This is a genomic window from Phytohabitans houttuyneae (assembly GCF_011764425.1).
In the GTDB taxonomy this organism is placed as follows: domain Bacteria; phylum Actinomycetota; class Actinomycetes; order Mycobacteriales; family Micromonosporaceae; genus Phytohabitans; species Phytohabitans houttuyneae.
The window spans coordinates 1,189,871-1,305,213 of sequence record NZ_BLPF01000001.1; the positions used below are offsets into that span (position 1 = coordinate 1,189,871).

At 72.7% G+C, this 115,343-nt stretch carries 92 protein-coding genes, 15 pseudogenes and 1 riboswitch (2 of these 108 running past the window's edge); of the genes and pseudogenes, 41 read left to right on the top strand and 66 right to left on the bottom strand.

Annotated elements, in window-relative coordinates:
• Both Phou_RS05540 and Phou_RS05545 read left to right on the top strand, forming a co-directional pair.
• Positions 1–559, top strand: the 3' portion of a protein-coding gene (locus tag Phou_RS05540) for a hypothetical protein (protein WP_173054131.1). It extends 509 nt beyond the left edge of the window; 559 of the gene's 1,068 nt are visible here — the last part of the coding sequence; its start codon lies beyond the left edge, outside the window; the stop codon is at positions 557–559.
• A gap of 7 nt (positions 560–566) precedes the next feature.
• Positions 567–1,637 (top strand): hypothetical protein, encoded by a 1,071-nt coding sequence (locus Phou_RS05545; protein ID WP_173054133.1) that lies wholly within the window; start codon positions 567–569, stop codon positions 1,635–1,637.
• Positions 1,638–1,847: 210 nt separating this feature from the next.
• Here Phou_RS05545 and Phou_RS05550 read toward each other — a convergent pair whose 3' ends face one another.
• A complete protein-coding gene (locus tag Phou_RS05550; protein WP_173054135.1) occupies positions 1,848–3,326 on the bottom strand; it encodes a glutamate synthase subunit beta in 1,479 nt (492 codons plus the stop codon).
• Positions 3,319–7,887, bottom strand: a complete 4,569-nt coding sequence (gene gltB / locus Phou_RS05555) for a glutamate synthase large subunit (protein ID WP_246273279.1) — start codon at positions 7,885–7,887, stop codon at positions 3,319–3,321. The genes Phou_RS05550 and gltB overlap by 8 nt, the downstream gene beginning before the upstream one ends.
• Positions 7,888–8,004: 117 nt before the next feature.
• On the opposite strand from gltB, the gene Phou_RS05560 reads away from it, so the two are divergent.
• On the top strand, positions 8,005–8,868 hold the full coding sequence (locus tag Phou_RS05560; protein ID WP_173054139.1) for a GNAT family N-acetyltransferase: 864 nt from the start codon (positions 8,005–8,007) through the stop codon (positions 8,866–8,868).
• 174 nt (positions 8,869–9,042) lie between these two features.
• Here Phou_RS05560 and Phou_RS05565 read toward each other — a convergent pair whose 3' ends face one another.
• The 3 genes and pseudogenes from Phou_RS05565 to lgt all read right to left on the bottom strand — a co-directional run bounded on the left by Phou_RS05565 (position 9,043) and on the right by lgt (position 14,634).
• Positions 9,043–12,012: an AfsR/SARP family transcriptional regulator gene (locus tag Phou_RS05565; protein WP_173054141.1), complete on the bottom strand. Its 2,970-nt coding sequence runs from the start codon at positions 12,010–12,012 to the stop codon at positions 9,043–9,045.
• Between the two features lie 134 nt (positions 12,013–12,146).
• The gene (locus Phou_RS05570; protein WP_173054143.1) at positions 12,147–13,343 is read right to left on the bottom strand and encodes an FAD-dependent oxidoreductase; all 1,197 of its coding nucleotides are present in this window, start codon (positions 13,341–13,343) and stop codon (positions 12,147–12,149) included.
• Between the two features lie 26 nt (positions 13,344–13,369).
• Positions 13,370–14,634 (bottom strand): annotated as a pseudogene (gene lgt, locus Phou_RS05575) (prolipoprotein diacylglyceryl transferase).
• A gap of 119 nt (positions 14,635–14,753) precedes the next feature.
• Between lgt and Phou_RS05580 the strand changes: the two are divergent.
• From Phou_RS05580 to Phou_RS05590, 3 genes are read left to right on the top strand one after another with little or no spacing between them, the layout of a single operon-like run.
• Positions 14,754–15,254 carry an NUDIX hydrolase gene (locus tag Phou_RS05580; protein ID WP_173054145.1) on the top strand — a complete coding sequence of 167 codons (501 nt, stop codon included), beginning with the start codon at positions 14,754–14,756 and terminating at the stop codon, positions 15,252–15,254.
• A gap of 40 nt (positions 15,255–15,294) precedes the next feature.
• Positions 15,295–15,552 (top strand): type II toxin-antitoxin system Phd/YefM family antitoxin, encoded by a 258-nt coding sequence (locus tag Phou_RS05585; RefSeq protein ID WP_173054146.1) that lies wholly within the window; start codon positions 15,295–15,297, stop codon positions 15,550–15,552.
• Positions 15,549–15,920 carry a type II toxin-antitoxin system VapC family toxin gene (locus Phou_RS05590; protein ID WP_173054148.1) on the top strand — a complete coding sequence of 124 codons (372 nt, stop codon included), beginning with the start codon at positions 15,549–15,551 and terminating at the stop codon, positions 15,918–15,920. The genes Phou_RS05585 and Phou_RS05590 overlap by 4 nt, the downstream gene beginning before the upstream one ends.
• A 60-nt stretch (positions 15,921–15,980) precedes the next feature.
• On the opposite strand, the gene trpA is transcribed toward Phou_RS05590, so the two are convergent.
• From trpA to trpC, 3 genes are read right to left on the bottom strand one after another with little or no spacing between them, the layout of a single operon-like run.
• Positions 15,981–16,781, bottom strand: coding sequence for a tryptophan synthase subunit alpha (gene trpA, locus Phou_RS05595; protein ID WP_173054150.1), 801 nt, complete (start codon positions 16,779–16,781; stop codon positions 15,981–15,983).
• Positions 16,778–17,998: a tryptophan synthase subunit beta gene (gene trpB / locus Phou_RS05600; RefSeq protein ID WP_246273281.1), complete on the bottom strand. Its 1,221-nt coding sequence runs from the start codon at positions 17,996–17,998 to the stop codon at positions 16,778–16,780. The genes trpA and trpB overlap by 4 nt, the downstream gene beginning before the upstream one ends.
• The gene (gene trpC / locus Phou_RS05605; protein ID WP_173058139.1) at positions 17,995–18,798 is read right to left on the bottom strand and encodes an indole-3-glycerol phosphate synthase TrpC; all 804 of its coding nucleotides are present in this window, start codon (positions 18,796–18,798) and stop codon (positions 17,995–17,997) included. Before trpC ends, trpB begins: the two co-directional genes overlap by 4 nt.
• Positions 18,799–19,847: 1,049 nt before the next feature.
• Between trpC and Phou_RS05610 the strand changes: the two genes are divergently transcribed.
• The gene (locus Phou_RS05610) at positions 19,848–20,132 is read left to right on the top strand and encodes a hypothetical protein (protein WP_173054152.1); all 285 of its coding nucleotides are present in this window, start codon (positions 19,848–19,850) and stop codon (positions 20,130–20,132) included.
• Here the strand turns inward: Phou_RS05610 and Phou_RS05615 are convergent.
• From Phou_RS05615 to hisI, 3 genes and pseudogenes are all read right to left on the bottom strand, one after another.
• On the bottom strand, positions 20,045–20,542 hold the full coding sequence (locus Phou_RS05615) for a Trp biosynthesis-associated membrane protein (protein WP_173054154.1): 498 nt from the start codon (positions 20,540–20,542) through the stop codon (positions 20,045–20,047). The genes Phou_RS05610 and Phou_RS05615 overlap by 88 nt on opposite strands.
• Positions 20,539–22,049 (bottom strand): annotated as a pseudogene (locus Phou_RS05620) (anthranilate synthase component I). The gene Phou_RS05615 and the pseudogene Phou_RS05620 overlap by 4 nt, the downstream one beginning before the upstream one ends.
• Positions 22,046–22,465: a phosphoribosyl-AMP cyclohydrolase gene (hisI, locus tag Phou_RS05625; RefSeq protein ID WP_371872081.1), complete on the bottom strand. Its 420-nt coding sequence runs from the start codon at positions 22,463–22,465 to the stop codon at positions 22,046–22,048. Before hisI ends, Phou_RS05620 begins: the two are co-directional and overlap by 4 nt.
• 271 nt (positions 22,466–22,736) lie before the next feature.
• Here hisI and Phou_RS05630 point away from each other — a divergent pair, with 271 nt between their 5' ends.
• Positions 22,737–22,916, top strand: a complete 180-nt coding sequence (locus Phou_RS05630) for a hypothetical protein (RefSeq protein ID WP_173054158.1) — start codon at positions 22,737–22,739, stop codon at positions 22,914–22,916.
• Between the two features lie 173 nt (positions 22,917–23,089).
• The gene (locus Phou_RS05635; protein WP_173054160.1) at positions 23,090–26,464 is read left to right on the top strand and encodes a ribonuclease E domain-containing protein; all 3,375 of its coding nucleotides are present in this window, start codon (positions 23,090–23,092) and stop codon (positions 26,462–26,464) included.
• Between the two features lie 87 nt (positions 26,465–26,551).
• Here Phou_RS05635 and Phou_RS05640 read toward each other — a convergent pair whose 3' ends face one another.
• Both Phou_RS05640 and Phou_RS05645 read right to left on the bottom strand, forming a co-directional pair.
• A complete protein-coding gene (locus Phou_RS05640) occupies positions 26,552–27,553 on the bottom strand; it encodes an aldo/keto reductase (RefSeq protein ID WP_246273283.1) in 1,002 nt (333 codons plus the stop codon).
• On the bottom strand, positions 27,547–27,915 hold the full coding sequence (locus tag Phou_RS05645) for a MerR family transcriptional regulator (protein WP_173054162.1): 369 nt from the start codon (positions 27,913–27,915) through the stop codon (positions 27,547–27,549). The genes Phou_RS05640 and Phou_RS05645 overlap by 7 nt, the downstream gene beginning before the upstream one ends.
• 107 nt (positions 27,916–28,022) lie before the next feature.
• Here Phou_RS05645 and Phou_RS05650 point away from each other — a divergent pair, with 107 nt between their 5' ends.
• The 3 genes from Phou_RS05650 to Phou_RS05660 are packed head-to-tail and all read left to right on the top strand — an operon-like array spanning position 28,023 to position 30,147.
• Entirely contained in the window at positions 28,023–28,766 is a 744-nt protein-coding gene (locus Phou_RS05650; RefSeq protein WP_173054164.1) for an ABC transporter ATP-binding protein, read from the top strand.
• Positions 28,763–29,500, top strand: coding sequence for an ABC transporter permease (locus Phou_RS05655; RefSeq protein ID WP_173054166.1), 738 nt, complete (start codon positions 28,763–28,765; stop codon positions 29,498–29,500). Before Phou_RS05650 ends, Phou_RS05655 begins: the two co-directional genes overlap by 4 nt.
• Positions 29,501–29,523: 23 nt before the next feature.
• A complete protein-coding gene (locus Phou_RS05660) occupies positions 29,524–30,147 on the top strand; it encodes a TetR/AcrR family transcriptional regulator (protein ID WP_173054168.1) in 624 nt (207 codons plus the stop codon).
• Here Phou_RS05660 and rpsD read toward each other — a convergent pair.
• Positions 30,135–30,743 (bottom strand): 30S ribosomal protein S4, encoded by a 609-nt coding sequence (rpsD, locus tag Phou_RS05665; RefSeq protein ID WP_173054177.1) that lies wholly within the window; start codon positions 30,741–30,743, stop codon positions 30,135–30,137. The two genes, Phou_RS05660 and rpsD, sit on opposite strands and share 13 nt — an antisense overlap.
• 70 nt (positions 30,744–30,813) lie before the next feature.
• Between rpsD and Phou_RS05670 the strand changes: the two are divergent.
• Positions 30,814–31,574 (top strand): annotated as a pseudogene (locus Phou_RS05670) (DUF2470 domain-containing protein).
• Between the two features lie 374 nt (positions 31,575–31,948).
• Positions 31,949–32,093 (top strand): annotated as a pseudogene (locus Phou_RS56015) (IS982 family transposase); the annotation flags it as partial.
• A 503-nt stretch (positions 32,094–32,596) separates the two neighbouring features.
• Here Phou_RS56015 and Phou_RS05675 read toward each other — a convergent pair.
• A complete protein-coding gene (locus tag Phou_RS05675) occupies positions 32,597–34,330 on the bottom strand; it encodes an ABC transporter ATP-binding protein (protein WP_173058142.1) in 1,734 nt (577 codons plus the stop codon).
• A 151-nt stretch (positions 34,331–34,481) separates the two neighbouring features.
• Entirely contained in the window at positions 34,482–36,290 is a 1,809-nt protein-coding gene (locus tag Phou_RS05680; RefSeq protein ID WP_173054179.1) for an ABC transporter ATP-binding protein, read from the bottom strand.
• A gap of 145 nt (positions 36,291–36,435) precedes the next feature.
• Here Phou_RS05680 and Phou_RS05685 point away from each other — a divergent pair.
• Positions 36,436–37,064: pseudogene (locus tag Phou_RS05685) on the top strand (TIGR03085 family metal-binding protein).
• A gap of 3 nt (positions 37,065–37,067) precedes the next feature.
• Here the strand turns inward: Phou_RS05685 and Phou_RS05690 are convergent.
• On the bottom strand, positions 37,068–37,532 hold the full coding sequence (locus Phou_RS05690) for a hypothetical protein (protein ID WP_173054181.1): 465 nt from the start codon (positions 37,530–37,532) through the stop codon (positions 37,068–37,070).
• 104 nt (positions 37,533–37,636) lie between these two features.
• On the opposite strand from Phou_RS05690, the gene Phou_RS05695 reads away from it, so the two are divergent.
• The 4 genes from Phou_RS05695 to Phou_RS05710 all read left to right on the top strand — a co-directional run bounded on the left by Phou_RS05695 (position 37,637) and on the right by Phou_RS05710 (position 42,217).
• Positions 37,637–38,323, top strand: coding sequence for a response regulator transcription factor (locus tag Phou_RS05695; protein WP_173054183.1), 687 nt, complete (start codon positions 37,637–37,639; stop codon positions 38,321–38,323).
• On the top strand, positions 38,320–39,558 hold the full coding sequence (locus Phou_RS05700) for a HAMP domain-containing sensor histidine kinase (protein ID WP_173054185.1): 1,239 nt from the start codon (positions 38,320–38,322) through the stop codon (positions 39,556–39,558). Before Phou_RS05695 ends, Phou_RS05700 begins: the two co-directional genes overlap by 4 nt.
• Before the next feature lie 60 nt (positions 39,559–39,618).
• Positions 39,619–40,209, top strand: coding sequence for a PepSY domain-containing protein (locus tag Phou_RS05705; RefSeq protein WP_173054187.1), 591 nt, complete (start codon positions 39,619–39,621; stop codon positions 40,207–40,209).
• Positions 40,210–40,390: 181 nt separating this feature from the next.
• Positions 40,391–42,217, top strand: coding sequence for an AMP-dependent synthetase/ligase (locus Phou_RS05710; RefSeq protein WP_173054189.1), 1,827 nt, complete (start codon positions 40,391–40,393; stop codon positions 42,215–42,217).
• Positions 42,218–42,370: 153 nt separating this feature from the next.
• On the opposite strand, the gene yczR is transcribed toward Phou_RS05710, so the two are convergent.
• Positions 42,371–43,825, bottom strand: a complete 1,455-nt coding sequence (gene yczR, locus Phou_RS05715; protein ID WP_173054191.1) for a MocR-like transcription factor YczR — start codon at positions 43,823–43,825, stop codon at positions 42,371–42,373.
• Positions 43,826–43,884: 59 nt separating this feature from the next.
• On the opposite strand from yczR, the pseudogene Phou_RS05720 reads away from it, so the two are divergent.
• Positions 43,885–44,538, top strand: a pseudogene (locus Phou_RS05720) (YczE/YyaS/YitT family protein); the annotation flags it as partial.
• 859 nt (positions 44,539–45,397) lie between these two features.
• Here the strand turns inward: Phou_RS05720 and Phou_RS05725 are convergent.
• Entirely contained in the window at positions 45,398–46,831 is a 1,434-nt protein-coding gene (locus tag Phou_RS05725; RefSeq protein ID WP_173054193.1) for a beta-N-acetylhexosaminidase, read from the bottom strand.
• Between the two features lie 59 nt (positions 46,832–46,890).
• Between Phou_RS05725 and Phou_RS05730 the strand changes: the two genes are divergently transcribed.
• Entirely contained in the window at positions 46,891–47,307 is a 417-nt protein-coding gene (locus Phou_RS05730; RefSeq protein ID WP_173054195.1) for a hypothetical protein, read from the top strand.
• A 42-nt stretch (positions 47,308–47,349) separates the two neighbouring features.
• On the opposite strand, the gene hisF is transcribed toward Phou_RS05730, so the two are convergent.
• The 8 genes from hisF to hisD form a co-directional block, all read right to left on the bottom strand.
• Positions 47,350–48,111 (bottom strand): imidazole glycerol phosphate synthase subunit HisF, encoded by a 762-nt coding sequence (gene hisF / locus Phou_RS05735; protein ID WP_173054197.1) that lies wholly within the window; start codon positions 48,109–48,111, stop codon positions 47,350–47,352.
• A gap of 67 nt (positions 48,112–48,178) precedes the next feature.
• On the bottom strand, positions 48,179–48,898 hold the full coding sequence (gene priA, locus Phou_RS05740; protein ID WP_173054199.1) for a bifunctional 1-(5-phosphoribosyl)-5-((5-phosphoribosylamino)methylideneamino)imidazole-4-carboxamide isomerase/phosphoribosylanthranilate isomerase PriA: 720 nt from the start codon (positions 48,896–48,898) through the stop codon (positions 48,179–48,181).
• Positions 48,899–48,908: 10 nt separating this feature from the next.
• On the bottom strand, positions 48,909–49,226 hold the full coding sequence (locus Phou_RS05745) for a hypothetical protein (RefSeq protein WP_173054201.1): 318 nt from the start codon (positions 49,224–49,226) through the stop codon (positions 48,909–48,911).
• Positions 49,219–49,959 (bottom strand): imidazole glycerol phosphate synthase subunit HisH, encoded by a 741-nt coding sequence (gene hisH / locus Phou_RS52215; RefSeq protein WP_173054203.1) that lies wholly within the window; start codon positions 49,957–49,959, stop codon positions 49,219–49,221. Before hisH ends, Phou_RS05745 begins: the two co-directional genes overlap by 8 nt.
• A 1-nt stretch (position 49,960) precedes the next feature.
• Entirely contained in the window at positions 49,961–50,131 is a 171-nt protein-coding gene (locus tag Phou_RS05755) for a CG2302 family histidine operon protein (protein WP_173054205.1), read from the bottom strand.
• Positions 50,128–50,739, bottom strand: coding sequence for an imidazoleglycerol-phosphate dehydratase HisB (hisB, locus tag Phou_RS05760; RefSeq protein ID WP_173054207.1), 612 nt, complete (start codon positions 50,737–50,739; stop codon positions 50,128–50,130). Before hisB ends, Phou_RS05755 begins: the two co-directional genes overlap by 4 nt.
• Positions 50,736–51,788 (bottom strand): histidinol-phosphate transaminase, encoded by a 1,053-nt coding sequence (locus Phou_RS05765; protein ID WP_173054209.1) that lies wholly within the window; start codon positions 51,786–51,788, stop codon positions 50,736–50,738. The genes hisB and Phou_RS05765 overlap by 4 nt, the downstream gene beginning before the upstream one ends.
• The gene (gene hisD, locus Phou_RS05770) at positions 51,785–53,080 is read right to left on the bottom strand and encodes a histidinol dehydrogenase (RefSeq protein ID WP_173054211.1); all 1,296 of its coding nucleotides are present in this window, start codon (positions 53,078–53,080) and stop codon (positions 51,785–51,787) included. The genes Phou_RS05765 and hisD overlap by 4 nt, the downstream gene beginning before the upstream one ends.
• A gap of 87 nt (positions 53,081–53,167) precedes the next feature.
• Here hisD and Phou_RS05775 point away from each other — a divergent pair, with 87 nt between their 5' ends.
• On the top strand, positions 53,168–53,893 hold the full coding sequence (locus Phou_RS05775; protein ID WP_173054213.1) for an LON peptidase substrate-binding domain-containing protein: 726 nt from the start codon (positions 53,168–53,170) through the stop codon (positions 53,891–53,893).
• Positions 53,894–54,253: 360 nt separating this feature from the next.
• Here Phou_RS05775 and Phou_RS52220 read toward each other — a convergent pair.
• Positions 54,254–54,895, bottom strand: a pseudogene (locus Phou_RS52220) (DUF2567 domain-containing protein); the annotation flags it as partial.
• A gap of 56 nt (positions 54,896–54,951) precedes the next feature.
• Between Phou_RS52220 and Phou_RS05785 the strand changes: the two are divergent.
• Positions 54,952–56,343: an MFS transporter gene (locus Phou_RS05785; RefSeq protein WP_173054215.1), complete on the top strand. Its 1,392-nt coding sequence runs from the start codon at positions 54,952–54,954 to the stop codon at positions 56,341–56,343.
• A 46-nt stretch (positions 56,344–56,389) separates the two neighbouring features.
• Here the strand turns inward: Phou_RS05785 and dnaE are convergent.
• The 6 genes and pseudogenes from dnaE to Phou_RS05815 all read right to left on the bottom strand — a co-directional run bounded on the left by dnaE (position 56,390) and on the right by Phou_RS05815 (position 64,914).
• Positions 56,390–59,880 (bottom strand): annotated as a pseudogene (gene dnaE / locus Phou_RS05790) (DNA polymerase III subunit alpha).
• A 174-nt stretch (positions 59,881–60,054) separates the two neighbouring features.
• A complete protein-coding gene (locus Phou_RS05795) occupies positions 60,055–61,458 on the bottom strand; it encodes a MinD/ParA family ATP-binding protein (protein WP_173054217.1) in 1,404 nt (467 codons plus the stop codon).
• Between the two features lie 462 nt (positions 61,459–61,920).
• Positions 61,921–62,937 carry a hypothetical protein gene (locus Phou_RS05800; protein ID WP_173054219.1) on the bottom strand — a complete coding sequence of 339 codons (1,017 nt, stop codon included), beginning with the start codon at positions 62,935–62,937 and terminating at the stop codon, positions 61,921–61,923.
• Between the two features lie 51 nt (positions 62,938–62,988).
• Positions 62,989–63,914 (bottom strand): annotated as a pseudogene (locus Phou_RS05805) (RluA family pseudouridine synthase).
• Positions 63,911–64,498, bottom strand: coding sequence for a signal peptidase II (gene lspA / locus Phou_RS05810; RefSeq protein ID WP_371872168.1), 588 nt, complete (start codon positions 64,496–64,498; stop codon positions 63,911–63,913). Before lspA ends, Phou_RS05805 begins: the two are co-directional and overlap by 4 nt.
• Positions 64,495–64,914, bottom strand: coding sequence for a TraR/DksA family transcriptional regulator (locus tag Phou_RS05815; protein ID WP_173054221.1), 420 nt, complete (start codon positions 64,912–64,914; stop codon positions 64,495–64,497). The genes lspA and Phou_RS05815 overlap by 4 nt, the downstream gene beginning before the upstream one ends.
• A 10-nt stretch (positions 64,915–64,924) precedes the next feature.
• On the opposite strand from Phou_RS05815, the gene Phou_RS05820 reads away from it, so the two are divergent.
• Positions 64,925–66,226, top strand: coding sequence for a hypothetical protein (locus tag Phou_RS05820; RefSeq protein ID WP_173054223.1), 1,302 nt, complete (start codon positions 64,925–64,927; stop codon positions 66,224–66,226).
• Between the two features lie 84 nt (positions 66,227–66,310).
• Here Phou_RS05820 and Phou_RS05825 read toward each other — a convergent pair whose 3' ends face one another.
• The 20 genes and pseudogenes from Phou_RS05825 to Phou_RS05920 all read right to left on the bottom strand — a co-directional run bounded on the left by Phou_RS05825 (position 66,311) and on the right by Phou_RS05920 (position 87,775).
• Positions 66,311–67,804, bottom strand: coding sequence for a potassium/proton antiporter (locus tag Phou_RS05825; RefSeq protein ID WP_371872169.1), 1,494 nt, complete (start codon positions 67,802–67,804; stop codon positions 66,311–66,313).
• 8 nt (positions 67,805–67,812) lie between these two features.
• A complete protein-coding gene (locus tag Phou_RS05830) occupies positions 67,813–68,124 on the bottom strand; it encodes a DUF167 domain-containing protein (RefSeq protein ID WP_173054227.1) in 312 nt (103 codons plus the stop codon).
• Positions 68,125–68,178: 54 nt separating this feature from the next.
• On the bottom strand, positions 68,179–68,868 hold the full coding sequence (locus tag Phou_RS05835) for a hypothetical protein (RefSeq protein ID WP_173054229.1): 690 nt from the start codon (positions 68,866–68,868) through the stop codon (positions 68,179–68,181).
• A 48-nt stretch (positions 68,869–68,916) separates the two neighbouring features.
• On the bottom strand, positions 68,917–69,726 hold the full coding sequence (locus Phou_RS05840; protein WP_173054231.1) for a DivIVA domain-containing protein: 810 nt from the start codon (positions 69,724–69,726) through the stop codon (positions 68,917–68,919).
• Between the two features lie 50 nt (positions 69,727–69,776).
• Positions 69,777–70,072 (bottom strand): annotated as a pseudogene (locus Phou_RS05845) (YggT family protein).
• Positions 70,073–70,099: 27 nt separating this feature from the next.
• A pseudogene (locus Phou_RS05850) lies at positions 70,100–70,830 on the bottom strand (cell division protein SepF).
• A gap of 209 nt (positions 70,831–71,039) precedes the next feature.
• Complete coding sequence (locus Phou_RS05855; RefSeq protein ID WP_173054233.1) at positions 71,040–71,759, bottom strand: YggS family pyridoxal phosphate-dependent enzyme; 720 nt, start codon at positions 71,757–71,759, stop codon at positions 71,040–71,042.
• A gap of 12 nt (positions 71,760–71,771) precedes the next feature.
• Complete coding sequence (ftsZ, locus tag Phou_RS05860; RefSeq protein ID WP_173054235.1) at positions 71,772–72,881, bottom strand: cell division protein FtsZ; 1,110 nt, start codon at positions 72,879–72,881, stop codon at positions 71,772–71,774.
• Positions 72,882–73,037: 156 nt separating this feature from the next.
• Positions 73,038–73,820 (bottom strand): cell division protein FtsQ/DivIB, encoded by a 783-nt coding sequence (locus Phou_RS05865; RefSeq protein WP_246273292.1) that lies wholly within the window; start codon positions 73,818–73,820, stop codon positions 73,038–73,040.
• 85 nt (positions 73,821–73,905) lie between these two features.
• Positions 73,906–75,306, bottom strand: coding sequence for a UDP-N-acetylmuramate--L-alanine ligase (gene murC / locus Phou_RS05870; protein ID WP_173054237.1), 1,401 nt, complete (start codon positions 75,304–75,306; stop codon positions 73,906–73,908).
• A complete protein-coding gene (gene murG, locus Phou_RS05875) occupies positions 75,303–76,412 on the bottom strand; it encodes an undecaprenyldiphospho-muramoylpentapeptide beta-N-acetylglucosaminyltransferase (protein ID WP_173054239.1) in 1,110 nt (369 codons plus the stop codon). The genes murC and murG overlap by 4 nt, the downstream gene beginning before the upstream one ends.
• Positions 76,412–77,800 carry an FtsW/RodA/SpoVE family cell cycle protein gene (locus Phou_RS05880; protein WP_173054241.1) on the bottom strand — a complete coding sequence of 463 codons (1,389 nt, stop codon included), beginning with the start codon at positions 77,798–77,800 and terminating at the stop codon, positions 76,412–76,414. The genes murG and Phou_RS05880 overlap by 1 nt, the downstream gene beginning before the upstream one ends.
• A 71-nt stretch (positions 77,801–77,871) precedes the next feature.
• A complete protein-coding gene (gene mraY, locus Phou_RS05885; RefSeq protein WP_173054243.1) occupies positions 77,872–78,969 on the bottom strand; it encodes a phospho-N-acetylmuramoyl-pentapeptide-transferase in 1,098 nt (365 codons plus the stop codon).
• Positions 78,966–80,347, bottom strand: a pseudogene (locus tag Phou_RS05890) (UDP-N-acetylmuramoyl-tripeptide--D-alanyl-D-alanine ligase). Before Phou_RS05890 ends, mraY begins: the two are co-directional and overlap by 4 nt.
• A 52-nt stretch (positions 80,348–80,399) precedes the next feature.
• The gene (locus Phou_RS05895) at positions 80,400–81,905 is read right to left on the bottom strand and encodes a UDP-N-acetylmuramoyl-L-alanyl-D-glutamate--2,6-diaminopimelate ligase (protein WP_173054245.1); all 1,506 of its coding nucleotides are present in this window, start codon (positions 81,903–81,905) and stop codon (positions 80,400–80,402) included.
• 54 nt (positions 81,906–81,959) lie between these two features.
• A complete protein-coding gene (locus tag Phou_RS05900; protein WP_173054247.1) occupies positions 81,960–84,227 on the bottom strand; it encodes a peptidoglycan D,D-transpeptidase FtsI family protein in 2,268 nt (755 codons plus the stop codon).
• Between the two features lie 87 nt (positions 84,228–84,314).
• Entirely contained in the window at positions 84,315–84,869 is a 555-nt protein-coding gene (gene ftsL / locus Phou_RS05905; protein ID WP_173054249.1) for a cell division protein FtsL, read from the bottom strand.
• Positions 84,870–85,058: 189 nt separating this feature from the next.
• Positions 85,059–86,012, bottom strand: a pseudogene (rsmH, locus tag Phou_RS05910) (16S rRNA (cytosine(1402)-N(4))-methyltransferase RsmH); the annotation flags it as partial.
• Between the two features lie 189 nt (positions 86,013–86,201).
• Positions 86,202–86,633, bottom strand: a complete 432-nt coding sequence (mraZ, locus tag Phou_RS05915; RefSeq protein WP_173033118.1) for a division/cell wall cluster transcriptional repressor MraZ — start codon at positions 86,631–86,633, stop codon at positions 86,202–86,204.
• Positions 86,634–86,953: 320 nt separating this feature from the next.
• Positions 86,954–87,775 carry a C40 family peptidase gene (locus Phou_RS05920; RefSeq protein ID WP_246273294.1) on the bottom strand — a complete coding sequence of 274 codons (822 nt, stop codon included), beginning with the start codon at positions 87,773–87,775 and terminating at the stop codon, positions 86,954–86,956.
• 2 nt (positions 87,776–87,777) lie between these two features.
• A riboswitch (cyclic di-AMP (ydaO/yuaA leader) is annotated at positions 87,778–87,918 on the bottom strand.
• A gap of 371 nt (positions 87,919–88,289) precedes the next feature.
• Between Phou_RS05920 and Phou_RS05925 the strand changes: the two genes are divergently transcribed.
• The 5 genes from Phou_RS05925 to Phou_RS05945 all read left to right on the top strand — a co-directional run bounded on the left by Phou_RS05925 (position 88,290) and on the right by Phou_RS05945 (position 95,049).
• On the top strand, positions 88,290–89,510 hold the full coding sequence (locus Phou_RS05925; RefSeq protein WP_173058147.1) for a MurT ligase domain-containing protein: 1,221 nt from the start codon (positions 88,290–88,292) through the stop codon (positions 89,508–89,510).
• On the top strand, positions 89,500–90,216 hold the full coding sequence (locus tag Phou_RS05930; RefSeq protein ID WP_173054251.1) for a type 1 glutamine amidotransferase: 717 nt from the start codon (positions 89,500–89,502) through the stop codon (positions 90,214–90,216). The genes Phou_RS05925 and Phou_RS05930 overlap by 11 nt, the downstream gene beginning before the upstream one ends.
• Positions 90,123–90,908, top strand: coding sequence for a TVP38/TMEM64 family protein (locus Phou_RS05935; RefSeq protein ID WP_371872170.1), 786 nt, complete (start codon positions 90,123–90,125; stop codon positions 90,906–90,908). The genes Phou_RS05930 and Phou_RS05935 overlap by 94 nt, the downstream gene beginning before the upstream one ends.
• A 2,116-nt stretch (positions 90,909–93,024) precedes the next feature.
• Complete coding sequence (locus Phou_RS05940) at positions 93,025–93,828, top strand: C39 family peptidase (protein ID WP_173054253.1); 804 nt, start codon at positions 93,025–93,027, stop codon at positions 93,826–93,828.
• 72 nt (positions 93,829–93,900) lie between these two features.
• Complete coding sequence (locus Phou_RS05945; RefSeq protein ID WP_173054255.1) at positions 93,901–95,049, top strand: serpin family protein; 1,149 nt, start codon at positions 93,901–93,903, stop codon at positions 95,047–95,049.
• Positions 95,050–95,051: 2 nt separating this feature from the next.
• Here the strand turns inward: Phou_RS05945 and Phou_RS05950 are convergent.
• Positions 95,052–95,413 (bottom strand): annotated as a pseudogene (locus Phou_RS05950) (type II toxin-antitoxin system PemK/MazF family toxin); the annotation flags it as partial.
• Positions 95,414–95,543: 130 nt separating this feature from the next.
• On the opposite strand from Phou_RS05950, the gene Phou_RS05955 reads away from it, so the two are divergent.
• On the top strand, positions 95,544–96,299 hold the full coding sequence (locus Phou_RS05955) for a DUF427 domain-containing protein (RefSeq protein ID WP_173054257.1): 756 nt from the start codon (positions 95,544–95,546) through the stop codon (positions 96,297–96,299).
• Here the strand turns inward: Phou_RS05955 and Phou_RS05960 are convergent.
• A complete protein-coding gene (locus Phou_RS05960; RefSeq protein ID WP_173054259.1) occupies positions 96,292–96,879 on the bottom strand; it encodes a dioxygenase family protein in 588 nt (195 codons plus the stop codon). The genes Phou_RS05955 and Phou_RS05960 overlap by 8 nt on opposite strands.
• An 82-nt stretch (positions 96,880–96,961) precedes the next feature.
• On the opposite strand from Phou_RS05960, the gene Phou_RS05965 reads away from it, so the two are divergent.
• Entirely contained in the window at positions 96,962–97,963 is a 1,002-nt protein-coding gene (locus Phou_RS05965) for an NAD(P)H-dependent flavin oxidoreductase (protein ID WP_173054261.1), read from the top strand.
• Positions 97,964–98,030: 67 nt separating this feature from the next.
• Here Phou_RS05965 and Phou_RS05970 read toward each other — a convergent pair whose 3' ends face one another.
• Both Phou_RS05970 and Phou_RS05975 read right to left on the bottom strand, forming a co-directional pair.
• On the bottom strand, positions 98,031–98,633 hold the full coding sequence (locus Phou_RS05970) for an FMN reductase (RefSeq protein ID WP_173054263.1): 603 nt from the start codon (positions 98,631–98,633) through the stop codon (positions 98,031–98,033).
• The gene (locus Phou_RS05975; protein WP_173054265.1) at positions 98,630–99,709 is read right to left on the bottom strand and encodes an LLM class flavin-dependent oxidoreductase; all 1,080 of its coding nucleotides are present in this window, start codon (positions 99,707–99,709) and stop codon (positions 98,630–98,632) included. The genes Phou_RS05970 and Phou_RS05975 overlap by 4 nt, the downstream gene beginning before the upstream one ends.
• A gap of 225 nt (positions 99,710–99,934) precedes the next feature.
• Between Phou_RS05975 and Phou_RS05980 the strand changes: the two genes are divergently transcribed.
• Positions 99,935–100,387 (top strand): Lrp/AsnC family transcriptional regulator, encoded by a 453-nt coding sequence (locus Phou_RS05980; protein WP_173054267.1) that lies wholly within the window; start codon positions 99,935–99,937, stop codon positions 100,385–100,387.
• Between the two features lies 1 nt (position 100,388).
• On the opposite strand, the gene Phou_RS05985 is transcribed toward Phou_RS05980, so the two are convergent.
• Positions 100,389–101,021: a hypothetical protein gene (locus tag Phou_RS05985; protein WP_173054269.1), complete on the bottom strand. Its 633-nt coding sequence runs from the start codon at positions 101,019–101,021 to the stop codon at positions 100,389–100,391.
• A 417-nt stretch (positions 101,022–101,438) separates the two neighbouring features.
• Complete coding sequence (locus Phou_RS05990; protein WP_173054271.1) at positions 101,439–102,023, bottom strand: RNA polymerase sigma factor; 585 nt, start codon at positions 102,021–102,023, stop codon at positions 101,439–101,441.
• 260 nt (positions 102,024–102,283) lie between these two features.
• Between Phou_RS05990 and Phou_RS05995 the strand changes: the two genes are divergently transcribed.
• The gene (locus Phou_RS05995; RefSeq protein WP_218578780.1) at positions 102,284–102,736 is read left to right on the top strand and encodes a peptidase inhibitor family I36 protein; all 453 of its coding nucleotides are present in this window, start codon (positions 102,284–102,286) and stop codon (positions 102,734–102,736) included.
• A 227-nt stretch (positions 102,737–102,963) separates the two neighbouring features.
• Positions 102,964–103,512, top strand: coding sequence for a DUF3455 domain-containing protein (locus Phou_RS06000; RefSeq protein WP_218578783.1), 549 nt, complete (start codon positions 102,964–102,966; stop codon positions 103,510–103,512).
• On the opposite strand, the gene Phou_RS06005 is transcribed toward Phou_RS06000, so the two are convergent.
• Positions 103,485–104,318, bottom strand: coding sequence for a methyltransferase domain-containing protein (locus Phou_RS06005; RefSeq protein ID WP_173054275.1), 834 nt, complete (start codon positions 104,316–104,318; stop codon positions 103,485–103,487). The two genes, Phou_RS06000 and Phou_RS06005, sit on opposite strands and share 28 nt — an antisense overlap.
• Positions 104,227–105,570 carry a multidrug effflux MFS transporter gene (locus Phou_RS06010; protein WP_173054277.1) on the bottom strand — a complete coding sequence of 448 codons (1,344 nt, stop codon included), beginning with the start codon at positions 105,568–105,570 and terminating at the stop codon, positions 104,227–104,229. Before Phou_RS06010 ends, Phou_RS06005 begins: the two co-directional genes overlap by 92 nt.
• 109 nt (positions 105,571–105,679) lie before the next feature.
• On the opposite strand from Phou_RS06010, the gene Phou_RS06015 reads away from it, so the two are divergent.
• Together Phou_RS06015 and nhaA are read left to right on the top strand one after the other, a co-directional pair.
• On the top strand, positions 105,680–106,144 hold the full coding sequence (locus tag Phou_RS06015) for a DUF5709 domain-containing protein (RefSeq protein WP_173054279.1): 465 nt from the start codon (positions 105,680–105,682) through the stop codon (positions 106,142–106,144).
• Positions 106,045–107,529: a Na+/H+ antiporter NhaA gene (gene nhaA, locus Phou_RS06020; protein ID WP_281365002.1), complete on the top strand. Its 1,485-nt coding sequence runs from the start codon at positions 106,045–106,047 to the stop codon at positions 107,527–107,529. The genes Phou_RS06015 and nhaA overlap by 100 nt, the downstream gene beginning before the upstream one ends.
• A gap of 1,460 nt (positions 107,530–108,989) precedes the next feature.
• On the opposite strand, the gene Phou_RS06025 is transcribed toward nhaA, so the two are convergent.
• Positions 108,990–109,484 (bottom strand): DsbA family protein, encoded by a 495-nt coding sequence (locus tag Phou_RS06025; protein ID WP_218578787.1) that lies wholly within the window; start codon positions 109,482–109,484, stop codon positions 108,990–108,992.
• A gap of 69 nt (positions 109,485–109,553) precedes the next feature.
• Here Phou_RS06025 and Phou_RS06030 point away from each other — a divergent pair, with 69 nt between their 5' ends.
• From Phou_RS06030 to Phou_RS06040, 3 genes and pseudogenes are all read left to right on the top strand, one after another.
• Positions 109,554–109,967: a VOC family protein gene (locus Phou_RS06030; RefSeq protein ID WP_173054283.1), complete on the top strand. Its 414-nt coding sequence runs from the start codon at positions 109,554–109,556 to the stop codon at positions 109,965–109,967.
• On the top strand, positions 109,967–110,512 hold the full coding sequence (locus Phou_RS06035; protein ID WP_173054285.1) for a YdeI/OmpD-associated family protein: 546 nt from the start codon (positions 109,967–109,969) through the stop codon (positions 110,510–110,512). The genes Phou_RS06030 and Phou_RS06035 overlap by 1 nt, the downstream gene beginning before the upstream one ends.
• Before the next feature lies 1 nt (position 110,513).
• A pseudogene (locus tag Phou_RS06040) lies at positions 110,514–111,505 on the top strand (helix-turn-helix transcriptional regulator).
• Here Phou_RS06040 and Phou_RS06045 read toward each other — a convergent pair.
• Complete coding sequence (locus tag Phou_RS06045) at positions 111,426–111,797, bottom strand: winged helix-turn-helix transcriptional regulator (protein WP_246273297.1); 372 nt, start codon at positions 111,795–111,797, stop codon at positions 111,426–111,428. The pseudogene Phou_RS06040 and the gene Phou_RS06045 overlap by 80 nt on opposite strands.
• An 88-nt stretch (positions 111,798–111,885) precedes the next feature.
• On the opposite strand from Phou_RS06045, the gene Phou_RS06050 reads away from it, so the two are divergent.
• Positions 111,886–112,962, top strand: coding sequence for an NAD(P)/FAD-dependent oxidoreductase (locus Phou_RS06050; protein ID WP_173054287.1), 1,077 nt, complete (start codon positions 111,886–111,888; stop codon positions 112,960–112,962).
• A gap of 5 nt (positions 112,963–112,967) precedes the next feature.
• On the opposite strand, the gene Phou_RS06055 is transcribed toward Phou_RS06050, so the two are convergent.
• Positions 112,968–113,405 (bottom strand): nuclear transport factor 2 family protein, encoded by a 438-nt coding sequence (locus Phou_RS06055; RefSeq protein ID WP_173054289.1) that lies wholly within the window; start codon positions 113,403–113,405, stop codon positions 112,968–112,970.
• 90 nt (positions 113,406–113,495) lie between these two features.
• Between Phou_RS06055 and Phou_RS06060 the strand changes: the two genes are divergently transcribed.
• Positions 113,496–114,068: a TetR/AcrR family transcriptional regulator gene (locus Phou_RS06060; RefSeq protein ID WP_173054291.1), complete on the top strand. Its 573-nt coding sequence runs from the start codon at positions 113,496–113,498 to the stop codon at positions 114,066–114,068.
• A gap of 614 nt (positions 114,069–114,682) precedes the next feature.
• On the opposite strand, the gene Phou_RS06065 is transcribed toward Phou_RS06060, so the two are convergent.
• On the bottom strand, positions 114,683–115,343 hold the 3' portion of the coding sequence (locus Phou_RS06065) for a nucleoside/nucleotide kinase family protein (RefSeq protein ID WP_173054293.1). It continues 2 nt past the right edge of the window; only the last 661 of its 663 coding nucleotides appear in the window; only part of the start codon is in view: it crosses the right edge, with 1 base visible at position 115,343; it ends in the stop codon at positions 114,683–114,685.

A 115,343-nucleotide genomic window follows, 5' to 3' on the forward strand; every position in this document is an offset into this window, starting at 1 on the left:
CGTGCGCCTGCCCGGCCTCGCCACGCCCGGCCCGGTCGACGGCAGCGTCCAGGTGACCGCCGCACACCCGAACGTCGGCGCGCACTGCGAGGTGGCCCGGCTGGCCTCGAGCCCGGCCGGCCAGGACGTGATCGTGCTCTGCTTCGACGGGACGGGCACGCCGCTCAACACCTGGTTCACGCTCAGCTACCAGTACGAGAGGTCGCTCTTCGGCTCGGCCGTCCCGCCGAAGTACTTCGGCTACCTCTGGAACATGCCGCCGCCCCCGGCGCCCAACGTCGGACCGCCGCCGACGAACTTCAACTCGCAGCTCGGCCCGGGCGCCAACGCCGCCGCCCCCGCCGGCCTGGGGCTGACGCTCGTCGGCTTCCGCGCGCTCGCGCAGCGGCCGGACAACGTGCAGGCGACACCGTTCGGGCGCGCGGGTGAGTTCTGCAACCTGCAGGCGGCCTGGGGATACAGCGGCACGACCGTGCTGGTCCGCAACGTGGCCTGCTACACCCCGGCCGGCGCCCGCGCCGACTCGGGCTCGTTCACCAGCTACAACTCCGAGTTCTAGGAGCGTCATGGGAACTCTTCGAAGGCTGGCCGCCGTCTGCCTCGCGGCGGCCCTGGCCACCGCCGGATTCGCCGCGCCGGCGCAGGCGGCCGTACCCGACGGGCACGGCTTCGTGCAGTGGGACGGCGCCGCGACGGTGCCCTCCGGCACCTGGCCCCCGACCACGGCGGTCACCGCGTTCGGCGGTGGCTTCTACGAGATCGTCTTCCCCGGCCAGGCGGCCAAGGGCGGCGTCGTGCACGTCACCGCGATCAACGGGCGCCCGGTGTGGTGCCAGGCGCTGAAGTGGGGCTTCTCCGGCTCCGACCAGATCGTCTACATCGGCTGCTTCCGGCCGGGCGGCTTCGGGATCGACACGCCGTTCACCGCGGTCTTCACCAGCAGCTCGCCGCCGGACAGCGTGCGCGGCCTCTACGGGTACGTGCACGCGGACGACACCGCGACGATCGTGAGCGAGTACAACTCGGTGCTCGGCGGCGGAAACGTGGTGGCGCCGGCGGGTGCAACGGGCGCGTACATCGTGCGCTTCCCCGCGCTGGGCACGGCCGGTCCCAACGACGGCAGCCTCCAGGTCACCGCGGTCAACAGCAGCACCGGCGCGCACTGCCAGATCGCGAAGTGGGACTCCAACCCGGCCTCGCAGGACGTGCTCGTGCTCTGTGTCGACGGGACGGGCACACCGCTCAAGACCGGCTTCACGCTGAGCTACCAGCGGGACCGGTCGCTGCTCGGTTCGGCGTACCCGCCGAAGTTCTTCGGCTACGTGTGGAACATGCAGCCGCCCCCGGCGCCGAACCTCGGCCCGCCGTCGACGAACTTCAACTCGCAGGTCGGCAGCGGCGCCAACCTGCTCAACTTCGCCGGTACGGGCCTCACGCTGGCCCGCTTCCCCGCGCTGGCCCAGCCGCCGGACACGGTACAGGTGTCGGCGAACGGGCAGCGTGGCGAGTTCTGCAACCTGCAGGCCCCGTGGGGGTACAACGGCACGACGGTGATGGTGCGCAACGTCGCGTGCTACACGCCGCTCGGGTCACGCCTCGACACCGGCTCGTTCACCAGCTACAACTCCGAGTTCTGACCGCACGCACGTCGGGGGCCGCTTGCCGGCGGCCCCCGACCCCGCCTAGGCCCTGTTTGAAAAGGATTGTCGAGGCGAGCCGGAGGCCAGGCGGCGGTCCGGCAAGTCGGGCGCAAGGTCGCATACCGGTGTTGTATGCGGCCTTACGCCCGGCGCCGCCGGGCGTCGTCTGGGCCCGGCGCAGCCCGGCAAGGATTTTCCAAACAGGGCCTAGACCGCCAGCGGCTGGGCCGCGGGTGTGACCGGCGCCGGGAGCGAGCCCTGCCCGCCGAGGTACGAGTGGATGGCGGCCGCCGCGGCGCGCCCCTCGGCGATCGCCCACACGATGAGCGAGGCGCCGCGGTGCATGTCGCCGGCCACGAAGACGCCGTCGCTGCCGGTGGCCTGCCAGTCGGGGCTGGTTTCGACCGCGCCGCGCCTGTTGCGGGCGACGCCGAGCTGGTCGAGCAGCGGCTGCTCCTCGGTGCCGTCGAAGCCGATCGCCAGCAGCACCAGGTCGGCCGGGAGCTCGCGCTCCGAGCCGGGCACGAAGGTCAGGATCCGCCGGCCGTCGACCTTTTCCACGGCGACCTCGGCGACCCGGACCGCGCGCACGTTGCCCGCGCCGTCGTCGACGAACTCCTGGACCGCGACCGCGAACACGCGCTCGCCGCCCTCCTCGTGCGCCGGGTAGTCACGCAGGATCCACGGCCACGTGGGCCACGGGTCGCGCTCCTCGTCGCGGGCGCCCGGCGGCTGCGGGTACAGGTCGAGCTGGATGATCCCGGCCGCGCCTTGGCGGTGGGCGACGCCCAGGCAGTCGGCCGCGGTGTCGCCGCCGCCGATGATGACGACGTGCTTGCCCGCCGCGTCGATCGGCGTCGAGTCGGCCAGGCCCGCCACCACACGGTTGGCCGGCACGAGGTGCTCCATCGCCAGGTGTACGCCGCGCAGCTCCCGCCCCGGCGTCTCCGGCGTGTCCCGCCCGGCCAGCGCACCGCAGGCGAGCAGCACCGCGTCGTGGGACTCGCGCAGCGAGGAAGCCGTCACATCGACGCCCACGTTGACCCCGGTGCGGAAGGCGACGCCCTCGGCCTCCATCTGCGCGAGGCGGCGGTCGATGTGCTGCTTTTCCAGCTTGAAGTCCGGGATGCCGTACCGCATCAGGCCGCCGATCGCGTCGTCCCGCTCGTACACCGTCACCTGGTGTCCGGCGCGGGCCAGCTGCTGCGCGGCGGCGAGCCCGGCGGGGCCGGAGCCCACGACCGCGACCCGCTTGCCCGACGGCGGCGGCACGGCCTGCGGTGTCACGTAACCCAGCTCGAAGGCCCGGTTGATGATCTCGACCTCGACCTGCTTGATCGTGACCGGCTCGCCGCCCGCGATGCCGAGCACGCACGCCGCCTCGCACGGCGCCGGGCACAGCCGCCCGGTGAACTCCGGGAAGTTGTTTGTGGCGTGCAGCGACTCGATCGCCGAGGCCCAGCCGCCGGTGCGGACCAGGTCGTTCCAGTCGGGGATGCGGTTGCCCAGCGGGCAGCCGTCGTGGCAGAACGGGATGCCGCAGTCCATGCACCGCGTCGCCTGCTCGCGGATCAGCCCGTCTTCGGCGACCGGGTAGACCTCGCGCCAGTCCTGGATGCGGACCGGGACCGGGCGCCGGCTCGGCAGCCGGCGCCCGTACCGCAGAAAGCCCTGAGGGTCAGGCACGTGCGACCTCCATCACCGCTTCGTCGATGTCGCGACCGGCGGCTTCGGCGGTGCGGATGGCTTCCATGACGCGCTTGTAGTCGCGCGGCACCACGGCGGTGAACTCCTCGACCGCCTCGGACCAGCGCTTGAGCAGGTACTCGGCGACGGCCGAGTCGGTCTCCGCGAAGTGCCGCTCGACGAGCGTGCGGAGCGTGGTCTGCTCCTCGTCGCTGAGCGGCTCCAGCTCGACCAGCTCGGGGTTGACCCGGCTCTTGTCGAGCCGCCACACGAACGCGGTGCCGCCCGACATGCCGGCCGCGAAGTTGCGCCCCGTGTCGCCGAGGACGACGACGGTGCCGCCGGTCATGTACTCGCAGCCGTGGTCGCCGACACCCTCCACAATGGCCACCGCGCCGGAGTTGCGGACGGCGAACCGCTCGCCGACCCGCCCGCGGAGGAAGACCTCGCCGTCCGTCGCTCCATAGAGGATGGTGTTGCCGGCGATGATCTGCTCCTCGGCCACGAACGGCGCGGTGCTGAACGGCCGCACCACGATCCGGCCGCCGGACAGGCCCTTGCCCACGTAGTCGTTGGCGTCGCCGAACAGGCGCAGCGTCACGCCGCGCGGCAGGAACGCGCCGAACGACTGGCCGGCCGTGCCGTGCAGCGTCACGTCGATGGTGTCGTCGGGCAGGCCTGCACCGCCGTACCTGCGGGCGACCTCGCCGCCCAGCATGGCGCCGACGCTGCGGTGCTCGTTGCGCACCGACACCACGGCCCGCACCTGCTCGCGCCGCTCCAGCGCGGGCGCGGCGAGCGTGATCAGCTCGTTGTCGAGCGCGCGGTCGAGGCCGTGGTCCTGGCCGCGGATGCGGCGCCGTGCCGCGCCCTCGGGCAGCTGGGGCACGTGCAGCACCGGGCCGAGGTCGAGGCCGCGCGCCTTCCAGTGGTCGACGGCGGGCGCGATGTCGAGCATCTCGGCGTGGCCGATCGCCTCGTCGAGCGAGCGGAAGCCCAGCTCGGCCAGGTAGCCGCGGACCTCTTCGGCGAGGTAGAGGAAGAAGGTCTCCACGAACTCGGGCTTGCCCGTGTACCGCTCGCGCAGCACCGGGTTTTGCGTGGCGATGCCGACCGGGCAGGTGTCCAGGTGGCAGACCCGCATCATGATGCAGCCGGAGACGATAAGCGGCGCGGTGGCGAACCCGTACTCCTCGGCGCCGAGCAGCGCGGCAACGATCACGTCACGGCCGGTCTTGAGCTGGCCGTCGACCTGCACGGTGACGCGGTCGCGCAGGCGGTTGAGCAGCAGCGTCTGCTGCGCCTCGGCCAGCCCCAGCTCCCACGGCGTGCCGGCGTGCTTGAGCGAGTTGAGCGGGGACGCGCCGGTGCCGCCGTCGTGGCCGGAGATCAGGATCACGTCCGCCTTGAGCTTGGCGACGCCCGCGGCGACGGTGCCGACACCGACCTCCGAGACGAGCTTCACGTGTACCCGCGCCGCGGGGTTGACGCACTTGAGGTCGTGCACCAGCTGCGCGAGGTCTTCGATGGAGTAGATGTCGTGGTGCGGCGGCGGCGAGATGAGGCCGACGCCCGGCGTGGCGTACCGCGTCTTGGCGATCCACGGCCACACCTTGTTGCCCGGCAGCTGGCCGCCCTCACCCGGCTTGGCGCCCTGCGCCATCTTGATCTGCAGGTCGTCGGCGTTTACCAGGTATTCGCTGGTGACGCCGAACCGTCCACTCGCGACCTGCTTGACGGACGAGCGCCGGGCCGGGTCGTAGAGGCGCTCGACGTCCTCGCCGCCCTCGCCGGTGTTGGACTTGCCACCCAGGCTGTTCATCGCGATGGCGAGCGTCTCGTGCGCCTCGGCGGAGATCGACCCGTACGACATCGCGCCGGTGGCGAAGCGCTTGACGATCTCGCTCGCCGGCTCGACCTCGTCCAGCGGCACCGCCGGGCGGACACCGGTGCGCAGCGTGAAGAGCCCGCGCAGCGAGCCCGCCTCGGCCGCCAGCTTGTCTACTGTGGACGTGTACTTCTGGAAGACGCTGTACTGCCGGCTCCGGGTCGAATGCTGCAGCAGGAACACCGTCTCTGGGTTGAAAAGGTGCAGCTCGCCCTCGCGGCGCCACTGGTACTCCCCGCCGACCTCCAGCCGGCGGTGGGTGCGCTCGGCCTGGTTGGCCGGGTACGCCCGGGCGTGGCGGGCCTTGACCTCGTCGTGGATCCCGGCGAGCGTGACACCGCCGATCTTGCCGGGCGTGCCGGCGAAGTACCGCTCGACGAGCCGCGAGTCGAGGCCGACCGCCTCGAAGACCTGCGCGCCGCAGTACGACGAGACCGTCGAGATGCCCATCTTCGACATGATCTTCAGGACGCCCTTGCCGAGCGCCTTGACGTAGTTGCGCACCGCCGTGGCCGGCTCCAGGCCGGGCAGTGCGCCGGTCGCGATGAGGTCCTCGACCGACTCGAAGGCCAGGTACGGGTTGACGGCCGCCGCACCGTATCCGATGAGGACGGCCGCGTGGTGCACCTCGCGGCAGTCTCCACTCTCGACGATCAGCGCCACCTGGGTGCGGGTCTGCTCCCGCACCAGGTGCTGGTGCACGGCGGCGGTCAGCAGCAGCGACGGGATCGGCGCGAGCGTGGCGTTGGAGTCGCGGTCGGAGAGGACCAGGATGCGCACGCCGTCTTCGATCGCCTCGGAGACGTGGCGGCAGATCTGGGTGAGCCGCGCCTTGATGCCGGCGGCGCCGTCGCGCAGCGGGTACAGCCCGGAGACCCGCACCGCCTTGAAGCCGGGCAGGTCGCCGTCTTCGTCGACGGAGAGGATCTTCGCGAGCTCGTCGTTGTCGATGACGGGGTACGGCAGGACGATCTGCCGGCAGCTGGCCGGGCCCGGGTCGAGCAGGTTGCCCTCCGGGCCGATCGTGGACTGCAGGCTGGTGACCAGCTCTTCCCGGATCGCGTCCAGCGGCGGGTTGGTGACCTGGGCGAAGAGCTGGTGGAAGTAGTCGTACAGCAGGCGCGGCCGGGTCGACAGCGGCGAGATCGGCGTGTCGGTGCCCATCGAGCCCAGCGGCTCGGCGCCGGTGCGGGCCATCGGCGCGAGCAGGATCTTCAGCTCTTCCTCGGTGTACCCGAAGGTCTGCTGCCGCCGCTGCACCGAGTCGTGGGTGTAGACGATGTGCTCGCGCTCGGGCAGGTCGGCGAGGTCGATGAGGCCGGCGTGCAGCCAGTCGTCGTAGGGCTGCGCCGCGGCCAGCTCGGCCTTGATCTCGTCGTCCTGCACGATACGGCCGGCGGCGGTGTCGACGAGGAACATCCGGCCGGGCTGCAGGCGGCCCTTGGCCACCACGGTCGACGGGTCGAGGTCGAGCACGCCCGCCTCGCTGCCCAGCACCACCAGGCCGTCACTGGTCTGCCACCAGCGGCCCGGGCGCAGACCGTTGCGGTCCAGGACCGCGCCGACCACCGTGCCGTCGGTGAACGCCACCGCGGCCGGGCCGTCCCACGGCTCCATCAGGCTGGCGTGGAAGCGGTAGAACGCCCGCCGCGCCGGCTCCATGTCCTGGTCGTTTTCCCACGCCTCCGGAACCATCATCAGCATCGCGTGCGGCAAGCTGCGCCCGGCCAGGTGCAACAGCTCCAGCACCTCGTCGACGTTTGCCGCGTCGGACGCGTCCGGCGTGCAGATCGGGAAGAGCCGCTTGAGGTTGCCCGGGATCACGGCGGAAGCCAGCAGCGCCTCGCGCGCGTTCATCCAGTTTTTGTTGCCACGGATGGTGTTGATCTCGCCGTTGTGCGCGATGAACCGGTACGGATGCGCCAGCGGCCACGACGGAAACGTGTTCGTCGAGAAACGCGAGTGCACCAGCGCGATCGCACTGGCGACCCGCTCGTCGGTCAGGTCGGGGAAGAACGACGGCACCTGCGCGGGCGTGAGCATGCCCTTGTACGTGATCGTGCGCGACGACAGCGACGGGAAGTAGGCCCCCACGCCGCGCTCGGCGCTCTCCCGCTCGGTCTGCTTGCGCACGCAGAACGCGACCCGGTCCAGGTCGAGCCCGCCCAGTGGGCTCCCCGCCGGGCCGCCCGGCGTGTCGGTGAGGCGGTGCGCGGCAAGGAACACCTGCCGGATCCGCGGCCGCGCCGCCTCGGCCGTCTCGCCCAGGTCGTCCGGGTCGACCGGCACGTCGCGCCAGCCCAGCAGGTCGGCGCCTTCCACCAGCGCGTACTTTTCCAGCACCCGCACCGCGCGGGCCGCCGCCTCCTCGTCGTGCGGGAGGAAGACCAGGCCGGTCGCGTACTGCCCGGGGGGCGGGAGGGGGAAGTCGACGACGGCCCGGAAGAACTCGTCCGGCACCTGCAGCATGATGCCGGCGCCGTCACCCGTGTTGGGCTCCGCGCCGCGGGCGCCCCGGTGGTCGAGCCGGCAGAGCGCCGACAGGCCCTTGGCGACGACGTCGTGGGATCGATGGCCCGACAGATCCGCCACGAAGGCCACGCCACAGGCGTCGTGCTCGTACGCCGGGTCGTAGAGCCCTTCGGAGGTGCGATGAGGGTGCGGATGAACCACCGGGCCTCCTGTCGTCGCTCGCGCTACGTGGAATAGGTCGGGACGACGTCGGCCCTGCTGAGTCATTCGAGTCTACGTTAGGGGTTCCTGAACTCCACCAGCGGAGATTGATCACACGTGGCTGAACTGTTCGAGCGGTTGGAACGCTTCTACGACGCTGTCCCCCGCGACGGCGCCCACACCGAAAACTTCGGTGGACTCGTGCTCTTCGTCCGTGACGGACCGGGCTGGCCGTTCTACGCGCGCCCCCGCCTGGACGCGGGAGAACCGCCCTCCGCCGCTGACATTACATCGGTTCGGGCCAGACAGCGGGCGATCGGTGCGCCGGAGGCCCTCGAGTGGGTACACGAAGTGACGCCGGACCTACTGGCTGTGGCCCGTTCCGCGGGCTTGGCGGTGCTGGAGGCGCCGCTGCTGGTGCTGGAGCCGTCGGCGCTGGTCACACCCCCGGGCGTGGATGTCCGGTTTCTCGACCCGGCGGCGCCGTCGTTCGCCGTCGACGTGGCGGTGCGGCGGGCTGTCGGCGCCGTCGGGTTCGGTACGCCCGGCACCTCGACGGGCACCGCCGGTCCCACGGAACGGGACGCCGCGGTGCTCCCGGTCTCGGCCGAGGAGCTGGCGGACGAGCGCCGAATGATGGAAAGCGGCCGTCGCGCTTCGGTTCTGGGATATTTGTCACCGTCCGCGGACGGGTCGTCGGCCGAGGACCCGGACCTCGAAGGCGTCCTGGCCAGTGGGATCCTCCAGCGCGTCGACGACGTCGCCGAGATCGCCGGCGTGGCGACCCTGCCGACGGCACGGCGCCGGGGGCTGGGCGCCGCGGTGACGGCCGCCCTCGCGAAACACGCGCTGGACACCGGTGTGGACCTCGTCTTCCTCTCGGCGGGCAGCGACGACATCGCCCGGGTCTACGCGCGGGTCGGCTTCCAGCGCGTCGGGACGGCCTGCATAGCCACCCCCTCCCTCTTCCCGACGGCCTGACCGGTGTGCCCGCCGCCATCCGGTGGCGGCGGGCACGCCCCGCGTCTCTTGCCGGTCTGAGCTCCCGCACCGCGGGGGTGAGGCCGCGGGAGCAACGGTCCGGACCACCGCGGACATCGCGGTAGCTCAATGTCTGGCTTTGTCGTTCTTTGGGATTTCGATCGGCGAGCGCGCTCAGACCGGGGGGATCAAGGCCCGGACGGGCAGTGGGCTGCGGTCGGCCAGCGCCGCGCGGAGGGCGGCGGCGGTCGCCTCGGTGTCGGGGCGTTCGCAGGCCGGGACGGGTGCGCCGATCTCCTCGCGGATGCGGCCGGCGTCGGCCAGGAGCTCCGCGGCGCGCGTGGGGTCGTCGCGGCGATGGACCTCGGCGAGGGCCTCCAGCACGCTCGCGGTGCGCCAGCGGTCGCCGACCTTGCGGTGGGTGGCGAGGCTCAGCGCGAGGTGCTCCTCGGCGCGGTCGGCCCGGCCGGTGCGCAGCTCGACAAGGCCGCGCAGGTTGTGCGCCCACCCGACGCCCTCGGGGAAGCCGAGCGCCGCGTACCGCTCCAGGGCCGCGTCGAGCAGGCTCGTGGCGCGGTCGGTGTCGCCGCGGTAGAGGGCGACGGCGCCGAGGTTCATGAGGGCGGAGGCGGCGGCCTCGGCGTCGCCCAGGCGCTCGAACCAGCGGCGGCAGGCGCGCAGGCGCAGCTCGGCGCGATCGAAGTCGCCGGCAAGCCAGGCGGTGAAGCCGCGCAGCTGCACGGCGCGCGCCTCGCCCAGCTCGTCGCCGCACTCGACGTAGATGGCGGCGGCCTTGTCGAGGTGGGCGGCGGATGCTTCGTACTGCGCGCGCTCGCGGGCCACCGAGCCCAGGATCATCTCGACGCGCGCCTCCGCCCGGCGGTCGCCGAGGGCGCGGTAGGCGGCGCGGGCGGTGCCGGCGTACTCAGCGGCGGCGGGGTAGTCGCACAGCAGCATCGCGAGCATGGCGGCGTCGGCCGCCGCGGCGCCGCGCAGCAGGGCGGGGGCGCGGGGGTGGCGGGCGAGCGCGGCGGCGAGCCAGCCGCGGGCCTCGCGGTAGTGGCCCTCGACCCGGCAGAACATCGCGAGGGCGGTGGCCAGGCGCAGGTCGCCGTAGGGCACGGCGGTCGGGCGGGCCTCGGCCAGCCACGCCATCGCCGCCCGCAGGTTGGCCGCGTCGGCGCGGAGGCGGGACAGCCCGGCCTCCTGGGCGTGGCCGCGCAGGTCGGCGTCGGCCGACTCGGCCACGCGCAGGTAGTGGGCGGCGTGCGCGGTGCGCGCGGCGGGAACCTCGGCGTGCAGCCGGGCGAGGGCGTGGCGGCGGATGGGCATCAGCAGCCGGTACCGCCCCGCGTTGGCCTCCACGAGCGACGCGTTGACGACCTGGTCGAGCGCTGTGGGATCGGCCCCGGTGCCGGCGCGCACGGCGTCGGCCGCCGCGGCGTCGAAGCTGCCCGCGAAGACCGCCAGCCGGTCGAAGAACCGCTGCACGTCGGGCGTGAGCTGCTCCAGGCTGGACTCGACGGCGGCGGCCACGGTGCGGTGGCGGGGCGGTGTCGTGGGGTCCGGGCTGTGCAGCAGCCGCTGGTCGGTGCGGATGCGGGCGACGATCTCGGACACGCTCAGCAACGGTGTGCGCGCGGCGGCCAGCTCGATCGCGAGCGGCAGCCCGTCGAGCTCGGCGCAGAGCTGCGCCACCGCGTCGGCACTGCCCTCCGGCACCGGACGCCCGGACCGCGCCTGCGCCCGCTCCAGGAACAGGCGGGTCGCGGCGTGGGTGGCCAGATCGGCGAGCGTGAGACCGGCGGCGGTCGCGGGCAGCGGCAGCGGCGGCACGGGCACGACCGACTCGTCCTCGGCCCGCAGCGGCGCCCGGCTCGTGGCGAGGATCCGCAGCCCCGGGCAGCGGGCCAGCAGCTCGCGGGCCATCTCGCCGCACCCGGTGACGAGGTGCTCGCAGTTGTCCAGCACGAGCAGGACATCGTGCGTGCCGATCTCCTCGGCGATGGCGTCGAGCGGGTCGAGGCCCGGGTCCTCGCGCAGGCCGAGGGTCTCCGCGACGGTGCTCGGCACCAGCCCCGGCCGCTCGACGACGCTGAGGTCGACGAACCACGCCACCGGCCCGTCTTCCGCCCGCGCCGCGGCGATGGCCAGCCGGGTCTTGCCCGCGCCGCCGGGGCCGACGAGCGTGACGAGCCGGTGCGCGGCCAGCCGCGCGCCGATGTCGTCCAGCAGCGCCTCGCGGCCGAGCAGGCTGGTCAGTGGCACCGGTAGTGCCACCCGCCGCGGTGCGCGGGGCTCGGGGCGGGGCGCCTCGGGCAGCTCGGCGATGTCGCCCCGCTCGGCCGCCGCGGCGAGGGCGCGCAGCCGCTCGCCGGGCTCGACGCCGAGCTGGTCGGCGAAGGTGCGCACGGCGCGCTGGAACACCGACCGGGCGGCGGCCCGCCCGTGGCTCAGCAGCGTCGCGGTCAGCAGCAGCTCCCACCGGCGCTCGCGCAGCGGGTGCCGAGCCACGCCGGCCTCGAGCTCGGCGGCCGCCACCTCGGCAGCCGCCGTGGCCTGGATGCCGGCCAGCACCGCGGCACGGTCGGCAACCGGCGCGCCGCTGGCCCGGATCGCGTCGGCGGCCCGCCTCAGCAGGCAGTCCCACCGCTCCTCGCGGGCCCGGGTGCGGCTGTCGCGCAGACGCTTGGCCTCCGTGGCGGCCCAGCCGGCGAGCGTGACGCCGTCGAGCGGCACCTCGGAACGCCACCGGGCCAGCGCGCGGTCGTAGTGGGCGACGGCGGCGGACAGGTCGCCGGCTGCGCGGCGGGAGCGGGCGCGGCGCAGCTCGTCCTGGTAGCGCAGAGCGTCCACGTACCGCCCGGCGACGCGCATGCCGGAGGCACGGGTCTGCAGCGCGCCGCGGAGGCCGGCCCGGGCCAGCCCACCGGCGAGCGCGGCCGCGTCGCGGTCGAGGGTCACCGGGTCGATGCCGGCCTCGCTCAGCTGGGCCCAGCCGACGATCTCGCCGCCGCGCAGGCCGAGGACGGCGAGCAGCCGGCGCGCGCCGGTGGCAAGCGGCACCGGCCCGCCCTGACCGGCGAGCTCAACCGGCCCCAGCAGGCGCACCTGCCCTTGGCGTACGCGAAGGCCATCCGTCATTGCGCGTAGTGTGCTCCTCGCGCGCAGCGACGGTCAGCATCCGTTCGGTCCGACTTCAGCCCCCGGCGCGTGCGGCCCTGGTTGTCCGCCCGGCCACGTGACTGCCCCCTTCGGGCAGATTCGGCGTGGCCGCGTCAGGACGGTGGTTTCCACGCCGCCGCGGCGGTGGCGGCGCTGCCCATCAATCGAGGGCTGATGGTACCCAGAGCGGCGTCGCGGGCACGCAGCGCGAGCCGGCCGCGGGCCTGCAGCACCGCGGACATCCGCCGGGTCTGCCGCACGACGGTGGCGGCACGGGGGCGGCGCAGCCGGGAGTACGCGGCGATCGCCTCCCGCGCCTGCCGGCCGGGCGTCGCGTCGCGCAGCACCGAGCGGAGCGTCGCCGCGTCCTCCAGCGCGAGGCAGGCGCCCTGCCCGAGGTGGTGCGGCATGGCGTGCGCGGCGTCGCCGAGCAGCGCGAAGCCGCCCGGTCCGGAGGCGAACCCGTACTCGCGGGGCAGCGGCCGCAGCTCCCGCACCTCCTGCTGCACGAGGTCGTCGGGCTCGGTGGCGGCGAGCAGGTCGCCGATCGGCGCGTGCCACGCCGAGAGCCACCGCCGCAGCAACGCGAGCTGCGTGGCGGGCGGCTCCGGCCGCGGTGCGCCGGCGGCGGTGGCGACCCAGTAGATCCCGCCGCGCGTGGAGCCGCCGGACGAGCCGCGCTGGCCGAGCTGCGCGGCGATGAATCGGTAGCCCGCGCCGAGCGTCTCCCCCACCACCGGGCGGCCCTCGTTGAGCAGGGGCACGCGGTACCAGGGGATGACCGCGCGCCAGGCCGCGCACCCCGAACTGACCACAGTGGACTCAGGCGCCAGCTGCCGCCGCACCGCGCTGTCGACGCCGTCGGCCGCGACGACGACGTCGCCCTCCCACACGGTGCGGCCGTCACCCACGGCGGGCCGCTCCCGCTCGCCGGCGCGGGCGGTGCGGACGGCCACGCCGGTGCGCAGGTCGACCTGGTCGCCGAGCCCGGCAACGAGCGCGTCGTGCAGGTCTTCGCGGTGCACGATCACCGGGCCGCGCCCGCTCGCCCCGCGCGGCTGCACGAGCCACTGCCCGTCCGGCCGCCGGATGCCGCTGTCCGGCAGCGGGGTGGCGATCGCGTCGAGACCGTCGGCGAGGCCGAGGGCGCCGAGGGCGCGCACCGCGTTCGGCCAGAGGATCAGGGCGGTGCGCTCGGCCCGGACCCGGTCGTCGCGCTCCAGGACCGTCACCTGCCAGCCGGACCTGGCAAGCGCGCCCGCCACGGCCAGGCCGCCGATGCCCGCTCCGACGACCACAGCCGTACGCATGGGTGACGCCCCTTAGCTCTCGTGCCTCAGCGGTCGTCGGTGGATCGGACCGCGCGGTCCGGCGGGTCGGAGTCGCCGTCGCCGGCCGCGCCATTGTCACCGCCGGTCGAGGCGCCGGAGTCGGACGTGCCGTCCGCCTTCGCGCCGTCCGCGTCGTCGTCCGCGCCGTCCAGGTCGTCGTCCGCGCCGCTGTCCTCGCTGACCGCCACGTCGCCGGTCTGCTCGGCCGGCTCGTCGTCCGCGAAGTCGTCGAGCAGGTCGCCCGAGTCTCCCGGCACCTCGTCGTCGGGCGGCAACTCGCCGGTCTCCTGGTATCTCAGGTACTGCTCCTCGGTGACCATGCGGTAGCCGCTCGGCTTGGCCGCCGCCCGCTCGGCCGCGCTGTCCGACACGTCGCGCTGGGAGACGTCGCCGCCGCCCGCGCCCACCGGCGCCAGCGCGGGCGCGTCCTTCGGCACGAGGAACTCCTGCGGCCCGCGGGTGCGCACGAAGTACAGCAGGGCGCCGAGGAAGACCAGCACCGAGACCCACACGTTGACCCGCGCCCCGGCGATCACGTTGGCCTCGTCGGTGCGCATGAGCTCGATCCAGAACCGCCCGGCCGTGTAGCCCATCACGTAGAGCGCGAACGCGCGGCCCTTGCCGAGCTTGAACCGGCGGTCGACGAGCAGCACCATCGCCGCGACCCCGACGTTCCACAGCGCCTCGTAGAGGAACGTGGGGTGGTACAGGTCGGGCTCGAGGATGGGGTCGCCGTTTTGGTCCTTGAGGGCGTGGCCCGGGTTTTCCGGGTCCATCTGGTGGATCTTGAGGCCCCAGGGCAGGGTGGTGACACCGCCGTACAGCTCGTTGTTGAACCAGTTGCCGACCCGTCCCACGGCCTGCGCGAGCGGCAGGCCCGGCGCGACCGCGTCGGCGACGACCGTCAGCGGGATGCCCAGCTGGCGGCAGGCGATCCAGCCGCCCAGCACGCCACCGGCGACCGCGCCCCAGACGCCGAGGCCGCCCTCCCAGATCTTGAACGCGTCGGCCGGGCTGCCACCCTCGCCGAAGTAGTCCCCGGCGAGGTGATCACGTGGTAGAGCCGCGCGCCGACGATGCCGAACGGCACCGCCCACACCGCGATGTCGAGGACCGCCCAGGGCGGCCCGCCGCGGCGGCGCAGCCGGAACTCGGTCACCACGCAGGCGACGGCGATGCCGAGGACGATGCAGAGCGCGTATGCCCGGATCGGGACCGGACCGAGCTCCCAGACCGCTGAGCTGGGGCTCGGGATGGCGGCGATTGTCACGGGTGCACACGCTACCGCCGTGGGCCGCGCTCGCGTTAGCCCGGTCACGCCCAAATCGGGCACAGTACGACGTGAACGACGGCTGACTTCTCCGTTATGCAGTCGTACGCTCTTTTGACATGAGCTCTTTGACCTCCGCGGTGGCCGCCGTCATCACCGACGCCGCCGGCCGCGTGCTGCTCTGCCAGCAAAGTCAGGGGCACCGGTTGTGGTGCCTGCCCGGCGGTCGCATCCGCCAGGCCGAGAGCCCGGTCCACGCGGCGATCCGCGACATCCGCGAAGAGACCGGACTGGAAACCCACATGGTCGACCTTGTCGGCGTCTACGAGCTGACCGGCAACACGTGTGGGGAAGACCTGCCCGACGTGCTCAAGTACGTCTTCCGCGGCCAGATCGACGGCGGCGAGGCGAGCGTCAACTCGCCCGGCCGGATCTGCTGGCTGTCGTGGCACGACCCCGCGGCCCTGCCCGCTCCGATGACGCCCGTCGCCCGTGCGGCGATCGCGGACGCCGTGGCCGGCATGTCCGGGGTGCTCCGCCAGGTCCAGCGCGACAGCGAGCCGGACATCCCCGACGCGGCCGAGCCTGAGCCCGCTTCGCTCGCCGCGGCGGCCATCTGAGAGATTTGGTAGACTAAGCCTCCTAGCTAAGGAGGTTTGGATGTCACGTGAGCCCGCGGCGCAGTTCAATATCCACGATGCCAAGACGAACCTCTCCCGCATCATCGAGCGGGTCGAGCGCGGCGAAGAAGTGATCATCAGCCGCGCCGGCACGCCTGTGGCGAAGCTGGTCCCGCTGACCCGCGGAGTTCACCGCATCGGCCGTGGCTCGCTGCGCGACCGGCTGGTCCTGGCCGAGGACTGGGACTCCGACTCCGTCAACAGGGCGGTCGCCGACGAGTTCGAGACATCTCGATGAGAGTGCTGCTCGACACGCACGTCGTTCTCTGGTGGCTGGCCGACGACCCGACCCTCTCCGACGAGATCAAGCACCTCCTCGACACCGAGCCGGATGCCTACGTGAGCACGGCGACGCTGTGGGAGGTCTCCATCAAGCAGACGCTCGGCAAGCTGGCCCCCGCCGACCTGCCCGAGCGCGTGCGCGACGCCGGCTTCCGGCCGCTCCCGATCACCGTCGACCACGCCATCGCCGCCGGCCGGCTGCCGGAGATCCACCGGGATCCCTTCGACCGGATGCTGGTGGCGCAGGCCCGTTGCGAAGACCTGACGCTGGTGACCCGCGACCCCTACATCCACAAGTACGACGTGGCGCTGCTCAGCGCCTGACCGCCCGCACACCGCGGGCCAGGTCCGTGCCGAGCGCACGCAGCTACGACGGGGCGCCGCTCAGCGCTTGACCGCCCGCACGCCGCGGGCCAGGTCGGCGCTGAGCGCGCGCAGCGACGCCAGGCCAGCGGCCTCGTCGGGCGCGTCCAGCACGCACCGGACCAGCGCGCTGCCCACGATGACCCCGTCGGCGAAGGAGCCGACCTCGGCGGCCTGCGCCCCGTCTCGTACCCCCAGGCCCACGCCGACAGGGATGTCGGAGACCGCCCGGACGCGGGCGACCAGCGCGGGCGCCGCGGTCGACGTCGTCTCACGCGCGCCGGTCACGCCCATGACCGCGGTCGCGTAGACGAAGCCGCGGCAGTGGGCGACCGTCATCGCCAGCCGCTCGTCGGTCGACGAGGGCGAGACAAGAAACGTGCGGTCGAGCTGGTGCGCGTCCGAGGCCGCCAGCCACTCCTGCGCCTCGTCCGGGATGAGGTCGGGCGTGACAAGCCCGGCGCCGCCCGCGGCGGCGAAGTCGCGGGCGAAGGCGTCGACGCCGTACCGCTCGATCGGGTTCCAGTACGTCATCAGCACGACCGGCACGCCGGTGCGCGCGACCGCCTCGATCGCGCGGAGCGTGTCCTTCGTGCGGACACCACCGGCTAGCGCGATCTCGCTCGCCCGCTGGATCACCGGGCCGTCCATGACCGGGTCCGAGTACGGCAGCTCGACCTCGATCACGTCGATGCCCGCCTCGGCCATCGCGATCATGGCGGCGATGCTGCCCTCGACCGTCGGGAAGCCCGCCGGCATGCAGCCCACCGAGACGGCCCGGCCCTCGGCGCGGGCCTTCTCGAAGACCTCGCTGATGCTCATTTGCCGAGGATCCCGAAGTAGGAACCGGCGGTCTCCACGTCCTTGTCCCCCCGACCAGACAGGTTGACGATGATGGTCGGCTCGCGGCCGAGCTCCTCGGCGAGCGCGGGCGCGATGGCCAGCGCACCGCCCAGGCCGTGCGCGCTCTCGATCGCCGGGATGATGCCCTCGGTGCGGCAGAGCAGCTGGAACGCGTCCATCGCCTCGGCGTCGGTGACCGGCAGGTAGCGCGCCCGCCCGGTCTCGTGCAGCCAGGCGTGCTCAGGCCCCACGCTGGGGTAGTCGAGGCCGGCGGAGATCGAGTACGACTCGACCGTCTGCCCGTCCTCGTCCTGCAGCACGTACGTCCGGGCGCCGTGCAGCACGCCCGGCGAGCCGCCGCTGAACCGGGCCGAGTGCCGGTCGGTGGTGACGCCCTCGCCGCCGCCCTCGAACCCGTACAGCCGGACGCTCTCGTCACCCACGAACGCGTGGAAGATGCCGATCGCGTTGGACCCGCCGCCCACGCACGCGGCGACCGCGTCGGGCAGCGCGCCGGTCTGGTCGAGGCACTGCTGGCGGGCCTCCACGCCGATGCCGCGCACGAAGTCGCGCACCATCCCCGGGAACGGGTGCGGGCCGGCCGCCGTGCCCAGCAGGTAGTGCGTGCTGTCCACACTGGACACCCAGTCGCGGAGCGCCTCGTTGATCGCGTCCTTGAGCGTGCGCGAGCCGGTCTTCACCGGGATGACGGTGGCGCCGAGCATCTGCATGCGGGCGACGTTGAGCGCCTGGCGCTCGGTGTCGACCTCGCCCATGTAGACGACGCACTCCAGGTCGAAGAGCGCCGCCGCGGTGGCGGTGGCGACCCCGTGCTGCCCGGCCCCGGTCTCGGCGATCACGCGCGTCTTGCCCATCCGCTTGGTGAGCAGCGCCTGGCCGAGCACGTTGCGCACCTTGTGCGCGCCGGTGTGGTTGAGGTCTTCGCGCTTGAGGAAGATCCGCGCGCCGGCCGCGGCCGAGAAGCGGTCGGCGCGGTAGAGCATCGACGGCACGCCCGCGTAGTCGCGCAGCAGCCGCCCGAACTCCGCCTGGAACGCCTCGTCCGCCATCGCGTGCCGGTACGCCGCGTCGAGCTGGTCCAGTGCCGCGATCAGCGCCTCGGGCACGAAACGCCCGCCGTACCGCCCGAAGTGGCCGCTGACGTCGGGCAGCAGGCCGGCCGCCGACGCGTTCACCGGACCGGCCTTGGGGTGGCGGGGTGGTTGCCCGCGTTGACCAGAGCGGCCACCGCGTCGCGGGGGCTCTTCTGGGTGACCAGGCCCTCACCGACGAGGACCGCGTCGGCGCCGGCCGACGCGTACCGGATCAGGTCGTGCGGCCCGCGCACACCCGACTCGGCGATCTTGACGATGCTGCTGGGCAGGCCGGGCGCGATCCGCTCGAAGACGGAGCGGTCGACCTCGAGCGTGCGCAGGTTGCGCGCGTTGACACCGATCACCTGGGCGCCGGCCTCGAGCGCGCGGTCGGCCTCCTCTTCGGTGTGCACCTCGACCAGCGCGGTCATGCCGAGCGACTCGATCCGCTCCAGCAGGCCGGTCAGCACCTTCTGCTCCAGCGCCGCCACGATGAGCAGCACGAGGTCGGCGCCGTGCGCGCGGGCCTCGTGGACCTGGTAGCTGGAGACGACGAAGTCCTTGCGCAGCACCGGCACACCGACCGCGGCTCGCACCGAGACGAGGTCGTCCAGCGAGCCGCCGAACCAGCGCCCCTCGGTGAGCACGCTGATGCAACGGGCGCCGCCCGCCGCGTACTCCGTGGCCAGGTCGGCCGGGTCCGGGATCTCGGCCAGCTGCCCCTTGGACGGGGACGAGCGCTTGACCTCGGCGATCACGCCGACGCCGGGGCGGCGCAGGGCCGCGTAGGCGTCGAGCGGTGGCGGCGCGGCGGCCGCGAGCTCCTTGATCCGCTCCAGCGACACCCGCTGTTGTCGCAGCTCGACGTCCTCCCGCACACCGGCGAGGATTTCGTCGAGCACACTCGCGGGTCCCCCGACGGCCGGCTTGCCGCCCTCGTCTTCCGCGTTCGCATGCTCAGCAGTCACCAACGGACTCCCCTTTCCGGGTGTCATTCGCCCGATGCTAGGGGGCGCCACGGACGTGGCGGAGTCCGGGGTATGGCACGCCTCACGGGTTGGACTGGGGCATAATGCCCGAGCCGGTCGGCAAGATCCGCCCCGAGGAGCGCAGCGACGAGGGCGGATCGCGCTGAGCGCGGGGCATCAGCGAGCGAAGCGAGCGCGGCCAACACAGCCCGAGCCGGTCGGCAAGATCCGCCCCGAGGAGCGCAGCGACGAGGGCGGATCGCGCTGAGCGCGGGGCATCAGCGAGCGAAGCGAGCGCGGCCAACACAGCCCGAGCCGGTCGGCAAGATCCGCCCCGAGGAGCGCAGCGACGAGGGCGGATCGCGCTGAGCGCGGGGCATCAGCGAGCGAAGCGAGCGCAGCCAACACAGCCCGAGCCGGTCGGCAAGATCCGCCCCGAGGAGCGCAGCGACGAGGGCGGATCGCGCTGAGCGCGGGGCATCAGCGAGCGAAGCGAGCGCAGCCAACACAGCCCGAGCCGGTCGGCAAGATCCGCCCCGAGGAGCGCAGCGACGAGGGCGGATCGCGCTGAGCGCGGGGCATCAGCGAGCGAAGCGAGCGCAGCCAACACAGCCCGAGCCGGTCGGCAAGATCCGCCCCGAGGAGCGCAGCGACGAGGGCGGATCGCGCTGAGCGCGGGGCATCAGCGAGCGAAGCGAGCGCGGCCAACACAGCCCGAGCCGGTCCGCCCTCCCGTGCGGATGATCAGGGAGTTGGTGGGCGTGGCGGGCGGCGTGGCGGCCCACGGGGTCCCTGATCAACCGCCGGCGGGCGTGGTGGTGTCGCATGTTCGCCGCGTCACGTTCCGGCCATGCGATGACCATCTGCCGGGATGGTTCGTGGACACTTGATCGGCGGGTCACAGACCCGAAACAGACCTCCCGCACGATCATCTTCAGGCAGACTGTTCGACGGTGCCCGTCACCTGAACCCGGAGCGCGACCATGAGCACACAGTCCACAAACGGCCTCGTCGAGATTCCTCGTTCGGTCCTTTCAATGGCTGTCGGCATGATCGACACGGTGGAGCGGGTGGTGATCGGCGACGCCAAGGTGCGCACCGCCCGCCGCAACGCGTGGGAGGCCATCTGCGCCGACCGCGCCCGCGCCCTCCACCACGACGAGGTGCGCCGCCTGGTGAGTCAGCTCAGCGTCGGGTCCTCGCCGCGGTCCAAGGCGTCCCAGGCCGCCGTCGGCCCGTCCGCCGGCCGCCGCGCCGCGCGCTCGTAACGCGTCCCCAGCCCGGGCCACGACGGCCCGCGCGCCGCGGTCAGCGCGCCGCCCGCGGCCAGCGCCAGCCCACCCGCCACGCACGCAAGGGCCCACGTCGTGGTCCGGCTGAGACCGTAAGCGCCACCCACCGCAACACCAAGACCGACAAACAGCAGCAGTACGCCGATCCACCGTCGCGCCCACCGACGAGTGGCCACGACCGCGCCCGACCCGGCAAGACCAACCACTGCCAGCGGCGGCAGCCACGGCAGCAGGTCGCCCCCGGTGCGCGGGGTGCGCAGCGGCGGCAGCGGCTCCGGCCGGGTCACCACGTCGACCACCCAGGTGCGGGTCGCCGCGAAGAGCGCCAGGCCCGCGCCGGCGAGGCACAGGATGACGGTGTACGCCAGCTGGCGTCGCTCGTTCATCGTGCGGCTTTCAACGTCTCCGCGGCGGCGATGGCCGCGAGGACGGCGGCTGCCTTGCTCTGGGTCTCCCGCTCCTCCGCCGCGGGGTCGGAGTCGGCGACGATGCCGGCACCGGCCTGCACGTAGGCCCGCCCGCGCCGGATCAGCGCGGTGCGGATGGCGATCGCCATGTCCATGTCGCCGCCGAAGCCGAAGTAGCCGACCGTCCCCCGTACAGGCCGCGGCGGGTCGGCTCCAGCTCCTCGATGATCTCCATCGCCCGCACCTTGGGCGCGCCGGAGAGGGTGCCGGCCGGGAAGGTGGCGGCCAGCGCGTCGAACGCGGTCTGGTCCTCGCGCAGCTCGCCGACCACGGTGGAGACGATGTGCATCACGTGGCTGTACCGCTCGATGGTCGCGAACTCCGGCACCTCCACCGTGCCCGGGCGGCACACGCGGCCCAGGTCGTTGCGGCCGAGGTCGACGAGCATCACGTGCTCGGCCCGCTCCTTGGGGTCGCCGATCAGCTCGGCGGCGAGGCCACCGTCCTCCTCGGGGGTGGTGCCGCGCGGCCGCGTGCCGGCGATCGGATGGAGCAGTGCCCGCCGCCCCTTGACTTTGAGGTGCGCCTCCGGCGAGGAGCCGACGATGTCGAAGTCGTCGAAGCGCAGCAGGTACATGTAAGGGCTGGGGTTTGTCGTGCGCAGCACGCGGTAGACGTCGAGCGGGTCGGCGGTGGTCTCGCGCTCGAAGCGCTGCGCCACCACGATCTGGAAGCACTCGCCCGCGCGGATCGCCTCCTTGGCCACCTCGACCGCCTTGGGGTACGCGCCCGCCTCCGTGCGGCTGCGCACCTCCCCGATCGGCGGACTGTCCACTGTGGAGATCATCGGCGGGATGGGGCGGGACAGCGCCGTGGTCATCGCGTCGAGGCGGCCGACCGCGTGGTGGTACGCGGCGTCGTGCTCGCCCTCCTCGATGATCGCGTTGGCGACGAGGATCGCCGCGCCCTCGTAGTGGTCGAGCACCACCAGGTCGGTGGCGAGCATCATGCCGAGCTCGGGCAGCTCCAGGTCGTCCTCGGTGAGGGTGGGGAGGCGCTCGAAGCGGCGCACCAGGTCGTACCCCAGATAGCCCACCATGCCCCCGGTGAGCGGTGGGAGGCCGGCGGGCATCTCGTTGTTGGTGAGCGCGGCCACGGTCCGCTGGAGGACGTCGACCACCCCGCCCTCGGTGGGCACGCCGGCGGGCGGTGTGCCCAGCCACGCGGCGCGCCCGTCCCGCTCGACGAGGGTGGCCGCGCTCCGCACACCGATGAACGAGTACCGCGACCACGCCGTCCCCGCCGAGCCGGCACCCTGCTCCGCCGACTCCAGCAGGAAGGTGCCGGGTCCGCCGGCAAGCTTGCGGTACACCCCGATGGGCGTCTCCCCGTCGGCCAGCAGCCGCCGCGTGACCGGGACGACGCGGCGCGTAGCGGCGAGGGTGCGAAAGGTGGCAAGGTCCGGACTGACCGCTCCGGTCGTCATGTGGTCTCCCCCGTCTCGGTCTGTGGCTCTGCCGGCGGCTGCCTTACCGGAAGCTCGTCGAAGAAGCAGGTGTGGTTGCCGGTGTGGCAGGCGGCGCCCACCTGCTCGACGGTGACCAGCACGGTGTCGCCGTCACAGTCCAGCGAAACACCTTTCACGTACTGGTGGTGGCCCGACGTCTCCCCCTTCACCCAGTACTCCTGGCGGCTGCGGGACCAGTAGGTGGCCCGGCCGGTGGTGAGGGTGCGGTGCAGCGCCTCGTCGTCCATCCACGCCATCATCAGCACGTCGCCGGTGCCGTGCTCGCGCACGACGGCGGCGACGAGACCCGCCTCGTTTCGGCGCAGGCGCGCGGCAATCACCGGGTCGAGGGAGGACGGTCGGGCGGGCCGGGTAGGCGGTTCAGGTACGGGCACGGTGTCCAATTGTTCCGCAAGGGATTTGGTGCTCTTCGAGGGGCTGTGCGAAGGACCTCTGGACGGTAGGTTGTCGGTGCGCCGCCAGGGTCTACGGCGGGGTGCCCGGTTGTCAGGCCGGGCCAGAATCGCAACGATTCGGCGCGACGTTCGCCTTGCCGTGGACTGCGCACGCCGAAGATCACGTACGGGCGCACCGGGCACCCCGGCATCCGCTCGCCGGGGCGCAGCCGAGCGGACGGAGGACACCACAGTCATGCAGCCCACCCCGATGCCAGGTTCCGAGCACTCCGACACCGAGACGACAGCCGCGATCCCCGTAGTTCCGTCCGGGCTCCTGCCCGGGCAGCGGCAGCCCTCCGAGCAGACCTCCGCCATCAACGAAGCCACGACCGAGATCCCCATCATCGTCCCGCGCGACCGGGCCGAGGACGCGCCCCTCCCCCGCTAGCCAGCCAGCTGATCGACGCCTCCGCACCCGCTCCGGCCACGCCCGGCCCGTACGACGCCCCTACGGCCCCTGACGCCGTCGCCACCCAGACCCCGTACGCCACCACCCCGTCGGACGCCTCACCCTCCGAGGCCCTCGCCGACGCGGACGCCTCCGCTGACGCCTCCATTGACGTGGACGCCTCCGTTGACGCGGACGCCTCCGTTGACGCGGACGCCTCGGTCGATGCGGAGGCCCCGGTGGAGACTGACGCCTCTGCCGACGCGGACGCCGCCGTTGACACCGACGCCACGACGGACGCCGAGGCCGCGGAGCTTGATGCCGTAGGTGACACGGTCGCCGCGGACGAAGCCGAGGCGACGGATGCCGCCGGTGACGCGGTCGATGCGGAGGCCGAAGCTTCTCCGGAGGCGGAGGCTCCCGTGGAGGCGGCGCCGGACCTGGAGGCCGACTCCGACGCGGACCCCGAGCTCGACGCGGTGACCCAGGACGATGCCGAGGCGGACGCTGACGCGGAGCCCGAGGCGGCGGTAGCGCCCGCCGTCGAGCCCGACGCGGTGACCGAAGACGATGCCGAGGCGGACGCTGAGCCCGAGACGGTGGTAGAGCCCGACGCCGCGGCCGAAGGCGACCTGGAAGCCGATAGTGAAGCCACGCCCGACGCAGCGGCCGAGACCGAGCCCGACGCTACGACGGACGCCGAAGCTGCTTTCGACCCGGAGGCGGACGTCGCTACCGAGCCGGACGCCGCCATTGAGCCGGACGCCGGCGCCGAGCCAGACGCCGAGGCCGAGGCCGATAGCGACGCCGTGCTCGACGCGGGTGCGGACGCGACGGACATCGACACCCCCGAAGCCGACGCGGAAGACACGGGCAGTCCGGCAGCCACGACGGAAGTCGAGGCGGACGCGGCGCCCGACGCCTCGGATGACGCGCTCACCGCGCCGCCGGTCGACTTCGAGCCCGACGCCGAGTCAGGCGAGACAGGCGAGACCCCCGACGCCGAGGCAGCCGCGGTCGAGGCCGACGAGGTCGACGCCGCCGGCGACGAGGCCGGGACCGCCGCGGAGCCGGACGCCGACGTGTCGTCAGACACCGAGCCCGGCACCGACGCGGAGGCCGACACCGACTCCCTCGCGGAGGCCGGTGCGGCCCCAGACGCCGACGTGGATTCGGCGGACGAGCCGACCGCGGTCCTCACGACCGACGCTGAGTCCACAGAGGACGCCGCTCCCGACGCAGAAGGTGCGGTCGAAGCCGACGGCGACGCCGTGCTCGACACGGACGCAGAAGCCGCCGGCGACGCCGACGGTGCGCCCGACGAGGATGCCGAAGCCGCGCTCGACGCGGACGCCGAGGCTCCAGGCGAGACGGACGCCGAGGCTGCAAGCGACACGGACGCCGAGGCTGCAGGCGACGCGGACGCCGAGGCTGCAGGCGACGCGGACGCCGAGGCTGCAGGCGACGCGGACGCCGAGGCTGTAGGTGACGCGGACGTGGACGGCGCTGGCGACGCGGACGCTGAGGGTGTCGGCGACGCCGACGCGACGGTCGAGCCGGCCGAGTCGGAGGCCGCCTCGTCCGATGACGAGGTGACCGCGGACGAGGAGCAAGCGGAGCCGGAGGCCGTGGCCGCCGCTGCGCCTGAGGCTGAGATCAGCGCCGAGCCGGAGTTGGAAGTCGCCACCGTGGGCGAGGCCGCCGAGGCGCAGGAGGCCGGCGAGGCGGAGCCGTCGGGTGATGTGGCCCCAGAGGCCGCCGACGCGACCGAGCCGGACGCCGAGGCTCTGGTCGACGACGAGCCCGATGCTGCCGCTGAGCCCGAGGCCGAGACCGTGCCAGAGGCCGAGACAGCGGTCGAGCTTGAGGACGCCGGAGCGACCACCGACGCTGCCCCCGAGGCTGAGGCCGAAACGGACGCCAGCGTGGAGGAGCCGGACGCCGCAGCGGAGGAGGAGCCGGAAGCCGCTGTGGAGCCGGAGCCCGAAGCCGTGACGGAGGCCGCCGCTGAGGACGAGACGGAGGCCGACGCTGAGGGAGAGTCCGCAACGGACGCTGCCGCCGGCGAGGAGGCCGAGGTCGAAGCCGCCGCTGACGATGAGCCTGCGGCCGAGGTGGGTGACGGGGACACCGTCGCCGAGGACGAGACCGACGCGGCCTCTGATGACGAGGCCGACGCGGTCGCGGGCGACGACGCCATTGAGGCCGCCGACGCGGACGCCCTGGTCGCAGCCGAGGCCGGCCCGACGGACGACACGGTCGCAGCCGAGACGGCAGGCACCGAGACGGCACTGGACGCGGACGCCGACCAAGTCGACGACGACCCAGCAGCAGACAGCCTGGAGGCCGAAGCCGGCTTCGAGCCAGCGGCGGACGCCGACGCAACCGGCGACGACACCGCAGCCGACAGCCTCGATGCCGAAGCCGGCGAGGTGGTCGTAGCCGGCAGCCCGCAGGCCGAAGGCGACGACGACGCCGGGGACGCGACCGAGGCCACCGACACGCCCGCAGCCGGCGGGCTGGACGACGACTACGTGCCCGTGGCCGACGGGCTGGAGGCTGACGCTTACCCCGGCGATGGCGGCGGTGAGGCCGCGGGTGATGGTGTTGGCGCCGATTCGGACCTGGACCTCGACCAGCCGGCCGAGGTTGGCGCGTACGCCGCGCTGTCCGGGCCGCTCTCGCCTGCTGATGCTCCCGCCGAGGCCGTTCCCAGCATCAACGGGGCGGCCGTCACCGACGCGTGGGGTGAGCCGGCGGAGCGGGTGGCTGAGGAGACACTCAACGAGGAGGAAGTCATTCAACCTACAGATGCCGCCGCCGAGCGGGAGGTTAGCCCGTCCACGGGGGTCGTGGACAAGGATTGGTCCAACCCGGAGCCGGTCGTCGCGACGTTGACGCCCCCGGTGCCGCCGGTTGGTGACGACCATGACTGGACCAGCCCGCCGCCGGACGGCGTTCCCGCGGTCGGCATTCTCGCGGCACCCGACGCGGAGACCGACGCCGCAGAAAGCGACGCCGCGACGACCGACGCCGACGAAAGCGACGCCGTAGAGACCGACGCCGCAGAGAGCGGCGCAGAGAGCGATGCCGCGGAGAGCGACGCCGTAGAGATCGACGCAGAGAGCGACGCCGCAGAAACGGACGCCGACGAGAGCGGCGACGCTCAGCCTGCCGAGGTCTCGGCGGCCGCCGCGCTCGCCGTGCTCGGTGAGGGTGAGGCGCACACCGGCGAGATCCAGGAGACCACCCAGCTCAGGCCGGGTGATCTGGTGGAGACGCAGATCGCGGTGTGGAGCGAGGAAGCGGCCCTGCGGTTCCGCGAGGACTGGCAGCTGATCAAGTCGAACTTCGTCGACGATCCGGTCGCCGCCGTCGCCCAGGCGCAGGCCCTCGTCGCCAGCGCGGTGCACGCGCTGGGTGAGCGGCTGCTCGCCGAGCAGGTCGACCTCGACCCGAGCCGGCAGTCGGACGCGCCCGACACAGAGGCGTTGCGGGTGGCCATGCGCCAGTACCGCGACTTCCTCGACCGGGTGCTCGCTCTCTGACCGAAACAGAACCAGAGCTCTTTGACCGAAACAGAAACAGCAGAAAGGGGGCCAGCCACAACGGCTGGCCCCCTTTTCGAATCCGCCTCAGTGGCCGACGAACCGCATCGCGCCCTCGGCGTACCGGGCGCCGGCGACCGCGTCGCGCGGTACCGCCTCCGTCAGGCGGGTCACCTGCTCGGGCGTGAGCGCGAGGTCGGCGGCCGCGGTGTTCTCCTCCAGGTAGCGCAGCCGCTTCGTGCCCGGGATGGCCACCACGTCCTCGCCCCGCGCGAGCACCCACGCCAGCGCGGCCTGCGCCGGTGTACAGCCGATCTCGGCGGCCACCTTGCGCACCTCGTCGGCGAGCGCGAGGTTCGTCGGCAGCGCCTCGGCGGAGAAGCGGGGCGCGCCCGTGGCGCGGTAGTCGCCCTCCTGCCGCAGCTGCTCGGTGCCGCTGATCGTGCCGGTCAGCATGCCGCGACCCACCGGGGAGTACGCGACAAGCGTCACCCCCAGCTCCCGGCAGACCGCCAGCATCTCGTCCTCGACCTCGCGGCTGAACAGCGAGTACTCCATCTGCACCGCCGCGATCGGGTGCACCGCGTGCGCGGCCCGCAGCGTCGCCGGGCTCACCTCGGACAGGCCGAGATGGCGCACCTTGCCGTCCGCCACCAGCGCGGCCATCGCGCCGACCGTGTCCTCGATCGGCGTCGCGGGGTCGCGGCGGTGCAGGTAGTACAGGTCGATCGTGTCGACGCCCAGCCGCGAGAGCGACGCCTCACAAGCCGCGCGGGCCCACGACGGGCTGCTGTCCACGCGCGTGCCCGGCGTGGCCGAGTGGGACGCGCCCTCGGGCAGCCGGATGCCGAACTTCGTCGCCAGGAACACCTCGTCCCGCCGCGCCCGCACCACCGGCCCGAGGAGCCGCTCGTTGGCGCCCGCGCCGTACGCGTCCGAGGTGTCGAGATGGTTGACGCCCAGGTCGAGCGCGCGGTGCAGGACGCGGGTGGACTCGGCGTCGTCGGCCGGACCGTACGCCATGCTCATGCCCATGCAGCCGAGCCCGATCGCGGCCACCGGCGCGCCGGCGATGTGGCGGGTCAGCACAGTCCCTGCTCCATCTTCCCGTACACCTCAATCTTGTAGTTGAGGACCTTCAGGTCCTCCTCCAGCTCCGCGATGCGGGCCTGCACGCGGTCGCGGTGCTCCTCGAAGATGTGGCGGCGGTCGGCGAGCGTGGCGTCTCCCTCGCGCGCGAGCTCCGCGTACCGCCGCATGTCCCGCACCGGCATACCCGTGCGCCGCAGGCGGGTCAGCAGGATCAGCCAGTCGAGGTCCTGCTGGGTGTACCGCCGGCGCCCGGCCGAGTCGCGCCCCACCGGCTCGACGAGGCCTTCCTGCTCGTACCACCGCAGCGTGTAGGTGGTGAGGCCGACCTGTTCAGCGGCCTCGCTGACCGTCATCGTCATGCCTCCAGACTTCCAGTTAGAGCCCACTCGAAGTCAAGGCGACTTGAGTTAGCGCACGATTTCATCTAGCGTTGAGTTCATCAGATGATGAAATCTTGGGAGGCATCATGGCCAGCGCGATCGAGGTTCAGGACCTCGTCGTGGAGCGCGGAAAGCGGCGGGTGCTGCACGGGCTCACGTGCACGATCCCGCGCGGCAGCGTCACGGGACTCCTCGGTCCCAGCGGCAGCGGCAAGACCACCCTCATGCGGGCGATCGTCGGCGTCCAGATCGTCAGGTCGGGCTCGATCACCGTGCTCGGCGAGCCGGCCGGCGCGCCCCCGTTGCGCCGCAAGGTCGGCTACCTCACCCAGGCCCCGAGTGTGTACGCGGACCTGACCGTCCGGGAAAACGCCCGCTACTTCGCCTCGCTGTACGGGTACGACGCGGCCACCGCCGACCGCGCGATCACCGACGTCGGGCTGGCCAAGGCGGCGGGCCAGCTTGTCGCCACCCTCTCCGGCGGGCAGCGCAGCCGCGCGTCGCTGGCCTGCGCGATCATGGGTGAGCCCGAGCTGCTGGTGCTCGACGAGCCCACGGTCGGGCAGGATCCCGTGCTCCGCGACGAGCTGTGGAAGCAGTTTCACGACCTCGCCGGCCGGGGCGCCACGATCCTCGTCTCCAGCCACGTGATGGACGAGGCGGGGCGGTGCGAGCGGCTCCTGCTCATCCGCGAGGGCGCGCTGATCGCCGACGACACCCCGGCGGCGGTGCGCGAGCGGGCCGGCACCGACGACCTCGACGAGGCTTTCCTCCGCCTGATCAAGGCGCAGGGTGAGACACCGGCACCGGCACAGGAGGAGACGGCATGAGCCCGCGCATTCTCGGCGCCACGATCGTGCGCATCCTGCGCCAACTGCTGCACGACCCGCGCACCATCGGCATGCTCATCCTCGTGCCGGCACTGCTGCTCGCGCTGCTCTACTTCATGTACGACGACCAGCCCGCCGTCTTCGACCGCGTCGCGCTGGTGATGCTCGGCGTGTTCCCGTTCGTCATCATGTTCCTGGTGACCAGCATCGCGATGCTCCGCGAGCGCACGACCGGCACGCTCGAGCGGCTGCTCACCACCCCGCTGGGCAAGCTCGACCTGCTGTTCGGCTACGGGATCGCGTTCGGCCTCGCGGCCGCGGTGCAGGCCTCGGTCGCCGCCGCATTGGCGTACTGGCTCTTCGACCTCGACACCGCCGGCAGCACCTGGCTGGTCATCCTCATCGCGGTCGTCAACGCGGTGCTCGGCGTGGCGCTCGGCTTGTTCTGCAGCGCTTTCGCCCGCACCGAGTTCCAGGCCGTACAGTTCATGCCAGTCGTGGCGGTCCCGCAGATACTTCTGTGTGGACTGTTCGTGTCCCGGGAACAGATGGCGGGTTGGCTGGAGGCGATCAGCAACGTGCTGCCACTGTCGTACGCGGTGGAGGCGCTCCAGGAGGTCGGCGCCAGCTCCGATCCCACCGCCACGCTCTGGCGCGACCTCGGCGTCGTCAGCGGTTGTGTGGTGGTGGCCCTCGTGCTGGCGGCGGCCACGCTGCGGCGGCGCACGGCCTGATACGTACCGAAGTAAGGATGCACATGGCACGACGGACCGGACGCCGTCCCGGCAACCCGGACACCCGCGAGTCGATCCTCGGCGCCGCGCGGGAGGCGTTCGCCGAGCGCGGGTTCGAGTCCGCGTCCATCAGAGGCATCGCGACCAGCGCCGGCGTGGATCCGGCGCTGGTCCACCACTACTTCGGCACCAAGGAACAGCTCTTCAAGGCGTGCATGAACTTCCCGATCGACCCGGCCGAGGTGCTCCCGCAGGTGCTCTCCGGCGGGCCGGACGAGGTCGGCGAGCGGCTGGTGCGGTTCTTCCTGCGCATCTGGGACTCACCGGCCGGGGCGGCGGGCGTGGCGCTGATGCGGTCGGCGGTCTCCAACGACTGGACGGCGCGGCTGCTGCGCGAGTTCGTGACCACGCAGATGATCCGCCACGTGCTGCCCAGCCTCACCACGATCGACCAGGCGGACGCGCCGCTGCGCGCCAGCCTGGTCGCGACCCAGATGGCCGGGCTGGCCATGGTCCGGTACGTGCTGAAGCTCGAGCCGCTCGCCTCCGCCCCGCACGAGGTCGTCGTCGCGGCGATCGGCCCCAACGTGCAGCGGTACGTGACCGGTGACCTCGGCGCGGCGGCGGCCGCCGCTCAGCGCGAGTAGAACTCCACGACCAGCTGCTCGTCGCAGATCACCGGCACCTCGCGGCGCGCCGGCTCGCGCAGCAGCGTGGTGGTGAGCGCGGCGATGTCGGTCGACAGGTAGGGCGCGGTGGGGCCGTCCACGTGCGCGCCCGCGGCCGCGATCTCAAACGGCGGCTTCTGGCGGCTCGACTCGCGCACCTGGACGACCTGGCCGGGCCTCACCCGGTACGAGGGGCGGTCGACCTTGGCACCGTCGACGGTGATGTGGCCGTGCGCGACGACCTGGCGCGCCTGGTAGATCGTGCGAGCCAGCCCGGCGCGGAAGACCACCGCGTCGAGCCGGCGTTCGAGCAGCGAGACGAGCATGTCGCCGGTCTTGGCGGTGCCGCGGTGCGCCTCCTCGAAGGTGCGCCGCATCTGCTTCTCGCTGATGTTGTACTGGAAGCGCAGCCGCTGCTTCTCCAGCAGCCGCACCTGGTAGTCCGATGTCTTGCGGCGCGACCGTCCGTGCACACCCGGCGGGTAGGGACGGCGCTCGAAGTACTTGGTGTCTTTACGCGTGAGCGGGAAGCCGAGCGCCCGCGAGATGCGCGCCTTGGGTCGTGCCTGGTTCACGTAGACGTCTCCGTTCCAGTAGGTTAGCCTGCCCTTACTAAGCCTAACCTAACCGCCGGAGGTCCCCGCCATGCAGCCCAGCCCCGCCGAGGTCGCCCGCACCCTGGCCGCCGGCCGGCTCCCCGGCAACGCCCACATCGCCTGCCGCCCCAGCCCACACCGGGTGCGGCACGCCACCGACGCGGCCGGCCGGGTGCTGATGCTGGTACCGGCGGGCGGCGACCTCGCCGAGTCGCTGCGGCCCGGCGAGGGCGCCGACGACGTGGCCGTGGTGCTCGACGTACAGGACGCACCCCCGGTGGCCGGCTCCCCTCGCTGGGGCGGGTGTGGGTCTCGGGCTGGGCGGCGCCGCTAGCGGGCGTCGAGGCACGCCAGGCCGCGCAGGACTTCGTCGACATCGACCCGCTCGGCGACCTGCTCGACGTGGGGCGCGGCCAGGTCATCTTCCGCATGGAGCCGGCCGAGGTCCGCCTTGAGACCGGCGGTCGCATGAGGGACATCGACCCGGACGAGTACGCCGCGGCCGAGCCCGACCCCCTCCAGGCCGTCGAGTGGGACCTGCTGACCGACCTGGCCGACCACCACGTGCCGGAGATGGCCGACTTCATCCGGCGCCAGCTGGCCGACAGCGGCCACATCAGCCCGTCCGGCCCGCCACCGCGCGTGGTCCGCCTCGACCGCTACGGCTTCGTGGTCGCCCTGGGCGCGCCCGGCCGCGAGTACCGCGCCCGCCTCGCCTTCCCCCGCGCGGTCGCGGACCGCGCCGACCTGGCCCGCCTGCTCCACCCGGTGCTCTGCCGCCGCTGCTCCGAACGCACCGCCGCCGCGTAAGGCCGCCGAAGCCCGCGACCGGGGCGCCCGGCAAGCTTGGGAGGGCCGTGCCGGGCACCCCGGTCGCGATCAAAAAGCTCATCTGCCCGCGTCCGCGTCAGCTGCGGACCGCATGCTCCCGCGGGCACCGCTGCGGTCGGCGGCTCGCTGGCGCTCGCCGAACCCCCGACCTCCACTGCCAGGCCCACGCGCCAAGCCCACCAGCCGCGCGCCGCCCCTCGCACTCCGGCCAGGCGTGATCATCTGTCCCCAGCCGTGACCACGATTTGAGCAGCAGGATTTGGGCGATTTGTCGCTGCACCACCATGATCACCACGAGGCGGGTGGTTCCTTACCCAGTTCGGGGCAGTGAAGGGTGTTGAAGATCGGTGCCGGCCGGTCGGTCACCGCGACTGTCCAATGCGGAGTTGTTGAGCTGTCGCACAGGTGCCCCTCGGAGTCCAGTCCGAGGCCCTTGGCTGCGACCTCGTGCCCGTCACCCGCCCGGCGCGTTTCCCGGACCTGCCCGGCCAATCCGGCATCGGACACGCAGAAGGACGACGAACGACGACGTCCTGACCACGACCCTGACATATCCACCGAACCGCCGGGCTGATCACCGCGGACAAGGCTACGTATCAGCTTGACTGGTGGCTCGCCGAGCGGCGCGTGCGGCCACTGCGACCATCCAACCGCGACCGAGCCACCCAGCCCTTGGCTAAACCGACTTCGTCGCGGTCGGTGACTGCCGATCAGGGGCGGGCGGTGTGCGCTTCACGATCTTGGTGAGTTAGCCCGCCATTTCGACGCCAACTTGCCAAGATCTGGCGGAGCGGCAACAGCGGGCCACAGCGGCGGCTCACATCCAACTCGGGGCGAACTACGCCATATCTACGCCAACTCACCACGATCTGCGGGAGCGAGGTTTGCTGGGCCACCGCGGAGGGTGAGGCCGCGGGAGCAACGGTCCGGACCACGACGGGCATCGCGGTAGCTCGCATCTGGTTCGGGTTTGGAGCTACTGAAGGTGGCAGCGGGCCGCGCTAGCGGGTTTGTTCCAGCCAGGAGGCGTAGAGGCGGGCGTAGACGGAGTCGCGGTCCTGGAGCAGCTTCGTGTGGGGGCCGCGCTGCACGATGCGGCCCTTGTCGACCACGATGACCTCGTCGGCCGCCTGGGCCGTGGAGAGGCGGTGGGCGATCGCCACCGTCGTGCGGCCGCGGGTGACGGCGTCGAGCGTGCGCTGCAGGCGGACCTCCGTCGCCGGGTCGACGGCGCTGGTCGCCTCGTCGAGGACGAGTAGGTCGGGGTCGGCCACGTACGCGCGGGCCAGCGCCACCAGCTGCCGCTCCCCCACGCTCAGCGCCTCGCCCCGCTCGCCGACCTGGGTGGCAAGGCCGGTCGGGAGGCCCTCGACCCAGTCGGCGAGGCCCAGCTCGGCGAAGGCCAGCGCCAAGCCGTCGGATCCCAGGCCGGGGCGGCCGAACCGGACGTTGTCGGCGACCGTGGCGTCGAAGAGGAAGCCGTCCTGCGGCACCATGACCACGCGGCTGCGCAGGGAGTCGAAGCGTACGCGGTCCAGCGGTACGTCCGACAGGAGCACCTCGCCCGTCGACGGGTCCATCAGCCGGGTGAGCAGCTTCGCGAACGTGGTCTTGCCGCTGCCCGTCTCGCCCACCACCGCGACGCGCGACTTGGGGGCGATCTCGATGTCCACATCGGACAGGACGGTGGGGCCGCCGGGGTAGGCGTACGAGACGTTGGCGAAGCGGATGCCGAGCGGGCCGGGCGGCAGCTCGACGCCGTCGGTCGCCGGGTCGGCGACGTCCGGTTCGAGGTCGAGCACGTCGAGGACGCGGCGCCAGCCGGCGATCGCGTTCTGCGCCTCGTTGAGCACCTCGGTGGCGATCTGCACCGGCTGCACGAAGAGGGCGACCAGGAAGAGGAACGCGGTCAGCTGCCCCACCGTCAGCGTGCCGTCGGCGCCGAGCAGCACGCCGACCACCACCACCGCGCCGAGCGCAAGGCCGGAGGCCAGCTCGCCGGTGGAGAAGCTGGTCACGCTCAGCGTCATCGCGCGGCTCTGCGCCCGCCGCTGGGCGTCGATCGTCGCGTCGAGCTTGACGGCGGTACGGCCGGAGACGCCGTACGCGCGGATGACCGCCGCACCCACCACGCTCTCCGAGATGGCGGCGAGCATGGCGCCCATGCGCTGGCGCACGACGCCGTACGCACCGGCGAGGCGCTTCTGGAAGCCCCTGATCACCGCGACCGCGGGCAGGAACGCGACGAAGACGACGAGCGTGAGCTGCCAGGAGTACACGGCCATGACGACCGTGGTGACCACGACCTGGCCGGTGCTGATCAGCAGGATCACGCCGCCCCACTGGAGGAACTGGGTGATCTGGTCGACGTCGCTGGTCACCCGGGATACGAGTGAGCCGCGCCGCTCCGACTGCTGGTGCAGCATCGACAGGTCGTGGACGTGGCGGAAGGTGCGCACCCGCACGTTGGCCAGCGCGGTCTCGCTGACCGTGAAGAGGCGGCGCATCATCAGGTACCCGCAGATGGTGGTGACGACGAGGACCGCGGCGGTGAGCCCGACGACGGTGGCCACCACGCCGATGTCGGGGCCGCCTGGCGCGCGGAGCCCGCGGTCGATGCCCTGCTGGATCGCGACGGGCACCGCTGCCCGGCCCACCATCGAGACGACGGCGAGGGCGAGCGTGCCGGCGAGGCCCGTGCGCAGCTCGGGCGAGAGCGCCAGCCCGCGCCGCATCGTCGCCCAGGTGGAGGCGGAGTCGCTCACGACGCCTCCCGGTTCGCTCGCTCGCGCGGCGCCAAAGGCGACGCCTTCCCTCGCCACCCCGAAACCCCGACTACGTCGGCGGGGCGACTCAGTCCAGACGCCGCCGCGCAAGCTCGCTCGCTCACGGCACGACCTCCTCGAAGGCCCGCTCGCGCTCCCGCTCCGCCTCGGCCTTCTCGTAGGCGGTGACCAGGTCGGCGTACCCGGCGACGGTGGCCAGCAGCTCCGTGTGCGTGCCGGTGGCGACCACCCGGCCGTGCTCGATGTAGACCACCTCGTCGGCGAGTGCGATGGTGGCGCGGCGGTACGCCACCACGAGGATCGTGGCCGGCGGGTCGGCCGAGCGCAGCGAGCCGAGGATCGCGGCCTCCACGCGCGGGTCGACGGCGCTCGTGGCGTCGTCGAGCACGAGCAGCGCGGGGCGGCCGGCGAGCGCGCGGGTGAGCGTGAGCCGCTGCCGCTGCCCGCCGGAGAGGGTGGCGCCGCGCTCGCCCACATGAGTGACGAGCCCTTCGGGCAGGCGGGCCACGAAGCCGTCGGCCTGCGCCATCCGCAGCGCGGCCCACACGTCCTCGTCGGCGACGCCGGGGCGGTCGAGCGTGACGTTGGCCCGCACGGTGTCGTCGAAGACGAACGGCACCTGCGGCACCAGCGCGATCGTCTCGGCCAGCGACGCGGCGGTCAGCGTGGTCAGCGGGGTGTCGTCGAGCCGCACGGTGCCGGAGGCGGGGTCGACGAGGCGCGCGGCCAGCGACGCGATCGTGGACTTGCCGGAGCCGGTGGGGCCGACGAGCGCGACGGTGCGCCCCGCGGGCACCGTGAAGCTCACGTCGTGCAGGACCTGGCTCTCCTCGTACCCGAAGGAAACGGACTCGAAGCGCAGGGTCGCGGGCGTGCCGCGGGCGGCGCGGACGCCGGTGCCGTAGGGCATCTCGCCCTCGGCCCGCAGCACGCGCTGCACCCGGTCCCACCCCGCGACGCTGCGCGGCAGCTCAGCCAGGACCCAGCCGATCGCCCGCACCGGAAAGGCCAGGACGGTGAACAGGAACGCGACGCTCACCAGCTCGGTGACCGTCACCGCGCCCTGCCGCAGCCGCCAGGCGCCGACCAGCAGGACCGCGAGCGTGCCGAGGCTGGGCAGCGTCTCCAGCATCGGGTCGAAGACGCCGCGCAGCCGCCCCACCGCGATCAGCGAGTCGCGCAGCTCGGCGGCGCGGCCGGCGAAGCGGGCGGTCTCCTCGGCCTCGCGTCCCATCGTCTTGACCACCAGCGCGCCGTCGAAGCTCTCGTGCGCGATCGCGCTCACCTCGCCGCGCAGCGCCTGAGCCCGCGTCTGGCGGGGTGCCATGCGGCGGGAGTAGACGACGTTGAGGGCGAAGAGCGCGGGGAAGATGGCCGCGCCGACCAGCGCGAGGACCCAGTCGGTGGCGAAGAGCGACACGAACGCGCCGGCCAGCATGATGAGCGTGCCCACCGCGAACGGCAGCGGCGCGATCGGAAACCAGGTGGCCTCGACGTCGGAGTTGGCGTTGGACAGCAGCGTGCCGGTGGCGTTGCGCTGGTGCCACGCGACCGGCAGGTCGAGGTAGCGGCGGGTGACCTGGCGGCGGTACGAGGCCTGGAGGCGGTACTGCATGAAGGCGGCGCCCAGCCGTCGACCGAAGATCGCGGCCACCTTGAGCACGCTGAGCGCGATCAGCGCCGCCGCGACGAGGAAGAGCAGGCCGGTGTCCGCGCGCCCGTCCTCCAGCGAGGGCACCACGACGTCGCCGACGATCGCGCCGACGATGTACGCCCCGGCGATCGTGAGCAGGCCGAACGTGCCGCTGCCGACCACGGATATGGCGAAGATGCGGGGCTCCACGCGGATCGCGTGCCCCAGGATGCGCAGGCCCTTGGCCAACACATCCCGGCTGGTACTGTCCGCCACCACTCCCCCGTAAGCCCTATTTGGTCTTCTCTATCCTTACCGGAGGAAACGCCTGGTGGCGACCGGTTATGCGCTGTGTCAGCGGTCACACGTGGGCGGACGGCGCCGGCCGCGCCACCAGACGACCTCGGCTAGCTTGGGGCACATGGCCCGCTATGCCCAGAGTGAACGGCGGCTCCTCGCCGACCTGCTCCTCGCGGTCGGTCCCGACGCACCGACCCTGTGCCAGGGGTGGACCACGCGTGACCTCGCCGCCCACCTCGTGATGCGGGAACGCCGCCCCGACGCCGCCGCCGGAATCCTGCTCGGCCCGCTGCGCGGCCACTCCGAGCGGGTGCGCGAGGCACTGGCGGCGCGCTCGTACCCGGAGCTGGTGGGCATGGTGCGGGCCGCGCCGTGGTGGAGCCCGGTGAGCAACCCGCTCGCCGACGCCGCCGCGAACACGCTCGAGTTCTTCATCCACCACGAGGACGTCCGCCGGGGCCAGCCGGGGTGGCGGCCGCGCGAGCTTCCCCGCGAGCAGCAGGAAGCCCTGTGGCGGCGGGCGCGGGGGACGGCCCGGCTCGCGCTGCGCCGGGTGCGCGCCGCGGTGCGCATCCAGGCTCCGGGGTACGGGAGGCGACGGCCGGCAGCGGCGGCGACCAGGTACGGCTGGTGGGGTCGCCGGGCGAGCTGGCGATCTTCCTGAGCGGCCGGCAGCGGGCCGCGCGCGTGCAGGTGGACGGGGCGCCGGAGCTGGCCGCGTTCCTGCGCACGGCCAAGCTGGGCGTGTGAGGCTCAGTCGTCGTCGAGCGTGGCCTGCGGCCTGCCGCCGGCGCAGGTGACGTGCACTTCGACCCGACCGCTGCCCTGCCCCTTGCCGCCCCGGTCGAACCGCACCTCGGCCTCGTCGGTCAGCTCCCGGTCGTAGTCGACGGTCGCGTAACCCTGCGGCGGTGCCACCGAATCGATCTTGACCAGCCCACCCTCGCAGTGCGCCGTGATCGTGCTGCCGGCCGGGCGCAGGACCGTCGCGGGCGGGGCGGTGCGGCTCGGCCGCGTGCTCGCGCTCCGCGACGGGCTGAGGCTCGCGGACGGCACCGGCGAGGCCAGGGCCTCCGCGACCTCCTCCTGCGTGAGGGTGGCCGCGGCCGTGCCGCTGATGCCCTCGCCGATCACCCGCACCGCGCCGAGGCCGACCACCGTCGCGGCGGCGGCCGCGACGAGCCAACCCACCATGGCGAACGCGGTACGGCTTCCCACGCACACGACTATGCCGTGCCGCGCGTTAAGGCGAGCGCCGGGCGACGCTAAAGGACGGTTAACGCCACTCCTGTGCCACGCGGGTGAGGGATAGGTTGCTTGACGTGGCCCGCCTGCTGCTCATCGAGGACGATCTCGCCATCCGCACGCCGCTGATCCGGGCGCTGCGCGAGCGCGGGCACGCGGTGGCCGCCGCACACACCGCCATGGACGGCCTGCAGACCACGCTGCAGGAGCGCCCCGACCTCGTGGTGCTCGACCTCGGGCTGCCCGACCTCGACGGCCTCGAGCTGCTGCGGATGCTGCGCGGCGTGAGCACGGTGCCCGTCATCATCGCCACCGCCCGCGACGACGAGGCCGAGATCGTGCGCGGCCTCGACGCGGGTGCCGACGACTACGTGGTCAAGCCGTTCACCGCGGCCCAGCTCGACGCGCGGGTACGGGCCGTGCTCCGCCGCGGCGCCGGCGACCCGGGCGAGTCCGCAGTGGTCGTCGGCGAGCTGCGGGTCGACCCGCGCTCCCGGGAGGCGACGCTGGGCGGGACGGCGCTGGACCTGACCCCGCGCGAGTTCGACCTGCTGCACCACCTCGCGGCGCGCGCCGGGCAGGTGGTCACGAAGCGGGAGCTGCTGACCGAGGTGTGGCAGGTGCCGTACGGCGGGGCCGACAAGACCGTCGACGTGCACCTCTCGTGGCTGCGCCGCAAGCTCGGCGAGACCGCGCTGGAGCCTCGGTACCTGCACACGGTGCGCGGCGTGGGCGTGCGCCTGTCACCGCCGGCGGCTCCATGAGGCGCCGGCTGGCCCTGCTGGTCACGGCGACGGCGTGCCTTGTGCTGGTGGCGTTCCTCGTACCGCTGGCGGTGCTGATCCGCGCGGTGGCGGAGGACCGCGCGCTGGTCGCCGCCACCGCCGACCTGCAGGGCCTGGTGCCGCTCGCCGCCACGACCGCGACCCCGGACCTGGCGACGCTCGCGTCGGGCGCCGACCGCCCGGTCACCGTGTACCTGCCGGACGGTACGCCGGTGGGCGCGCCCGCGCCGCGTACCCCCGCGGTGGAGCTCGCCGCCCGCGGCCGCAGCCTGACCGCGGAGGCCGAGGGCGGTCGCGAGATCGTGGTGGGTGTGCAGGGTCGGGCGGACGGCACGGTGGTGCTGCGCACGTTCGTGCCGGACGAGGAGCTGAGCCGCGGCGTGACCCGCGCGTGGCTGCTGCTGGCGGGGCTGGGCATGGCGCTGCTGCTGGTCGGCCTCTTCGTCGCCGACCGCCTGGCCCGCACGCTGGTCACCTCGATCACCGAACTGTCCACTGTGTCCCACCGCCTCGCCGGTGCCGAGCTCGACGCCCGCGCCACCCCCTCCGGCCCGGCCGAGCTGCGCGACGTGGCCGGCGCGCTCAACCATCTCGCCGGCCGCATCCAGGACCTGCTGCGCGAGGAGCGCGAGCAGGTGGCCGACCTTTCGCACCGCCTGCGTACCCCGCTCACGGCACTGCGCCTGGAGGCCGAGGCGCTGGGCGACCCCGCCGAGGCGGCCCGCGTGACGGCCGGCGTCGACGCGGTGGAACGCGCGGTGAGCGGCCTCATCATCGCCGCCCGCCGGGCCACGCCGAGCCCGTTCCCGGCCGAGTGCGACGCGGCGGCGGTGGTGCGCGAGCGCGTGGCGTTCTGGTCGGTGCTCGCCGAGGACACCGGCCGCGAGGTGCGGCTCGACCTCGTCGACGGCCCGCTCCCGGTCCCGGTCGCCGCGGAGGACCTGGCCGCCGCGGTGGACGCCTTACTGGGCAATGTCTTCGCCCACACGCCGGACGGCACGCCCTTCGCGGTGAGCCTCCGCCAGGACGGCGTGCTGTCGATCGCCGACGAAGGCCCCGGCCTGCCCGCCGGCGCCGGTGAACGCGGTGAGAGCACCGCCGGCTCCACCGGCCTCGGCCTGGACATCGCCCGCCGGGCCGGCCACACCCTCCGGCTGTCCACGTCGCACACCGGCGGCGCGCTGGTGACGCTGGAGCTCTTAGCGCGCCCTTAGGGTTCTCACAGCGCGCCCCTAGCAAGCAACGCGCGAACCTCCATGTCAAGGAGGTGCGTCATGGCACGCAAGTCATTGCTGGTAGTGGTCGCCGGAGCGGCGGCCGTGGGCATCATCGCGACGGGGGCGGCCGCGGGCGCGGCGCTCACGGGCGGTTCGGACGACGGCTTCGGCGCGTCGGTCTCGTCGTCGCCGTCGGACGACTTCACCACGCCGTCCGACGACAGTTCGACGCCGTCCGATGATAGTTCGACGCCGTCCGATGACAGTTCGACGCCGTCCGACGACAGCTCGACACCGTCCGATGACAGCTCGACGCCGTCGGACGACTTCACGACGGCGCCCTCGGACGACCCGACCTCGGGCGGCCCTACCTCGAAGGCGCCGGCCGCGGACGCGGTCAGCCGCGACCGGGCGATCGACATCGCGCTCGCCACGACCGGCGGCGGCACTGTCGTCGACACCGAACGGGAGTGGGAGCACGGCCGGCCGGCCTGGAAGATCGAGATTGTGAAGGGCGGCGTGGAGCACAAGGTCTACGTCGACCGCGCGACCGGCGGCATCGTCAAGTACGACCGTGACGACGACAGCAGCGGCAGCGGTGGCGACGACGACAGCAGCGGCAAGGGCCGCGGCGGGGACGACGACTGACAACCGGGCACATATCGGCCGCGCCTCCCTGTGGGGCGCGGCCGAAAGCCGCAGAACGGCAGGACACGCCGGGGTGTGAGGCAGCCGGGACTTGGCGAGAAGGCGCCGCGTCAATACTCTTCAGTAACACTACCTTAACGTGACGGCGGTCACGTCGTAGACCTGTGAGGCGGCCCCCGCTATGTCTCTTGAGATCCCGTACCGGTCTATACCGGACATGTTCCTGAAACGCATCGCGTCCACCCCCGACCGCGATGCGCTCGCCCACCCCGCGCCCGACGACTCCGGTCCGGTGTGGCTCAAGTGGTCCGAGATCGGTCGCCGCGCCAAGGCGATCGCGGCCGGGCTGGTCGGGCTCGGCGTCGGCACCGAAGACCGCGTCGCGATCATCAGCAACACGCGGCTGGAATGGGTGCTGGCCGACCTCGGCGTGATGTGCGCCGGCGGCGCGACCACCACCGTGTACCCGACGACGGAGCCGGAAGACGTCGCCTACATCATCGGCGACTCCGGCTCGATCGTCGTCATCGCCGAAAACGCCACCCAGGCGGGCAAGCTCGCCGGTGCCAGCGTGCCAGCCGTCAAGCACGTCGTGCTGATCGACGGGGCCGCCGACCCGGCCGCCTCGCCGCCGCAGACCACGCTCGCCGACCTGGAGGCCGCGGGCGCGGAGCGGCTGGCGAGCGAGCCCGACCTGATCGAGAAGATCACCGAGGGCATCACCCACGACCACCTGGCGACCCTGATCTACACGTCGGGCACCACCGGGCGCCCGAAGGGCGTCGAGCTGCTGCACGGCGGCTGGTGCTGGGAGGCGGTGGCGCAGGCGGGACCGGGCCTGATGGAGCCGGACGACCTTCAGTACCTGTGGCTGCCCCTGTCCCACTCCTTCGGCAAGACGCTGATCACGGGGATCATCCACGTCGGCATGCCCACGTACGTGGACGGGCGGCTCGACAAGCTCGTCGACAACCTCGCCGTGGTCAAGCCCACGCTGATGTGCGGCGCGCCGCGCATCTTCGAGAAGGTGTACAACCGCGCGGTGTCGTCGGCGCAGGACGCGGGCGGCGCCAAGGCCAAGATCTTCGCGTGGGCGGTGCGCACCGGCAAGCAGAAGGTGGCGCTGGAGCAGGCCGGCAAGCCGGTGCCGCGAGGGCTCGAGATCAAGTACAGCCTCGCCAACCGCCTCGTCTTCAGCAAGCTCCAGGCCCGCCTCGGCGGCCGCATCCGCAAGCTTGTCTCCGGCGCGGCGCCGCTGTCGGTGCCGATCGCGGAGTTCTTCGCGGCGGCGGGGCTGCCGATCGGCGAGGGGTACGGGCTGACCGAGACGAGCGCGGGCAACTTCGTCAACCGGCGTGACTGGGTGAAGATCGGCACGTGCGGCCCCGCCCTGGGCGACCTCGAATGCAAGATCGCCGAGGACGGCGAGGTGCTCCTGCGCGGCAAGCCGGTCATGCGCGGCTACCACAACCTGCCCGAGGAGACGGCCGCCGCGTTCACCGAGGACGGCTTCTTCCGCACCGGCGACATCGGCGAGCTCGACGCGGACGGCTTCCTGCGCATCACCGACCGCAAGAAGGACCTGGTCAAGACGTCCGGCGGCAAGTACATCGCGCCGTCGCACATCGAGGGCATGTTCAAGGCGCTGTGCCCGTACACGTCGCAGGTGGTCGTGATCACCCAGGGCCGCAACTTCTGCACGATGCTCGTCACCCTCGACCCCGACGCGATCGTGGGCTGGGCGGCGGGCGGGCCGCTGGCCGGCAAGCCGTACGGGGAGATCTCCGGCTCGCCCGAGGCGCAGGCGATGGTGGCCGGCTACGTCGAGGAGCTGAACACCAAGCTCAACCGGTGGGAGACGGTCAAGAAGTTTACGATCCTGCACCGCGACCTGACGATCGAGGACGGCGAGATGACCCCGTCCATGAAGATCAAGCGCCGCGTGGTGGAGGCCAACTTCGCCGGCGAGATCGAGAAGATGTACGAAGGCACGCTCGCCGAGATCTGATCCGCCGGCGGGCTTGCACGGTGGAGCCGGCAGCGGAGGTCGGGGAAGTCGGCGAGCGCCAGCTCGCCGCCGACCTCCGCGTTGCCCGCGGGAGCATGCGGTCCGCAGGTGACGCGTGCCGGGGCACATCTTCCTTGAGGATCTTTGTGGTCGTCAGGTGAGGATGGCCGGCTCGCGCCACTGCGGGCGGCGCGTGCGCTCCAGGTCGTAGCGGACGGCGGCAAGCCGCTTGACGGCGTCTTCGAGGTCGGACGCGGGCAGTGTGAAGGGCAGCCGCACGAAGCGCTCCAGCGTGCCGTCGACCCCGAAGCGCGGCCCCGGCGCGAGCCGCACGCCGACCTCCTCGGCCGCGCGGGACAGCGCGCTCGAGACCGGGCCGTCGAGCTCGGCCCAGAGCGTGACGCCGCCGTGCGGCACGCGGATCTGCCACTCGGGCAGCTCGCGCCGCAGCGCGGTGACCAGCGCGTCGCGCTGCTCGGTCAGCTGGCGGCGGCGCTCGGGCACGATCGTGCCGGCGCGGTCCAGCAGCTGCACGGCGACGAGCTGGTCGAGCACCGGGCTGGCCATGTCGACGCCGACCCGCAGCGCGGCCAGCCGCTGCACCAGCGGGGCCGAGGCGCGCACCCAGCCGATGCGCAGGCCACCCCAGTAGGGCTTGCTCATCCCGCCGATCGACACCACGCGCGAGTGGCGGTCGTAGCAGGCGACCGGCGGCGGCACCTCGACGCCGTCCAGCGGAAGCTCCACAAAGGACTCGTCGATGACCAGGTCGGTGCCGGCGGCGTGCGCGGCCGCCACGACGCGCTCGCGCAGCGGGGCCGGCATGAGGTGGCCGGTGGGGTTCTGGAACTCGGGGATCAGGTACGCCAGGCGCGGCCGCGTCTGCCGCAGCCCGTCCAGCAGCAGGTCGGCGTCCCAGCCCTCGTCGTTGTCCAGGCCGTGGGTGGCGATCCGCGCGCGCCGCGCGGCGAGCGCGGCCAACGCGTTGGGATAGGTGGGTGACTCCAGGAGTACCGGCGCGCCCGGCGGCGCCATCAGCCGCAGCACCAGGTCGAGCGCGTGCTGCGTGCCGCTGGTCACCATGATCTGGTCGGGGCTGGTGGTGAGGCCCCGGTCGGTGTAACCCTGCGCGACCGCCTCGCGCAGCTCGATGATGCCGGTGGGGTGGTAGCCGGCGCCCGAGAGGTAACGGTGGAGGCCCTGCGCGGCGGCCGCGGCGGCCGGCATCAGCTCCGGCGGGGCGGAGAGCGCGGCGCAGCCGAGGTCGATCATGTCGAGGTCGTCCTGCGGGGTCCACAGGCCGGAACTGGCCACCTTGTGGCCGCCGGGGAGGGTCGTCCAGCTGCCCGCGCCGCGCCGGCTGGTCAGATGGCCCGACTCGCGCAGCTCGCGGTAGGCGGCGGTCACGGTGGTGCGGCTCACCTTGAGCGCGTCGGCGAGCTCCCGCTCGGCCGGCAGCCGCACCCCCAGCGGCAGGCGGCCGTCGGAGAGCAGCCCGCGGATCGCGCCCGCCAGCGCGGCGTAGTCGGGGTTGCGGCGGCGGCCCGGCAGCGCGTGCCAATGGCCGAGCAGGCGAGCGAGCTGGCTACCCCTGACGGTGCTGGTCATGCCACCCTCCCAAGATTGGCCATTGGAGAGAATACCAATCCGGCACGAGAGTGGACACCATGTTCGTGATCGAAAGGGCCACTCGACGGCTGACGCAACTTTTCGCCGGCCTGGTGCTGTACGGCGCCAGCATGGCCCTGATGATCGAATCGCGACTCGGCCTCGACCCGTGGGACGTCTTCCATCAGGGGTTGTCCGAGGTCACGGGGCTGCGCTTCGGGCTGGTCGTGATCCTCGTGGGCGCGGCCGTGCTGCTGCTGTGGATCCCGCTGCGCCAACGCCCCGGCATCGGCACGGTGGCCAATGTGGTGGTGATCGGCCTCGCCGTGGACGCCGTACTCCTCGTGCTCCCCACCGCCGGCCCGCTCGCCGCGCGGATCGCGTACCTGGTCGGCGGCGTGGTACTCAACGGCGTCGCCACCGGCCTCTACATCGGCGCCCGGCTGGGCCCGGGGCCGCGGGACGGGCTGATGACCGGCTTCGTCGCACGCCGGCAGCAGGGCTGGCGGGGTCCGGCAGGGCCTCCGTCATCGAACTCCCGGCCGCGCGGCTCGATCCGCGTGGTGCGTACGGTCATTGAAGTGACAGTGCTGGCGGTGGGGTGGCTGCTCGGCGGCACGGTCGGGATCGGCACGGTGCTCTATGCGGTGGCGATCGGGCCGCTCGCGCACGTGTTCATCCCGCTGTTCACCGTGCCGGAGCGCCCGGGCCCGGACAGTGCCCGCCTCTCCGCCCGCGAAGGGGCCGGCACCGCGAGGCGGCGCTCTCCGCCTGCGGAGCGGGCCAGCACCGCGAGGCAGGCGAGGCGGCGCGGCCCACGGCTATGCCGGTGCCCTTCGGCCGCGAAGCGGGCTAGCCGGCGCCCCTCCGCGTTGCGAAGCGGGCCAGGACCGCGAGGCGGCGCTCTCCACGTGCGGAGCGGGCCTGCGCCGTGAAGCGGGCGGGGCGGCGAGGCCCACAGCTATGACGGTGCCCTTCGTCCGGGGGCGGGCTAGCCGGCGCCCTCCGCTTGCGAAGCGGGCCTACGCCGTGAAGCGGGCGAGGCCGCGCGGCCCGCGGCTGCCGGTGCACTCCGCCCGCGAAGCGGGCCAACTCCGCGAAGCAGGCGTGCCGGCGCGGTCCGCGCTCGAACCCACTAAGCGGGCAAGCCGGCACCCCCTCCGCCCGCGAAGCGGGCCAGCCCTGCGAGGCCGCGCTCTCCGCCCGCGAAGCGGGCCAGCCTCGCGAAACAGGCGTGCCGGCGCGGTCCGCGCTCGAACCCCCGCGGAGCGCGCCGGCCTCGCGAGGCGGTGCCCTTTGCCCGCGGAGCTGGCCAGCACTGCGAGGCGGCCCCCTTTCGCCCCACGAGAGGCGCCAGCACCGCGAAACGGACGAGCCGGGCACGGTCCGCGGCTACGCCGGCGCCCTCCGCCCGCGGAGCGGCCCAGCCCGCGGAGCAGGCGTGCCGGAGTCCGCGCCCGGAGCGGGCCAGCCCGCGGAGCAGGCGTGCCGGGGTCCGCGCCCGGAGCGGGCCGGCACCGCGAAGCAAGCGAGCCGGCGCGGCCCGCGAGCGAAACGCGCGAGCCGGTGTCGTCAGAGCGGGCGGTACCGGACCCCGGCGCGGTCCAATCGGCCGAGGTGGCCTGCCAGCCGCTGCCGGAACTCGCCGAAGTCGCCACCCGGCCCGCTCCACCCCAGCTCGGCCAGCGCCGCCAGCCGCGGGAAGGCGCGCCATTCGACGAGGTCGGTCGTCGGCAGGTACTCGCTCCACAGCTGCCCCTGCACCCCGATCACGCCGTCGTCCGGGCGGTAGCCGTAGACCTTTTCCAGCGGCAGCGGGCCGTTGATGGCCAGCGGCTCGCCCGGGTCGTCGACCGTCTCGGCCCAGTCGAGGTACGTGTGGCTCTGGGGCGCGGCGACCACGGGGTGGCCGGCGTCGAGCGCCGCGCGTACCCGGTGCTCGGCCTGCCACGCGAAGACCGTGGCGCCCGCCGGCGCCGCGCGGTCGATCAGCTCGTCCCAGATTCCCACCTTGCGCCCCCGGGCGGCCAGGTGGTCGGCGAGCCGCCCGGCGAACCACCCCTGCAGCTCGCGCACGTCGCCCAGCCCGAGCGCGGCCGCCTTGGCCACCACCTCCGCGCTGGCCCGCCACTCCTCGGTGGGCACCTCGTCGCCGCCGATGTGCACGTACTCGAACGGGAACACGTCCACCACCTCGTCGAGCACGTCCAGCACGAACGAGATCGTGGCGTCGGAGAGGTTGAGGATGTGGCTGGAGATGCCCCAGGTGGTACGCGTCTCGAGCTGCCGTGACGGGACGTTGCCGAGCTCGGGGTAGGCGGCGATCACGGACTGGGTGTGGCCGGGCAGGTCGATCTCCGGCATGACCCGCACGCCGCGGCGGGCGGCGTACGCGACGAGGTCGCTCAGCTCGCGCTGGGTGTAGAAACCCCCGTGGGGCGTGCCGTCGGAGCGTCCTTCCCGCGCGTGCCCGGCCGGCGACTCGCGGCGGAAGCCGCCGACCTCGGTGAGCCGCGGGTACTTGCGCACCTCGAAACGCCACCCCTGGTCGTCGGTCAGGTGCAGGTGGAGCGTGTTGAGCTTGTGCATGGCGAGCAGGTCGACGTACTTGTACAGGAACGGCATCGGATGGCACCACCGCGCCACGTCGAGGAGCGAGCCGCGCCAGGGGTACACGGGGCGGTCGGTGACCTCGACGCAGGGCAGGCGCCGGGGCGCGCCGTCCGGTACCAGCTGGAGGAGCGACTGCACCGCCCACCGCAACCCGTCCTCGGTCGCGGCGGTGGCGGTTACCCCGCTCGGGGTGACCGAAAGGTGGTATCCCTCGGCGCCGAGCGTCTGATCGGGCCTCGTCTGGAAGGTGAGAGTCGCACCGTCGGTGGTGGGCAGTGGCAGCAGCTCACGCACCAGGTCGACGATCGCCGGAGGGCCGCTGAGTCCAGCCCCCTCGACCAGCTCGAAGTGTCCATTATGGACAGTAGCGTCCGCGGATCGAGGAAGCAGCATACTGATCAGCAAATCACATGGACTTCCGGGAGGCGGGCCCGCCAAGGCAAGATGTCGCCATGGCGGAGGCGGATTGGAATAGGAGCGACGCTTGGATCTTCGTCTCGGTGGTCATCGGCGGCGGCGCCGGTCGGCACCTGAGATCGCCGAACACCCGCCGGCCTGAAGGGGTTCCGCTGGCAGGTGTCCTCGCCACCGCCGAGCATTTGCAAGATGCAATCCCCGCCCGCGACGAGGTGGAGAGCGCGATCCAGCGGTTGTGCGGCACCGATCTGGTGATGGTGCAGGACGGGTTCTTCAGGCTGACGCAGTCCGGCGAGCGGCTGTGGCGCACACGCCCCCGCTCCGGCCTCTCCAGCACCGTGGACACCATGCACGGCATCCTGACCCGCAACCAGCCACCCGCCACAGATCCCACATGGACATTGACCGAGGCCGACTACGCCGCCGCGGTCCGCGCCGCCTTCGCTCCCTGACCGGCGGATCAGCCTGACCGCTCAGTCAGCGTGGGAGCGTGCTCAGCGGACCGGGTTGCCCGCCTCGCGCAGCGTGTCCTTGACCTCGCCGATCGTCAGCTCTCCGAAGTGGAACACGCTCGCCGCGAGCACCGCGTCCGCGCCCGCCTCGACCGCCGGCGGAAAGTGCGCCAGAGCACCGGCGCCGCCACTGGCGATGACCGGGATCTCCACCACCTCGCGGACCGCGCGGATCAGCGGGAGGTCAAAGCCATTCTTGGTACCGTCGGCGTCCATCGAGTTGAGCAGGATCTCGCCGGCGCCGAGCTCGGCACCGCGCCGCGCCCACTCCACCGCGTCGATGCCGGTGCCCTTGCGGCCGCCGTGGGTGGTGACCTCCCACCCGCTCGGCGCGTCCGGCGTGGCGCGCACGTCGAGCGAGAGCACCAGCACCTGGTTGCCGAACCGGTCGGCGATCTCGCTGATGAGCGACGGGCGCGCGATTGCCGCGGTGTTGACGCCCACCTTGTCGGCGCCGGCCCGCAGCAGCGTGTCCACGTTTTCCACCGAGCGGATGCCACCGCCCACCGTCAGCGGGATGAAGACCGTCTCCGCCGTGCGCCGCACCACGTCGAGCATCGTGCCGCGGTCGTCGGAGGACGCGGTCACGTCGAGGAACGTCAGCTCGTCGGCGCCGGCCCCGTCGTACGCGGCGGCCAGCTCCACCGGGTCGCCGGCGTCACGCAGGTCGACGAAGTTGACCCCCTTGACCACGCGACCGGCGTCGACGTCCAGGCAGGGAATGACCCGCACCGCCACGCTCATGGCCGACCTCGCTTCGCCGCGGGCGGCCGCGAGGCTCCGTCCGCACCGTGCTCGATGGTCCGCTCGCTCACGACAGGACCGCCAGCGCCTCCGGCACCGTGAACGCGCCCGCGTACAGCGCCTTGCCCACGATCACGCCCTCGACGCCGTCACCCTCCAGGCCGGCCAGCGCACGCAGATCGTCCAGTGTGGACACGCCACCGCTCGCGATGACCGGGCGGTCGGTACGGGCGCACACCTCGCGCAGCAGGTCGAGGTTGGGGCCGGTGAGCGTACCGTCGCGGTGCACGTCGGTGACCACGTAGCGCTGGCAGCCGGCCTTCTCCAACCGTTCCAAAACCTCGAAGAGGTCGCCCCCGTCCTTGGTCCACCCACGCGCGGACAGCGTGTGGCCGCGGACGTCGAGCCCTATCGCCACGCGGTCGCCGAACTCGGCGACGACCCTGTCGCACCACTCAGGATTTTCCAGCGCGGCGGTGCCGATGTTGACCCGGGCCGCGCCGGTGTCCAGCGCGCGGCGCAGCGACTCGTCGTCGCGGATGCCGCCGGAGAGCTCCACGTGCACGTCGAGGCGGCGGACCACGTCGGCGAGCTGCTCCGCGTTCGACCCGCGGCCGAACGCGGCGTCGAGGTCGACGAGGTGCACCCACGAGGCGCCGTCGCGCTGCCAGGCGAGGGCGGCGTCGAGCGGGTCGCCGTACACGGTCTCGCTGCCGGCGGCGCCCTGCACGAGTCGGACGGCCTGGCCGCTGGCGACGTCGACGGCGGGGAGAAGGACGAGGCTCACGTTGGAACTCCTAGGTGCGGCGGCCGAGCGCGATCACCACGACGGCCGGTAGGGCGAGCACGAGCAACGCGATCAGCAGCAGGCGCAGGCCCAGCGGATCGACGAGGAACCAGGCGGCGGCGACCAGCACCAGCGTGAGGGCGGCGATGCCGGCACGCTCGACCCGGGTGCGGCGGGCGAGCAGGGTACCGGTGCGGCGGCGGCGCGGCAGCGTGGGCTTGAGGCGGCGCAGCGCCTCGCGGCGGCCGCGGCGGCGGGCGGCTTTCGCCTTCTCCCGCGCGGCCAGCGCCTCCCGCTCCGCGCGGCGCCTGGCCCGCTCCTTAGACAAGCGACCCCACCCAGTTGCGCAGCAGCGCCGCACCCGCGTCGCCGGACTTTTCCGGGTGGAACTGCGTCGCCGACAGCGACCCCCGCTCCACCGCCGCCACGAACGGCACGTCGTGGGTGCAGGTGGTCACACCGGGGCCGAACTGGCTGCGCTCGCTCCGCTCGCCGGAGGCTCCCGCAGTCCGGAGCGCTCCGGCCACGTCGCTTCGCGCCTCAGGCCGAAGCTTGCCGGCCTCGCCGCCGGACTGGCTGCGCCCGCTCCGCTCGCCGGAGGCGCCCAGAGCGGCGTACGAGTGGACGAAGTAGAACCGCGTGCCCTCCGGCAGCCCGGCGAAGAGCACGGAGCCTTCGGCCGGCACGACTGTGTTCCACCCCATGTGCGGCACGCGGGCGGCCGGCAGCCGGGTCACGCCGCCCGGGATCAGGCCGAGGCCCTGGGTGAGGGTGCCGTGCTCCTCCCCGAACTCGAAGAGGATCTGCGCGCCGACGCAGATGCCGAGCACCGGCCGCCCGGCGGCGACCCGCTCGGCGATGACCGGGCCCGCGCCCAGCTTGTCGACCCCGGCCATGCACGCCGCGAACGCGCCGACGCCCGGCACCACGAGCCCGTCGGCCGCCGCGGCCGCGTCGAGGTCGGGGGTGACCGTCACGTCGCCGCCCGCACGGGCGAGGGCCCGCTCGGCGGAACGCAGGTTGCCCGAGCCGTAGTCGAGGATCACCACGCTGGGAGCCACGTCAGCCCTCCCCGGGGATCAACCACAGAACGCCGCCGCCGGCCGCGAGCGCGGCGAGCACGGCGACGAGGCCGATCGCGCCGCGCGCGGCACCTTGCTTGTGCAGCGACCACGCACCCCCGGCCAGCACGCCGGCGAGCGCGAACAGCGCTACCGGAAGGGCCGAGCTCATAGCGTGCCCTTGGTGCTCGGCACCGCGCCGGCCGCGCGGGGGTCGATCGAGGTCGCCTCGCGCAGTGCCCGCGCGACCGCCTTGAACTGCCCCTCCACCACGTGGTGCGCGTCCGGGTGGCCGCCGGGACGGGCGGCGCGCAGCACGGTCACGTGCAGCGTCACCCGCGCCGCCTGGCCGAACGACTCCCACACGTGGCGGGTCATGCTCGTCGGGTAGACCGGCCCGATGTACGGCGCGAGCGCGGGCTCGTCGTGCACCACGTACGGCCTGCCGGACAGGTCGACCGCGGCCTGCACGAGCACCTCGTCCATCGGCACGACCGCCGAGCCGTACCGCCGGATGCCCGCCTTGTCGCCGAGCGCCTCCGCGAACGCCGCGCCCAGCGCGAGCGCGGTGTCCTCCATCGTGTGATGCGCGTCGATCTCCAGGTCGCCCACCGTGTTGACGGTCAGGTCGAAGCCGCCGTGGCGGGCGATCTGGTTGAGCATGTGGTCGTAGAAGCCGACCCCGGTGCTGATCTCGCCCTTGCCGGTGCCGTCGAGGTCGATCTCGACCAGCACCTTGGTCTCCTTGGTGACCCGCTCGATGCGGGCGGTGCGACTCACGAGAGAGCCTCCAGGAACGCGTCGGTTTCAGCAGCGGTACCGGCGGTGACGCGCAGCCAGCCCGGCAGGCCGACGTCGCGCACGAGCACACCACGGTCGAGCAGGTCGCGCCATGCCTTTTTCTGGTCGCCGCCCGTCTCGTACAAGACGAAGTTGGCGTCGCTGTCGGCGACCCGGAACCCGCGCGACCGGAGGGTCGCGACGATGCGGTCGCGCTGCTCCTTGATCGCCTCGACCGTCGCCAGCAGCGCGCCGCGGTGGGCGAGCGCCGCGCGGGCGGCGGCCTGGGTGAGCGAGGAGAGGTGGTACGGCAGGCGCACGAGCTGCACCGCGTCGACCACCTCCGGGTCGGCCGCGAGGTAGCCCAGCCGCCCGCCGGCGAAGCCGAACGCCTTGCTCATCGTGCGGGTCACCACCAGCCGCGGGTGCCCCGGCAGGACGCCGAGCGCGCTCGGGGTGCCCTCCCGCGCGAACTCCGCGTACGCCTCGTCGACCACCACCATGCCGGGCGCCGCGTCCAGCACGGCGGCGATCACGGCGGGGTCGAGGGCGGTGCCGGTGGGGTTGTTGGGCGAGCAGAGGAAGACGACGTCGGGCCGGTGGCGCTCGACCTGCTCGACCGCGTGTGCCGCGCTCAGCCCGAAGTCCTCGGCCCGGTACCCGTCGACCCACGCGGTGCCGGTGCCCTTGGCCAGCAGCGGGTGCATCGAGTACGCCGGGGTGAAGCCCAGCGCCGTGCGCCCCGGCCCCGCGAACACCTGCAGCAGCTGCTGCTGGATCTCGTTGGACCCGTTGGCCGCCCACACCTGCTCGACGCTCAGCCCGTGCCCCAGGTAGGCCGCGAGGTCCGCACGCAGCGCGACCGCGTCCCGGTCCGGGTAGCGGTTGAGGTCGCGCAGCTCGGCCTGCACCGCCTTGCCGATCGCCTCGACCACGGAGTCGGGCACCGGGTATGAGTTTTCGTTCGTGTTCAGGCGCACGGGCACGTCGAGCTGCGGCGCGCCGTAGGGCGTGAGACCGCGCAGGTCGTCACGGATGGGCAGGCTCACCGCGAGAACCTCGCCGTCACCGCTTGGCCGTGTGCCGGCAGGTCTTCCACCGTGGCGAGCGTGACCACGTGGCCGGCCACGTCGCGGAGGGCCTCCTCGCCGTACTCGATCACGTGGATGCCGCGCAGGAACGACTGCACCGACAGCCCCGAGGAGTGGCGCGCGCACCCACCGGTGGGGAGCACGTGGTTGGAGCCGGCGAGGTAGTCACCCAGCGAGACGGGCGACCACGCGCCGACGAAGACCGCGCCGGCGTTGCGCACCCGCATGGCCCACTCGCGCGCGTCCTCGGTCTGGATCTCCAGGTGCTCCGCCGCGTACGCGTCGACCACCCGCAACCCCTGCTCGAGGTCGTCGACGAGCACGGCACCGGACTGGGGGCCGGTCAGCGCCTCGGTGATGCGGCCGGTGTGCTTGGTGGCGGCCACCTGGCGGGTCAGCTCCGCCTCGACCGCCTCGACCAGCGCCGTCGAGGGCGTGACAAGCACGCTCGCGGCCAGCGGGTCGTGCTCGGCCTGGCTGATCAGGTCGGCGGCGACGTGCACCGGGTCGGCCGTGTCGTCGGCGAGGATCGCGATCTCGGTCGGCCCCGCCTCGGCGTCGATGCCCACCACGCCCCGCAGCAGCCGCTTGGCCGCGGTGACCCAGATGTTGCCCGGGCCCGTGATCATGTCGACGGGCTCGCACTCGCCGGGGACGCCGTAGGCGAGCATCGCGATGGCCTGCGCGCCTCCCACCGCGTACACCTCGTCGACGCCGAGCAGCGCGCACGCCGCCAGCACCCGAGCGTCCGGCAGGCCACCGTTGTCGACCTGAGGCGGGCTCGTGATCACCAGGCCCTCGACGCCGGCGACCTGTGCGGGCACCACGTTCATGACCACGGTCGACGGGTACATGGCGAGGCCACCCGGCACGTACAGCCCGACGCGGGACACCGGCACCCACCGCTCGGTGACGGTGCCACCCGGCACCACCTGCGTGGTCACGTCGGTGCGCCGCTGGTCGGTGTGCACCTTGCGGGCCCGCGCGATCGCCTCGGTCAGCGCCGCCCGCACCTCGGGGTCGAGCGCCTCCACGGCCGCCGCAATCGCCTCGGTGGGCACCCGCAGCCGCTCCAGCCGCACCCCGTCGAAGCGCTCGGTCGCCTCCCGGACCGCGGCGAACCCATGCTCCCGCACCGCCTCCACGACCGGGCGGATGGCGTCGACCGCGGCGGCGACGTCGAGCTGGGCACGGGGCAGCAGGCCACGCGGGTCGGTGGCACTGCCGCGCAGGTCGATCCGGTTGAGCACGTACCGAGTCTATTCGGCCGCCGATGGTATCCCAGCGCGCCCGTCCGGCCGGTCCAGGCACTGGGAATCCTCCGTTAGTCTTCTTGGATGAGCCCGCGGTTGCCGGTCTTTCCGTTGGGGACTGTGCTCTTCCCCGGCCTCGTGCTCCCCCTGCACATCTTCGAGGACCGCTACCGCCAGCTCGTCCGCCACCTGGTCGCGCTGCCCGACGGCACCCCTCGCGAGTTCGGCGTGGTCGCGATCCGCCGCGGGTGGGAGGCCCCGCTCTCGACCGCGCCCGGCGCGAGCGCACCCGTCGCCGACGTGAGCCTCCACGAGGTGGGCTGCACGGCCGAGCTGCGCCAGGTGACCGAGCTGCCCGACGGGCGGTACGACATCGTCACCGTCGGCCGCCGCCGCTTCCGCCTCACGGACGTCGACGCCGACTCCCGGCCGTACCTGACCGGCGAGGTCGAGTGGCTCCCCGAGCCGGGCGGCCAGGAAGACCTCGCCGACCTGCTGGCCCCGCGCGTGCTGTCGGTGTTTCGCCGCTACCTGCGGCTGATGCGGGCCGAGGGTGACACCGACGACACGGCCGACCTCGCCGAGGTGACCGAGCAGCTGCCCGAGGACCCGACCGTGCTGTCCCACCTGGTCGCCGCCACGGCCGCCCTCACGGTCGAAGACCGCCAGCGCCTCCTGGCCGCCGACGACACCGCCGCCCGCCTGCGCGCCGAGCTCCGCCTCCTGCACCGCGAGGCCGCGCTGCTCGGCCGCGTGCGCGCCGTGCCGGTCCCGCTCGCCGAGCTCGCGGTCCCGATCAGCGCCAACTGACCCGGGACAGGCTCGGGCTACCGCGACCGCTCCGGTGGAGTGGTCAGGTCGGTGGCGCGGCGGGGCCGTGTGGCGGCGAGGCCCACGGGCCGGCACCGGGCATGGTCTCGTGGGTGGGGCCGCCGCCGTCGATGCCCATGCCGCCCGCGGCCTGCGGGCGCCAGTCGGGCCGAGCGGCGGGCGGGCCAGCTCCGCCGGCGGGTGCCAGGGGCCGGAAAGGCCGCCGTCGGGCGCGGGGTGCGGGGCCGCCTCCAGCGCCAAGGGGGCCGCCGGCTCGGCGTCGGGAACCAGCGACGGGTAGCGGGACCAGCCGGCCAGCAGCGTGTACGTGACCACGGCGGCGAAGGCCGGCAGCAGAACGTCGCCCTGGAGCGTGGGGATGACGCCCCACAGCCACTCGAACCCGCCGGCGCGCAGCTCGGCCGGCTGGCTCAGCGGGGTGCCGACCGGCGCGCTGGCCAGCAGCTTGTCGAAGTCGCCCTGGCCCAGGAGCGTGCCGAGGCCCCAGGCGACAAGCGCGGCACCCACCGTGCCCACCGCCACGCCCAGCAGCACGAACGGGCCCCGGTGGCGGCGCAACAGCACCCACACCAGGATCGCGGCGAGCAGGCCGAAGCCGAGCCCGAGCAGCGTGAACCACCCGTCTGCCGCGACGAACTCCTCCGGCTGGGGCTCGGTCAGCCGCGCGCCACCCTCTGTCTTGATCAGGGGAACGGCGGGCGCCAGCACCGACCACAGCCACCCGAGCGGCGCACCGAGCCCCGCGAGCACGACCGCCACGGTGAGACCGACCAGCGGCGTGGGCCAACCCCTGCGCCGCGGCTCCGGCTCGCCAACCGCGACGGCGAACTCCCGCTGCGGCGCCTCCGCCTCGCCGCCCTCCACCGCCGCGCTCACGCCGGCTCCGGGCCGCGCGGGGCGCTCGCATGCTCGCTCACGAACCGATCCTCTCAGGCCCCACCACCACCGGGCGAGACCGACCCGCAGCGGATACCACGTCACGACGGTATATGGCGAAACCGAGAGACGGCCGCCAGTCCATGACTACGGTCAGCGGTATGGGCACCTCCGGCGCGGACGGCCCGGCGAGAACATCGCGGCAGGTGCTCCTCCCGCTGGCGCTCGCCCAGTTCATCTGCAGCTTCGCCGGCTCCAACATGAACGTGATGATCAATGACATCAGCCGCGACCTGGACACCACCGTCCAAGGCGTGCAGATCGCCATCACGATCTTCCTGCTGGTGATGGCGGCGCTGATGATCCCGGGCGGCAAGCTCACCGACCGGTACGGCCGCAAAAGGTGCTTCCGGGCCGGTCTGGCGCTTTACGGCGTCGGTGCGCTGCTCAGCGCCGCCGCGCCGGGCCTCGGGGTACTCATCCTCGGCAACTCCATCCTCGAAGGCATCGGTACCGCGCTGCTGATCCCACCCGTCTACATCCTCACCACGCTGCTGTTCACCGGCGTCGCCGCACGGGCCCGTGCGTTCGGCGCGATCAGCGCGATGGGTGGCGTCGGCGCGGCGGCCGGCCCGTTGATCGGCGGCCTGATCACGTCGGCGCTGAGCTGGCGGCTCGCGTTCGTCTTCCAGGCGCTCGTCATCGCCGCGATCCTGTGGCTCAGCCGCAAAGTGCCCGACCCGCTGCCGCCCGACCCGTCGCGACGCTTCGACACCCGCGGCGCGATCCTCTCCGCCGCCGGCCTCATCCTCGTCGTCACCGGCATCATGGCGGCCGACGAGAGCCTCTGGCTGACGCTCGGCCTGATCGCGGCCGGCGGGCTCGTGCTGCTGCTGTTCTTCCGCTCGGTACAGGCACAGGAGCGAGCCGGCCGCGAACCGCTGCTGTCGATGGCGCTCTTCCGCGACCGCACCGCCAACCTCGGCCTCGTCACGCAGAACACGCAGTGGCTGCTGCTCCTCGGAGTGTCCTTTGTGGTCTCCGCGTTCCTGCAGGTGGTGCGCGGCTACGACGCCATCCGTACCGGCGTCATCTTCACCGCCGCCACCGTCGGCCTGCTCATCTCCTCGCTCGCGGCCGAGCGCCTGGCGAAGCGGCGCGCGCAGCGGACGCTCATCCTGGCCGGCTACGTGGTGACGATCGCGGGGATCGGCGCCCTGCTCGCGATGGTGATCGGCTCGCCGAGCGTGTGGGCGTTCACGCCGGGGCTGTTCCTCATCGGACTTGGCCTCGGGGCCATGCTGACCCCCTCGGTCAACGTGGTGCAGTCCAGCTTCGGCGACGACCTGCAGGGCGAGATCTCCGGCCTGTCGCGGAGCGTCTCCAACCTCGGCTCGTCGCTCGGCACCGCAATCGCCGGCACGGTCATCGTCGCCGGGATCACCGCGACGCCGGAGCGCTCCTACGGGCTGGCGATGCTGGTGCTCGCGGTGGTCGGGCTGATCGGCCTCGGCGCCGCCGCGCTGCTCCCCCGCCGTCCGGCACCCGCCTGAGCCCTCGGGACGCTCCCGCCCCGCCGGCCTTCGCCTCGGTGAGTGGTCAGCCGGCGACCGCGGCGGGACCGAGCAGGGCCTTGAGGTCGGCCATCAGCGCGGTGCTCGGCGCCACCCGCGTCGGGCCCAGCCGCAGCACCGTGGCCCGCGAGCCGTTGACGAGCTTGACGTGCACCTCGGCCGAACCCGGATGGCTGCTCAGCACCTCACGCAGCCGCTCCACCAGCGGCGGCGTGCACCGCGACGGGGGCAGCGCCAGCACCACCGGCTTGACCTCGTCGGCGGCCGTGATGTCCGGCAGCGACATGTCCATCGCCATCAGCCGCGGCTGGTCGTCGCGCCGGTCGACCCGCCCCTTGACCACCACGATCGCGTCCTCGGCGATGTACTGGCCGACGATCTCGTACGTGTTCGGGAAGAACAGCACCTCGACCGCGCCGCCCAGGTCTTCCAGCGTCGCCGACGCCCAGGCCCGCCCCTGCTTGGTGATCCGCCGCTGCACCCCGGAGAGGATGCCGGCGAGCGTGATGACCGCGCCGTCGGCGACCGAGCCCTCCTCGGCGAGCGCCGAGATCGACATGTCGGCCGCGTCGCGCAGCACGTGCTCGACGCCGAAGAGCGGGTGGTCCGACACGTACAGGCCGAGCATCTCGCGCTCGAACGTGAGCAGGTCGCCCTTGTCCCACTCCCCGCCGGGATCTGCGGCGTGACCACCATGCCGGCGCCGGCCGCGTCGTCGCCACCGCCGAACGCGTCGCCGAACAGGTCGTACTGCCCGATCGCCTCGTTTTTCTTGATGTCGAGGAACGAGTCGATCGCGTCGGCGTGCACCGCGAGCAGGCCCTTGCGCGGGTGCCCCATCGAGTCGAACGCGCCCGCCTTGATCAGCGATTCAATCGTCTTCTTGTTGCAGGCCACCGCGTCGACCTTGCGCAGGAAGTCGTAGAAGTCGGTGTACGCGCCCTTCTCCTTGCGGCACCGCATGATCGCCTCGACCACGTTGGTGCCGACGTTGCGCACCGCGGCCAGGCCGAAGCGGATGTCCTGGCCGACGGCCGCGAAGCGGGCCATCGACTCGTTGACGTCCGGCGGCAGCACCTTGATGCCCATGCGCCGGCACTCGGCGAGGTAGACGGCCGACTTGTCCTTGTCGTCGCCGACGGAGGTGAGCAGGCCGCTCATGTACTCGGCCGGGTAGTTGGCCTTGAGGTACGCCGTCCAGTACGACACCACGCCGTACGCCGCGGAGTGCGCCTTGTTGAAGGCGTAGTCGGAGAACGGAACGAGGATGTCCCACAGCGTCTTGATCGCCGCGTCCGTGTACCCGTTCGCCTTCATGCCGGCGGAGAACGGCTGGAACTCCTTGTCCAGGATCTCCTTCTTCTTCTTGCCCATCGCACGCCGCAGCAGGTCGGCGGCGCCGAGCGTGTAGCCGGCCACCTTCTGCGCGATCGCCATGACCTGCTCCTGGTACACGATCAGCCCGTAGGTGTCGCCCAGGATCTCCTTCAGCGGCTCGGCAAGCTCGGGATGGATCGGCACGACCGGCTTGCGCTTGTTCTTCCGGTCGGCGTAGTCGTTGTGCGCGTTGGCGCCCATCGGACCGGGGCGGTAGAGCGCGCCCACGGCGGAGATGTCCTCGAAGTTGTCGGGAATCATCGAGCGCAGCAGCGCCCGCATCGGACCGCCGTCGAACTGGAAGACGCCGAGCGTGTCGCCGCGGGCCAGCAGCTCGTACGTGGCCTTGTCGTCCAGCGGCAGATCCTCCAGCACGACGTCGATGCCGCGGTTGTCGCGGATCGCGTCGAGGCAGTCGTCGAGGATCGTGAGGTTGCGCAGGCCGAGGAAGTCCATCTTCAGCAGGCCGATGGACTCGCACGCGCCCATGTCCCACTGCGTGATGATCGCGCCGTCCTGCTCGCGCTTGTGGATCGGCAGCACGTCGACGAGCGGGTCACGGGACAGGATCACGCCGGCCGCGTGCACGCCCCACTGCCGCTTCAGGCCCTCCAGGCCCTTGGCGGTGTCGACGATCTTCTGCACCTCGGCGTCGCTGTCGTACAGCTGGCGGAACTCGACCGCCTCCGGGTAGCGCGGGTGGCTCGAGTCAAAGATGCCGCCGAGCGGGATGTCCTTGCCCATCACGGCCGGTGGCATCGCCTTGGTGATCTTGTCGCCCATCGCGAACGGGTACCCGAGCACCCGGGCCGCATCCTTGATCGCGGCCTTCGCCTTGATCGTGCCGTACGTGATGATCTGCGCGACCCGCTCCTCGCCGTACTTCTCCGTCGCGTACCGGATCATGTCGCCGCGCCGGCGCTCGTCGAAGTCCATGTCGATGTCGGGCATCGAGATGCGGTCGGGGTTGAGGAACCGCTCGAACAGCAGGCCGTGCTGCATCGGGTCGAGCTCGGTGATGCCCAGCGCGTACGCGATGAGCGCGCCCGCCGCCGAGCCACGCCCCGGCCCCACCCGGATGCCCTCCCGCTTCGCGTACGCCACAAGGTCGGCGGTCACCAGGAAGTAGCCCGGGAAGCCCATCTTGATGATGACGCTCAACTCGTACTCCGCCTGGGCGCGCCGGTCCTCGGGCACGCCGTTGGGGAAGCGCCGCTCCAGCCCGCGCAGGACCTCCTTGCGCAGGAACGACTCCTCGGTCTCCCCCGCCGGCACCGGGAACTGCGGCATGAGGTTGCGCGCGGCGAAGAGCGAAGAGTAGTCACCGATCTTCTCGGCGATCTCCAGCGTGTTGTCGCAGGCGCCCGGCACCTCGGAGTCCCACAGCTTGCGCATCTCGGCGGGTGACTTGAGGTAGAAGTCGCGGGCGTCGAACTTGAACCGCTTGGGGTCGGCCATCGTCGAGCCGGACTGCACGCAGAGCAGCACCTCGTGCGCGTCGGCGTCGCGGTCGAACGTGTAGTGCAGGTCGTTTGTCGCGACCGGCTTCAGGTTGAGCCGCTTGCCGAGCCGGATCAGGTCTTCCCGGATGCGGGTCTCGATGTCGAGCCCGTGGTCCATCAGCTCCAGGTAGAAGTTGTCCGGCCCGAAGATGTCGCGGAACTCGGCCGCCGACGCGCACGCCTTTTCGAAGTCGCCGATGCGCAGCCAGGTCTGGATCTCACCGGACGGGCAGCCGGTGGTGGCGATGATGCCCTTCGCGTACCGGTGGAGCAGCTCGCGGTCCGCGCGCGGCTTGTAGAAGTACCCCTCGATGCTCGCGAACGACCCGAGCCGGAAGAGGTTCTGCAGCCCTTCCCCGTCGGCGGCGAGCATCGTCATGTGCGTGTACGCACCACCGCCGGAGACGTCGTTCTCCCCGCCGTCCGCCCACCGAACCCGCGTCCGATCCCGCCGGTCGCTGTTGGGCGTCAAGTACATCTCACACCCGATTATGGGTTTTACGCCGGCGCCGGTGGCCTGCTTGAAGAAGTCGTACGCCCCGAAGAGGTTGCCGTGGTCGGTCATCGCGAGAGCCGGCATCTCCAGCCGCTTCGCCTCGCTGAACAGATCCTTGAGCCGCGCGGCGCCGTCGAGCATCGAGTACTCCGTATGCACGTGAAGATGCACAAACGACGGCTCAGACACCCCCGCGCCCCCTCCCGCTCACAGTGCCAACTCGAAGCCCGAGCCTAGCCCCCGGGAGGCCGTCCCTCGATTGCCTCAGCGCGTGTCGGTGTGCCATCTGGATCACGCCGCCGGGGACTTGCGGAGCTATCGGACGAACGGCTCCAGCATCACCGAAGCGGCCTTGAGCCAGGCGGCCCGGGTCTCCGGCTGGAGCTGGTTGTACTCGATCGAGGAGCCCGTCTCCAGCGCCTGGTCGTACGGCACGACGGCCACCGCGCGGGTGCGGGTGGAGAAGTGCCGGGCCAGGTCTTCCAGCAGCGGCGAGTGGCCGGGCGTGGGGCAGGACAGCAGCGTCACCGCGTTGGCGGCGAGCTCACCCATGCCCACCTCGTCGAGCAGGTCGAGCATCCAGTCGGCGGTGAACGCGGCGTCCTCGCGCGGCACGGTCGTGATCACGAGCTGGTCGGCGGCCTGCAGCACGGTCTGCCAGTTGGCGCTTTCCACGTTGTTGCCGGTGTCGACGCAGATCACGTCGTGCGTGCGGCGCAGCAGCTCCAGGACCCGGCGCACCGTGTACTGGTCGAGCCGCTGGGCGAAGCGCGGGCTCTCCTCGCCGGCCAGCACGTCGTACGACCCGTCGGAGGCGTGCCGCAGGTAGTCGTCGAGCTCCTCCTTGAGCTCCAGGCCATGGCGGGCCTCGACGTCGGCGAGGTCGGCGATCAGGTGGCGAATCGTGCGGGCGTGCCGCGCGCTGCCGGCGCGCAGGCCGAGGGTGCCGCGCAGCTCGTTGTCGTCCCAGGCGAGCACGCCGCGGCCGCGCACGCTGCCGACGGTGGCGGCGGCCAGCACGGTGGCGGTGGTCTTGTGGACGCCGCCCTTGGGGTTGGCGAACGCGAGCACCTTCGGCATGCCCAGGTCGCGCCGGAGCACGCTGACCGCCCGCTCCACCTCCGCGTCGGGCCGGGTCTGCCGGAACTCAAGCTGTGGCATGTACCCGTTGTCCTGCTGCTGCGGCGGCGGCTGGACGGGGGGCGGGGGCGGTGCGGTGGGGCGCGGCGGCGCGGGTGGCTGCCACCCGCCCTCGAGCTCGGCCCACCGGCTGTATCCACCGGGTGAGGAGACGGGCTGGTCGCGGCGGGCGGCCTCGCGCGATGCCTGCTCGCGGGGAGCCGGCTCGCGCACGACCGCGGGGCCGGGTCGGGCCGCCATGCGCGGGTCGGGCGCGGAGTAGCCGGGCTCGGCGGGGTAGCGCGGCGGCTCGGGGCGGCGCCCGTCGCCGTAACGCCCGTCGGGGTACCGCTGGTCCGGGTATCCCTGCTGGTCGGCGTAGCGGGCGTCCGGCGGGTAGCCGTCGTCGGGGTAGTCGACCGGACTGCCGTAGGCGACCGGGCTGCCGTAACCACCGGGGGCGCGTAGCCGCCGCCGGAGCGCGGGCGGCCGTTTGCGCCGTTGGCCGTGCCGTTCACGCCGCGCGGCCGTGGTGGCGGGCCGTCGAAGCCGCGTCCGCCGTCGTAGCCGCGGCCACCGCCGCCCCGTGGCTCTTCCCACCGGTCGTCGTAGCCGCCGTCGAGCGGGCGGGGCGGTGGCAGGTCAAAGGCGGGCCCGTCGTCGTCGCGGCCGTCCAGCGGGCTCGGCGCCCGCCGGCCGCGAGGATCAAAGTCAAGGTCTGGGTCATTGGTACGGCCGCCTCCACGGGCACGGTCGAGCAGCGCACGCCATCGCGGCGCTGGTTCCCCAGGCCGGCCCCAGCCGGTCTCGGTGCCCTCCACGGCTCGCCCCTCCCAGCGCCATCGGTCCCGCCTGACAGGCTACGAACAAATCCCTATTCAGACCACACCATGGATCCAACGAGCGAAGCACACACAGTGCGTCACTGTGTCTCCCTCCGGGCTCGCGCGGTGCCCCTATCTGGGCATCCGGTCAGGACACGAGCCTCACAGGCCAACGGTTCAACGTGCGGATTGTGATACGAGATGCTGCCGCGGGAAGTGACCGCGGCGGCACATGCGGTCACAGGCTTGCCGTCGGTGAGCCTACGGGCTCGCTCGGTGGTGGCGGTGAGGCGGGCGGGGAGGTCTCGCCGGGCGCCGGGGTGGTCGCCGGCGGGGAGGCCGGCGCCTCGCTGGTCGCGGCCGGCTCCGGCGGGACTGTGGTGGCGGCGGGAGCCGGCTCGGCGGGGACGGTGGCCGGCGCGGACGGGTCGGGCGACGGGAGGGACGTGTCGGCCGGCGGCCGCACGACGTCGGTCTGCTCGGGCAGGGGCGGCAGGAACACGGCGCGGTCGAGGCGGCGCACCTCGGGGGCCGGGTCGACCGCGCGCACCTCGGAGCGGCCGGAGATCTGCTTCAGCGCGGTGGGTGTGGCGCGAATCACCGCCGCGTACACGCACGAGCACGAGGAGCGGTAGGCGGTCGCCTCGGCGGCGGCCACCGCGGCCCCGCTGTCGTACACCTGGCGCAGCTGCCGCTCCCGCTCGCTGTCGCCGGTCAGCGTGCCGCTCAGCGTGCGGTACTCGGCGGCCTCGGCCTCCTTGCGCTCGGCCACCTGCGCCATGCCGTCGACGACGTCGGTGGGGATGCGCGCCGCCGGGATGTGGACGATCTGGGTCTGGGTGTCGGCCAGCGGCACCCGCCCGAAGACCTGTGCGACGGCGACGTCCCGCAGCACCGGGGTCAGCCGCTCGGGCGCCAGGTAGTTCGTCAGGGTGACCAGCGCGTAGGTGTCTCCCGTGGACGGTGGGGTGGCGACGAGCTTGGCCAGCTCCTCGCGGCTCGACGCCACGTACCCCGGGATGGACTGGCCCTCGACCACGCCGACCCGCACGACCTCGCCGACCGTCGGGTCGCCGCCGGGCGCGCCCCGGTCGGCGGCCCACACCGCGGTGAGCAGGACGGCGGTGGAGGAGAGCAGCGCGACGCCGGTCAGCACCCGCATGCGGAGCCGTCCCTGAGCCAGCCGCGACATCGCTCGTGCCAGCGGCGGCAACAACCGGCTGTCCAACCGGCGCAGCAAGTCGCCAGTGCGCACGGCGTAGCTCTCCCTCGACTGTGTGAGGCCCCAGGGCCTGGACCTGGATGGTCAGGCGGCGTCACGGAGCGTGTTCAACGCGTGCGCCAGGTCATCAGGGTAGTCGCTGTCGAACCGAACTTCTTCCCCCGTACGGGGTGCAGGAAGCTGAGCGCACGGGCGTGTAACCACTGCCTGGACAGCCCCAACCGGGCCGCGAGTGTCGGGTCCGCACCGTACGTCAGGTCACCCACGCATGGGTGCCGCATGGCCGAGAAGTGGACCCGGATCTGGTGCGTACGGCCGGTTTCCAGGCGCACGTCGGCGAGGCTTGCCGCCGGAAACGCCTCCAATGTGTCATAGTGCGTGACGCTCGGTTTACCGCCCGACATGACCGCCCACCTGTAGTCGTGGGTGGGGTGGCGGTCGATCGGCGCGTCGATCGTGCCGCGCAGCGGGTCGAGGTGCCCCTGCACCAAGGCGTGGTACCGCTTTTCGACCTCGCGCTCCTTGAAGGCGCGCTTCAACACCGTGTACGCGTGCTCGCTCTTGGCCACCACCATCACGCCGGTCGTACCGACGTCGAGGCGGTGCACGATGCCCTGCCGCTCGGCCGCGCCGCTCGTGGAGATGCGGTGGCCGATCGCGGCGAGACCGCCGATGACGGTCGGGCCGGTCCATCCTGGACTCGGGTGCGCGGCCACGCCGACCGGCTTGTCCACGACCACGATGTCGTCGTCCGCGTAGATCACCCGCAGGCCGGGCACCGCCTGGGGCACCACCTCAACGGCGACCGGCGGCGCGGGCAGGTGCACCTCCAGCCACGAACCCGCGGTCACCTTGTCGGCCTTGGGCCGCGGCACGCCGTCGACCAGCGCGTCACCGGCCTCCACGAGGGCGGCGGCGGCACTGCGGGACAGTCCGAAAAGACGGGAAACGGCCTGGTCGAGGCGCAGGCCGTCGAGACCGTCCGGCACGGGGACGGATCGGGTGGTCATTCCTCTTCTGCCGCCTTTGGCTTTTTGGCCGCCTTGGCGCGCACCCGGCTCCCGTCGCGCTGGCGGCCGGTGAACTCCAGCCCGACCGCGAGCACCACGCCGCAGATCAGCGACATGTCGGCCACGTTGAAGATCGGCCAGTACTCACCGTTGGGCCCGAACAGGCTGAACATGTCGACCACGTGCCCGCGCAGCGGCCCGGGGGCCCGGAAGATGCGGTCACTGGCGTTGCCGAGCGCGCCGCCGAGCACGAAGCCCAGCGCGACGCCCCAGGGCACCGACCGCAGCCGCAGCGCCATCCACACGATCCACGCGATCACCCCGCAGGTGATCAGCGGGAACACGAATGTGTAGTCACTGCCGAGGCTGAACGCCGCGCCGCTGTTGCGGGTCAGGCTCAGATAGACGAGCCCGCCGAGCGCGCGCACCGACTCGTCGTCGTCGAGGTTGGCGAGCGCGAGGTGTTTGGTGACCTGATCGATGAGCACCGAGACGGCGGCGGTGGCGAGCAGCACCAGCACCGCCGCCCGTCGGACCGGCGGGGCCGGCCGCTCGCCTACCGTTTCTTCCGTCTCGGTGCTCAGCGCCGCTCCTCCAACTGCTTGCACGTCACGCACAGCGTCGCTGAGGGGAACGCGGCGAGCCGCTCCACGGGGATCGGGTTGCCGCACCGCTCGCACCAGCCGTAGTTGCCCGCGTCGAGCCGCTCCAGCGCACGCTCCACCTGACTGATCCGGTCGAGAATGCCGTTGGCGAGGGAGATCTCCTGCTCCCGCTCGAACGTCTTCGTGCCCGTGTCGGCCTGGTCATCGCCGGCCGAGTCGGTGAGCCGCTCGCGCTGAAGCTCGGTGATCTCGCTCAGCGTCTGATCGTACTCGGCCTGCAACTCGTCCCGGCGCCCCGCCAGGGCGGCCCGGATCTTCTCGGTCTCCGCGGCACTGCGGGTCCCCTTCGCCGGCTTGCGGCTGGTGGCGGTCTTGGTGTCAGCTGGCTTCGCCATCGTCGCTCCCTTGGCCGCGGTGTCCGCGGCGATAGGCGGGGCCTGGGTGGCCGCGGTCGGTGTTGTGGTGTTCGCAGCGCTGCCGGCCTGGTGGGCCGGAGCCACGGCCTGCACCGGCGCCGGGTCGGACGCCGATGTCTGTGGTGGTGCGTCCGCGGCGGTCACCGAGGTCGGTCCGCTCGCGGTGTCGGGAGTGGCTTCCAAGGGTACGGCCGACGCGGTGCTCTTACGCGCGGTCGCCTTCTTCCTGGTGGCGGTTTTCTTCGCCGCGCCTGTCGCGGTTTTCGTGCTCGTCGCGGCTTCGGTGCTCGTCGCGGTCTCGGTGCGCGTCGCGGCGTCCGTGCTCTTCGTGGCTCGCGTCGCCGGGGTGCGGGCGGCACCCTGCGCGCTCTTCGCGGCCTCCGTCGCCTTCGTGGCTTTCATGGTCTTCGTAGCTTCTGTGGCCTTCGTGCGGGTGGTGCTGCTTGTCTTTTTGGTCACGGCCTGCGCGCGCTTCGCCGCCGTCGTGGTGTCCGCGGTCGCGCTCTTCGCCAGCGACTTCCTCGCCGTGGCGGCTTTGCCCGCGGTGGCCTTCGGCGTCGTGGCCTTGGCTGGCACCTTCTTCGCCGGGGCGGCGGCCTTCGTCGCCGCCTTCGCGACTGGCACGGCCTTCGTCGCCTTTGCGGACTTAGTGGCCTTCGCCGCCGGTGCGGACTTGGTCGCCTTCGCGGTTGATGCGGCCTTGGTCGGGGCCTTCTTCGCCGGGGCAGCCGCGGTGGTCGCCTTCGCCGCCGCCGGGGTGGCTGCGGTGGTCGCCCTCTTAGCCGCGCTCCCAGCCTTCTTCGCCGCGGTCGCAGCCTTCTTCGCCGGCGGGGCAGCCACGGTGGTCGCCTTCTTCGCCGCCGGGGCAGCCGCGGTCGCAGCCCTCGCCGAGGCCGGAGCGGCCGTGGTCGTCACCTTCGCCGGCCCGGAAGCCTTCCCCGAAGCCGAAGCCGAAGCCGAGGCCGCAACCGAAGCCGCGGCGGCCTTCTTGCTCATGGAGGTGGTGGCGCGGGCGCCCGTCGCCGTCGCGTTCGCGCTGGTCCGGGAGCTTTTTGCCGCGCCGCGTGCGGGACCCGCGGCCGCCTTCTTGGCAGCCGGTGCCTTGGGCGTGGACGCGCTCGCGGTACGCTGCGCCGCGGCCCGAGTGCCTCCGGTGCGGGTGCTCGCACCGCCCTTCGATGCCGCCTTGCGTGCGGCATTCGCCCGCTCGGCCATCGCTGTCCCCCACTTGCAAAACGGGCGCGCGGCGGACGCCGCGCACTCCGGTGGCTGGCAAGAATACGGAACGTGAAGACGTCCGACAACATGCCGCACCGCTCGTACCCAATTCAGAGGCCGCCAAACCCACAAACCGGGCAAAGGACACTCTAGTCGATCAATCGTCGCGATCGTCGCCGTACTCGGAGAACCATCTCGCCAACCTGCCCCGGCGGCTCACCGCGCGCAGACGCCGCTCGGCGGCGTCGCGCACCTGGGCGGTGGCGACGATCAGCAGGCTGTCCCCCACCTTGAGGCGGGTGTCCGGGCCAGGCACGAAGCCGACCCCGTCGCGGAGCACGAGCGTGACCGAGGCGCCGACCGGCAGGCGCAGCTCGTCCAGGTGCACGCCGGCCAGGCGCGAGCCCGGCGGCACCTCCATCTGGAGCAGGTCGGCGCGCATGTGCTCCAGCGGCGCGCTGTCCACGTGTATCTCTGTGGCCTCGGCCGGCGCGGAGACCCGCAGCAGGCGGGCGACCGGGGCGAGCGTGCCGCCCTGTACCAGGGTGAAGATCACGACCAGCACGAACACCACGTCGAACAGCTGGGCCGCGCCTTCGACGCCGGCGGACAGCGGCACGGTCGCGAGGACGATCGGCACGGCGCCGCGCAGCCCGGCCCAGGACAGGAAGGTCTGGTCGCGCACGCCGATCCGGAACGGCGTCGCGGACAGCACCACCGACAGCGGCCTGGCCAGCAGCACGAGGGCGAGGCCGGTGACGATCGCCGGTACCAGCGCGTCGGCCAGCCGCGCCGGCGAGGCGAGCAGGCCGAGCAGGACGAACAGGCCGATCTGGGCGAGCCAGGCCAGCCCGTCGGCGAACCCGAGGATCGCCTGGCGGTGCGGCAGGCGGGCGTTGCCCAGCACCACGCCGGCCACGTACACGGCGAGGAAGCCGGAGGCGTGCGCGACCGCGCCGGCCGCGTACGCGAGGACGGTCAGGCCCACCGCCGCGATCGGGTAGAGCCCGGCCGACGGGAGCGCGGCCCGGCGCAGCGCCCACCGGCCGCCGAACCCGACCAGGTACCCGATGGCCGCGCCGGCCGCCAGCTCGTACACGACGACCAGCACCTCGTACCACCAGGGGTGGCCGCCGCCGACCGGGTCCATGGAGAGAAGGAGGACGAGGAGGACGGCCGGGGCGTCGTTCATGCCGGACTCGGCCTCGAGCGTGGCGACAAGCCGGGGTGGCAGCCGCAGCCTGCGCAGGGTGGCGAAAACGGCCGCCGCGTCCGTCGAGGAGAGCACCGCACCATAGAGGAGGGCGAGCCGCCAGTCGAGGTCGAGCACCAGGTGTACGGCCACGCCGACGACGACCGAGCTGGCCATCACGCCCAGCGTGGCGAGCGTGGCCGAGACGCCGAGCACCGGGCGCAGCTGTCCCCACCGCGCGGTCAGCCCGCCCTCCGCAATGATCACGATGAGCGCGCAGAAGCCGAGGGTCCGCGTGAGCTCGGCGTTTTCGAACTCGATGCCCAGCCCGGACTCGCCGAGCGCGACGCCGATCGCCAGGTAGACCAGGAGGCTCGGCAGGCCCAGTCGGGTGGAGAGGCGCACCGCGCCGACGGCCACGAGCAGGACGACCGCCCCCATGAGGAGGGCGACCTCCATCCGGTCCGTCACCAGGAGGTCTCGCGGAGCGCGTCGAGGCGGCCGGCGAGATCGACCGAGCTGCCGGCGCCGCTCACCTCGAAGAGCTTGTCCCGGCTGGCGGCGCCGGAGCGGAGGGTGACCTGTGCGGGCCGCACGCCCAGCGCCTCGGCCAGTGCCCGTCGAGCCGCCTCGGTGGCCCGCCCGTCGACCGGCGGCGCGTGCACCGCGATCACCAGCGCCGGCCCGAACGGCCCGTCGTGCCGCCCACCCACCCGCGCGCGTGCGGCGCCGGGCTTGACCCGGACCGGCACGGCGAGAGCGTCAGGCGGCGTGACCATGCCTCATTTTGCCGGTAGGACGGTCGGCGCGGGATGGTATGCCGCTGGAGAAAACTACACGCGGCGGGCGTCGGCGAGCAGCGCGCTGTCGGGCTCGCACCGGCCGCACGGGCTGAAGCCGAGCTCGACCGCCTCGCCCACGGGCAGCGGCTCGCTCTCCCGGCCGAGCAGGTGCACGCACCCGGCCAGGTGGTACCGCGGGCGGCCGTCGATCACCAGCACGTCGGCCGTCATCCGGGCGACCCGGGCGGCGTCGGCGGGCGACACGTACTGCGCGGCGGGCTCGTCCGGCGGGTCGTCCTCGTCGAGGATGTCCGCCGTGGTCTCCTCTGCCGCGACGTCGGCCGGCGGGTAGTCGAGCGTCTGGCGAGCCGGGTACTCGACCTCCGGCTCGGCCACCGCGACCGGCGACTCGAAGACCATGGTGCTGTCGGACTGCCGGGCTGGCGCGTAGACCGGACCGGACCGGCGAGCGAGCGGCTCGGTCGCGCGGGCCGCGGTCAGCGCCCTGCGCTCCCGCTCGCCCTCTCCGACCTCGTCGCCGGCACGCTCCCGCTCGTCGTCGTCGGCAAAGCCGGCGTCCGCACGGGCGGCGGCTGCCTGGCGGGCACCGACGACCAATGCGACGGCGGCCAGAAGGCTCGCCGCGATGGAGCTGATCAGCAGCGCGCTCGACCCGTTGGCCAGGCCGATCACGAGCAGCGTGACGGCGACGAGGATGAGCAGCAGACTTCCGACGATCACGGCTCACCCCCGCCGCATGAAACGGCTTTTCTCGAATGTGTTGTGCGTTTAGCGGCCGGACTCGAGCGCGCCCGAACGGCCACCGCCGTACGAACCGGCCAGACCAGCGGTCGCCAGGCCACCGCTGCCACTCTGGACGCGGTTGCTGTCGGCGCGGGTCATCTCCGCTTCGAGGCCCTGCCCCCGACCGTCGAGGTCCCGCAGCTGGCTCTCCAGGTACGCCTTGAGCCGGGTGCGGTACTCGCGCTCGAACTGCTTGAGCTCCTCGATGTGCTTCTGGAGAGCGGTGCGCTTGGCGTCGAGCCCGCCCATCGCCTCCTGGTGGCGCTGCCGGGCGTCCCGCTCCAGGGCGTCGGCCTTGGCCCGCGCCTCGCGGGTGACCTCCTCCGCCTTGGAACGCGCGTCGGACAGCAGCTTGTCGGCTTCCCGACGGGCGTCTGCCACGTGGTCGTCGGCGGTGCGCTGGGCCATCATCAGGACCCGCAGGGCCTGCTGCTCGCCGTCGCCACCGACAACCGGACCGCCCTGTGAGCGCACCTGCTCGAGCTCCGCCTGCATGGCCCGTGCCGCCTGCTCGGCGGCCGCCTTGTCCCGCTGGACGCGGTCAAGCTGGGCCTTCATGTCGTTGAGCTCGGCGGCCAGTCGCGGGTCGGCACCCGGGCCGGCTGGAGCGCCGCCACGACCGCCACCACCGCGCTCGACCTGAGCTCGGAGCTCGTTGTTCTCTTCGATCAGACGGGCGAGTTCGCGCTCAACCTCGTCAAGGAAGGCGTCGACCTCCTCCTCGTCGTACCCCCGCTTGCCGATCGGAGGCTTCTTGAAGGCGACGTTGTGAACGTCGGCCGGGGTGAGCGGCATCGAAACTCCTCGGGTCAGTTGAGGCCGCGTAGCGGCTGGTCACCAGCTGTTCAGCTAGTGATCAACCGCCCTACCACGTACATCAGCACGAACAGAATAACCAGCAACACAAGGGAGGCTAGGTCGAAGCTGACAGTACCAATTCGCAGTGGTGGGATCACACGCCTCAACGCCCGCAGGGGTGGATCGGTGACGGTCCACACGGACTCCAGTGCCGCCGCGGCCCCCGGCTGGGCTGCCAGCGACGGCCGTACTGGAGCACCGCACCTAGGACAAACCGGGCAAGAAGGGTCAAGAAGAAACCGTAAAGTACCAGGTAGATGACTTGTAGGGTGATCGACAGCACGGCAGGCGGTTCCCTCGGTCGGGTTAGTCAGCTCAGGTTGAAAAACCCGCCCTCTGCGATCTTGGCCTTGTCCTCCGCAGTGACCTGGACGTTGGCCGGAGAGAGCAGGAACACCCGGTTGGTCACGCGCTCGATCGTACCGCGCAGTCCGAAAGCCAAACCGGCGGCGAAATCGACCAGTCGGCGGGCGTCCGCCTCATCCATCTCGGTGAGATTAATAATCACTGGTACACCGTCGCGGAAGTGTTCGCCGATGGTCCGCGCTTCCCGATAGGTCGTCGGGTGGAGCGTCGTGATCTGGTACCGCTGGTCCTCGTCCGCCACGACCGCGCGCTCGCGGAGCTGCACCTGGGGCGCGAGGGCAAGGTTTTCCCGAGTCGGGTACGAGACGGGCTCCGGCGCACTCGGCCGGGTGATCGACCGGACGCTGGCCCGCTCACCGTCGCGGTCCAGGTCCCCCGACCCGACTCGCGCGACAGCTCGCTGCGGGACGGTGAACGCTCCAGCGGGACGCGCTCGCCCAGCCGCGACCGCGTCCGCGGCGGCGGCTGCTCGTCGAGCTCCTCGTCCTCGTCCGCGAACTCCTCCGCGTACCGGCTCGTCCGGCTCTCCCACCCGTCCCGCGAGTCGCGGTCCCGGTCGCGGTAGCCGCTCTCCCGGTACCGCCCCTTGCTCTCGTAGCCGTCGTCGTAGGAGCGGTCGTCGTCCTCTTCCTCGACGAGACCGAGCCAAACCCCCGCCTTGCGCAGTGCACTCATACCCGTCCTCGCTTCGCTGCGGGCGGGCATGAGGCTCCCGATGCGCTGAGCCCAACGATTCGCTCGCTTCGCTCACTCATGCCGCTCACCTCCCTCCGCCGGGTGACACACACCCCCTGGCGTGCCACGTCGCGTTCCCGCACACCGGCCTGAGGCCCCACTGAGGAACCACGAATAACAATGGTGTAGTTCGGTGCCCGGCCGCCAGGCTACCGCAGCTTGGGGCGGGTTCCGAGCACCGCGCTGCCGATCCTTACGTGTGTCGCGCCGGACGCGATCGCCGGTTCCAGATCGGCACTCATGCCCGCCGAGACGGTGGTCGCCTCCGGATACGCCGCGCGCAGCCGCGCCGCCACCTCGGCCAACTTTTCGAAGGCCGCCTCCGCGGCCCAGTGCTGCGGCGCGACCGCCATGACGCCGGCGAGCCGCAGCGGACCCGCCTCGGCCACCGTCAGCGCCACCCGGTCGAAGTCGCGGTCGGGCTCCACGGTGGACCCGACCACCGCGCCGCCCCGTGCCGGGTCGCCGTCGATGCTCACCTGTACGAGGACGTCCAGCGGACGCTCCCGGTGCCGCTCCGCCGCGCCGTGCAGCGCGCGGGCCAGCCGCACGCTGTCGACCGAGTGGACGACATCGGCGTACTCCACCACCGAGCGGCACTTGTTGCGCTGGAGCTGGCCGACGTAGTGCCACCGCACCTGCGCACCGGAGGCGGCGACCGCCTCGGCCTTGGGCGCGGCCTCCTGGTCGCGGTTTTCCCCCACGTCGGTGACGCCCAGCTTGGCGAGCACCTGCACGTCGGTCGCCGGGTAGGTCTTGGTGACCACCACCAGCGTCACCCCGGCCGGGTCCCGGCCGGCGGTCGCACAGGCAGCGCCTATGCGTTCACGTACGGCCGCGAGCCCGGCCGCTATCTCCTCTTCACGCACCGTGAAAGTGAATCAGGAGCCGTTCTTGAGGAAGTCGGGCACGTCCACGTCGTCGAAGAGCACCCGGCGGGCCGGCGGCGGCGCGGCCGGCGAGACCGGCGGTGCGCTGGTCGGCAGCGGGGTCTCCACCCGGGGCACCACCTTGCGGGGGGCCTCGGCCGGCTTGTACGCGGGCGCGCCACCGTCGAAGCCGGCGGCGATCACGGTCACCCGCACCTCGTCGCCGAGCGCGTCGTCGATGACCGCGCCGAAGATGATGTTGGCGTCCGGGTGGGCGGCGTCGGTGACCAGCTGGGCCGCGTCGTTGATCTCGAACAGGCCGAGGTCGGATCCGCCGGCGATGGACAGCAGCACGCCGCGCGCGCCGTCCATGCTCTGCTCCAGCAGCGGGCTGGAGATCGCCTTCTCGGCCGCCTCCACCGCGCGGCTGTCGCCGCGGGCGCTGCCGATGCCCATGAGCGCGCTGCCCGCGCCGCTCATGACGCTCTTGACGTCGGCGAAGTCGAGGTTGATCAGGCCGGGCGTGGTGATCAGGTCGGTGATGCCCTGGACACCGGAGAGCAGCACCTGGTCGGCCTGCCGGAAGGCGTCCATCATGGAGATCCCGCGGTCGCCGAGCGCCAGCAGCCGGTCGTTCGGGATCACGATGAGCGTGTCGCACTGGTTGCGCAGCTCGTCGATGCCCGACTCGGCCTGCACCTGCCGCCGCTTGCCCTCGAAGGAGAACGGGCGGGTCACGACGCCGATGGTGAGCGCGCCGAGCTTGCGGGCGATCTGCGCCACGACCGGCGCGCCGCCGGTGCCGGTGCCGCCGCCCTCGCCGCAGGTCACGAAGACCATGTCGGCGCCCTTGAGCACCTCTTCGATCTCGTCGCGGTGGTCTTCGGCGGCGTTCTTGCCGACGTCGGGGTTGGCGCCCGCGCCGAGCCCCCGGGTCAGCTCGCGACCGACGTCGAGCTTTACGTCGGCGTCGCTCATCAGCAGCGCCTGGGCGTCGGTGTTGATCGCGATGAACTCGACGCCCTTCAGGCCCACCTCGATCATGCGGTTGACCGCGTTGACGCCGCCTCCGCCGATGCCGACGACCTTGATGACCGCGAGGTAGTTGTGCGGTGGTGTCATCAGGTGGCCTTCCCTCCCAGGTTGGTGCCAGGGTCCGATGAGCGAAGGCGTAACCCTCACCCTCTACTAGAGGCTTAGAGTTATGTCAACTACTGATCCTCTCCGGCAACGTATGCGGAGGTACGGCGTGATCCAAGGACCGACACGCCGACTCGTTTACCGGATAGTGACGACTTCTGGCGCGCTGACGTCGATCCGGTCGCCTTTTTCCCGCAGCAGCGCGGTCGCGACCTGAGATTTCGTGTCGCTCTGGCTGGAGTCGCCCCACACGATCAGGCGCCCGCCGCGCAGCTCCAGCTCGATCTCCGCGGGGCCCTTCACGACAACGGCGGCGACCTGCTTGGCCAGCTGCGGGCTGAGCGAGGTGAGCACCTCCAGCGCGGACCGGGTGGCCGGGTCGTCCGGGCCCGGCTTGGCCACGCGGGCCACCGGCAGTCCCCCGGGCTTGGCGCTGACGGTGTGGAACGCGACGCCGTGCCGGTCGACGAGCACGTACCTGCGGCCCTGCGGCACCACCGCCACCGGCGTGCGCTCCACCACGTCGATCGCGATCGTGCCGGGCCAGTCGCGGGAGGCGATCACGTGGTCGACCGGCGCGAGGGTGGCCAGCCGCTCCTCGATGCCGCCGAGGTCGACGCGGGCCAGCGCGGTGCCGTCGCGCACGCCGGCCGCCTCCCGCACCTCCTCGGCGGAGAGGATCTCGGTGCCCGAGACGCGCACCTCGCGGACGCCGAAGACGCCCGTGCCGTACACGATCCAGGTGACCAGACCGACCAGCGCGAGCACGGCGCCGACGGTGGCCCACGGCATCGCCGCCCGCAGCCGCCGCCTGCGCGCCCGCGCCATGAAGCGCCGCACCGAGGCCGGTACCGCGTCGCTGTGCGCCCGGACAAGCCGCCAGCGCCGGGCCCCACCGCGCCGACTCCCCGGCGCGGTCACGCCGCCCCCCGGCCGCGTTGATCAGGGACCTCGTGGCGGGGCGCGCCGCGCGACACGCCCACCAGCTCCCTGATCAACGGGTGAGTCACGCGGTGGGCTCCAGCGCGGCGAGCAGCTCGTCGCCCATGAGGGAGATGGGCGGGGCGCCCATCGTTACCACCACGTCGCCGGCCTTGGCGCGGCGGACCACCTCGGCCGGCACGTCCTCCCAGGACGGTGCGAACACCTTGGACTCGGCCGGCAGGTTCACTGCGGCGGTGAGGGCGGCGCCGCCCTCGCCGGGCTGGCGCACCTCGCCGGGGCCGAAGACCTCCAGGATGATCACCTCGTCGGCGATCGCCAGTGCGGCGGCGAGCTCGTCCTGCAGGTCGCGGGTGCGGTACACCCGGTAGGGCTGGAATACCACCACCAGCCGGCCGCCGGCGGCCACCTCGCGGAGCGTGTGCAGCGCGGCGGTCATCGAGGTCGGGTGGTACGCGTACTCGTCGTAGACGGCCACGCCGGCCGCGACGCCCTTGCGCTCGAAGCGCCGCCGCACGCCCGGAAACGCCTCGAGCGCGCGCACCGCCGCCTCCAGCGGCAGGTCCAGCCGGATCGCGGCGAGCACCGCGGCGGCGCTGTTGAGGCCGAGGTGGCGGCCGGGCACCGGCAGCGACACCGTGCCGAGCGGCTTACCGTCCAATGTGGCCTGGTACCGCACGCCGTCCACAGAGGACACCACGTCGGTCAGGCGCAGGTCCGCGTCCTCCGCCTCGCCGTACGTGTACACGGTGCGCCCTTCGCCGCGCAGCAGGTCGGCCAGCGCGCGGGTGCCCGGGTTGTCGGCGCAGGTGACCACGAACCCGCCAGGCTGCACGAGCCGCGCGAACTCGGCGAACGCGGCGGAGAGCCCAGCCAGGTCGCCGTACGTGTTGAGGTGGTCGGCGTCGATGTTCGTGATGATGGCGACGTACGGCCGGTACAGCAGGAACGAGCGGTCGCTCTCGTCGGCCTCCACCACGAAGTACGAACCCGTGCCGTGGTGGCCGTTGGACCCCGCCTCGGAGATCTCGCCGCCGATCACGAACGACGGGTCCTCACCGGCCTGCTGCAGGATCAGCGTCGCCATCGAGGTCGTGGTGGTCTTGCCGTGCGTGCCGGCCACCGCGATCGCCCGCCGGCCGGTCATCGCCGCGGCGAGCGCCTCGGAGCGGTGCAGCACGCGCAGCCCGCGCCGCCGCGCCTCGACAAGCTCCAGGTGGTCCTGCGGGATCGCGGTGGAGAAGACGACGGTGTCCACACCGTCCAGGTTGGACGCTTCGTGTGTCATGTGGACGGTGCCGCCGAGCGCGCGCAGTCCGGCCAGCGACGGCCACTCGCGCAGCTCGCTGCCGGAGACCGGGATGCCGCGGGTGAGCAGGAGCCGGGCCAGGCCGCTCATGCCCACGCCGCCGATGCCGATCAGGTGCACGGAGCCCAGATCCTCGGCGGTGAGCTCTTCGCTCATTGAGCCGCCACCGCCTCGTACACGAAGTCGAGCAGCGCCTCGTCGCCGTCGCGCCGGCCGTATGCGGCCGCGGCGGCGCCCATCGCCGCCAGCCGCTGCGGATCGCGTGCCAGCGGGACCACCGTCCTTTCGATCCAGTCCGGACTCAGCTCGGCGTCGTCGACGAGCAGCCCTCCGCCGGCCTCCACGACCGGCAACGCGTTGCGCTTCTGCTCCTGGTTGCTGTGCGGGTACGGCACGTACACCGCGGGCAGCCCGAGCGCGGCCACCTCGGCGCAGGTCATCGCACCGCCGCGGCACAGCATCAGGTCGGCCGCCGCGTACCCGAGCTCCATCTCGGACAGGTACGGCAGCGTCACGTACGGAACCGGCAGGTCGCTCGGCGGCGACACCGCCTCGTTGCGGGCGCCGATCACGTGCAGCACCTGCACGCCTGCGCGGGCCAGCTCCTTGGCGGCGCCGATGACCGCGAGGTTGATCGAGCGGGCGCCCTGCGAGCCGCCGGAGACGAACAGCACCGGCAGGTCGGGGCGGAGCCCGAAGTGCGCCCGGGCCGCGTCGCGGGCCGCCGAGCGGTCCAGCGCGGTGATCGAGCGGCGCAGCGGCACGCCCACGACCCGCGCGCCGCGCAGCGACTCGGACTGCACCGGCTGGTGCGGGAAGCCCACCGCGACGTGCTTGGTGAACTTCATGCCCATGCGGTTGGCCACGCCGGGCGGCACGTTCACCTCGTGGATCACGATCGGCAGCTCGCGGCGCCAGGCGGCGAGGTAGGCCGGCACCGACACGTACCCACCGAATCCGATGACCGCGTCGGCCCGCACGTCCTCGAGCACCTTGCCCGCCGCGCGGGCCGAGCGCCACATGCGGTCCGGGGTGCGCAACAGGTTCATGTTGAGCGACCGCGGGAGCTGGTAGGCCGGGATCTGCCGAAGGTCGTAACCGTGCGGCGGGATCAGCTCGTTTTCCAGGCCCTTCGGTGTGCCGACACAGGTGATCCGCACGTGCGGGTCGTGGCGCCGCAGGCAGTCCGCGAACGCCAGCAACGGGTAGATGTGGCCCCCGGTCCCGCCTCCCGCCAGGACAACCGACCGCAGCACACCCATCACCGTCTCCTCTCGCTCTCCGCACCGGCCCGTGCCCCCGCCGCGGGCGCCTTGGTGGCCGCCGCGGGCTTCGCCGCCGGCTTGGCGGCCGGCGGCAACGGCGGCAACGGGGCCCAGAGTAGCCGTACCCATTTCGCGGGCGGACGGGCGTGCAGGGCTCGCGCCGCGTCGGGCTCGGCGCGGGCGAAAGAGGCGAGCATGCCTACCGCGGCGAGGGTGACCACGAGGGCGCTCCCGCCGTCGGAGATGAACGGCAGCGGCAGGCCGGTGATGGGCAGCAGCCCCACCACCCCGCCGATGTTGATGATGGCCTGGCTGACCAGCCAGGTGGTCACGGCCGCGGCGGCCAGCCGGCGGAACGGGTCGTCGACGCGGCGGGCGATGCGCAGCCCGGTGTACGTCAGCACGGCGAACAGCGCCAGCACCACGACGCACCCGACGACGCCCAGCTCCTCGGCGAGCACCGCGAAGATGAAGTCGTTGTGCTCGGCCGGCAGCCAGCCCCACTTGAGGCTGCTCTTGCCGAGCCCGACGCCGAACCAGCCGCCGTGGTCGATCGCGTACCGCGCCTGCAGCGCCTGGTAGCAGGAGAGCTGCTCGCAGTCGGCGGGCGGGGCGAAGAAGGTGGTGAGCCGCTCGAGGCGGTAGTTGACGCTGCCCTCCTCGCCGGAGCCGCCGCCGACCGAGGCGGCCGCGATCAGCAGGCCGATGCCGGCCAGGCCGAGCGCGGAGAGCGTGGCGAAGACCCGCAGCCGCACGCCGACCGCCCACAGCAGACCGACCACGACCGCGAGCAGGCAGAGCATGGTGCCCAGGTCGTTGTAGCCGACGAGCACGAACAGCAGCCCCACGACGGGGAAGAGCGGCGTGGCCAGCTCGCGCCACCAGCCGAGCGCCTCACCCTTGCGGACCAGCAGGTCGGCGCCCCACATGACGAGGCCGAACTTGGCCAGCTCGGAGGGCTGCACCTGGATCGGGCCGAGCCACAGCCACAGCAGGTCGGCCTTGACCGGCCCGAGCGAGACGGTGCCTTCGACCTCGGCCATCCGCCCGTAGACCACGAGCATGTCGAGGACCACCAGCAGCACGATCGCCACGCCGAGCACGGGCTTGCCGAGCGCCCGGAACGTGCGGGCGGGCAGCCGCTGGCAGGCCCAGAACGCGACCAGCCCGATCGCCGCGAACACCGCCTGCTTGGTGATCATCGTGAACGCGTTGCCGTTTGTCGCGTACGCCTTCACGCTCGTCGCCGAGAAGACCATCGTGAGGCCGATGACCAGCAGCAGGGCGGCGCTGGAGATCAGCAGGTAGTACGACGCGAGGGGACGCTGGAGGAGCCCGCGGAGCACCGCGAGCGGGCCGGCCCCGGCCTTGTCGTCCTCCGCCACGCCCTTATCATCGGCGCTCCAACACGCACAGCCGCGCTAATGGCCGGGCGTGTCGCGTGCCGTTAGGTGGGCTATCCCACGGCGGTGAGGAACTCGGAGTAGAACAGGCCGAGCCCGATCGCCACACCGATGCCCGCGATGATCCAGAAGCGGACCACGATATTGACTTCGCTCCACCCCGCCAGCTCGAAGTGGTGCTGCAGCGGCGACATCCGGAAGACCCGCCTGCCGGTGGTGCGGAACGAGATCACCTGGATCACGACCGACATCGTGATGATGACGAACAGGCCGCCGACGATGAGCAGCAGCAGCATCGTGCGGCTCGCCATCGCCAGGCCGCCGATCAGGCCACCCAGGCCCAGCGCGCCGGTGTCGCCCATGAAGATCCGCGCCGGCGACGTGTTCCACCACAGGAAGCCGACACACGCGCCGGCCGCGGCGCCGGCGATCAGCGCTATCTCCAGCGGATCCCGCACCGCGTAGCAGTAGTCCACGCTGTAGTTGGGGTCGGCGCACCAGTGCCGGTACTGCCAGAAGGCGATCAGGCCGTACGCGGCGAGCACCATCACCGACGCACCGGTGGCGAGGCCGTCCAGGCCGTCGGTGAGGTTGACGCCGTTGCTGGCCGCCATCACCACGAAGATGAAGAGGATGACCGAGCCGACCTTGCCGACGTCGAGCCAGTCGACGTCGCGGATGAACGAGATGTTCGTGCTGCCGACCGTCTCGGTGTTGGTGCTCGGGAAGTAGAGGGCGATCACGCCGAAGACGCCGCCGACGATGGCCTGGCCGACCAGCTTGTACCGGCCGCTGAGCCCACCGCTGTTGCGCCGCCGCACCTTCAGGTAGTCGTCGATGAAGCCGACCGCGCCGCAGAAGACGAAGAGGCCGAGCAGCACCAGCGCGGTGATCGTCGGACCCACCTGCGCGATCTGCTGCTCGGGCAGGGTGGTGAGGGCGGCGTGCCCGGCGACGTACGCGATGACGGTGGCGATGATGAACACCACGCCACCCATCGTCGGCGTGCCCTTCTTGCCCTGGTGGGTCGAGGGGCCGATGGAGCGGATGGGCTGGCCCGCCTTGAGCGCGGTGAAGACCTTGATGCCGATGGGGGTGCCGAACAGCGACACCAGAAACGCGACCGCGGCCGCGACGATGACGGCTCTCACGAAGTGGCTCCGTCGGCGCGGAGCGCGTCCACCACGTCCCACGTGCGGTAGCGCGAGCCCTTCACCAGCACGACGTCGCCGGGACGCAGCTCGTGCCGCAGCGTCGCGACCGCCGCACCCTGATCGGTTACCAGCACCGACTCTCCTCCCCACGTCGCCACCGCCGCCGCACCCGCGTGGATGGGCGCGGCGGTATCGCCAACCACGATCAGCCGGTCGACGCCCAGCTCCGCGGCGAGGCGGCCGACCTCCTCGTGGCCTTCCCGCTCGTACTCGCCGAGCTCGGCCATGTAGCCGAGCACCGCCACCGTCCGGCGGCCCACGCCGGTGCCGACCAGCGCCCGCAGCGCGGCCGCCATCGAGGCGGGGTTGGCGTTGTACGAGTCGTCGATGACCGTGACACCGTCGGCACGGTCGAAGACGTCCATCCGGCGGGCGGAGACCACCCGCAGCTCCGAGAGGGCGGCGCCCAGCTCCTCCGCCGGGAAGCCGAGCGTGTGCGCGACCGCCGCGGCCAGCAGCGTGTTGCCCACCTGGTGGCGCCCGGCGATGCCGAGCCGCACCGGCGCCCGCCCGTCCGGCGTGACCAACGTGTACGCGGCGCGCCCACCGGAAAGCGCCACGTCCTCCGCGCGCACCGCCGCGTCCGGAGCCTCGCCGGCCAGCACGACCCGGGCCCCGGTCCGGCCGGCCATCGCGCGCACCCGGGGGTCGTCGGCGTTGAGCACCGCGACACCGTCCGCCGGCAGCGCCTCGACAAGCTCGCCCTTGGCGGTGGCGATCGCGTCGACCGAGCCGAACTCGCCGATGTGCGCCACGCCCACGTTGATCACCACGCCGATCGTCGGCGGGGCGACCTGGCAGAGGTGCGTGATGTGTCCGGCGCCCCGCGCTCCCATCTCCAGCACCAGGAAGCGGGTCTTCTCGTCGGCGCGCAGCACCGTGTACGGATGGCCCAGCTCGTTGTTGAACGAGCCCGCCGGCGCCACCGTCGGGCCGAGGCGGGTGAGCAGCTGGGCGATGAGGTCCTTGGTGGTGGTCTTGCCGGACGAGCCGGTCAGGCCGACCACCACGAGCGACGGCAGGCGGTCGACCACGTGGCGGGCCAGGGCGGCCATCGCGGCGAGCTGGTCCTCGACGAGCACCGCGGGCACCGGCACGGGCCGGGACGCGAGCACCGCGACGGCGCCGGCCGCGACCGCGGACTCCGCGTAGTCGTGCCCGTCGACCTTCTCCCCGGGAACGCGACGAACAGCCCGCCCGGCGTCACCTTGCGGGAGTCGAACTCGACCGTGCCGGTCACCTGCGCCGACGGGTCAGCGCCCGCCAGCCGGCCACCGACGGCGTCCGCGATCTCGGCGAGCGTCAGCGTGATCACGCGGGGCCCCCGGGGAGACGTGGAGCGAAGCGGAACGTTTTTTTGGGGTGCTTCATCGGCCCACCTCCGCGAGCGCCTCGGCCAGCTCCACCCGGTCGTCGAACGGCAGCACCTCGCCACCGACCTCCTGCCCGCGTTCGTGTCCCTTGCCCAGCACCGCGACGATGTCGCCGGGCGCCGCCTTGCCGGCCGCGAAGTCGATCGCCGCGCGGCGGCCGGCGATCTCGAAGACCTCGGCACCGGCGGTGACGCCGTCCATGAGTCCGCGCCGGATCGCCGCCGGATCCTCGGTACGCGGATTGTCGTCGGTGACCACCACGACGTCGGCGCCTTCCGCGGCGGCGCGCCCCATCAGCGGGCGCTTGGCCTTGTCGCGGTCGCCGCCGGCCCCGATCACGCAGAAGACCCGCCCGCCCCGGTCGGCGGCGAGCTCGCGCAGCGCGGTGAGCGCGGCGACGATCGCGTCCGGCTTGTGCGCGTAGTCGACGACGCCGAGCACCGGCCCGGGGGACGTGACGCGCTCCAGCCGCCCGGGCACGCCGGGGCAGTCCGCCACGCCGCGCGCGGCGGTGGCCGGATCGGCGCCGGTCGCGACCAGCGCCGCGATGGCCAGCAGCGCGTTGGCGATGTTGTGCCGTCCGGGCAGCGAGACGCCCGCCTCGACGGGCCCGTCAGGTCCGACGGCGGTGAAACGCTGCGAATAGGACGAACCAGCCACAGCGGACGCGTACCACGTCGCGGACGGCGCGCCCGCCGCCGAGTACGTCACGGTCGCGGGCTTGCGCAGCGGCGCGAGCGCCTCGTCGTCGAGGTTGAGGATCTCCACCCGGCAGCGGCCGTCGAAGAGCTTCGCCTTTGCCGCGAAGTAGTCCGCCGCGTCCGCGTGGAAGTCGAGGTGGTCGAGGCCGAAGTTCGTGTACCCGCCGACGTCGAAGCGCACCCCGCCGACCCGCCCCATCGCGAGGGCGTGGCTGGAGACCTCCATGACCACGGCGGTCACGCCCCGCTCGCGGGCCACGGCGAGCAGCGCGTGCAGGTCGGTCGCCTCGGGCGTGGTGCGGACGCTGTCCACCACCAGGTCGCCCAGGCGCGTCTCCACGGTGCCGATCAGCCCCGTCACGTGGCCGGCGGCGCGCAGCCCGCTCTCCACCAGGTACGCGGTCGAGGTCTTGCCCGCGGTGCCGGTGATGCCGATGACCGTGAGGTGCTCGGTGGGGTCGCCGTAGACCGCGGCGGCGATCACGCCGAGCGCGTCGCGCGGGTCGGCCACCACGATCGCGGGAAGCCCCGCCGCGGCGGCGGCGTCAGCGCCCGCCGGGTCGGTCAGCACCGCCACGGCACCGGCCGCCGCGGCGGCGGGCACGAACTCGGCGCCGTGCCGCCGCGCGCCGGGCAGCGCCGCGTAGAGGTCGCCGGGGCGTACGTCGCCGCTCGCATGGGTCACCCCACTGACCAGCGGCTCAGCCGACGCGGGCCTTTGCGGGGCGGCACCGGCCAACGCCGCGAGGCCGTCCAGGGACCGCAGTGTCACCGTATGCGGACGGAGATTGCCAGGCACGGCGTCAGACCCTACCGGTTGGTGGCGCGCCGGCCGTACAGCACGTCCGGCGGTTCAGGGGTAGACGACAAACTTCGGCGGCTTCCCGCTGCTCAGCGGTACCCCGAAGTGGGTGAGCGCGTACCCCATCATGTCGTGGAACGCCGGCGCGGTGACCTCGCCGCCCCCGCCGCCCGGCGTGTGCGCGAAGACCGCGATGACGTAGCGGGGGTTGTCCGCCGGCGCCATGCCGACGAACGACGCGACCGCGCCGGAGACGTACTTGCCGTTGACCACCCGCGAGCCGGTGCCGGTCTTGCCGGCCACCCGGTACCCGTCGACGGCCGCGTGCACGCCGGTGGCGCCCTTGACGGTGGTGACCGCCTCCAGCATCAGGCGCAGCTCGCGGGCGTGCTCCGCGCTGATCACCTGCCGTGTGGTGGGCTGCGCGGACGGCGTGCGCTTGCCGTCCGGCGCGATCGTCTCCTTCACCAGGTGCGGCTGCACCCAGGTGCCGTCGTTGGCGATCGCCGCGTACGCCGCGGCCATCTGCAGCGGGGTCACCGCGACGCTGTGGCCGATCGGCACCGACCCGTACGCCGAGCCGCTCCAGTCGTCGGGCGGCAGCAGTGCTCCGGCCGCCTCGCCGGGCACGCCGACGCCGGTCGCGGTGCCGAGCCCGAACCTCTTCTGGTACTCGTACAGCTTCTCCTTGCCAAGCTTGTCGGCGATGGCGATCGTGCCCACGTTGGACGAGTACGCGAGGATGCCCGGGATGCTCATCCGCCGGGGCGTCCAGTTGGTGTGCGAGTCCTTGAACCGCTGGTCGCCCTTTGTCACGTTCGGCCCCACCATGAACGTGTCCTCCGGCTTGACCGCGCCCTCCTGCAGCGCCGCGCCGATGGTGATCGCCTTGTGCACCGAGCCCGGGTCGACCACGAAGCTCGTGGCGGTGTCCTCGCGGCTCTCCGGCTTGCTCTTGAGCGGCTGCGCCGCGTTGTACGTCGGGTAGCTGGCCTGCGCGAGCACCTCGCCGGTGCGCACGTCGAGCACGACAGCCGCGCCCGTGTACGCCTTGGCCTGCTCCATCCGCGCGCCGAGCGTCTTCTGCACCATGTACTGCAGGTCGCGGTCGATGGTCAGGCGCAGCGAGGAGCCCGGCTGCGCCTTGGTCTCCCGGTTGTAGCCGCCCGGGATCTCCGCGTCGAGCGAGCCCTGCCCCACCTCGAAGACCCGCTTGCCGTCGACGCCGCGCAGCAGCTCGTCGTAGCGCGCCTCCAGTCCTTCCAGGCCGTTGAGGTCCGGGCTGGTGAAGCCGATGATGCTGGCCGCGAGGTCCTGGCCGGGCACCTCGCGCCGCTCGTCGCGGTGCACGATGACGCCGGGCAGCTTGAGCGCCTCGACCCGCTGGCCGACCGCGATGTCGACACCGCGGGCCAGGTACTCGAAGCGGGACGCGCCGCCGCCGGGCTGCTTGCGCTTGGCCATCTTGGCGAGCAGCTCCGACTTGGGCACGGCGATCAGCGGCTCCAGCGCGGCGGCCGTCTTCGGCAGGTCGCTGACCAGCTCGGGGTCGACCGCCACGTAGCGCGCCTCGACGCTGTGGGCGAGCACCGCGCCGCCGCGGTCGTAGATGGCACCGCGCGGCGCGGGCAGGTCGACCCGGTCCAGCCGCGTCTCCAGGCCCCGCTCGGCGAACGCCGGCGACTCGGTGAACTGCATCGTCACGAGCCGGATGCCGATCGTGGCGAAGACCGTGAGGGCGAGCACCGTACCCAGGCGCAGCCGCCGCCGCTGGTCCACCAGCTTCGGCGGGCGCCGCGGCGCCCTCTTCCGCGGCGGGGGCGGGCCGCCGTGCCGGCGCGGGTCGTCGCGCCGCGTGCCCGCTCCGCGACGGGCGGTTCGCACAGGGCGGTCGGCCGCCGCGGCCGCCTTCGCCGCCGTCGTGCGCTTTCGCGGCGGGGGTACCGGCGGTGGGGTGCCCTTCCGCATGACCCTGGGCGGGGTTTCGGTGCGGTTCGCGCCGCGCGGCTGGCCGCCGCCGCTAGCGCGGCCCGCGGTGCCGCCCGGCTCCCGCTCGGGCTCGGCGGCGGCGGGTCGCCGGGCGCGCGGCTTGCCACCCTCGACCACCTGGAGCGCCGGCCGGAAGGGGTCGGCGGTGCGCCCGGTGCGCGGGGTGCGCTCGCGCATGGTGCGGCCGCGCGGCGTGTAGGCCCGCGCCTCCGAGATCCCGAAGCCGCGCTCCGCGGGCGGGTCCTCATCGGGCTTTCCACCACGGCGCGCGGCGTCGGCGCCACGGGTGGAGCCGCGCCGGGGCTCGTCGCTCCCCCGGCGCGGCGCCATCTCCTCTGGGCGCTGGTCCTCGCGTCGCGTGCCCGCTCCGCGAGGACCAGACCCGGAAGAACCCGTTGGCCGCTGCGGCATGCTGACCTACTCCGTCGGCTGCTGGTCGGTACCGGTCTCCTGCTGTGTGCCGGCGGCCGGCTGCCCGGCCGTGCCCGTCCCGGTCTGCCCGGTCCCGGTCCCTGTCTGGCCCGTCCCGGTCTGCCCGGTGCCGGTACCCGTCTGGCCCGTCCCGTTCGGGCCGGTGCCGTTCTGAGCCGGGCCGTTCTGGCCGGTGCCCTGCTGGCTGGTGATCGACGGCTCCTCGGTCGCGGGCACCATCATCCCGGTCAGCCGCCCGTCGGGCAGCTGGATCTGCACCGGCCGGCCCTGCACGAGGCCCTGCTTACGGGCCGCCGCGGTCAGGTTGCCCGGGTCCTCGGCACGCGCGATCTCCTGCTTGAGCTGCTGCTCCTGCACGTCCAGCGACGCCTGCTGCTCGCGCAGCTCGCTGAGCCGGAACGCGTTCTCGTTGATCTTCGTGTTGACCACCAGGATCCCCAGGACGCCGCCGACCACGACGACAAGGATCAGTGCGATGAACGGTGCCCGCGGCACCACCACCGGAAGCGGCGGCGCCACCCGCAGCCAAGGAACCCCCACCTTGCGCTCGCGCGTGGTGCCCCCGGCTCCGTCGCGAGCTGCTCCCCCTTGGCGGGCGTTGCCTTGATCGGCTGGCTCTCGGCAGGCTCTGCCTTGAGCGCCGTGTTTCCTGCCGTCTGGTGCTGCTCCGCGGCCCGGCCCCCGACCGCGGCGTGTAGCGCTTGCTGACGTTCATTTCCCCTCCCCCTCTTCGATCCGGGCCGCGGCCCGCAGCCGCACCGATGCGGCACGCGGGTTGGCCGCGACCTCCTCGTCGCTCGGGAGCTCGGCGCCACGGCTGAGCAGCCGCAGCGTCGGCCCGGTGCCGGGCAGCTCGACCGGCAGGTCGATCGGCCCGGTGCTCCGCGCCCGGGCGGCGAACGCCCGCTTCGCGATCCGGTCCTCCAGCGAGTGGTAGGACAGGACCACCATGCGGCCGCCCGGCGCGAGGGCGTCGAGCGCGGCCGGCAGCGCTGATTCGAGCGCGGCCAGCTCGCCATTTACCTCGATGCGGAGTGCCTGAAAAGTCCTCTTGGCCGGGTGTCCACCCGTCCGTCTCGCCGGCGCGGGTATCGCGTCCCGCACCAGCTCCGCCAACCGTGCCGACGAGGTGATGGGCGCCTTCGCCCGCTCGCGCACGATCGTCGCGGCGATCCGTGCGGCGAACTTCTCCTCGCCGTACACCCGCAGCACCCGAGCCAGCTCGGGCACCTCGTACGTGTTCACGACCTCCGCGGCGGTGCGGCCGCGGGTCTGGTCCATGCGCATGTCCAGCGGCGCGTCCTGCGCGTAGGCGAACCCGCGGTCGGGCGCGTCGAGCTGCAGTGACGAGACGCCGAGGTCGAAGAGCACCCCGTCGACCCGCTCGTAACCGAGCTGGTCGAGCACCTCGGGCAGCTCGTCGTAGACCGCGTGCACCAGGTGGACGCGGTCACCGAACCGCTCCAGCCGTGCCCGCGCGTGCGCGAGTGCCTCCGTGTCCCGGTCGAGTCCGATGAGGACGGTCCGGGGGTGTGCCCGGAGCACCGCCTCCGCGTGCCCGCCGAGGCCCAGGGTCGCGTCCACGTGCAGGGTGGTGCGGTCGTCCCGGTCGAGCGCGGGCGCGAGCAGCGCGAGGCACCGCTCCAGCAGCACCGGCACGTGCGTGCCGCGCAGCTCCCCCATCTCGACCCCCAGTGACCCGCCCGTGTGCGCATGCGCCCGGTGCCCGAAGAACCGTGCGCCGTACTGCCAGATCCCCATCCGCCCTTCCTGAGCCTCCTTCGCGGGGAGGCCGGGACGCGCCTGACATCGGGGAAGAGACGTCAGGTGCAGGAGCGGCTGGAGATCTCGCAGTACGGCGTCTGCCAGCCCTTACAGTCCTCCGGGCAGCACCCCCTCCTCGATGCCCGCGAAGTCGTCTTCGCTCTCGGAGAGATACGTGTCCCACGCTTGCTTGTCCCAGATCTCCACCCGGGTGCTCGCGCCGATCACGACGAGCTCGCGGCTCAGCCCGGCGTACTCCCGCAGGTGGCCCGGTATCGTCACCCGGCCCTGCTTGTCGGGCACCTCGTCGTGGGCGCTCGCGAAGAACACCCGGCTGTAGGCCCGAGCCGCCTTGTGCGTCATCGGCGTCTCGCGCAGCTGGCCGGCGATCCGCTGGAACTCCGGCGTCGGAAAGACGTAGAGGCAGCGCTCCTGCCCTTTAGTGATCACGACACCTCCCGCCAGCTCGTCCCGAAACTTCGCCGGAAGGATCAACCGGCCCTTTTCGTCCAGGCGCGGGGTGTGGGTGCCGAGAAACATCGGCCCACCCCCTCGCCTCTGGCGGCTTTCGCGGAGCCGCTGTCCCCGGGGCCGGCGGGTCCCTCCGGTGAGTAACCCTGCCACTGCGCCCCACTGTACTCCACTTCCCTCCACTCGCAACCGGAATCGCAGCGTTCCTCGGGTGACCCCCTTGACAAAACAGCACGTCAAATGCGGTGGAGGCCGGTGGAGGGTCCGGATCGCGACAGGACTGATCCACTACCGGGACCCAGAGACGATCCAGGGCAAACCCGGATGGGCTTGCCCTGGATCGTTGGGGGATGGGGGATGTAGAGGTACCGGGGAGGGAAGTGGAGAGGTTAGGCGGCGAGCCGCCGTACCACGTAGTTGCTCGACCAGATCTTGTGCTTGCCGACCCGCACGCCCGGGCGGGGCGCGTCGTACATGTAGCCGCCGCCGGCGTAGATGCCGACGTGCGTGCCGTACGAGCCGGAGCGGATCACGATCAGGTCGCCGGGCAGCACCTTGTTCTTGGCGACACCAATGCCGGCGCGCTGCTGGTCGTTCGCCTTGTGTGGCAGTACCCGCCCGGTCGCCACCCGGTACACGTACTTGGTGAAGCCCGAGCAGTCGAAGGACGAGGGCCCCACCGCGCCGTACACGTAGGGCTTGCCAAGGTGCTTGCGCGCCTCGGCCAGCACCTTCGCGCGGCCGGCGACGACCGTCACCTTGGCACGGCCGGTGACCGTTCCCTTGTAGGCGCCTCGCCCGCTGTAGACCGCCCGGTAGAGGCGGGTCGTGGACGGCTTGATGGAGAGGGTCGCCTTGCCGCTGGAGTAGACGGGGCGGGTGCCGGTGCTGACCCACTTCCCCTTCCACACCTGAAACTGGACGGTGCCGCCCCAGATGCCCTTGCGGGTGTTGGGGTCGGCGACGGTGGCGGTGAGGGTGAGCGTCGAGCCCAGCGAGAGGTTCGTCGTGTTCGGCTTGATCGTGACGTAGGGCGTGATCGACGCGGTGGCCGGCGCGGTGGCGGCCGTGGCCGGCGCGGGAGCCGCGTCGGCGAGGGCCGGGCCGGCCATGAGCTGACCGGCGCAGACGCAGAGCCCGACGGCGAGCGCGAGCTTGCCGCCCCGCCGTTTCGCGGGCAGCCTGTGCCGGCCCGAACGGAGTTCGTGCACGTAGTGTCCCTCCGGCACGCCTGCGAGGTGAGCTGTCGGGTTCGGGCGGGAAGGATTGCCCGGCCGCGCAAGTGGCGGCTTCACCCCAAGGCCTCGGCCCTGCCGGGTCTCCCCGGCCGGGTTCGGGACCGCAGATCCTGGGTCCCCCGTCCCTGCCCGCTATGCCGTTGTGTGCCTCCAGGGTCCGCACCGGACGGGTGGGCAGGGCTCGGCGTGTCCCGGCGGTGCGGCCGGGCTTGGACCCGGCCCAACGTTTCTAGCGGATGCCCCGATCCACACGGCGTGACGGTGATCTTGCGGAGCGAATTTGGCACGCCAGCAAATGAGCGGTCGTTAAGTACGCTGTCCAAAATGTCGCCACACTGCGTGAATCCACGCCTCACGGTGCGTCTACCGATCACCGTGAGTATCACCACACACTTCGCGCCGTGCCTGGCCGTGATCGACGGTTTTCCGACGCCCAGGTGGAGATCCAACGGTCGTTGGTAACCTCGCCTCCGTGACGGACGGCAAGATGCCCCTGCGGGCGAAGGTCGCCAGCTCGGTCTCCCGCACGGCGGCCGCCCTGTCGCGAGCGGCGGGGCGCGGCGACGGTTCGGTGATCGGCGGCTGGATCGGCCTCAAGATCGACCCTGACCTGCTCGCCCACCTGGCGTCGGGGCGCGCGATCGCCCTGATCTCGGGCACCAACGGCAAGACGACCACGACCCGCCTGGCCGCGGCCGCGGTGGGCGTGCTCGGGCCGGTGGCGACCAACGGCTTCGGTGCCAACATGCCGACCGGCCACACCTCGGCGCTCGCCAAGGCCGGCCAGACGCCGTACGCGGTGCTGGAGGTCGACGAGCACTACCTGGCGAAGGTGCTGGTCGCGACCGAGCCACGGGTGGTGGCGCTGCTCAACCTCTCCCGCGACCAGCTCGACCGGGCCAAAGAGGTCGCGATGATGGCCCAGATGTGGCGCACCGCGCTCGCCAACCACCCGGGCGTGCACGTGGTGGCCAACGCGGACGACCCGATGGTCGTCTGGGCCGCGGCCGGATCGCCGGCCGTCACGTGGTTTAGCGCCGGCCAGCGGTGGCATGACGACTCGTGGGTTTGTCCCGAGTGCGGCTCGCCGATCGAGCGCCAGGCCGACCAGTGGTGGTGCACCGGCTGCTCGCTGCGCCGGCCGGTACCGCAGTGGGTGGTCGAGGACGAAGGCGTGGTCGACCCCCGCGGCGCGTGGCACAAGGTCTCCCTCCAGCTCCCCGGCCGGGTCAACCTCGGCAACGCGGCCACGGCGCTCGCGGTGGCGGCCCAGTTCGGCGTCCGCCCGACCGACGCGGTCTCCCGGCTGTCCACGGTGGCCTCGGTCGCCGGCCGGTACGCCCAGGTGGTCCGCGACGGCCGCAACATCCGGCTGCTGCTGGCGAAAAACCCGGCGAGCTGGCTGGAGGCCTTCGACATGGCTGACGAGGCGCCCACCCTGCTGTCCATCAACGCCCGCGACCCCGACGGCCTCGACACGTCGTGGCTGTTCGACGTCGACTTCAGCCCCCTGCGCGGCCGCCAGGTCCTCATCACCGGCGACCGGGCGTACGACCTGGCGGTGCGCCTCGAGGTGAACGAGGTGCCCTTCCAGCACGTACGTACCTTCGGCGAGGCGGTGAAGCTCGTGCCGCCCGGCCGGCTGGAAGTGATCGCCAACTACACCGCGTTCCAAGACATCCGAGCGGAGCTCGACCGTGTCCTCTGACAGCACGATCAGCATCGTCTGGATCTATCCGGACCTGCTGTCCACGTACGGCGACCGGGGCAACATGCTCATCCTCGCCCGGCGGGCCGCACTGCGCGGGCTGCCGGTGCGGACGATGGAGGTCCGCTCCGACCAGCCGATGCCCACCACCGCCGACATCTACCTGATCGGCGGCGGCGAGGACGGCCCACAGGCGCTCGCGGCCCAGCGGCTGATCGCGGACGGTGGCCTGCACCGCGCGGTGGCGCAGGGCTCGGTGGTGTTCGCGGTGTGCGCCGGGTACCAGCTGCTCGGCGGCTCCTTCTTCGCCAAGGGCGCCCAGTACGCCGGCCTCGACCTGCTCGACTTCCGCTCCGACCGCGGACCCACCCGCGCGGTCGGCGAGCTCGGCGGCCCGATCGACCCGCGGCTCGGCCTGCCCCCACTCACCGGCTTCGAAAACCACGGCGGCCGCACCCACCTGGGCCCCGGCGTCTCACCGCTGGCCCGCGTGACCACCGGTGTCGGCAACGACGGCTCGACCGAGGGCGCGTGGCGGGGCAAGCTGCTCGGCACGTACTCGCACGGTCCCGCCCTCTCCCGCAACCCGGCCATCGCCGACCTGCTGCTGCGCTGGGCCACCGGCTACGACTCGCTGCCCCCGCTCGACGACACCTGGTCCGACCGCCTGCGCGCGGAACGCATCGCCGCGACGGCCGCCTCGTGATCGCCCGCGTACGCCGCCTGGCACCCCTGCTCCGGCAGCGGTCGGTGGCCCGCTTCACGCTGCTGCTCGGCATCCTCGCGCTGTTCGGCCTCACCGTGCTCCTGCTCCCCCAGCCCGACCTGGCCGACGCGCCCCGCCTGGTCGACCGCCTGGGCCCGCTCGCACCCCCCGCCGCCATCCTGCTGGGCGCGCTGATGATGGTGGTCCTCGTCCCCCGCACGCTGGTCTCCTTCGCGTGGGGCGCGCTCTTCGGCACGGTGGGCGGCGCCAGCTACGCCCTCGGCGCCGCGCTGATCGCCGCCGCCCTCGGCTTCGCGGTCGGCCGCACGCTGGGCCGCGACTTCGTCGCCGAACGCGTCCGCGGCCGCCTGGCCCGCCTGGACGGCTGGTTCGCCCGGCAGAGCGTGCTCGGCGTGGTCACGGTCCGCCTGCTCCCGGTGGGCGGCTTCGGCCTGATCAGCTACGGCTACGGCACGACCGGCGCCCGCGTCCGCCCGTTCCTGGTCGGCAGCGTGCTCGCCTCGGTCCCCTCCGCCTTCGGCTACGCGGCGATGGGCGCCGCCGTGGCCTCCCCCGGCGACATCAACTGGTTCGCGATCGCCCCGGCCGGGCTGGGCCTGGTGGCCAGCACCATCATCGTCACCAAGTGGCGCCGCTCCCGCCGCGCCGCCCTCGCCGCCGCGTCCGCCTGACCCGCTTCGTCACCGCCCGCTTCGTCGCTCACCGTCCGCTTCGGTGCGCACCGTCCACTTCGTCACTTACCGTTCGCTTTGGGGCGGGGCTCGCTTTCGGTCGCGTCTCAACTTGGGCGCGGCTCGCTTTGGGCGCGGCTCGGTTTCGGATGTGGCCCGCTTTGTGGCGCGGCTCCGTCGGGGGCACGGCTCGGTCGGGGGCACGGCCGCTTGGGCGCGGCCGCTTGGGCGCGGCCGCTTGGGGCGCGGCCGCAGTCACGCGGCGATTTGGCTGGTATGCCCCCGTCCGCGCCACCTGCGGACCGTATGCTCCCGCGGGCACCGCTCCGGTCGGCGGCTCGCCAGGGCTCGCCGAAACCCCCGACCTCCGCTGCCGGGCGCGCGCGCCAAGGTCCAGCACGCTCTCGCCGATCGAGCGGACCGGTTCCAACACCCAGTCGCGTCGTGGCCGGAGCACTGCTCGGCCCCGCGAGCGCACCGCCGCCGGATGGGGTGGCACGGACCGTCGCCGTGGGCGGCCTCTCCCGTGATGCGCCGCCTGCGGTCCCCCGCGGACTCTGACGCCGTTACCGCAGGCCCCGGGGATGCAGCCGACTCCGACACCATCACCACCAACGGACCCAGCGGCGGGCGATGGCCCGGCGGGTACCCGGGCAGGTTAGGCGCATCGGTGCGCCCAGGTCGCGAGCCACACAGGCCGCGACACACCTCGCATCCCAGCAGCCAAACCGCCGACTCCGACATCGCCACCGTCCACCGACCCAGCGGCGGATGGCGGCCGGGCACCGGGATAGCCAGCCAACTGGGCACACCGGTGCACCAGATCGAAAGCACGCACAGGGCGACACCCGCCTCGCATCCCGTCAGCCAGACCGGCCACTCCAGCGCCATCACCGCCCGCCGGCCCAGCAGCGGGCGGTAGCCGGGCAGCGGGGTAGCCGGGGCAGTTGGGCGCACCGGTGCGCCCAGCTTGAGAGCGACGCACACCGCGACACCGCCTCGCACCCCATCAGCAAACCGGCGACCCCAGCGCCATCGCCGCCCGCCGGCCCAGCAGCGGGCGGTAGCCGGGCACCGGAGTAGCCGGGGCAGTTGGGCGCACCGGTGCGCCCAGGTCGAGAGCCCACGAACGCCGCGACACCTCCCATCAGCCAGGCCCTTGAGTAGGTCCAAGGGAGTTGACGTGCGATAACAGCCCTGCTCGGTCCGGCCCACGACCAGCCGCGCCGGCGTGCCGTGCGGGACATCGCGGTCGCCCGCATCAGTTCGGGGCATCAACGGCCCACCGGACATCCAACCCACATCCGCGCGGGCATATCCCGCTGGCGGGCGGCGTTGGACGGGGGCCGCGCCCCACCCGGGGCTCGCTCGTTTTACCTGCCGTGCGGGCCGTCAGCCCGCATCGCCGGGGCCCCCTGCGCCGGCCACGACCGCACGAACAACGGGAGTGGTACGTGAGTGGGGGCACAAGGTTTCTCTGGGCCGTCGTCATCGGGTTCTTCGCGTTGGCCATCGCCGCGGCGATTTTGCCACCGTTTGTCGCCATCCTGGGCGCTGTGGTGGCGGTTGCCGGGTTTTGGCACGTGACAAAGAAGCCGGACGGGCCAGTCCAGTGACCTGACCGGCCCCACCGGGTCGGCCTGCCGGGCCGACCGCACCCCGGCCCCGAGGCCACGTCCACATGGCCCGCCAGGCTGGTGTGGGCGGCCCGGTGGGTTCGCATGACGGGCCTGGCGGGCCAGGCACACCGGGTCGCGGGTCCCAGACCCGTGGGCCCGAACGACCCCCGCGTGACGGGCCGACCGGGTGCGCGCGCATGGGGCCTGCGGGCCATGCCGGCAAGTGGCCTGGGACACGTACGTAGCCTGGGAATGGATCGGGTTACCGGCCAGTTGAAATCCCCGGCACGCCGGACCCCACCGCGCGTGCCGCTGCGTATGCGGCTTGTACCAACAGATGCCGCAGCGCACCGCGGCCCTCAGCCAGAGCGGCCCGCGCGAGACATGAGCCGCGCCACAGACGGAAGCGTGTGCTCGCGAGTGGCCCCCGCCCCCGGGGTTGCCGCTCATCCCCAGCAAACGAAAGGGTTCCCCCTGATGAAGCACGTCCTCGATCGATGGATCGCGTCCATCGACAGGAACCGGCTCCAGCGTCCGGCGATGTTCGCCGCTGGGTTGGCACTCGCCGTCGGCACCGTCGGCGGCCCGGCCGCCATTCAGGCCGCGAACACCCCGGCCAGCGCGGCGCCCCCGCCGCCGCTGCCACCGTCGCCGGCAACGGTGACGCGCCCGCGGGCAAGGCGGCGAGCGCCGCCAAGAAGCCCGTCGCCAAGAAGGCGGCGGACACCAAGAAGGCTGACGCCAAGAAGGCTGACGCCAAGAAGGCTGAAACCAAGAAGGTGGCTGCCAAGAAGGCGGCTCAGGTCCGCTTCGGCTACCAGGAGCAGAGCACGTACTACTTCTGCGCCCCGGCCGCGACCCGCATCGCGCTGACCGCGCGCGGGCACGTGGTGAGCCAGTACGACCTGGCCAAGAGCCTGGGCACCACGGAAAACGGCACCAACTCGGCGCACGAGACCACGCGCGTGCTCAACAAGGTGAACGGTACGGACTTCTACCGCACGCGGGAGATCCCCGGCCCGTCCGCCAAGCCCGCGGAGATGGACCGCCTCCAGGCGGACGCGGTGCGTGCCCTGGGCAGCGGCTACCCGATCGTCGCCAACATCAAGGGCACGGCGCTCGACGTGAACGGCAAGGCGCACTCGTACGAGGGTGGGCACTACCTGACCGTCGTGGCGTACCGCGACCAGGGCCGCACGGTCCAGATCGCGGACCCGTTCGACCCGTCGAACGGTGGCACCTACTGGATGAGCACCATCTCGCTCGCCAACTGGATCGCCGAGCGCGGCTACAGCGCCTGACGATCCACAAGGGACAAGCAACAACTGGCCGCGGCCGGCGCGAAGCCGGCCGCGGCCGCATAGTCTGTGGGTATGGCAGCCGTCCCGACCCTCACCGCGGAAGGCGTCGAGCGGGCCACGCCGCCCGACGGCGCGCCGGTCGCCGAGGTGGCCGCCGGCATCACCCGCGCGGGCCACGCGCTCGCCGAGCGGGCGACCACCACAAACTGGGTGTGTTCGCCGCTCTCCCTCGCGTTCGCCTTCGCGATGGCGCGGGCCGGCGCGGGCGGCGAGACGGCCGCGGAGATCGACGGCGTGTTCGGCTTTCCGGAGCATGGCACGCACGAGGCGTTCAACTCGATCACGCGGCAGACGGCCACCGAGCACGTCCACCTGGCCAACGGCCTGTTCACGCAGTTCGACCTGCCGGTCGGCGCCCCGTTCCTGCGTACGCTCGCCACCCACTACGGCACCGGCGTGCACCCGGTCGACTTCGCACGCGACGGCGCCGAGATCGTCAACGCGTGGGTGCACGAGGCCACCGCGGGCCGCATCCCCCGCCTCTTCGACGCCCTCTCGCCCGCCACCCGCCTGGTCATCGCCAACGCGATCCACCTCAAGGCCGAGTGGCGCCACCCGTTCGAGGAGGCGGCCACCACCCACGAGCACTTCGCCGCCGCCGGCGGTCCGGTGCGGGTGCCGATGATGCACCTCACCGCCGACCTCGCCCACGCCGCGGGCGCCGGCTGGCAGGCGGTCGAGCTGCCCTACAAGGGCGCCGACCTCGCCATGCGGATCGTCGTGCCGGCGGACGACCAGGCGCCGGACGCGCTGCTCGCGCCCGACCTGCTGGCCGACGTCGCACGATCACTCGCGCCGGCCTACGTCCGCCTGGCCATGCCGCGGTTCGATTACGGTTCGCACATTGATCTGGTACCGCCGATGAAGGCACTCGGTCTCCGGACGGTCTTCGAGGCCGGGGCCGACCTGACCGGCATCCACCCCGGGCTCCGCGTCGACGGCGCCGTGCAGCGAGCCACGATCACCGTGGACGAGTGGGGCACGGAGGCGGCCGCCGCCACGGGGCTGATGTCGCTCACCTCGATGCGCCAGCCGCCGACGATCACGGTCAGCGCGGATCTCCCGTTCGCCTTCGTGATCGTGCACCCACCCACCGGCGTGCCCCTCTTCGCCGGCATCGTCGGCGACCCGAGCGACACGGCGGGCGGCCGCTCCGGCTGAGGTCACCCCCAGCCGTAGCCGGTGCGCAGCTCCTGCGCCACCGCCTCGAAGCGCACGCGGTCGAGCACCGCGCCCTCGCGGCGGATGCCGTCCTCGTCGACGGTGAGCACCCGGTCGAGCCGCACCCAGCTGGGACGGTGCTCGCGGTCCCACGCCCCGGGGCCCAGCGCGTACCAGTGGCGCTGCCCGTCCCGGTCGGCGTTGCTGGAGAGCATCAGCCCCAGCAGCGTGCGCCCGTCCCGCCCCACCACCAGCACGGGGCGGTCCTTGCCCCGCCGCGGGTCGTCCTCGTACGCCACCCAGGTCCACACGATTTCCCCGGGTCGGCGTCACCGTCCAAGTTGGGGGCGTACACGAGCGTGCGGCCGGAAATGCTGACCGCCGCCGGGCGGCGCGGGCGCTTGCGGAGCTTGGCCGCGACGCTCTTGAGGAGGTTGCTCACGGCGAGCACCATATCCGGAATTCGATCTCGATCGGGTGAGTTGGTTGACAACATGACTACTTCTACGGCTTCCACCGCCGCCCGCGGCCGGGTACGCGTGGAGCAGGGCGCCAAGCGGGTCCGCGTGGTCTTCAACGGCCAGGTGATCGCCGACACGACCAAGCCGGCCTACGTGTGGGAGAGCCCCTACTACCCCACCTACTACCTGCCGCTGGCCGACGTGCGGGAGGGCGTGCTCGAGCCCACCGGCCGTACCAAACATTCCCCCAGCCGCGGTGACGGCCAGCTCTACACCGTGCGTGTCGGTGACCGCGAAGCCGTCGACGCCGCCGCGCGCCACGAGGACTCGCCGATCGACGAGTTGCGCGGCATGGTCCGCTTCGACTGGGACGCGATGGACGAGTGGCTGGAGGAGGACGAGCCGGTCTACGTGCACGTGCGCAGCCCGTACACGCGCGTGGACATCCTGGCCAGCTCCCGCCACGTGCGCGTCGAGGTGGACGGCGTGACCGTGGCCGAGTCGACCCGGCCGCACGTGCTCTTCGAGACCGGGCTGCCGCCCCGCTACTACCTGCCGATGACCGACGTGCGCCTCGACCTGCTCCAGCCCAGCGACACCGAGTCGCACTGCCCGTACAAGGGCAAGGCGACGTACTGGTCCGTCCGCGCGGGCGACACGGTCCGCGACGACATCGTGTGGACCTACCGCACGCCGCTCCCCGAGAGCCAGAAGGTGGCCGGCCTGCTCTCCTTCTGGACCGGCAAGCCCGGCGTCACCGTCTACGTCGACGGCGAGCCCGTCAGCTAGCCAGCACCACCACCGCTTCGCCTCGCCATCCGGCACTGTCGTGACTGAGCGGGACCACCACCGGCCCGTCCGTGGGCATGACCGTGGCGGGTGGCGAGCCGAAGCCGAAGACCATCGTCACCTCGTACCGCAGGTCGCGGTGGTCGATCCGCACGTGGATGTGCGCCGCCGGCGCGTTCGGCTCGGGGTACTGCGCCGGCCGGATCGTCTCCAGCCGAAACCGTCCACTGTGGTCCGACGTGCCGAGCGCCTCGTAGAAACAGCAGTCGTCCCCGCCCTTCGGCCCGTACAGCCCGCGCGCGTCGGTGTGCCAGATCCGCAGCGCCGCCCCCGCGGCCGGCGCGCACGCCTCGCCGAGCACTAGCGCGTCGACGACCAGCGCCTCACCTGCCGCGGTGGCTTTCGGCTTCCCCTCGGACGGCCCCGGCCTGAGCGTCGCCGCCGCGTCCGCCCGTCCCGCCGCGACCCGCGCACACCCCGCTGTGCTGGCGCTGGGACTCGGACTCGCGTCGGGCCTGGGCGCGCCCCCGTCACAGCCGGCCACCACCAGGCCCGCCGCCAGCACACCCACGGCCCACATCCGCACACCCGTGACGAGCCCCGAGCCGGCCACGGCGTTCCCGGCGCCCGTACACAGGCGCCACACCGGGCAGAATGGGGTGATGACCTGGCGGGACACGCCGCTGGCGCGGCGGCTCGGGCTGCGGGTGCCGATCATCCAGGCGCCCATGGCCGGTGGCATATCCACGCCGCGCCTCGCGGCCGCCGTCGCCGGTGCGGGCGGGCTTGGCTCGATCGCCGGCGCCATGCTCGGACCCGACGCGATCCGCGCGGCCGTCGCCGAGGCGCGCGCGGGCGGTGGCGGGCCGCTCGCGGTCAACCTCTTCGCGCCGCTTCCCCGCCCCACCGCCGACCGGGTCGCGGAGTGGGCGGCCCTCACCGGCGTCGCCCCGCCGGCCCGCTTTCCCAGCCCGCCGGACTTCGCGGAGCAGCTCGCCGCCGTGGTGGGTACGGGCGTGCCGGTGTTCAGTTTCACGTTCGGCATCCCGCCGCTGGACGGCGTGGAGGCGTTCACGATCGGCACGGCGACCACCGTCGAGGAGGCGGTCGCGCTGGAGCGGGCCGGCGTGGACGCCGTGGTGGCGCAGGGCTTCGAGGCGGGCGGGCACCGCGGCACGTTCCTGGCGCCGGTGGAGCGGTCGCTGGTCGGCACGCTCGCCCTCGTGCCGCAGGTGGTCGACGCCGTCTCAGTGCCGGTCATCGCGTCCGGCGGGATCATGGACGGCCGCGGAGTGGCGGCGGCGCTGCGGCTGGGCGCCCAGGCGGTACAGCTCGGCACCTGCTTCATCCGCTGCACCGAGTCCGGGGCGAGCGACGCGCACAAGCGGGCGCTGGCCGGGGCGGAGACGGCCGTCACGAAGGTGCTGACCGGGCGCCACGCGCGGGCCGTGCGCACCCCGCTGGTCGACCGGCTGGAGGCGTCCGGGCTGGAGCCGCCGGACTACCCGCTGCCCCGTTCGCTCAGCCCCGAGCCGCCGATGCTCGCCGGCCAGGGCGCGCGGTTCGCCCGGGAGCTGCCGGCCGCCGAGCTGATGGCCGCGCTGGAGGAAGAGACGTCCGCCGGCTTTTGGAAGGTGGCTGTGCCGGACCACCGCGGAGGGTGAGGCCGCGGGAGCAACGGTCCGGACCACCGCGGACATCGCGGTAGCCCGGATCCGTCTTTGAATTGGTCTAGGTGGAGCCGCCGAGCAGCTCCGAAAACGGCGTCGGCTCGTCGAAGGGGTCGACCACGACGGGCGGCTCGCGCCGCTCGATCTCGACCGCAAGCTCCGCGGCCGCGCGCTCGATGCGGGCGGCGAGCGGGCCCTGCGCGGTGGCGCCGCCCCAGTCCTCCGGCGCGGCGAACACCGGCGTCGGCACCACCACCGCGCGCAGGTGGGCGAAGAGCGGACGCATCGCGTGCTCCAGCGCCAGCGAGTGGCGTGCGGTGCCGCCGGTCGCGGCGATCAGCACCGGCTTGTCCACCAGCGTCTCCTCGGGCAGGACGTCCACGAAGGACTTGAACAGGCCGCTGTACGACGCGTTGAAGATCGGTGTGACCGCGATCAGGCCGTCGGCGCGGGCGACCGCGTCGAGTACCCGCTCCAGCTCGGGCGCGGGAAAGCCGGTCAGCATGTGGTTGGTCAGGTCGTGCGCGTGGTCGCGGAGGTCGACCGGCACGGCGTCCGCGTCCAGCCGGCGGCGGGTGGCCGCCGCCAGCTGGTCGGCGAGCAGCCGCGTGGAGGACGGCTGGCTCAGGCCCGCGGAGATCACGACCAGGGAGCGCCGGCTCATGCCTCCACCTTCGCGGCCTTGAGCGACTCGTGGGTCGGCGCGTCCGGCACGTGCGCGGGGCGGAGGGCGGCCATCTCCCGGCGCAGTACCGGCACGACCTCCTCGCCCAGCATGTCCATCTGCTCCAGCACGGTCTTGAGCGGCAGTCCCGCGTGGTCCATCAGAAACAGCTGCCGCTGGTAGTCGCCGAAGTGCTCGCGGAACGTCATCGTCCGGTCGATCACCTGCTGCGGGCTGCCCACGGTCAGCGGCGTCTGCTCGGTGAACTCCTCCAGCGACGGGCCGTGCCCGTACACCGGGGCGTTGTCGAAGTAGGGCCGGAACTCGCGGACCGCGTCCTGCGAGTTGCGCCGCATGAACACCTGGCCGCCGAGGCCCACGATCGCCTGGTCGGCGGCGCCGTGGCCGTAGTGCTCGAAACGGCGGCGGTACAGCTCGATCATGCGCTTGGTGTGCTCGACCGGCCAGAAGATGTTGTTGTGGAAGAAGCCGTCACCGTAGTACGCGGCCTGCTCGGCGATCTGCGGGCTGCGGATCGAGCCGTGCCACACGAACGGGGGTACCCCGTCGAGGGGGCGGGGCGTCGCGGTGAAGGACTGGAGCGGCGTGCGGTACTTGCCCTCCCAGTCGACGACGTCCTCGCGCCACAGGCGGTGCAGCAACGCGTAGTTTTCGACCGCGAGCGCGATGCCGTCGCGGATGTCCTTGCCAAACCACGGGTACACCGGGCCGGTGTTGCCGCGCCCCATCATCAGGTCGACGCGGCCGTCGGCGAGATGCTGGAGGTACGCGAAGTCCTCAGCGATCTTCACCGGGTCGTTCGTGGTGATGAGCGTGGTCGCCGTGGAGAGGATCAGGCGCTCGGTACGCGCCGCGATGTACCCGAGAAAGGTGGTCGGCGACGACGGGACGAAAGGCGGGTTGTGGTGCTCGCCGGTCGCGAAGACGTCCAGGCCCACCTCCTCGGCCTTGAGCGCGATCGTCACCATCGCCTTGATCCGCTCGTGCTCCGTCGGAACGGTGCCGTCTGTCGGGTCGGGCGTGACGTCGCCGACGGAGAAGATCCCGAACTGCATGTCACCCATCCTGCCTCTAGTCCTGCTTTCGTTCAACTTTGAACTAGATGCCGGGGGTCAGTATTCCTTCCCTCCGCGCCAGGGTTTCCCGCCGCGCGCGCCACTAACGCCGAGCCGGCCGTGGTGAGGCAGGTCACGCACACGCCGCCCGGCCCGCCGACCAGGAGGGCCGGGCGCGCGGTGCTTGATCGGCTTTGGCCGGCAAATGTCGAATAGAATTCGGCTGTGGACGAGGTTGATCGTGCGATCGTCAAGCACCTCCAGCAGGACGCCCGGCAGACCAACCGAGAGCTCGCCCGCAAGCTCGGCATAGCGCCGTCCACCTGCCTGGAGCGGGTGCGGGCCCTGCGCGAGCGGGGAGTGATCACCGGCTACCACGCCGAGATCAGCCTCGCCGCGCTCAACCGCCACGTGCAGGCCCTGCTACACGTCCAGATCAGGCCGCTGAGCCGGGCGGTCATCCAGGACTTCAAGGCCTTCGTGGCGGAGCAGCCCGAGGTGATCTCGGTGTTCGTCGTCTCCGGCGGCGACGACCTGATCGTTCACGTGGCGGTGCCGAGCGTCGACGGGCTGCACGCCTTCCTGATGGACCGGCTCAGCAAGCGCCGCGAGATCGTCGGCTTCCGCAGCTCGGTGATCTTCCAGCACGCGCACAACCAGGTGATCGACCCGCTGTGAATCACGGGATGGCGCCGGCGGCCTCGGTGCGCCCGGAGTTGAGGTAGAGCACGTACGCCACGAGGGCGGGCGCGCGCGACGGCGAGGTGGCCGCGCCGACAAGCTCGACCCGCTCGTAGCTCAGCAGCCGTCCGGCGCCCGGGTCGAAGATGGCCACGTCGCGGGTGGCTCCGCCGTCGCTGTCGACGCTGACCGCGACGCCAGGGCGCCCGCTGCGGTCCACGACCGTCCCCCGGTAGTCGACGCCGTCGGTGTCGGCGAGCACCTGGAGGGCGGCCGCGCGCTGGGCCGGGTCCAGGTGGTGGGTGCGGTAGAGGTCGGCCACCGCGCGCAGCATCCCGCGCGGGCCCTCGCTGAGCGGATGCCGGTCGGCGAGCTGGAACGCGAGGACTGGGGCCTGTACGGACGGCGCGTCAACCACGACGGACACCTTCCCTGGCTCGTAGGTGGTGGTAGTGATGTCCGAAGTGGACACTCCCGGCGCGGCGGGCACCGGGACGGGGGGCGGCTGCGGCAACGCGGTGGTGTCCCGCCGGCCGGACCGGTCGGCGGCCCACCAGAGCCGCTCGTCACGGGAGATCGGGTGGGCCCCCCGGCTCCGCCCGGCCGCCCATGTCTGCACGTGCACGTACATGTAGTCGCCCTCCCCGCCTCCTCCGGCGCGCCTGCCGCCGCCTTCGCGAGGGCCGCGAGGTGGGGGCGCGCCGCGGGCGGGTCCGCCGCCGTCGACAGGGCCAGAGGCGTGGGGGTACCGGCGGGAGCGCTCGCCGGTGCCGTCGCCGGCGCCTCCTCGGGGGCGCCACCGGAGGCCACCAGCCCGGCGCCGGCGGCTGCCAGCACGGCGACCGCCACGACCGTGCCGCCGGCCAGTGCGGGGAGGGCCCAGATGCGGGTCTTCGCGACCGGGCGGGCGACGTGGCGGGCCTCGACGCGGGCGCGCAGCTCGGCCGAGGTCGCGCGGGCGGCGGCACCGGGAGATCACGGACGGGGTTGGCACCCAGGACGACCTGGCGCACCACCTCGTCGACGTGCTCCTCCTCGATGTGTCCCATCACTTTCCCTTCCGGGCGCCGGCGGGTGCCAGCGCTCCGGCCCTGCCCACCGGCAGGGCAGCACCCGCTGGAAGATCGCTGTCCATTTCCTCGATGACCTTGCGCAGGCGGCCGCGCGCCCGCTGCACGCGCTTGCGGGCCGCCGCCGGCTGGATGCTCAACACCGCCGCGATCTGCTCGTCGCTCATCTCGTGCAGGTAGCGCAGCTGCAGCAGCTCGCGGTCGTCGTCGCTGATCGCCCGCCACGCGGGCGCGAAGTCGTACCGGCGCTCCCAGGCGCGCAGGCCACCGTCGTGCGGCGGGCTCGGCTCCCCCAGCCTGACCAGCGCACGCAGCAGTCGCGCGCGGAGCCGCTGCCGGTTGTAGACGTGGTTGCGTGCGGTCACGTAAAGCCAGGGCCACGGGTCGTCACCCAGGGTCTCCCGCTTCTCCCACGCCGTCATGAACGTCTCCTGCGCAACCTCCTCCGCCTCGTCTCGCTGCTGATATCCAAAGAACGACGCCGCCACCTTCATCACCGGCTGCCGGTAACGCCGGTAGAGGTCGTCGTGCCACGCTTCGTCGTGCACCCTTTCGGTGCCCACTGTGGACTCCTTGATGGACAGCCTGCATAGCCCCCCGCTGCCGATCATCCACTTGGTACATGTCGCCAAGCGCCTTCGCGTGACCCACCATTTCGCAATTCCCCGGCGCGGGTGGCCCCGGAGCGCCTGTGCCTTTGCCCATTTGGCGACAACAGTCTGGCATTGACGGTAATCTCACGCTTACCTTGGGTGACATGTTGCTCTCTGCATTTGCACGAGCACGACTAGTAGCGGCACTGCTGACCGCTGCCACCACCACCGTGGCGATCGTCGCCACCGCCGCGCCCGCCCGCGCGGCCGACGTCCAAGCCAAGGTCGACGCCTACATGAAGGCCCATCCGGGCGGCGTCCAGGTCGGTGCGGCCGACATCGCGTACAGCGGCGGGACGTTCGTCGTCACCGTCGTGCGCACCAACGCCCTCACCGCCGCCACGCCCGACTGCCCCTCCGGCTGGTACTGCTTCTACGACGGCACCAACTACACGTACCCGCGCGGCAAGCTCAGCGACTGCGGCGCTCAGGACCTGGGCACGTGGGGGTGGCGCAACCGCACGGCCTCGGTGCACTACCGCAGCGCGACCGGCTCGGTGACGTTCATCAACGAGACCGGCGCCACGGACACGGCGCTGTTCACGGCGAGCACCACCCGCCGCACCATCCCGGACGTCGCGCCGTACCGCGACATGGCCGACTACGTCTACCGCACCTGCTGACGCCGCCCTGTCGGGCCAGCAGGGTCGTCCGCAGCGCGTCCAGCGGTCGGTAGGGCGCCTGCGGGCGACCCCGTGTGCGAGCTTTCGGCGGTCACGGCGCGCCCAGGGCGGGCGCGGCCCGGCCGAGACCATCCAGAGACCGCACCACTCTTTTAAGGGACAACTAATGGTGTTCACGCGGTGACCGCTCATAGGCTCCCCTCGAACGAATCTGGGGGGAGACGATCGTGCGAAGGTCCACAATGGGGCGTGCCCTCGGGTGCGCGGCCCTGCTCGCCACCGCGCTCATCGCGGGCTCCAGCTCCAGCGCCGCCGCCGTGCCCGCGCTCAAGCCGGCGCCACCGGCGCTCGCGCCGCCGGCCGGGCACGTGCTCACCGCGGTCTTCGCCGCGCGGGGCGTGCAGGTCTACCAGTGCGCGGCGGGTGCGTGGGCGTTCGTCGAGCCGGCGGCCACGTTGAGCGGGGTGTCGTGGCGGCCGCGCGGACACCATGACGTGATCCACTTCCGGGGGCCGAGCTGGGAGTCCACGGAGGACGGTTCGCTGGTCGAGGCCCGCGCGGTGGCCAACTCACCGGTGCCGGGGGCGATCCCCGAGCTGCTGCTGCAGTCCACCCGCAACCGCGGCGACGGGGTCTTCGGGCGTACGGCGTACATCCAGCGCCTGGCCACACAGGGCGGCGTCGCACCGGCCGGCGCCTGCGTGGACGGCGCGACGACCGGCGTGCCCTACCGCGCGGAGTACCGCTTCTACTCGCCGGTGTCCTCGGGGTCGTAGCCGCGCGCGGCGACGGCGAGCCAGGTCTGGAAGGGAAACGCGATCCCGTCGTCGTCCGTGTACGGCGCGAGCGTGCGCTCCAGCTCCGCCGTCATCTCCGCGTGCCGGGCCTCGTCGATCCCGCTCACCGGCTCGGCCAGCGGCGTGCTCGCCACCTCGCGGCGCAGAAACTCGCGCGCCGACGGAAAGCGCACGTCGACGATGCCGATCCGCACCCGCACCGCGCGAAACCCGGCCGCGGTGAGCAGGCGGTGCAGGTCGGCGCGGTCCGGGCCGGCGAAGGGCTCGCGCAGGATCATGCCGGCGTCCGTGCCGACGTAGCGGTCGAGGACGTCGACCACCGCCACGAACGCGGGGTTGACCTCGATGCCTCGCCACACCGCGAGCGCCACGCGCCCCTCGGGCGCGAGCACCCGCCGCATCTCGTGCAGCGCCGCCGGGCGGTCGGTCACGAACTGCAGCCCCTGCTGGCAGGTGACCAGGTCGACGCTCCCGTCCGCCGCCGGGAGCGAGGTCGCGTCCGCCTGCCGCCACTCCACCGCCGCCGGGCCGGCCGCCGACGCCGCGGCGAGCATGCCCTCGTTCACATCGGTACCGGTGACCTTGCCCTCCGGTCCGACCCGCTCGGCGGCCAGGCGGGCGACGATGCCGGTGCCGGTGGCGACGTCGAGCACCCGCTCGCCCGGCTTGACCGCGGCCAACTCCAGCAGCTGCTCAGCGCACCCGCTGAAGAACGCGGGCACCAGGTACTTCTCGTACGCGCTCGCCGGGCCTTCCCCGGCGACCTGCCATCGTGGACCGCCCATGAAGCCGCACCCTACCCCTGGCCGGCGGTCGGTGGGCGGCCACAGGTACCGCCGCGGTGTCGATGACCGCGAGGCGGGCCGGGCGTACCACCGCGAGCAGCACGGCGGTCGCCGCCAGCATGCCGGCGAGCACCACCACCGCCATCGCCACCCGGCCGTTGCCGAGCACGCCGACCATCGGTGCGGCCACCGCGCCGACGCCGAACTGGATCGCGCCGAGCAGCGCGGCCGCCGTGCCCGCCGCCTCGCCGTGCCGGCTCATCGCCAGCGCGGGCGCGTTGGGCAGCGCGAGGCCGGCGGCCGCGAGCACGAGCCACAGCGACGCGAGGAGCGTGGCGAGCCCGCCGAAGCCGGTACTGGCGAACACGAGCAGCACCGCGCCGCCGGCCGTGCCGATGGCGAGCGCCGTGGTGAGGATCGCCTGCGGGGTGTAGCGGCGCAGCAGCCGCACGTTCAGCTGGCTGGCTCCGATCAGGCCGACCGCGCCGGCGCCGAACGCGAACGCGAACTCCTGCTCGCTCAGCCCGTACTCGTCCTGCATGACGAAGGACGTGCCGGCCACGTACGCGAACAGGGCCGCCATGCTCAGCCCCGCGACAAGGACCAGCCCCACGAACGTGCGGTCCTTCGAGAGCTGGCCGTAGCCGCGCATCGTGGCGCGCACACCGGCCGGGCGGCGCCGCTCGGGCGGGAGCGTCTCCGGCAGCCGCAGCGCGGCCACGCCGAGCAGCACCAGGCCGACCGCGGCCAGCGCGACGAACACGCCCCGCCACTCGGTCCAGCGCAGCACCGCCCCGCCGAGTGTGGGCGCGAGGATCGGCGCCGCGCCCATCACGAGCATCAGGCGGGACAGCAGGCTGGCGAAGGCGGTACCGGTGAAGAGGTCGCGCACGACGGCGAGCGCCACCACCGACGAGGCCGCGACGCCGAGGCCCTGTAGCACCCGGAGGGCGCCGAGCACGGCGATGTTCGGCGCGATGACGCACAGCACCGAGGCGACCACGTGCAGCGCGAGGCCGGCGATGAGGGGGCCGCGGCGGCCGTACGCGTCGGAGAGCGGCCCGATCACAAGCTGGCCGAGCGCCAGGCCGATGAGCGTGCCGGTCAGCGTGAGCTGTACCGCGGTGTCGGTCGTCTCCAGACCGGCGGTGATCGAGGGCAGGGCCGGGAGGTACATGTCGATGGTCAGGGGGCCGATAGCGATCAGCGAGCCGAGTACGAGCACCAACCGCAGCCGGTCCCGCCGGCTCATGAGTTCACCGTTGATCACACCTGCGACCAACCGCCCCAGCCGCGACGCATTCCCGCACAGTCCCGAGGTGCGCCAGCTCACACGCCCCCACCGACCTAGGCTGTGGACCATGACGCAGGACGACTCGCGCGACGACATCCGGCAGGGCGACGAGATCGAGGACGACGGCGTACTCGACACGTCCGACACCCTCGACGACGACCGGGTGGACGACCCCCTGGACACCGGCATCGCCCCCGCCGACCGGTGGAGCGGCGCAGACCGGTACGGCACGACCGCGGCCGAGGAGCGGGCGGGTGAGTCGCTGGAGCAGTACCTCGCGCAGGAGGTGCCGGACATCGACCCGTACGCCGAGGCCGCCGATGTCGACGAGGACGAGCTGACCCGCCGCGGCTACGAGCGGGAGCCGCGCGCCGGCCGGCTGGTCGCCGACGACGAGGGCTTCGGCGAGGACGAGGAGCCCGACTCGGTCGGGTGGGACCGCGGCATCGACGGCGGCGGCGCGAGCGCGGAGGAGGCCGCGATCCACGTGGTCGACGACCCCAACGGCCCTGGCGACGGGCCGCTGCGCTGACCACGGCCTCGCTGCCACCACGGCCCGGCCCCCGGCCACGGGTCAGGATCCCCGTCCCGCACGTCTCCCAGCCGCTGCAGCGCTTCCTGGCCACCGAGGCGGGCGGCGCGATGCTGCTGCTCGTCGCCGCGGTGGCGGCCCTCGTCTGGGCCAACCTGCCGGGCGGCAGCTACGAGGACTTCTGGCACACCGAGGCGTCGATCCGGGTCGGCGACGCCTCGCTCTCGCTCGACCTGCGGCACTGGGTCAACGACGGCGCGATGGCGCTCTTCTTCCTCGCCGTCGGGTTGGAGATCAGCCGGGAGGTCACGGTCGGCGAGCTGCGCAACCCGCGCGCCGTCTTCGTACCCGTGCTGGGCGCCATCGGCGGCCTCGCCCTGCCCGCGGTGATCTACCTGGCCTTCAACCCCTCGGGCCCGGCCGCGCACGGCTGGGGCGTGCCGGTCTCGACGGACACCGCGTTCGTCGTCGGCATCCTCGCCCTCTTCGGCCCGCGCTGCCCCGACCAGCTGCGGCTCTTCCTGCTCACCCTGGCCATCGCCGACGACATCGGCGCGATCACCATCATGGCCGTCTTCTACACCGACGGCGTATCGGTGGTCGCGCTCGTGCTGGCCGCCATGTTCGTCGCGGTGCTCATCGCGCTGCGCTGGGTCGGCGTGTGGCAGCTGCGCCTCTACGTGGTGGCCGGCATCGGGCTGTGGCTCGCCGTCTTCGCCTCGGGGGTGCACGCCACGCTCGCCGGGGTACTCCTCGGCCTGCTCGTGCCGGCCACACCTGTCGACCCGCGGCAGCGCGAGTGGCTGCGCTTCTACGGCCGCGCGGTCATCGAACGCGCCGACGCCGCCCGCGCCCGCCTGGCCGTGCTGGCGACCCGCGCGACCGTGCCGGCCAACGACCGCCTGCAGGACGCGCTGCACCCGATCAGCGCGTACGCGGTGGTGCCGGTCTTCGGCCTGGCCAACGCCGGCGTGCGGCTGGACGCGGAGACCCTGCGCGGCGCCGCGACCTCACCGGTCACGATCGGCATCGTCGTGGCCCTGCTGGCCGGCAAGACGATCGGCATCAGCGCCGGCAGCGCGCTGGCCCTCCGCACCCGCCTCGGCGACCTGCCCGGCCAGGTCCGCTACGGCCACCTCATCGGCGGCGGCCTGCTGGCCGGCATCGGCTTCACGATCTCGCTGTTCATCACCGACCTGGCCTTCGAGGACGAGACGCTGCGCGACCAGGCGAAGATCGGCGTGCTGGCGGGCTCGCTGCTGGCCGCCGTCCTGGGCTCGCTGGCCCTGCGCTACCTCGGCGAACGCCTCCCGCTGTGCACCATCGACGACTCCGGCGGCCCACCACCCCTGCCCGCCGGCGCCTGGCGCGACCCCACCCTCTAGCCGCGCCGTCCCCCGCCGCCTCCCGCAGTGGTTACGCGGCGTTGATCAGCGGTAAAAGGTCCGGCCACCCTTCAAAGATCCAACCCAAAAAACCAGACGCGAGCTACCGCGATGCCCGTCGTGGTCCGGACCGCTGCTCCCGCGGCCTCACCCTCCGCGTCCGGCCAGCCCACCCCAGCAGCCGCGCCCCACAGATCTAGGCAACTTACGGCTGCCATGGCGCACCTCGGTTTTTCGGAGTTGGGATTGCTTGCCGTGCGACAGCTTCCGGTGTCTCCCCAGCTCACGGTGTCCGTGCCGCAGCGGCCGCCTTAACGGGGCAAGGCATTGACCAGGCAAAGATGCAAGATCCACCGGTCCGATCTTCCCCCACCCGTGCTTCTGTAGATCTTCGGGCGGGAGTGCGCGAGTCCGCCGTCGTCGCGGTCTGTGACTGTCGATCAGGCGCCGGCGGTGTGAGCTTCGAAATCTTGGTGAGTTAGCGCGCCATTTCGACGCCAACTTGCCAAGATCTGCCGGAGCAGCCTCCTGGGTTGAGCTGGGCGACCACGGAGGGTGAGGCGGCAACCGCGGGCACAGCTGCGGCTCACAGCTAAATCGAGTCGGACTCTAAGAAGGCTCACCCCGACCGCGAGAGGACTCCAGACGACGAAAACTCCGAAAGTCGAGGCGCACCAACCCACCGAGATCTCGACTGTGATGCCGCTTATGACCGACAGGTGGTCGCTGACGGTAACCGCGCGATCCTGGGGATGGACTCGCCTGCCCCCGGGAGCTCTCTAGCCAGGCCCGCACGCGCACTCCGACGCTGGGCGCATTGCTGCGCCCAACTCCAGAGCCTCCCGCAGCCACACCCCACGCCAGACCGTGCGCGCCGGTTAGGCCAGGCACCCGCGGAGGGGTGAGGCCGCGAAAAAGCGCGGTTCCGGGCCCGAGGGCTGTCGCGCCACGCATGCCTCGATCGGCGAAACGGCCCGGCCGTCCGTGGCGAAAAGACCCAAACCGCCCGCCCTGCTCAAGCCAAGCGGCAAGGCGTCACGCCCCGCAACGCCGCCAGCAGCCACGCCCGTAGGCGCCCCCGACGGTGGGCGCATTGCTGCGCCCAGCTCCAGAGCCTCCCGCAGCCACACCCCACTCCGGACCGTGCACGCCAGTTCGGCCGGGTCACCCCGCACGGGCCTTGATCGGCGGAACACCCTGGCTTTCCATAGCGCGAAAGACCCGAGCCGCCCGCCCTACATCAAGCCCCAGCGACAACGGCGTCAGCGCCCGCGGCCAACAAACGACCGGCTCCCGCGCAGCGCACCTCACCTGGGATCGGGCACGGCAGTCGGCCGGACCACCCGCGGAGGGTGAGGCCGCGGGAGCAACGGTCTGGACCACGGCGGACATCGCGGTAGCCCAAAGCTCTTTGAACCGCGCCCTTCAGGGACGAAAGCCCCCGCGAGCGACGGACGGGCTCAGCGGTGCAGGCCCAGGGCGCTGCGGAGCGCGTTGAGCTCGACCCGTCCCTGGTAGAGGCGGCCGTTGATGAAGAGCGTCGGCGTGCCGCGCACCCCGTCGGCGATACCGGCGTTGTAGTCGGCCTCCACCGCCTCGCGTTGGGCCTGCGCGGCGTCGCCGGTCACCTCGCCCTCGACGCCGGCCGCCTGCGCGTAGCCGGCCAGGTCGGCGTCGGTCAGCTTGTCCTGGTGGGCGAAGAGCAGGTCGTGCATCGCCCAGAACCGGTCGCCGGACGCCTCGGCGGCCAGCGCGGCGGTGAGCGCGAACGGGTGCTTGGCGAAGACCGGGAAGTGCCGGAAGACCAGCCGCACCGCGCCGTCCGAGCCGTCGACAAGCTTGCGCAGGACGGGCTTGGCGGCGCCGCAGTACGGGCACTCGAAGTCGCCGTACTCGAGGATGGTGGTGGGTGCGTCGGGCGCGCCGTACACGTGTCGGTCGAGATCGACTGTCACACCACCCAGCGTAGACATTGTCGGGGTTGAGGAACCGCACGTTCCGCAAGGGCCGATACCGTGATCGTCATGAGCCTTCGCGGATTTGCCACCCTCAACTTCTGGGCCGACGACCTCGCCGCCGCCGCGGACTGGTACACGGAGTTTCTCGGCGTCGCGCCGTACTTCAACCGGCCCGGGCCGGACGGCCGCCCGGTGTACGTCGAGTTTCGGCTCGGCGACCACCAGGCCGAGCTGGGCATCATCGACCGGCGGTACGCGCCGCCCGGAGCCAAGGGTGAGCCGGGTGGCGCGATCATGTACTGGCACGTCGACGACCTGGCCGCCACCGTGGAGCGGCTGATCGCGCTCGGCGCCACGGAGTACGAGCCGATCACCCCGCGCGGCGACAGCGGCTTCGTGACCGCCTCGGTGGTCGACCCGTTCGGCAACGTGCTCGGCGTCATGCGCAACCCGCACTACCTGCAAGTGCTGGCCGCCTGATGGAGGTGCTCGATTTTCCCGACGCCGCCGCGTGGGACGCCTGGCTGGCGCGGGAGCACGCGACAAGCGCCGAGGCGTGGCTGCGCATCGCCAAGAAGGGCAAGGGCCTCACCTCGATCGCCATCGCCGACGCGCTCGACGTGGCGCTGTGCTGGGGCTGGATCGACGGGCAGCGGCGCTCGCTGGACGAGGTGTCGTTCCTGCAGCGGTACTGCCCGCGCCGAGCGCGCAGCAGCTGGTCCCAGGTGAACGTCGCCAAGGTCGCCGCCCTCACCGCCGCCGGGCGGATGCGGCCACCCGGGATCGCCGAGGTGGAGGCGGCCAGGGCGGACGGGCGCTGGGAGGCGGCGTACGAGCCGCAGCGCACCGCCGAGGTCCCACCCGATCTCGCGGCCGCGCTGGCCGGCGATCCGGAGGCGGCGGCCGCGTTCGAGCGACTCAGCCGCTCCGACCGGTACTGGATCATCCTCCAGCTCCTCAAGACCCGCACGCCGGAGGGGCGCGCCAAAAACGTGGCCCGCACCGTCGAGCGGCTCAAGGCCTAGCGTGCTGGAGACCTCGGTACGGCTGCTGCGCCTCATGGCCCTGCTCCAGTCCCGGCGCGACTGGTCCGGCGCCGACCTCGCCGAGCGGCTCGGCGTCACCACGCGCACGGTGCGCAACGACGTCGAGCGGCTGCGCATCCTCGGGTACCGGATCGACTCCAGCACCGGCACCACCGGCGGCTACCGCCTCGGCGCGGGGCGGGCGCTGCCGCCGCTGGTGCTCGACGACGACGAGGCGGTGGCGGTCGCGGTGGGGCTGCGCGCCGCGGCCGCCGGCTCGGTCACCGGCATCGAGGACCCGTCACTGCGCGCGCTCACCAAGCTGGAACAGACGCTGCCGCCCCGCCTCCGCGGCCGCCTCGACGCCTTCCGCGCGGCGACGGTCTCGGCCTCGCGCGGCGGCCCCACGGTCGACGCCGAGATCCTGACCACCATCGCCGGCACGGTCCGCGACCAGCTGCGACTCCGCTTCGACTACATCGGACGAGGGGTACCGGCTCCGTGCGCCGCGTCGAGCCGCACCGCCTTGTCTACACGGGCCGGCGCTGGTACCTGCTGGCCTGGGACCTGGACCGCGACGACTGGCGGACCTTCCGCGCGGACCGCATCCAACCGCTGCCGCCGGCCGGCCCCCGGTTCACCCCGCGCGAGCCGCCGGGCGGTGACGCGGCCGCACACGTGCTGCGTGGCGTGGGCCAGCGGGCGTGGCGGCACCAGGCCCGCATCCGCTTCCACGCGCCCCTCGCCACCCTGGCCGAGCTGATCGAGCCGGAAGGCGGCATCCTGACGCCGGACGGCGACGACGCGTGCGTACTGGAGACCGGCACCGATTCGCTGCGCGACCTGGTGACCTATCTGACCAGGACAGACGTCGCCTTCACCGTGCTCGACCCGCCCGAGCTGCGCGAGGTGCTCAGCGAGCTGGCGCGGCGCTACCTGTCGGCGGCAGGTGCGCCTCCGCCCACTCCGCGAGCTGGTGGAGAGCCGGCATGAGCGCCTCACCCCGCTCGGTCAGCGCGTAGGAGACGGAGACCGGCGGCCCGGGGTCGACGGTGCGGGAGATCAGGCCGCTCTCGGTCAGCTCGCCCAGCCGGTCGGAGAGCACCGAGTCGCTCACTCCCCCGATCGCGCGGGCCAGCTCGCGGAAGCCGGCCGGCCCCGGGCGCAGGCTGCCCAGCACCACACCTGTCCAGCGCTTGCCGAGCAGCGTGAACGCCCGCGCCAACGCCTCGTCGCCCCGCTCACAGGCGGCGGCGTCGACGTGTTGCGCGGATCTCACTGCCACCGGTCCATACTAGCGACTTCGTTGGTGCTAGCTTTTTCGAAGTGACTATGCCATCCGGCGTAGCATCTCGATGACAAGTGGAGTCCCCATGAGCCCCAGCGTGGTTGTCCTCGGCGGCGGGTACGGCGGTTACAAGGTCGCCAAGGCCCTCGACGGCGTCGCCGACGTGACGCTCGTCGACCCGTCCGACGCGTTCCTGCACAACGTCGCGTCCTGGCGCGCGCTGGTCGAGCCGCAGTGGCTGGACCGCATCTTCTTCCCGTACGACCGGCTCCTGCGGCACGGCCGCTTCCTGCGCGACCGGGCCGTCGAGGTCGACGGGCGCCAGGTCACGCTCGCCTCCGGCACCCGCCTGGAGCCCGACTACCTCGTGCTGGCCACCGGCTCGCACTACCCGTCGCCGGCCAAGTGGGGCGAGGCGGACGCGGCGACCGCCAAGGCCGGCTTCCTGGCTGCCCACGATGCGCTGCGCGGCGCCGAGCGGGTGCTCGTCGTCGGCGCCGGCCCGGCCGGGCTTGAGCTGGCCGGCGAGGTCAAGAGCGCGTTCCCGGGCAAGCGGGTGATCGTCGCGGACCGGGCGGCGGACGTGCTGCCCGGCCCGTTCGACCAGGACCTGCGCGAGGAGCTGCGGCGCCAGCTCGACAAGCTCGGCGTCGAGCTCGTGCTGGGCAGCCCGTTGCGCGGGCTGCCGGCGGTCGACGCGGGCATCGCCGCGCCCGTCTCGGTGACGACCGAGGCCGGCGAGGAGCTGAGCGCGGACATCTGGTTCCGCTGCTTCGGCGTGGTGCCGGAGACCGGGTACCTGCGCGGCGCGCTCGCCGAAGCCCGCGACGAGGCTGGCTACCTGCGGGTGGACGACCAGCTACGGGTACGCGGCCAGGAGCGGGTCTTCGCCATCGGCGACATCTCGGACGCCGAGCGAAACATGGCGGGCATGGCCGGCATCCAGGCCGCCTTCCTGTCCGCCAACCTGAAGGCGCTCATCACCGGCGAGGGTGAGCCGGGCCGGTACCAGATCAACCCGCCGATGATCGCGGTGCCGCTGGGCCCCGAGGGCGGCGCCGGCCAGCTACCCGGCGTCGAGGGCGTCGCCGGCGCCGAGCTCGTCTCGAACGTCAAGGGCCGCGCGATGCTCGTCGAGCTGCACACGGACAGCTTCGCCTGAGCCGGTCAGCGCGCCGCCAGGCTGCTGAGCAGCTCCGGCAGCCGCCCCCGGGCGCGAGCGCTGGCGACGTGGTCGATGTAGTCGCGCGACTCGACGATCTCCCCGTCGCGCACCCGCAGCACGAACACGCACGGCACGGCGGCCGGCTCACCCGTCCCGGCCGCCGTGCTCCGGTACTCGAACTCGGCCACGATCACCTCGGGATCGGCCGTCTCGTGGACCCTGATGTTGACCGGCCGCCGGTCGAACGACGCCGTCGAGCCGGCCGCGAAGTGCTCCCGCACCTCGTCGCGGCTGCGCAGCGCCGGCGCACCGAGCGGGTGGAAGGGGTGGGTGACGTGGGTGCGCTCCGCGTACAGCTCGGGCAGCTCGTCCCACCGCCCCTCGCACACGCCGTGCACGAGCCGGAGGAAGACCTCACGCGGGCCGGGTGACGTGGTCATGAGAACCTCACTGGTGGACGCGGCGGTTATCCGAAGTCGATACTCCGACTATACGGAGTGGTGACTTCGGCAGTCAACGGAAGGCGGGACGTGGACGGTTCGCTTCGGCGGCGGGCACCGCGCGCGGACGCACAGGTCAACCGCACCCGCATCCTCGACGTGGCCGAGGACGTCTTCGGCGCCGGCGGCGAGGCCGCGTCGACCGAGGAGGTGGCGCGGCTGGCGGGCGTGGGCATCGCCACGGTCTTCCGCCACTTCCCGACGAAGGCCGCGCTGCTGGAGGCGGTGCTGGTCCGCCGCTTCACCCGCCTGCGCGAGCGCGCCGAGTCCCTGCGCGACGCCGAGGACCCGGGCCGCGCGTTCTTCGACTTCTTCGGCGCCCTGGTGGACGACGCCGCCACGAAGATCGCGATCGGCGACGCCCTGCTCGACGCCGGCGGCGACCGCGAGTCGGTGTCCGAGGCCGCGCAGGGCCTGCGCCGCGCGGTCGGCACCCTGCTCGACCGGGCCCAGCGCGCCGGCGCGGTCCGCGACGACGTCGAGCTGCCCGAGGTGTACGCCCTGCTCGTCGGCACCTCCCGCGCCGCCGCACACGCCGCCCTGGACGACGAGGTACGCGCCCGCGTGCTCGCCATCGTCTTCGACGGCCTCGCCCCCGCCTAGCGACCGTCCACGACCACTCTTCGCGGTCAGGGTGAGCCCTTTTTGGGAACCTTCAATCCGAACGAGATGTGAGCTACCGCGACGCCCGCGGTGGTCCGGACCGTCGCGCGGGGCCCCCGGGGAAACGTGGAGCGCAGCGGAGCGTTTTCTTGGGGTGCTTTCCCGCGGCCTCACCGTCCGCGGTCGCCAGGCTCAACCCCATGGGCGCGCTCCTTATCGACAGTCACGCACCGATGCGGCACGCTCCAGCAGATCTTGGCAAGTTAGCGTCGAAATAACGCGCAAACTCACCAAGATTTCGAAGCTCACACCGCCCGCGCCTGATCGACAGTCACAGACCGCGACGACGGTGCCGAACTGCGGGCGGACTCGCGCACTCCCGTCTCGAAAGATCTGCAGACCAGGATCTGCGGGAGCGGGGTGAGCTGGGCTACCGCGGAGGGTGAGGCCGCGGGAAAGCACCCCAAGAAAACGCTCCGCTGCGCTCCACGTTTCCCCGGGGGCCCCGCGCGACGGTCCGGACCACCGCGGGCGTCGCGGTAGCTCGCGTCTCCTTGGGGTTGAATTCACTGAAGGCCGCGGAGGTGCCACCCACCCCGGCCCCGAAATGGTCTCTAGCCCTGGTGCCGGGACGGGCTGGCTTCCAGGAGCGTCATGTCGACGAGCAGGTCCGCGCGGCCGCGGGTGGCGGCGACGAGCGCCGCGTTGGGGTCGTCCACTGTGGAGACCCAGCTTGCCGCCTCGTCCGGGAGCTTGCCGAAGTGGACGTGGCGGGCGATCAGGCGTTCGCGGCGGGTGGGCTCGTCCAGCTCGACGAACCAGGTCTCGGTCAGCTCGGCGCGCACGTCCGGCCAGGGCGTGGCGTCGGCCAGCAGGTAGTTGCCCTCGGTGACCACGATGCGCGCGTCCGGGTCGACGCCGATCGCGCCGGCGATCGGCTGCTCCAGGTCGCGCGCGAAGCCCGGCGCCCACACCGTGCGCCGGCGGTCGGTGCGCAGGCGGCGTAGCAGGGCCAGGTAGCCGTCGCCGTCGAAGGTGTCGATCGCGCCCTTGCGCGCGCGCCGGCCGAGGCGTTCCAGCGCCACGTCGGCCAGGTGGAAGCCGTCCATCGGGACGAGCGCTGCCGCCACGCCCGCCGCGGCCAGGCCACCCACCAGGAGCTCGGCCAGCGTGGACTTGCCGGCCGCGGGGCAACCGGCGATGCCCAGGATCGCGCGCTCGCCACCGGGGCGGGCGCCGGCGAGGGCCGCGGCGCGGGCCACCAGGTCGTCGAGC

What these genes read in the sequence shown, in the direction of transcription:
- Phou_RS05545 (WP_173054133.1), top strand. Translation starts at nt 567, where the DNA reads ATGGGAACTCTTCGAAGGCTGGCCGCCGTCTGCCTCGCGGCGGCCCTG.
- Phou_RS05565 (WP_173054141.1), bottom strand. Translation starts at nt 12,012, where the DNA reads ATGACGGATGGCCTTCGCGTACGCCAAGGGCAGGTGCGCCTGCTGGGG.
- Phou_RS05570 (WP_173054143.1), bottom strand. Translation starts at nt 13,343, where the DNA reads ATGCGTACGGCTGTGGTCGTCGGAGCGGGCATCGGCGGCCTGGCCGTG.
- Phou_RS05580 (WP_173054145.1), top strand. Translation starts at nt 14,754, where the DNA reads ATGAGCTCTTTGACCTCCGCGGTGGCCGCCGTCATCACCGACGCCGCC.
- Phou_RS05585 (WP_173054146.1), top strand. Translation starts at nt 15,295, where the DNA reads ATGTCACGTGAGCCCGCGGCGCAGTTCAATATCCACGATGCCAAGACG.
- Phou_RS05590 (WP_173054148.1), top strand. Translation starts at nt 15,549, where the DNA reads ATGAGAGTGCTGCTCGACACGCACGTCGTTCTCTGGTGGCTGGCCGAC.
- trpA (WP_173054150.1), bottom strand. Translation starts at nt 16,781, where the DNA reads ATGAGCATCAGCGAGGTCTTCGAGAAGGCCCGCGCCGAGGGCCGGGCC.
- Phou_RS05610 (WP_173054152.1), top strand. Translation starts at nt 19,848, where the DNA reads ATGAGCACACAGTCCACAAACGGCCTCGTCGAGATTCCTCGTTCGGTC.
- Phou_RS05615 (WP_173054154.1), bottom strand. Translation starts at nt 20,542, where the DNA reads ATGAACGAGCGACGCCAGCTGGCGTACACCGTCATCCTGTGCCTCGCC.
- Phou_RS05630 (WP_173054158.1), top strand. Translation starts at nt 22,737, where the DNA reads ATGCCAGGTTCCGAGCACTCCGACACCGAGACGACAGCCGCGATCCCC.
- Phou_RS05645 (WP_173054162.1), bottom strand. Translation starts at nt 27,915, where the DNA reads ATGACGATGACGGTCAGCGAGGCCGCTGAACAGGTCGGCCTCACCACC.
- Phou_RS05650 (WP_173054164.1), top strand. Translation starts at nt 28,023, where the DNA reads ATGGCCAGCGCGATCGAGGTTCAGGACCTCGTCGTGGAGCGCGGAAAG.
- Phou_RS05655 (WP_173054166.1), top strand. Translation starts at nt 28,763, where the DNA reads ATGAGCCCGCGCATTCTCGGCGCCACGATCGTGCGCATCCTGCGCCAA.
- Phou_RS05660 (WP_173054168.1), top strand. Translation starts at nt 29,524, where the DNA reads ATGGCACGACGGACCGGACGCCGTCCCGGCAACCCGGACACCCGCGAG.
- Phou_RS05675 (WP_173058142.1), bottom strand. Translation starts at nt 34,330, where the DNA reads ATGCGGCGCGGGCTGGCGCTCTCGCCCGAGCTGCGCACGGGCCTCGCC.
- Phou_RS05700 (WP_173054185.1), top strand. Translation starts at nt 38,320, where the DNA reads ATGAGGCGCCGGCTGGCCCTGCTGGTCACGGCGACGGCGTGCCTTGTG.
- Phou_RS05705 (WP_173054187.1), top strand. Translation starts at nt 39,619, where the DNA reads ATGGCACGCAAGTCATTGCTGGTAGTGGTCGCCGGAGCGGCGGCCGTG.
- Phou_RS05710 (WP_173054189.1), top strand. Translation starts at nt 40,391, where the DNA reads ATGTCTCTTGAGATCCCGTACCGGTCTATACCGGACATGTTCCTGAAA.
- yczR (WP_173054191.1), bottom strand. Translation starts at nt 43,825, where the DNA reads ATGACCAGCACCGTCAGGGGTAGCCAGCTCGCTCGCCTGCTCGGCCAT.
- Phou_RS05725 (WP_173054193.1), bottom strand. Translation starts at nt 46,831, where the DNA reads ATGCTGCTTCCTCGATCCGCGGACGCTACTGTCCATAATGGACACTTC.
- Phou_RS05730 (WP_173054195.1), top strand. Translation starts at nt 46,891, where the DNA reads ATGGCGGAGGCGGATTGGAATAGGAGCGACGCTTGGATCTTCGTCTCG.
- hisF (WP_173054197.1), bottom strand. Translation starts at nt 48,111, where the DNA reads ATGAGCGTGGCGGTGCGGGTCATTCCCTGCCTGGACGTCGACGCCGGT.
- Phou_RS05755 (WP_173054205.1), bottom strand. Translation starts at nt 50,131, where the DNA reads ATGAGCTCGGCCCTTCCGGTAGCGCTGTTCGCGCTCGCCGGCGTGCTG.
- Phou_RS05775 (WP_173054213.1), top strand. Translation starts at nt 53,168, where the DNA reads ATGAGCCCGCGGTTGCCGGTCTTTCCGTTGGGGACTGTGCTCTTCCCC.
- Phou_RS05785 (WP_173054215.1), top strand. Translation starts at nt 54,952, where the DNA reads ATGGGCACCTCCGGCGCGGACGGCCCGGCGAGAACATCGCGGCAGGTG.
- Phou_RS05815 (WP_173054221.1), bottom strand. Translation starts at nt 64,914, where the DNA reads ATGGCGAAGCCAGCTGACACCAAGACCGCCACCAGCCGCAAGCCGGCG.
- Phou_RS05825 (WP_371872169.1), bottom strand. Translation starts at nt 67,804, where the DNA reads ATGGAGGTCGCCCTCCTCATGGGGGCGGTCGTCCTGCTCGTGGCCGTC.
- Phou_RS05830 (WP_173054227.1), bottom strand. Translation starts at nt 68,124, where the DNA reads ATGGTCACGCCGCCTGACGCTCTCGCCGTGCCGGTCCGGGTCAAGCCC.
- Phou_RS05840 (WP_173054231.1), bottom strand. Translation starts at nt 69,726, where the DNA reads ATGCCGCTCACCCCGGCCGACGTTCACAACGTCGCCTTCAAGAAGCCT.
- ftsZ (WP_173054235.1), bottom strand. Translation starts at nt 72,881, where the DNA reads ATGACACCACCGCACAACTACCTCGCGGTCATCAAGGTCGTCGGCATC.
- murC (WP_173054237.1), bottom strand. Translation starts at nt 75,306, where the DNA reads ATGAGCGAAGAGCTCACCGCCGAGGATCTGGGCTCCGTGCACCTGATC.
- murG (WP_173054239.1), bottom strand. Translation starts at nt 76,412, where the DNA reads ATGGGTGTGCTGCGGTCGGTTGTCCTGGCGGGAGGCGGGACCGGGGGC.
- Phou_RS05900 (WP_173054247.1), bottom strand. Translation starts at nt 84,227, where the DNA reads ATGGCGCCGCGCCGGGGGAGCGACGAGCCCCGGCGCGGCTCCACCCGT.
- mraZ (WP_173033118.1), bottom strand. Translation starts at nt 86,633, where the DNA reads ATGTTTCTCGGCACCCACACCCCGCGCCTGGACGAAAAGGGCCGGTTG.
- Phou_RS05925 (WP_173058147.1), top strand. Translation starts at nt 88,290, where the DNA reads ATGCCCCTGCGGGCGAAGGTCGCCAGCTCGGTCTCCCGCACGGCGGCC.
- Phou_RS05940 (WP_173054253.1), top strand. Translation starts at nt 93,025, where the DNA reads ATGGATCGCGTCCATCGACAGGAACCGGCTCCAGCGTCCGGCGATGTT.
- Phou_RS05945 (WP_173054255.1), top strand. Translation starts at nt 93,901, where the DNA reads ATGGCAGCCGTCCCGACCCTCACCGCGGAAGGCGTCGAGCGGGCCACG.
- Phou_RS05955 (WP_173054257.1), top strand. Translation starts at nt 95,544, where the DNA reads ATGACTACTTCTACGGCTTCCACCGCCGCCCGCGGCCGGGTACGCGTG.
- Phou_RS05960 (WP_173054259.1), bottom strand. Translation starts at nt 96,879, where the DNA reads ATGTGGGCCGTGGGTGTGCTGGCGGCGGGCCTGGTGGTGGCCGGCTGT.
- Phou_RS05965 (WP_173054261.1), top strand. Translation starts at nt 96,962, where the DNA reads ATGACCTGGCGGGACACGCCGCTGGCGCGGCGGCTCGGGCTGCGGGTG.
- Phou_RS05970 (WP_173054263.1), bottom strand. Translation starts at nt 98,633, where the DNA reads ATGAGCCGGCGCTCCCTGGTCGTGATCTCCGCGGGCCTGAGCCAGCCG.
- Phou_RS05975 (WP_173054265.1), bottom strand. Translation starts at nt 99,709, where the DNA reads ATGCAGTTCGGGATCTTCTCCGTCGGCGACGTCACGCCCGACCCGACA.
- Phou_RS05985 (WP_173054269.1), bottom strand. Translation starts at nt 101,021, where the DNA reads ATGTACGTGCACGTGCAGACATGGGCGGCCGGGCGGAGCCGGGGGGCC.
- Phou_RS06005 (WP_173054275.1), bottom strand. Translation starts at nt 104,318, where the DNA reads ATGGGCGGTCCACGATGGCAGGTCGCCGGGGAAGGCCCGGCGAGCGCG.
- Phou_RS06010 (WP_173054277.1), bottom strand. Translation starts at nt 105,570, where the DNA reads ATGAGCCGGCGGGACCGGCTGCGGTTGGTGCTCGTACTCGGCTCGCTG.
- Phou_RS06015 (WP_173054279.1), top strand. Translation starts at nt 105,680, where the DNA reads ATGACGCAGGACGACTCGCGCGACGACATCCGGCAGGGCGACGAGATC.
- Phou_RS06030 (WP_173054283.1), top strand. Translation starts at nt 109,554, where the DNA reads ATGAGCCTTCGCGGATTTGCCACCCTCAACTTCTGGGCCGACGACCTC.
- Phou_RS06035 (WP_173054285.1), top strand. Translation starts at nt 109,967, where the DNA reads ATGGAGGTGCTCGATTTTCCCGACGCCGCCGCGTGGGACGCCTGGCTG.
- Phou_RS06050 (WP_173054287.1), top strand. Translation starts at nt 111,886, where the DNA reads ATGAGCCCCAGCGTGGTTGTCCTCGGCGGCGGGTACGGCGGTTACAAG.
- Phou_RS06055 (WP_173054289.1), bottom strand. Translation starts at nt 113,405, where the DNA reads ATGACCACGTCACCCGGCCCGCGTGAGGTCTTCCTCCGGCTCGTGCAC.